Annotated in this window: 86 protein-coding genes (1 of these 86 cut by a window edge); 36 read left to right on the top strand and 50 right to left on the bottom strand. The window is 50.2% G+C overall.

Annotated features, from left to right (window positions below; all coding sequences use genetic code 11):
* On the top strand, positions 1-541 hold a 541-nt coding region (gene repC, locus C0081_RS20420; RefSeq protein WP_245418009.1), incomplete at its 5' end, for a replication initiation protein RepC.
* A gap of 174 nt (positions 542-715) precedes the next feature.
* On the opposite strand, the gene C0081_RS20415 is transcribed toward repC, so the two are convergent.
* Both C0081_RS20415 and uxuA read right to left on the bottom strand, forming a co-directional pair.
* On the bottom strand, positions 716-1,957 hold the full coding sequence (locus C0081_RS20415) for an AGE family epimerase/isomerase (RefSeq protein ID WP_101535586.1): 1,242 nt from the start codon (positions 1,955-1,957) through the stop codon (positions 716-718).
* A gap of 110 nt (positions 1,958-2,067) precedes the next feature.
* Positions 2,068-3,285, bottom strand: a complete 1,218-nt coding sequence (gene uxuA, locus C0081_RS20410) for a mannonate dehydratase (RefSeq protein WP_101535585.1) — start codon at positions 3,283-3,285, stop codon at positions 2,068-2,070.
* Positions 3,286-3,443: 158 nt separating this feature from the next.
* Here uxuA and C0081_RS20405 point away from each other — a divergent pair, with 158 nt between their 5' ends.
* Positions 3,444-3,713, top strand: coding sequence for a hypothetical protein (locus C0081_RS20405; RefSeq protein WP_101535584.1), 270 nt, complete (start codon positions 3,444-3,446; stop codon positions 3,711-3,713).
* A 141-nt stretch (positions 3,714-3,854) separates the two neighbouring features.
* Here the strand turns inward: C0081_RS20405 and C0081_RS20400 are convergent, their stop codons facing one another.
* Positions 3,855-4,598: a FadR/GntR family transcriptional regulator gene (locus C0081_RS20400; protein ID WP_101535583.1), complete on the bottom strand. Its 744-nt coding sequence runs from the start codon at positions 4,596-4,598 to the stop codon at positions 3,855-3,857.
* 208 nt (positions 4,599-4,806) lie between these two features.
* Between C0081_RS20400 and C0081_RS20395 the strand changes: the two genes are divergently transcribed.
* The 15 genes from C0081_RS20395 (at position 4,807) to C0081_RS20330 (ending at position 19,217) form a co-directional block, all read left to right on the top strand.
* The gene (locus tag C0081_RS20395) at positions 4,807-5,787 is read left to right on the top strand and encodes a TRAP transporter substrate-binding protein (protein ID WP_180966980.1); all 981 of its coding nucleotides are present in this window, start codon (positions 4,807-4,809) and stop codon (positions 5,785-5,787) included.
* 66 nt (positions 5,788-5,853) lie between these two features.
* Positions 5,854-6,396 carry a TRAP transporter small permease gene (locus C0081_RS20390; RefSeq protein ID WP_101535581.1) on the top strand — a complete coding sequence of 181 codons (543 nt, stop codon included), beginning with the start codon at positions 5,854-5,856 and terminating at the stop codon, positions 6,394-6,396.
* Positions 6,393-7,685, top strand: coding sequence for a TRAP transporter large permease (locus C0081_RS20385; protein ID WP_101535580.1), 1,293 nt, complete (start codon positions 6,393-6,395; stop codon positions 7,683-7,685). Before C0081_RS20390 ends, C0081_RS20385 begins: the two co-directional genes overlap by 4 nt.
* Before the next feature lie 24 nt (positions 7,686-7,709).
* On the top strand, positions 7,710-7,835 hold the full coding sequence (locus tag C0081_RS23745) for a hypothetical protein (protein ID WP_280952900.1): 126 nt from the start codon (positions 7,710-7,712) through the stop codon (positions 7,833-7,835).
* Between the two features lie 95 nt (positions 7,836-7,930).
* Positions 7,931-8,695 carry an SDR family NAD(P)-dependent oxidoreductase gene (locus C0081_RS20380; protein ID WP_101535579.1) on the top strand — a complete coding sequence of 255 codons (765 nt, stop codon included), beginning with the start codon at positions 7,931-7,933 and terminating at the stop codon, positions 8,693-8,695.
* Positions 8,673-9,176 (top strand): RbsD/FucU family protein, encoded by a 504-nt coding sequence (locus C0081_RS20375; RefSeq protein WP_210200575.1) that lies wholly within the window; start codon positions 8,673-8,675, stop codon positions 9,174-9,176. The genes C0081_RS20380 and C0081_RS20375 overlap by 23 nt, the downstream gene beginning before the upstream one ends.
* 128 nt (positions 9,177-9,304) lie before the next feature.
* The gene (gene gndA, locus C0081_RS20370; RefSeq protein WP_101535577.1) at positions 9,305-10,693 is read left to right on the top strand and encodes an NADP-dependent phosphogluconate dehydrogenase; all 1,389 of its coding nucleotides are present in this window, start codon (positions 9,305-9,307) and stop codon (positions 10,691-10,693) included.
* 67 nt (positions 10,694-10,760) lie between these two features.
* Positions 10,761-11,261: a gluconokinase gene (locus C0081_RS20365; RefSeq protein ID WP_101535576.1), complete on the top strand. Its 501-nt coding sequence runs from the start codon at positions 10,761-10,763 to the stop codon at positions 11,259-11,261.
* 509 nt (positions 11,262-11,770) lie between these two features.
* Positions 11,771-11,902, top strand: a complete 132-nt coding sequence (locus tag C0081_RS23740) for a hypothetical protein (protein ID WP_280952899.1) — start codon at positions 11,771-11,773, stop codon at positions 11,900-11,902.
* A gap of 120 nt (positions 11,903-12,022) precedes the next feature.
* A complete protein-coding gene (locus C0081_RS20355; protein WP_101535574.1) occupies positions 12,023-14,290 on the top strand; it encodes an FAD-dependent oxidoreductase in 2,268 nt (755 codons plus the stop codon).
* A gap of 29 nt (positions 14,291-14,319) precedes the next feature.
* A complete protein-coding gene (locus tag C0081_RS20350) occupies positions 14,320-15,585 on the top strand; it encodes an ABC transporter substrate-binding protein (protein WP_180966979.1) in 1,266 nt (421 codons plus the stop codon).
* Between the two features lie 17 nt (positions 15,586-15,602).
* Positions 15,603-16,529, top strand: a complete 927-nt coding sequence (locus C0081_RS20345; RefSeq protein ID WP_180966978.1) for a carbohydrate ABC transporter permease — start codon at positions 15,603-15,605, stop codon at positions 16,527-16,529.
* A gap of 3 nt (positions 16,530-16,532) precedes the next feature.
* On the top strand, positions 16,533-17,369 hold the full coding sequence (locus C0081_RS20340; protein ID WP_101535571.1) for a carbohydrate ABC transporter permease: 837 nt from the start codon (positions 16,533-16,535) through the stop codon (positions 17,367-17,369).
* Positions 17,370-17,379: 10 nt separating this feature from the next.
* Positions 17,380-18,087, top strand: coding sequence for an IclR family transcriptional regulator (locus C0081_RS20335; protein ID WP_146006505.1), 708 nt, complete (start codon positions 17,380-17,382; stop codon positions 18,085-18,087).
* Between the two features lie 23 nt (positions 18,088-18,110).
* On the top strand, positions 18,111-19,217 hold the full coding sequence (locus tag C0081_RS20330) for an ABC transporter ATP-binding protein (protein ID WP_101535569.1): 1,107 nt from the start codon (positions 18,111-18,113) through the stop codon (positions 19,215-19,217).
* 620 nt (positions 19,218-19,837) lie between these two features.
* Here the strand turns inward: C0081_RS20330 and C0081_RS23300 are convergent.
* The 19 genes from C0081_RS23300 to C0081_RS20245 form a co-directional block, all read right to left on the bottom strand.
* The gene (locus C0081_RS23300) at positions 19,838-20,089 is read right to left on the bottom strand and encodes a hypothetical protein (RefSeq protein WP_180966982.1); all 252 of its coding nucleotides are present in this window, start codon (positions 20,087-20,089) and stop codon (positions 19,838-19,840) included.
* A gap of 179 nt (positions 20,090-20,268) precedes the next feature.
* Complete coding sequence (locus C0081_RS20320; protein ID WP_101535567.1) at positions 20,269-20,529, bottom strand: hypothetical protein; 261 nt, start codon at positions 20,527-20,529, stop codon at positions 20,269-20,271.
* Between the two features lie 153 nt (positions 20,530-20,682).
* Complete coding sequence (locus tag C0081_RS23295) at positions 20,683-20,838, bottom strand: hypothetical protein (RefSeq protein WP_180966977.1); 156 nt, start codon at positions 20,836-20,838, stop codon at positions 20,683-20,685.
* A complete protein-coding gene (locus C0081_RS20315) occupies positions 20,838-21,521 on the bottom strand; it encodes a cell wall hydrolase (RefSeq protein ID WP_180966976.1) in 684 nt (227 codons plus the stop codon). The genes C0081_RS23295 and C0081_RS20315 overlap by 1 nt, the downstream gene beginning before the upstream one ends.
* Positions 21,518-21,859, bottom strand: a complete 342-nt coding sequence (locus C0081_RS20310) for a hypothetical protein (protein ID WP_101535565.1) — start codon at positions 21,857-21,859, stop codon at positions 21,518-21,520. Before C0081_RS20310 ends, C0081_RS20315 begins: the two co-directional genes overlap by 4 nt.
* Positions 21,859-22,863 (bottom strand): hypothetical protein, encoded by a 1,005-nt coding sequence (locus tag C0081_RS20305; protein ID WP_101535564.1) that lies wholly within the window; start codon positions 22,861-22,863, stop codon positions 21,859-21,861. Before C0081_RS20305 ends, C0081_RS20310 begins: the two co-directional genes overlap by 1 nt.
* Positions 22,860-23,201: a hypothetical protein gene (locus tag C0081_RS20300; protein WP_101535563.1), complete on the bottom strand. Its 342-nt coding sequence runs from the start codon at positions 23,199-23,201 to the stop codon at positions 22,860-22,862. The genes C0081_RS20305 and C0081_RS20300 overlap by 4 nt, the downstream gene beginning before the upstream one ends.
* Positions 23,201-23,584 carry a hypothetical protein gene (locus C0081_RS20295; RefSeq protein WP_101535562.1) on the bottom strand — a complete coding sequence of 128 codons (384 nt, stop codon included), beginning with the start codon at positions 23,582-23,584 and terminating at the stop codon, positions 23,201-23,203. Before C0081_RS20295 ends, C0081_RS20300 begins: the two co-directional genes overlap by 1 nt.
* Before the next feature lie 200 nt (positions 23,585-23,784).
* Complete coding sequence (locus C0081_RS20285) at positions 23,785-24,171, bottom strand: hypothetical protein (RefSeq protein ID WP_101535560.1); 387 nt, start codon at positions 24,169-24,171, stop codon at positions 23,785-23,787.
* Positions 24,172-24,183: 12 nt separating this feature from the next.
* Positions 24,184-25,014: a major capsid protein P2 gene (locus C0081_RS20280; protein WP_101535559.1), complete on the bottom strand. Its 831-nt coding sequence runs from the start codon at positions 25,012-25,014 to the stop codon at positions 24,184-24,186.
* Positions 25,015-25,063: 49 nt separating this feature from the next.
* Positions 25,064-25,207 carry a hypothetical protein gene (locus C0081_RS23290; RefSeq protein ID WP_180966975.1) on the bottom strand — a complete coding sequence of 48 codons (144 nt, stop codon included), beginning with the start codon at positions 25,205-25,207 and terminating at the stop codon, positions 25,064-25,066.
* Positions 25,208-25,402: 195 nt separating this feature from the next.
* Complete coding sequence (locus tag C0081_RS20275; protein WP_101535558.1) at positions 25,403-26,080, bottom strand: helicase HerA domain-containing protein; 678 nt, start codon at positions 26,078-26,080, stop codon at positions 25,403-25,405.
* The gene (locus C0081_RS20270) at positions 26,061-26,582 is read right to left on the bottom strand and encodes a hypothetical protein (protein ID WP_101535557.1); all 522 of its coding nucleotides are present in this window, start codon (positions 26,580-26,582) and stop codon (positions 26,061-26,063) included. Before C0081_RS20270 ends, C0081_RS20275 begins: the two co-directional genes overlap by 20 nt.
* 201 nt (positions 26,583-26,783) lie before the next feature.
* Positions 26,784-26,963 (bottom strand): hypothetical protein, encoded by a 180-nt coding sequence (locus tag C0081_RS20265; RefSeq protein ID WP_101535556.1) that lies wholly within the window; start codon positions 26,961-26,963, stop codon positions 26,784-26,786.
* Positions 26,950-27,267 carry a hypothetical protein gene (locus C0081_RS20260; RefSeq protein WP_146006503.1) on the bottom strand — a complete coding sequence of 106 codons (318 nt, stop codon included), beginning with the start codon at positions 27,265-27,267 and terminating at the stop codon, positions 26,950-26,952. The genes C0081_RS20265 and C0081_RS20260 overlap by 14 nt, the downstream gene beginning before the upstream one ends.
* 65 nt (positions 27,268-27,332) lie before the next feature.
* Positions 27,333-28,247, bottom strand: coding sequence for a protein rep (locus C0081_RS20255; RefSeq protein ID WP_101535554.1), 915 nt, complete (start codon positions 28,245-28,247; stop codon positions 27,333-27,335).
* Positions 28,244-28,798 carry a hypothetical protein gene (locus C0081_RS20250; protein WP_101535553.1) on the bottom strand — a complete coding sequence of 185 codons (555 nt, stop codon included), beginning with the start codon at positions 28,796-28,798 and terminating at the stop codon, positions 28,244-28,246. Before C0081_RS20250 ends, C0081_RS20255 begins: the two co-directional genes overlap by 4 nt.
* The gene (locus C0081_RS23735; RefSeq protein WP_280952898.1) at positions 28,795-28,923 is read right to left on the bottom strand and encodes a hypothetical protein; all 129 of its coding nucleotides are present in this window, start codon (positions 28,921-28,923) and stop codon (positions 28,795-28,797) included. The genes C0081_RS20250 and C0081_RS23735 overlap by 4 nt, the downstream gene beginning before the upstream one ends.
* A gap of 90 nt (positions 28,924-29,013) precedes the next feature.
* On the bottom strand, positions 29,014-29,373 hold the full coding sequence (locus C0081_RS20245; RefSeq protein WP_101535552.1) for a hypothetical protein: 360 nt from the start codon (positions 29,371-29,373) through the stop codon (positions 29,014-29,016).
* Positions 29,374-29,657: 284 nt separating this feature from the next.
* Between C0081_RS20245 and C0081_RS20240 the strand changes: the two genes are divergently transcribed.
* Both C0081_RS20240 and C0081_RS20235 read left to right on the top strand, forming a co-directional pair.
* A complete protein-coding gene (locus C0081_RS20240; RefSeq protein ID WP_101535551.1) occupies positions 29,658-29,954 on the top strand; it encodes a helix-turn-helix domain-containing protein in 297 nt (98 codons plus the stop codon).
* A 478-nt stretch (positions 29,955-30,432) separates the two neighbouring features.
* A complete protein-coding gene (locus C0081_RS20235; protein ID WP_101535550.1) occupies positions 30,433-30,759 on the top strand; it encodes a cupin domain-containing protein in 327 nt (108 codons plus the stop codon).
* A gap of 237 nt (positions 30,760-30,996) precedes the next feature.
* Here C0081_RS20235 and C0081_RS20230 read toward each other — a convergent pair whose 3' ends face one another.
* From C0081_RS20230 to argE, 9 genes are all read right to left on the bottom strand, one after another.
* Complete coding sequence (locus tag C0081_RS20230; protein ID WP_101535549.1) at positions 30,997-32,526, bottom strand: sensor domain-containing diguanylate cyclase; 1,530 nt, start codon at positions 32,524-32,526, stop codon at positions 30,997-30,999.
* Between the two features lie 266 nt (positions 32,527-32,792).
* A complete protein-coding gene (locus tag C0081_RS20225; protein WP_101535548.1) occupies positions 32,793-33,836 on the bottom strand; it encodes a nucleotidyltransferase family protein in 1,044 nt (347 codons plus the stop codon).
* 173 nt (positions 33,837-34,009) lie between these two features.
* Complete coding sequence (locus tag C0081_RS20220) at positions 34,010-35,179, bottom strand: M20 aminoacylase family protein (RefSeq protein ID WP_101535547.1); 1,170 nt, start codon at positions 35,177-35,179, stop codon at positions 34,010-34,012.
* A gap of 46 nt (positions 35,180-35,225) precedes the next feature.
* Positions 35,226-37,085 carry a M14 family zinc carboxypeptidase gene (locus tag C0081_RS20215; RefSeq protein WP_101535546.1) on the bottom strand — a complete coding sequence of 620 codons (1,860 nt, stop codon included), beginning with the start codon at positions 37,083-37,085 and terminating at the stop codon, positions 35,226-35,228.
* 131 nt (positions 37,086-37,216) lie between these two features.
* Positions 37,217-38,926: an ABC transporter ATP-binding protein gene (locus C0081_RS20210; protein ID WP_101535545.1), complete on the bottom strand. Its 1,710-nt coding sequence runs from the start codon at positions 38,924-38,926 to the stop codon at positions 37,217-37,219.
* A gap of 15 nt (positions 38,927-38,941) precedes the next feature.
* On the bottom strand, positions 38,942-39,883 hold the full coding sequence (locus C0081_RS20205; RefSeq protein ID WP_101535596.1) for an ABC transporter permease: 942 nt from the start codon (positions 39,881-39,883) through the stop codon (positions 38,942-38,944).
* Between the two features lie 11 nt (positions 39,884-39,894).
* Positions 39,895-40,878, bottom strand: a complete 984-nt coding sequence (locus C0081_RS20200) for an ABC transporter permease (protein ID WP_101535544.1) — start codon at positions 40,876-40,878, stop codon at positions 39,895-39,897.
* Between the two features lie 121 nt (positions 40,879-40,999).
* Positions 41,000-42,595 carry an ABC transporter substrate-binding protein gene (locus C0081_RS20195; RefSeq protein WP_101535543.1) on the bottom strand — a complete coding sequence of 532 codons (1,596 nt, stop codon included), beginning with the start codon at positions 42,593-42,595 and terminating at the stop codon, positions 41,000-41,002.
* A 118-nt stretch (positions 42,596-42,713) separates the two neighbouring features.
* Positions 42,714-43,865: an acetylornithine deacetylase gene (argE, locus tag C0081_RS20190; protein WP_245418007.1), complete on the bottom strand. Its 1,152-nt coding sequence runs from the start codon at positions 43,863-43,865 to the stop codon at positions 42,714-42,716.
* A gap of 169 nt (positions 43,866-44,034) precedes the next feature.
* Here argE and C0081_RS20185 point away from each other — a divergent pair, with 169 nt between their 5' ends.
* Positions 44,035-44,940 carry a LysR substrate-binding domain-containing protein gene (locus C0081_RS20185; protein WP_101535542.1) on the top strand — a complete coding sequence of 302 codons (906 nt, stop codon included), beginning with the start codon at positions 44,035-44,037 and terminating at the stop codon, positions 44,938-44,940.
* A gap of 51 nt (positions 44,941-44,991) precedes the next feature.
* Here the strand turns inward: C0081_RS20185 and C0081_RS20180 are convergent, their stop codons facing one another.
* Positions 44,992-46,383, bottom strand: coding sequence for a hypothetical protein (locus C0081_RS20180; RefSeq protein WP_101535541.1), 1,392 nt, complete (start codon positions 46,381-46,383; stop codon positions 44,992-44,994).
* Positions 46,384-47,016: 633 nt separating this feature from the next.
* Between C0081_RS20180 and C0081_RS20170 the strand changes: the two genes are divergently transcribed.
* The 4 genes from C0081_RS20170 to dhaL all read left to right on the top strand — a co-directional run bounded on the left by C0081_RS20170 (position 47,017) and on the right by dhaL (position 52,300).
* Positions 47,017-47,958, top strand: coding sequence for a substrate-binding domain-containing protein (locus C0081_RS20170; protein WP_101535539.1), 942 nt, complete (start codon positions 47,017-47,019; stop codon positions 47,956-47,958).
* 86 nt (positions 47,959-48,044) lie between these two features.
* Positions 48,045-49,553, top strand: a complete 1,509-nt coding sequence (locus C0081_RS20165) for a sugar ABC transporter ATP-binding protein (RefSeq protein WP_101535538.1) — start codon at positions 48,045-48,047, stop codon at positions 49,551-49,553.
* Entirely contained in the window at positions 49,534-50,502 is a 969-nt protein-coding gene (locus C0081_RS20160) for an ABC transporter permease (RefSeq protein ID WP_101535537.1), read from the top strand. The genes C0081_RS20165 and C0081_RS20160 overlap by 20 nt, the downstream gene beginning before the upstream one ends.
* A gap of 31 nt (positions 50,503-50,533) precedes the next feature.
* Complete coding sequence (gene dhaL / locus C0081_RS20155) at positions 50,534-52,300, top strand: dihydroxyacetone kinase subunit DhaL (protein ID WP_101535594.1); 1,767 nt, start codon at positions 50,534-50,536, stop codon at positions 52,298-52,300.
* Positions 52,301-52,329: 29 nt separating this feature from the next.
* On the opposite strand, the gene C0081_RS20150 is transcribed toward dhaL, so the two are convergent.
* The gene (locus tag C0081_RS20150; protein WP_101535536.1) at positions 52,330-53,286 is read right to left on the bottom strand and encodes a sugar-binding transcriptional regulator; all 957 of its coding nucleotides are present in this window, start codon (positions 53,284-53,286) and stop codon (positions 52,330-52,332) included.
* A gap of 388 nt (positions 53,287-53,674) precedes the next feature.
* Between C0081_RS20150 and C0081_RS20145 the strand changes: the two genes are divergently transcribed.
* Positions 53,675-54,445, top strand: coding sequence for a triose-phosphate isomerase (locus C0081_RS20145; RefSeq protein WP_180966981.1), 771 nt, complete (start codon positions 53,675-53,677; stop codon positions 54,443-54,445).
* Positions 54,446-54,579: 134 nt separating this feature from the next.
* Here the strand turns inward: C0081_RS20145 and derI are convergent, their stop codons facing one another.
* Positions 54,580-55,032 (bottom strand): D-erythrulose-4-phosphate isomerase, encoded by a 453-nt coding sequence (derI, locus tag C0081_RS20140; protein ID WP_101535534.1) that lies wholly within the window; start codon positions 55,030-55,032, stop codon positions 54,580-54,582.
* 253 nt (positions 55,033-55,285) lie between these two features.
* Between derI and tkt the strand changes: the two genes are divergently transcribed.
* The 10 genes from tkt (at position 55,286) to C0081_RS20090 (ending at position 65,842) form a co-directional block, all read left to right on the top strand.
* Complete coding sequence (gene tkt / locus C0081_RS20135; RefSeq protein ID WP_101535533.1) at positions 55,286-57,295, top strand: transketolase; 2,010 nt, start codon at positions 55,286-55,288, stop codon at positions 57,293-57,295.
* Positions 57,296-57,365: 70 nt separating this feature from the next.
* On the top strand, positions 57,366-58,022 hold the full coding sequence (gene gph, locus C0081_RS20130) for a phosphoglycolate phosphatase (RefSeq protein WP_101535532.1): 657 nt from the start codon (positions 57,366-57,368) through the stop codon (positions 58,020-58,022).
* A gap of 108 nt (positions 58,023-58,130) precedes the next feature.
* Positions 58,131-58,784 (top strand): fructose-6-phosphate aldolase, encoded by a 654-nt coding sequence (gene fsa, locus C0081_RS20125; protein ID WP_101535531.1) that lies wholly within the window; start codon positions 58,131-58,133, stop codon positions 58,782-58,784.
* A 632-nt stretch (positions 58,785-59,416) separates the two neighbouring features.
* The gene (locus C0081_RS20120; protein WP_210200574.1) at positions 59,417-60,085 is read left to right on the top strand and encodes a GntR family transcriptional regulator; all 669 of its coding nucleotides are present in this window, start codon (positions 59,417-59,419) and stop codon (positions 60,083-60,085) included.
* A gap of 23 nt (positions 60,086-60,108) precedes the next feature.
* The gene (locus tag C0081_RS20115; protein WP_101535529.1) at positions 60,109-61,101 is read left to right on the top strand and encodes a sialic acid TRAP transporter substrate-binding protein SiaP; all 993 of its coding nucleotides are present in this window, start codon (positions 60,109-60,111) and stop codon (positions 61,099-61,101) included.
* Between the two features lie 5 nt (positions 61,102-61,106).
* Entirely contained in the window at positions 61,107-61,634 is a 528-nt protein-coding gene (locus C0081_RS20110; RefSeq protein WP_210200573.1) for a TRAP transporter small permease, read from the top strand.
* Positions 61,631-62,917: a TRAP transporter large permease gene (locus tag C0081_RS20105; protein ID WP_101535527.1), complete on the top strand. Its 1,287-nt coding sequence runs from the start codon at positions 61,631-61,633 to the stop codon at positions 62,915-62,917. The genes C0081_RS20110 and C0081_RS20105 overlap by 4 nt, the downstream gene beginning before the upstream one ends.
* An 18-nt stretch (positions 62,918-62,935) precedes the next feature.
* Positions 62,936-63,895 carry a sugar phosphate isomerase/epimerase family protein gene (locus C0081_RS20100; protein ID WP_101535526.1) on the top strand — a complete coding sequence of 320 codons (960 nt, stop codon included), beginning with the start codon at positions 62,936-62,938 and terminating at the stop codon, positions 63,893-63,895.
* Positions 63,892-64,716, top strand: a complete 825-nt coding sequence (locus C0081_RS20095; RefSeq protein WP_101535525.1) for a sugar phosphate isomerase/epimerase family protein — start codon at positions 63,892-63,894, stop codon at positions 64,714-64,716. Before C0081_RS20100 ends, C0081_RS20095 begins: the two co-directional genes overlap by 4 nt.
* A gap of 166 nt (positions 64,717-64,882) precedes the next feature.
* Complete coding sequence (locus C0081_RS20090; protein ID WP_180966974.1) at positions 64,883-65,842, top strand: aldose epimerase family protein; 960 nt, start codon at positions 64,883-64,885, stop codon at positions 65,840-65,842.
* A 30-nt stretch (positions 65,843-65,872) separates the two neighbouring features.
* Here C0081_RS20090 and C0081_RS20085 read toward each other — a convergent pair whose 3' ends face one another.
* A complete protein-coding gene (locus C0081_RS20085; protein ID WP_101535523.1) occupies positions 65,873-66,565 on the bottom strand; it encodes a GntR family transcriptional regulator in 693 nt (230 codons plus the stop codon).
* A 780-nt stretch (positions 66,566-67,345) separates the two neighbouring features.
* On the opposite strand from C0081_RS20085, the gene C0081_RS20075 reads away from it, so the two are divergent.
* Positions 67,346-68,152 (top strand): Crp/Fnr family transcriptional regulator, encoded by an 807-nt coding sequence (locus C0081_RS20075; protein ID WP_101535521.1) that lies wholly within the window; start codon positions 67,346-67,348, stop codon positions 68,150-68,152.
* Positions 68,153-68,165: 13 nt separating this feature from the next.
* Here C0081_RS20075 and C0081_RS20070 read toward each other — a convergent pair whose 3' ends face one another.
* The 15 genes from C0081_RS20070 to rbbA all read right to left on the bottom strand — a co-directional run.
* Positions 68,166-69,131 (bottom strand): F0F1 ATP synthase subunit gamma, encoded by a 966-nt coding sequence (locus C0081_RS20070; protein WP_101535520.1) that lies wholly within the window; start codon positions 69,129-69,131, stop codon positions 68,166-68,168.
* Entirely contained in the window at positions 69,115-70,653 is a 1,539-nt protein-coding gene (locus tag C0081_RS20065) for a F0F1 ATP synthase subunit alpha (protein WP_101535519.1), read from the bottom strand. Before C0081_RS20065 ends, C0081_RS20070 begins: the two co-directional genes overlap by 17 nt.
* The gene (locus C0081_RS20060) at positions 70,643-71,413 is read right to left on the bottom strand and encodes a F0F1 ATP synthase subunit delta (RefSeq protein ID WP_101535518.1); all 771 of its coding nucleotides are present in this window, start codon (positions 71,411-71,413) and stop codon (positions 70,643-70,645) included. The genes C0081_RS20065 and C0081_RS20060 overlap by 11 nt, the downstream gene beginning before the upstream one ends.
* A 3-nt stretch (positions 71,414-71,416) precedes the next feature.
* Positions 71,417-71,704 (bottom strand): F0F1 ATP synthase subunit C, encoded by a 288-nt coding sequence (locus tag C0081_RS20055; protein WP_101535517.1) that lies wholly within the window; start codon positions 71,702-71,704, stop codon positions 71,417-71,419.
* Entirely contained in the window at positions 71,701-72,396 is a 696-nt protein-coding gene (locus C0081_RS20050; protein ID WP_101535516.1) for a F0F1 ATP synthase subunit A, read from the bottom strand. The genes C0081_RS20055 and C0081_RS20050 overlap by 4 nt, the downstream gene beginning before the upstream one ends.
* A complete protein-coding gene (locus tag C0081_RS20045) occupies positions 72,393-72,701 on the bottom strand; it encodes an ATP synthase subunit I (protein ID WP_210200572.1) in 309 nt (102 codons plus the stop codon). Before C0081_RS20045 ends, C0081_RS20050 begins: the two co-directional genes overlap by 4 nt.
* The gene (locus C0081_RS20040; protein ID WP_101535515.1) at positions 72,698-72,985 is read right to left on the bottom strand and encodes an AtpZ/AtpI family protein; all 288 of its coding nucleotides are present in this window, start codon (positions 72,983-72,985) and stop codon (positions 72,698-72,700) included. Before C0081_RS20040 ends, C0081_RS20045 begins: the two co-directional genes overlap by 4 nt.
* The gene (locus tag C0081_RS20035) at positions 72,982-73,392 is read right to left on the bottom strand and encodes an ATPase (RefSeq protein ID WP_101535514.1); all 411 of its coding nucleotides are present in this window, start codon (positions 73,390-73,392) and stop codon (positions 72,982-72,984) included. The genes C0081_RS20040 and C0081_RS20035 overlap by 4 nt, the downstream gene beginning before the upstream one ends.
* Complete coding sequence (gene atpD / locus C0081_RS20030) at positions 73,389-74,801, bottom strand: F0F1 ATP synthase subunit beta (protein ID WP_101535513.1); 1,413 nt, start codon at positions 74,799-74,801, stop codon at positions 73,389-73,391. The genes C0081_RS20035 and atpD overlap by 4 nt, the downstream gene beginning before the upstream one ends.
* A 9-nt stretch (positions 74,802-74,810) precedes the next feature.
* Complete coding sequence (gene arcC, locus C0081_RS20025) at positions 74,811-75,722, bottom strand: carbamate kinase (protein ID WP_101535512.1); 912 nt, start codon at positions 75,720-75,722, stop codon at positions 74,811-74,813.
* A 1-nt stretch (position 75,723) separates the two neighbouring features.
* Entirely contained in the window at positions 75,724-76,725 is a 1,002-nt protein-coding gene (argF, locus tag C0081_RS20020) for an ornithine carbamoyltransferase (protein ID WP_101535511.1), read from the bottom strand.
* A 16-nt stretch (positions 76,726-76,741) separates the two neighbouring features.
* Positions 76,742-77,971 carry an arginine deiminase gene (locus C0081_RS20015; protein WP_101535510.1) on the bottom strand — a complete coding sequence of 410 codons (1,230 nt, stop codon included), beginning with the start codon at positions 77,969-77,971 and terminating at the stop codon, positions 76,742-76,744.
* A 19-nt stretch (positions 77,972-77,990) separates the two neighbouring features.
* The gene (locus C0081_RS20010; protein WP_101535509.1) at positions 77,991-79,436 is read right to left on the bottom strand and encodes a YfcC family protein; all 1,446 of its coding nucleotides are present in this window, start codon (positions 79,434-79,436) and stop codon (positions 77,991-77,993) included.
* Positions 79,437-79,750: 314 nt separating this feature from the next.
* Positions 79,751-80,878, bottom strand: a complete 1,128-nt coding sequence (locus C0081_RS20005) for an ABC transporter permease (RefSeq protein ID WP_101535508.1) — start codon at positions 80,876-80,878, stop codon at positions 79,751-79,753.
* Position 80,879: 1 nt separating this feature from the next.
* Positions 80,880-82,314: the 3' portion of a ribosome-associated ATPase/putative transporter RbbA gene (gene rbbA, locus C0081_RS20000; protein WP_101535507.1), read on the bottom strand. Its footprint extends 1,295 nt past the window's final position; 1,435 of the gene's 2,730 nt are visible here — the last part of the coding sequence; the start codon falls outside the window, past its right edge — the gene reads right to left on this strand; the stop codon is at positions 80,880-80,882.

Here is an 82,314-nt window from a genome sequence, read left to right as displayed (position 1 = left end):
CGCAACTATATCTAATACACCCATTTCCGATAAAAATATAAGTAATAACAAACGGCCTCACTCTAACGAGCGAGACTTAAAGAATCCTCAAAGCGGCAAAGCCGCTATAATGGCTTTGCGAAAAAAGCCTAGAAGCAAATTTCAAAAGAACCAACCAAATTCTGAGAAAAACGAAAGGGCAGGGGGGGCTAAAAATGATTGCCTTGATCATGTCTCCATCGGTTTACTTCAATCTGCCTGTTCTAGGGTTCAGGTAACAATTGGGAAGCAATTTAACTCGTGGCATGATTTGATTGGCTCCGCGCATACAATTAAGTTATTGATAGGACTAGGAGATCGAGAATTTGGACATGGCGTAGAGCGACAAGGACACTTGCTGGCGTTGGTCTGTTTGGCTGTTATTGCTGAGAAAGCGTTGCGAGATCCTGAGCTCATTTCTCATCCGGGCGCTTACTTCAGAGCGATGATTGATCGCGCGGGAGATGAACAATTGAATTTAACAAAATCCCTGCACGGCCTGTGTAGCAAGCCCGTTCGATGATCAAAGTGCAAAATGGCAATTTGTGGCAGGTTTATTTGAGCGTTTTGGATGCTGCATCACGAAAAGCTTGCGATGGGGAATGTCAACCAGCTTGATACCGTGAGCTCCGACCATTGCATCCAAATACGAAGCTTGGTTTTTCTCCGTTTGGCTTAAATTGACCGATGCGGCGTTCTATTGGTCAATGCGTTCCGAGATAGGCGGAAGCACCCACAGTCCAGCGCGAAGGCCTTCGGTGACGAACAGAGTAATGTGATAAAGCAAACGAGATAGCCCTTCATTCCAAAGGACGTCTCCGTTCGGGGCGAGCTGGTTGATCCAAGCGGGAATATCCGACCGGACATAGTGAGTGAAAATCATCTTTGCGAGCGATTGGGCGCGATCGGCGGCGGCCTGGCTCTTTGTTTCAATGAAAAGCAAAGCGTAGGTTTTGCCCGCTTCGGTTAGTGGCCACAAAAGATGGCTTTCTTCCATGATGGCTCCTGCTGCGTCAACAGCATCATAAGGTGCTCCGGCCATGGGGCCACTTTTGCTTATACAAGAATTTTCGGCAAAGGCACGCATGCGGCTTGCTTGTCTGCGCGGTTGTTCTTCATGCGAGAAACCTGCATAGCGTCGCAACAGCCAGTCCCATTCAAATTGATGGCCCGGTTCACGTCGGGTTCCGTCAGGTGTGTTCATCGGAACCAGATCATGGCCGACAAATTCTCGGATCGCACCGGTTTCACCATCTATAAAGAACTGTTCAGCAATAGAAACCAATTGCCCTGCACGCTGGAGCCATAGGATATCTCCGCTCATTTCATATGCTTGAAGGGTTGCTTCAAGCATATGCATATGTGGATTTTGACTGCGTAGGTCATCTGGTTTTGGTCCGCAGCGCCCCATTTGGTCATCTTCCCATAGAGCGCCTGTTTTATGGTCGCGTAAAACGGTTTCTATGAAAGACCAGCAAGTGTCTATTTGTGTTTGTGGTACGGTTTGGGGATCCGCTTTTTGTAACGTGCAAAGTGCTAATAGAACGAAAGATTGATCGTAAGTGCGACGCAGGCGAGCCGCTGGGGTGTCAATCGGTGTTCCGTCAGGTGCAACGGCGAAACGAAATCCACCATCGTCATCCTGCAGCGCAGACATCAAGAAAGCATGCAAGCGCTTGGCGGCGATCAAAAGGTCTAAACGGCCGGTTTGTAAGTGAAGATGCGCCAGCATAAAAAGTGTTCGACTCTGAGTGAGGGTGGTCACTTGCGGACTTGCAATGACATTGCCTTCAGCATCCAAACTCTCGACAACGGGAGACGGACCGGAACCAACTTTAAACGCAATTTTCAACCAGCGTGGCACAAAGTCACAAGCAAATAGAGAAACATCTTCTATGCTCTCATTTGATTTATTGAACGTTGTTTGTCCAAATGTCATTTACTTGCCCATCCGTTCCTTTGTTTCTATCTGAGCTTACTCAATGCATTGCCTAGCGGCATAAATGAGTCTCTCAGCCAGAATATACATTTGTGAAACTTGACGCGTCATCACGCCAACAAGCCGGAACTCTCATGTTCAAGCGCGGTCATGATACCGCGCAATTCGGCGAGGCCTTTTAGTCGGCCAATCGCTGGATATCCAGGTTGTGCTTTTTTGTGAAGGTCATCGAGAATGTCTTGTCCATGATCAGGCCGGAAAGGAATGCTGTAGTCTTCACGGCCGGTATCGCGGCGCTTTCTTTCCTCAAGCAGCACGGCTTTGATGAGTGCAACCATATCGGTTTCGCCGTCCAAATGGTCTGCTTCATGAAAAGAACAGGGAGTTCCTGCCGTTTCGCGACAGACATTGCGAAGATGTAGGAAATGCACACGGCTTCCAAGACGGTTCATCATGCCGGGCAAATCATTATCAGCACGGGCCCCGAGAGACCCCGAGCAAAGCGTGATACCATTTGCGTTAAGGTCGACCGCGTCCATGATTGTGCGATAATCTTCTTCGGTTGAGATAATGCGGGGCAGGCCAAGCAGTGAGAAGGGAGGGTCATCAGGGTGACAACACAACCTTAGTCCCAATCGTTCCGCCTCTGGGGTCACTTCAGAAAGAAAATCAATGAGATGGCCGCGTAAGACCTCAGGTGAAATGTCGTCATATTCAGCAAGATGCGCGCGAACATCGTCCAAAGAGAAGCTCTCGGCAGCACCGGGGAGACCGCAAACAATATTCTCGGCAAGCGCTGATTTGTGGGAATCGGACATATCAGCAAAACGTGCATCCGCTTGCGCAACAATATCTTCGGGAAAGCTTTCTGCCGCAGACGAGCGACGCAGTATGTGAATGTCAAATGCAGCAAAATCAATCAGGTCAAAACGCATTGCTGTGCCGCCATGCGAAAGAGGGTAGGCCAGATCAGTGCGAGTCCAGTCCAATACCGGCATGAAATTGTAACAAATGACGTTGATGCCCGCCGCTGCAAGATTGCGCATGCTCTCGCGATAGTTTTCAAGGTGGAGGCGCCATTCCCCTTGTTGTTTCTTGATATCTTCCGAAACAGGTAGGCTTTCAACAACATCCCAAGCGATCCCTGAAGGGCTACCATCTGTACGGGTTGCTATTGTTTTCTGACGCTGGGCGATTGCCGCAGGTATCCAAACATTTCCGGTAGGCACGTCGTGCAGCGCCGACACGACGCCTTCAACACCCGCTTGCATCATATCGTCAATTTTTACTTGGTCTTTTGGTCCAAACCAGCGCCATGTTTGTTTCATCTATCTGTTCCTTTGGGTCACAGGATAGAATCATACTCGAACTGAACATTTATACAAGTATGGTAGTATGTCATCTCACTCTTAGAATGCTTTTGCGCATTCCCATCATAAAATCTAACCATAAGCTGAATGTGACCCCACCAATTGAGCCACAAAGGATGGCTACTTTCTTATGCCCCGATGAACTGCTTGATAATATGCTGGCTGTTGCAGTCAAATGTGAGGATGGTTGGATCGACATTCGACCAAGCATGATTCACATGGGTAAGGATAAAGTGCGTCATTTGATCGCAGTTGTATTTCCGCATGGCGATCTGATCGAGCAACATTGGCTCCTTGTTGATGCTCTCTATGAGCGGGTGAAGACGCGGCTGAACAAACGATCCGATAGCACTTGCGCGATATCGCCCAAGGAAAGTGGTACATAATCCCAAACAGAATGTTTGACTATAGAGAAGGACGTTGATGGTGATGCGGTAAAGCCTATAGAAGGTCTCGGTGACCAAAGAAAAAACTCTTCAATACCGCCTAAAATCGGGCACTTAGAGGAGCTGATAAATTTTCTCGTTTCAGGACTTCTTTTCACGATTTTTTTCTTTTTTTTCAAGACCTTGAGATCGCACTCGGTCGATATCAGATGTCGCATTCTCCAGCAAAGATAGCGATGCTGATCGAGCCAAATCAGGCTTGCCATCTACGATAGCGTCGCAAAGGCTTTTATGTTCGGCAATGGCGCGTGCTCGGTGTGAACCCAACGCTGCAATACTAAACATCTGCCGCAGGCTAACAGCCAGCATCTGCCCAATAGGCCAGAAAAATTCGTTCCGTGTGGCCAAATAGATTGACCGGTGAAATGATAAATCGGCTTCCACCCAAGCATTGTCATCATCCCCAGCATCAACCATTGCCTGAAAGTCGGTACTGATGCGCTCGCGATCCTCGGGTAGGGCATTGCAAGCCGCTGTTGCGGCTGCCTCGGGTTCGGTTGCGCGGCGCAAAACAAACATCTTTTCAAGATAACTGGACAAGTCACTGGTCTGGGTTCGCCACTGAAGCACATCCGCATCGAGATGGTTCCAGAAGAACGAGTCACGTACGAACGTGCCGCGCTTAGGCATCGCTTCTATCAAGCCTTTGCCAATCAGGCCGCGGATGGCTTCCCGCAAGGCGGTACGGCTAATACCCAACTGCTCGCAAAGCTGCACTTCTGGAGGCAAAGAATCTCCCGGCATGTAGTCACCCCGAACGATGGCCAATCCCAAAACATCCGCAACACGCAAATGTACCTTTAGCGACAGCGGTTCAAAACTCATCCCAACTCCACTCAAAAATTTGTGCAAAGAACACAAAAGATCTTGTCATCAAATCACTCCTCCTGATGGGGGAGCCCAAGGAATTCCTATCTGCAAGTACGGGAAAGCGAACCGGAAGACAAGCCAAAATATACGGATTGACACATTTCTTAGTAGTATTGTATGAGTAGATTGGATCTGCGGAGGATTCAAAATGAAAGGATTCAAAATGAAAAAATTGTTAGGTGTAGCCCTTGGGCTTTCTGTTGGTTTCACGGGAGCTGCTTCGGCACTGGATATCAAAGTTGCGCATTCGAGCCAGGCTTCGTTGTCCTCGGAGTTGCATACAGCCGCATGGGCTTTTCAAAACTATCTGAAAGATTTTGCAACCGACATGAATGTCACGATCTATCCCAACAACCAGTTGGGTCAGGAACGTGAAGTTTATGAAGCTATGCAGCTTGGTTCTGGCGCTGACTGCGCAATTTCGGGTACTGCAATTCTGAACAACTTCGATCCGCGTTTGGGTGTGGTTGACCTGCCATTCGTATGGTCAAATTATGCCCACGTTCATCGCGTTCTTGATGGCGAAGTCGGTGTTACACTGGCCGATGGTCTGAAAGAGTCGGGCTTGGAAGTTGTGGCTTGGCTTGATAGCTGGGGCTATCGTAATGTTGCAACAAACAAAGCGATTACAAGCCCTGATGATCTGAAAGGCATGAAGATCAGAACCATACCGACCGATGTTTATGTGAAAACAGTCAATGCTATGGGCGCAAACGCTACCCCTATGGCTTTTGGTGAAATCTACACCGCCATGGAAACAGGCGTTTTGGACGGACTGGAGCACAGCGCGTCGCTTGTTTATTCCAATAAATTCTACGAAGTTGCCGATCACTACACGCTAACCCGTCACTTGTTCGGGCCAGTGGCCTTCGTTTGCTCCAGTGCATTTATGGGCAAACTGGACGACAAACAAAAGGCTGAGGTTATGGCCGCAGCTGAATTTGCCGGTGATCTGGAGCGCAGTCTTGCTCCAGTGAGAGAGCAGCAAGCTCTTGACGCTTTGTCTGAAAGCGGAATGGAAGTCTCCGACATTGACGTGGCTCCTTTCAGAGAACGCACCCGTCCAGTTCAGGACGAAATTGCTGTTAAGCTGAACGCTGAAGACATCTTGGCAAAAATTCGCGCTGCAGACATCGCGAACTAAACCAACAAAACGAGAGGGTGCCTTAGGTGCCCTCTCAAAAAGTCATAGATATCTAGGGAGAGAGCCATGGAGAATCATGGTGCTGAGTCGGGTCCGTTACCCGGCGATGTTGATCCTGCGCCGAATGTGCCGCCTTCGCTTGGGCCCATGCGCTACCTGCATTCAACTGTTGAAGCTCTGGCTATTGCCTTGTTTTTGGCTATCGTAACCGTTGCCGTCGCGCAGGTGGTTAACCGCTTCTTTTTGGGGCAGTCACTGTCTTGGTCGGAAGAGTTTCAGCGCTACGGGCATATTTGGCTGGTCTTCATGGCCGTCTCCATTGCCTACCGCCGGAGCGCTCATATCGGTGTGGATGTTTTCCAACAAATGATGCCCAGTCCCGTCGGCCACGCATTGCGCATTGCCATTGACATCGCTTGGTTGGTCTTGGGGGTGTTTCTCATCTTGTCGGTTTCCAAGCTTTTGGGGATCTCATCGCGCCAGATCAGTGCTGGGCTGGGAATTACTATGAATAAAGTATATTTTGGTTTCGTTCTGGGTGGCGCCTATATGATGATTTGTGCCGTTGAGCAGTTGATCCTCCGTGTAATGGGGAGGATGCCGAAATGACACTGATCCTTCTTTTTGGTGGGCTGTTAACGTTTGTTTTGCTCGGCTTTCCGGTCATCCTTGCGATTGGACTGACAAGTGCCGTGGGCATAATGGTCCTGCCCGGGGTGAATTTTGGGCTTTTTGCTCAGCGCACATTTGCCATGATCGACAGCTTTAGTTTGCTGGCTCTGCCCTATTTCATTTTGGCCGGCGCCTTGATGGCCAAAGGGGGCCTGTCTCGCGCATTGGTCAATTTTGCGCAAACACTTGTCGGCCATTTACGCGGCAGCTTGGGACATACCAGTGTTGTTACCTGTACAGCAATGGCCAATGTCTCTGGGTCATCCGCGGCTGAGGCTGCAACGGTCGGTTCAATCCTTATACCGGAAATGAAACGCCAAGGTTACCCGGGCGGATTGGCCTCAGCTATTGTTGCGGTTTCTGCCATTATTGGACCCATCATTCCACCATCAATGACCATGATCGTCTATGGTGCTATGACCGGCGTTTCGATCGGCGGGTTGTTTCTGGCCGGTATCTTTCCCGGCTTGGGTCTGGCTCTCACTTTGATGCTGTTCATCCGCTATCTTGCCGGTACAGGTCGCTATCCTGCATTGGCCAAACACTCCGTTCGTGCAACGCCAAGCGAAATGATCCGTGCGGTTGGAAATGCTTGGGTTGCGCTGTTAGCCCCCTTTATTATTCTGGGTGGTATTTTTGCGGGCGTATTTACAGCGACCGAAGCGGGTGTTGTCGCGTGCCTCTACTCTGCAATTGTGAGCATGTTGGTCTATCGCGAGATCGGATTACGAGACCTTCCAAACATTGTGCTTGATGCAACTGTGACGACGGCAATGGTCGTGGGCATTATTGCTGTGACCGGTGCTCTTGGCTGGATTTTGGCTTACGTCAACTTCATTGAGCTTATACTCGGCTTTCTGCGTGGTGTATCTGATAATGGTTATGTGATTGTACTGTTGATGCTGGCCATCGTGCTGGTGTTGACCATGTTCCTTGAAAGTCTGTCTGTTCTGATTGTCTTTGTGCCGATCGCCACATATGTCGGGCAGGCTTATGGGTTTGATCCTCTGCATCTGGGCATCATGATGATCCTCGCCAACCAGATCGGTGCGGTGAGCCCTCCTGTTGCAGTGCTTCTGTTCGTTACCAATGCGATTGCCAAGGTCCCCTACATGGAAACAGTGCGTCACGCAGCGCCATTCATTCTGCTGCTGATTGTCTATTTGATCGTTTTGGTCTTCGTGCCTCAGATCTCAACGCTGATTCCTAGCCTCGTACAACCCTAATGAAGCTCGTAAAGGGCTTAATAGATGTATGAGGCAACCGAAAAATGGAACAGTGGTGCCGAAATATGTGTGGCTGGCACCGCTCTACTGCGCTTTCCAACGATCATTCGCATGGCGATGCGCGCCACTCGGCAGGCAGGGCTAATCTGAAGAATTTCGTGATTAGCCATCCCTTGTCCGCCGTTCGGTCGTTGGATTTTTTGATGTAAAATAGCCTGAATAGGCCTAACAGATTAGGAACTAAAATGGGTCAACTAAAAGGTAAAAAGGTATTCATTACCGGTGCAGAGCAGGGAATTGGTTTCCACTCTGCAAAAACGCTCATTGAAGCTGGTTGTGATATTTACATTCACTATTTCAGTGGTACCGAAGGGCCAGAGCAGCTTGTCGCGCTGGCAGAGTCGCTGGGGCAGCGCGCTGCATTCGGTTATGCCAATCTCACAAAAGCTGATGAGGCAACCAAATGTGTCAAAGATGCTGTCGAGTTTCTCGATGGCATGGATATCTTGGTCAACAATGTTGGCGGGATTATTGCCAGAAAATGGTTGGGTGAAATCGAGCCGGAATTCTGGCAGACGGTTATCGACGTGAACATGACAACGATGTTGAATGTTACTCAAGCAGCGTTGCCATATTTGAAAGAAGCCAAAGACGGTTCCAGCATTGTTAACCTGGCATCTCTGGCTGGTCGCTCCGGTGGCCACTCCGGTTCAGTGGCCTATTCAATGACCAAAGGTGCGGTTCTGACATGGACACGTTCGCTTGCCGCTGAATTGGGTGAGTTTGGCATTCGTGTCAATGCGGTGGCTCCGGGTTTGATTTTGGGAACGCGCTTCCACAATCAGCACACCACCAAAGAATCTGCTGATGAAACGGTCAAGGGCATTCCATTGGCGCGGGCAGGCACACCAGAAGACGTTGCCCGTACAATTACCTTCCTGGCATCTGAATATGACGGCTTTATTTCAGGCGCAACAATCGATGTGAATGGTGGTATCTACCGCATGTAATGTCGGCCAATGGTGCTGGGTCACCAGCACCATTCCAAACGGGGCCAAAAAGGGGGTAGGAATGTTAAAAACACAAATTATTCACCCAGAGCTACTCGCAGTCTTGGCGAAGTGTGGGCACAAAGCAAAAATTCTTATTGCTGATGCAAACTATTCATTTGTGACCAACTCTTCTCCCAGAGCTGAAATCATCTATTTGAATTTTGCACCGGGGATGGTCCCGAGCACCGTCATATTGGAGGGAATAAGTCAGGTACTCAATATTGAGAGTGCCTCAATGATGGCTTGGCCCGAAGATTTCGAAAATACCTCACAAAAAGACTATCTTGAAATACTCCCGCGTGAAACTCCGATGGAGTTGTTAACGCGAGAAGATTTTTATGGATCTGTAAGATCGATGGATACTTTGTTGGTTGTTGCGACAGGTGAAACCAGACGATTTTCAAACCTGTTGCTAACCGTCGGACCAGTCTTTCTCTGATCCAGCGCAAGGCTGTGTTGCTATTCTTAGCGTTAAAACGCGCAAATGTAGGATGACTGAGCGCAGCCTTTAGCCGTTTTGAATTCATCACCAGCGAGCATCACCCTTCAGTAAGAGGTTTTACGATAATGCCTTCTCAACCATCCGCAGACATAGCGATCATTGGCCTTGGTGTTATGGGGTGTAATCTTGCGCTCAATTTTGCCGATCACGGCTACAATGTAGTTGCCTATGATGCTTTCCCTCAAGTGGCGGAGAAAGCCTCACAAGAACTGGGTGAACGGGTTACTGTCTGTTCCTCGTTAGGTTTGCTTGTTGCTGCGCTGAAAAAACCGGCCCAAATTCTGATGATGGTCAAGGCCGGGCAAGTGGTGGATGACGCGCTTGCTTCTCTCACCCCCTTGTTAAGCGCTGGGGACATCGTGATTGATGGTGGCAATTCCTTCTATCGAGACACCGAACGCCGGCAGGCAGAGATGGAGGCAAGGGGGCTTGCCTTTATCGGTCTGGGTGTTTCTGGTGGGGAGACCGGTGCTCGTTTCGGCCCGGCCCTGATGGGAGGTGGAGCACCCGAAGCATTGAGCCGAGTGGAAAAGGCGTTCTCCGCAATTGCCGCCAAAGCCAAGGATGGTACTGGCTGTTATGTTGCACATGGATCAGGCGGTGCTGGCCATTTTGTCAAGACCGTTCACAATGGCATTGAATATGCCCTGATGCAGCTGTTGGCTGAAGCCTATCTCATGCTTAAGGGGCCTGCGGGGCTTTCTCATCAAGCCATCGCGGACCGCTGGCGGCAGTGGAACCAAGGACCATCGGCTTCCTATCTGTTGGAAATATCGGCTGATATTGCCGCGACGATAGATCCCGACAGTGGAAACCCTCTTGTTGAGATGATCCGCGACGTCGCTGGTCACAAAGGTACGGGACGGTGGACTACTGAGGCTGGGCTTGACTATGGTGTTGCCGTGCCGACCATCGCCGCCGCTTTTATGGCGCGCGCTATTTCGGGACTGCCACGTCTTGATCTGACAAAACAGACCATCGAGAGCGGTTCGACTGATCACGCGTTGGCTGATGCATTGGAACTGGCTTTCCCCGCAGCGATGTTTGCCGCCTATCTGCAGGGGCTTGAATTGATTGAGGTCGCCTCAAACGAGAATTACTGGGATATTGATTTGGCAAAAGTTGCCAAAGGCTGGCGGTCTGGTTGCATCATTCGCTCGGTGATGCTTGATCCTATTGCCGACAGTGTGGGGCAAGGCTCCGTGTTGGAGAGCGCCTATGGTCGCGATCTTTTGCAGCTAGCCGAACAACCGTTGCGAGCCGTGGTGCAACAAGCGGCTGCATCGGGCACCCCAGTTCCGGCCTTCTATTCTGTTCTTGGCTGGCTCGATGGTCGGCGCAGTTCTTGTTTGGGGGCCAATTTCATTCAGGGGCAGAGAGATTATTTCGGTGCACACACATTCGAACGAATAGACCGTTCTGGTCATTTTCACTTCAACTGGCAGTCCAATTAGGGCTGATAATTGGGGCACATAGGCACAAGTATGTGCCCTACAGACCTACCAAAATGAGGTAAGGACAATGATCATTATTGTTATGGGCATATCGGGAACCGGCAAGTCGACCGTGGGCCAGATGTTGGCGGACCGACTTGGGGTCCCGTTTGAGGAAGGGGACGCCTATCACCCCGAGGCAAATGTCAAAAAGATGTCAGCAGGTATACCGCTCAATGATGCTGATCGGGAGCCATGGTTGGATAGCATGGCCAAGAGCATGGCAGAATGGGAAGCGCGCGGCGAAACCTGCGTTCTGAGCTGCTCGGCCCTGCGCAAAGCCTATCGGGACAAATTTAGAGCTGTGGTCAAAGACCTGCGCTTTGCCTTTCTGGATGGTGCAAAAGACTTGGTGCAGAACCGCATGAAGGAACGGCAGAGCCATTTTATGCCGGTTACCCTTATCGAGAGCCAAATAGCCGCGCTTGAAGTGCCGCACGGCGAGACAGATGTCATTTGGGTGAGTATTTCACAGACCCCAGAGAAACTGGTCGATGAGTTGGTCGAAAAAATCACCCCATTGATGTGATTGTACGGGACTGAATAAACTTAGGCGCACAGTCCAACACGATCTGATTTGGCAAGGATAACCAGTCTACCAAAAGTCCATAAGGCAAACCAATTGCGATTTAGTTTTTCGGGGAAAATACGTCTTCAAGGGCCGCATGTATTGTCTTGATAGGGTATTCCCCGCTTTAGCCAAAACGGCGGTTTTGGACGGGAATTTTGAATTCTGCCCCGATAAATTTGTATGCTTTGAATCCGACTATAATGTCGGACAGGCTTGCGGGATGCCCAAGGTTTCGAATGCTGCTTTTTGCATGACGCCTGTTGGGCTTTTCAGAAATTGCCGTGCTGATGCAATCGATAAGGCATGTCTGAAAATCATGTTGGCTCTTCATTATTCCAATCAATAAAATTTGAGCGATGGTCGCTTTCTCTGGCACTAAGTGAATTGCATAGAGCCTGCTTATCAAATTCTATTGTTGGCAGGCCGGGTTGTATGGCCAAGGCATTTCTTTGGAATGGGTCCGATACATGACATCCCGAAATGAAGCAAAGGCGTTAGTGGCTGGCCTGATAAAGAGCTCTGAAATCGAAGGCATTGACTTCAAAATAGGTCAGCCGGTTCAGCCCGCTGTCAAGCACACAGTCATCGCATCCACCTAACTACCTTCACTTCAATAGATTTTATGTCGGAGCAGCTCTGTTTGTGGTGCAAAGCAGATATGCATCTTGACAAGACAATATCTATTATAGATATTACTATTATAGATATTGGAGTGCAACATGATCATCGAAGACGCATCTGCCCCGCGAGAATTGAACATTGAACAGATTCAGTCTGATCTGGTGGTGGTCGGAGGTGGGCTATCGGGAACCTGTGCGGCAATTGCTGCGGCACGGCAAGGGCTGAAGGTGGTGATGGTACAAGACCGCCCGGTGCTTGGGGGCAATGCGTCAAGCGAAGTGCGGTTATGGATTCTGGGCGCTACCTCCCACGGCGGCAACAACAACCGTTGGGCGCGCGAAGGTGGCATTATCAATGAGCTGTTGCTGGAAAATCAATTCCGCAATCCTGGCGGCAATCCGGTTGTTTTTGACAGTATTTTGTTAGATTGGGTGAGCCGCGAAAGCAATTTGACAGTGCTGGTCAATACCTCCGTTTTTCACGCTGAAACAAAGCAGAACCAAATCCAGAAGGTTTTTGGATTCAATTCGCAAAACAGCACCATGTATCATCTGTCAGGTAAGCTGTTTGCCGATTCCACCGGAGACGGCATTCTCACGCACTTGTCTGGTGCAGCCTACCGAATGGGCGCTGAAGATGCGGATGAATTTGGCGAGCCAATGGCTCCTGGAGACGATTATGGTCAGTTGCTAGGCCATTCTCTCTATTTCTACTCCAAGAATGTCGGGCATCCTGTTGACTATGTTGCTCCAGATTTTGCGCTGAAGGATATACCAACGCTCATACCGCGCTACAAGAGCTTCAAGGCATCCGAACAGGGGTGTTCCCTTTGGTGGATAGAATGGGGCGGACGACTTGATACCATTCACCAGTCCGAAGAGATCAAGTTGGAGCTGCAGAAAATTGTCTATGGCGTCTGGAACTATATCAAAAATTCCGGAGACTTTCCTGAAGCGGCCAATCTTGCGCTAGAATGGGTCGGTACGATCCCCGGTAAGCGTGAAAGCCGTCGGGCCGAGGGCGACTATATGCTCCGTCAACGCGATATTGTTGAGCAAGTCATCCATAAGGATGCAGTCAGTCATGGTGGCTGGTCGATTGATTTGCACCCAGCTGATGGTGTCTATGGCGCCAATGGAGGCTGCAACCAATATCACGCTAAAGGTGTCTACGGCATCCCATACCGCTGCATGTATAGCCGCAACATTGAAAATCTCTTTATCAATGGCCGACTGCTTTCTGCTTCTCATGTTGCATTTGGGAGCACTCGGGTCATGGCTACCTCTTCGGCTGTTGGCGAGGCGATTGGTACAGCTGCCAGTTTGTGTGTTGAAAATAAGCTGCAGCCGCGCGGGCTGTTGCAGGACGAGCTTCTGGATCAGTTGAAGTGTCGTCTGTCATCGGGTGGGCATTTCGTTCCCCACTATAATGCTCTTGATCGAGAAAATTTGGCTACCAACGCCAAGGTGAGCGTATCCAGCGAAATGGCATTGTCGATCCTCCCCCACGATGCCGGCTGGAAATGTCTCACCGAGAGTTTTGCCCAAATCTTGCCCGGTCAACCCGATGGCTCCAATTTAATCACGGTTCCGATAATAGCCGCAACCAAGACGACCCTTACCGTTCAACTTCGCATGGCCCAAAAGCCCGAAAACCAGACACCGGAAATGATTATAGAACAGCAGACATTTGCTTTGGAGGCGGGCGAGCAAACAATCGATCTTTCTATTGGCAGTGAAGGTAAAAATCAGAATATTTTTGTCTGTTTCATGAAAAATGATGATGTTTCCGTTGGTCTTACGTCAACCATTTTGAGTGGCTTGTTGACAGTCAAACAGGGTGGTTTGGCCAAAGTGAGTACAACGGCACGGCAGGAAGCGCCTATCGAATTGGGCGTTGACAGCTTTGACTTCTGGGTGCCCGAGCGCAGGCCAAACGGACAAAATATTGCTTTTTCAAGCGTCCGCCCAATTCATCTTTTTGCCAAAGAAAACCTACTGGATGGAGCACTACGACCCACATCTGGCCCCAATGCCTGGGTGGCTGAAATGCAAGACAATCAGCCGCAAGTTTCTCTGGAATGGCAGGAGCCTGTCCAAGCGCGTGAATTGTGCCTCTATGCCGATTGTGACTACGACCATCCACTTGAGAGCGTTCAATATCACCATAACGACAGGATTATGCCACATTTGGTTCATGCCTGCGATGTGCACTGCAATGGTGAGATGTTGACGACCATTCAAGACAATCACCACGGGGTGATCCGCATCCCGCTACCGAAAGATCAATTGACGCGACGGCTCGATATCCGGCTGGCCAATCATCAGGGTCACCCCGTGAGCTTATTTGGCATTCGTGTTCAATAATCACCAATATGACAACTAGGGAGAAGACAATGAGGAAAATTACAGGTGTGTTGGCATCGCTGGCCTTTGCTGCATTATCAGGAACGGCTCTGGCTGCCGATAAGGAGGTTACATTTCTTAACTGGGTAACCGCCGAACCAAGCAATGCTGCGGTGGTACAGGGGTTGATTGATCAAACTGGCGTTAAGGTCAATGTCTTGTCCAGTTCTTGGGGTGACATGCAGAAGAATGTTTTCCTGCGCGTACGGACTAAACAGGATCTGGATGTTTACCAAAGCTCGGCCAAGTGGCTGCCAACATTTGCGCAATTGCCAAATCTGGTCGACTTCAACGATCTGTATGGCAAAGACTATCTTGAATCGATGATCCCGCAGGCTGTCTTGGCCGCAGGTCAATTCAAGGGCAAGCAATATGGCATGCCCTGGAACATTGGCTCCATTAGTTTGGTCTCCAATAAAGCGGTTCTAGAAAAAGCTGGTGTTTCCAGCTCACCAAAAACGTTGGCAGAATTCACGGCAGCGCTTGAAAAGGTCAAGGCAGCGGATGCGCAAAGCACGCCCTATGCCATGATGACCAAAGACAACAACCTTATTTCCAGTGACTTCCAGCTGTGGCTGTGGGCGCATGGTGGCAGTATCTTTGATGATCAAGACAATTTGGTTATCAACTCCGATGCAACAGTTGCAACGCTCAACTTCATGAAAGACCTTGTGGACCGCAAGCTTGCCTCGCTCGACACAGACCGTGGCGCCGCTAGACGCATGTTTGGTCAAGGCAATACGGCCTTCTATTTTGACGCTCCCGTTGCCAAGGGCTTTGCGCGTGATTTCTCCGGGCAGGGGGCGGATTACGATGTTAACGTCCTGCCGATTGAAACACCTGTTGCCAAAGACGGCATGACGTCACATTCCATGGAATGGGGTCACCTGCTCATCATGTTGAAATCTGACAATGCCAAGGTCGATGGTAAGATTTCCAAAGACAGCCCATCTGCAAAATTTGTTGCTGGTCTTTCCATGAATGATGATGTGCAGCTGGACTATTTCACCAAGCTGGGTGCTATCCCTGTAACCAAAACAGCACGCAACAATCCACTCATCACCAAAGACAAATTTATTGTCGATTGGAACAATTCTCTCGGTTTGCCAAAACGCAACGAACTTTCACCCCTGAAAGACAGTGCTAACTATGTGGCGATTGTCAGCGAAGAAGTTCAGTCCGTTATTCTCGGTAAAAAGGACGCAAAAGAAGCGGCTGCCGAGATGGAAAAACGCATCGCGCGTATTTTGAAATAAGAGGCAAGATTATGGACATGGCTTCGCGACAAGGCGAGCAAGATGAGGTCTCCTCGAGACACAAGCGGGGAAGCCTGAAACGGACAGATAGGCGCTTTGCCTATGTGATTTTGGTGCCGGCAATGACCGCCTTTTTGGTGATGGTTGCCTATCCTTTCATCGATGCCATGTCCATGGCATTCTACCAATATTCAATTTACGACTTAACGCCGACCTTTATCGGCTTTGAGAATTTTGTGGCGATACTTACCGATCCCTATGTTCTGGGGTCTTGGGTGACAACTGCGATTTTCGTGGTTGGAACCACCTTGCTGACCATGTTTTTGGGGCTTTCCTGGGCGCTGTTGATGTATCAGGATTTTCGCGGCAGAGGTGTTTTGCGCACGATGACTTTGTTGCCATGGATTTTGCCCAGCACCGTGAGCGCATTCATCTGGGCATGGATGCTCAATGGAAAATACGGCATTGTTAATGTGATGCTAATAGGCACAGGGCTGGTTGAAACACCGGTCCAGTTTCTCTCCGACGATGTCGGGGCAATGATGGCGGTTATCTTGACCCGGGCATGGATTTCGATCCCGCTGTTCATGTCCTTTTTCCTTGCAGGATTGCAGGGCATGGATTTTCAGCAGATTGAAGCAGCGCGGATTGATGGAGCCAGCAATCTAACCGTCGTACGGCGGCTGATTTTGCCCCACCTCAAGCCCGTGTTTTTGGTGACCGGCGCTTTGGGTATGATCGGAAATCTACAGCAGTTTGACATTATTTATGCTCTGACCGGCGGTGGGCCCGTTCGCGCGACCTCTGTGCTGTCCATCGAGGTGTTCCGACAGGCTTTTGAAAACTGGAACTTGGGTATGGCCTCTGCCATTGGCGTACTCTGGGTGTTTACTCTCATGCCCATTGTTGTCTTTTATCTACGCAGCCTGTTTCGGGAGGATTGATCCATGTTTGAATTACGATCCCTGCAAGAAAAAATTGGATTTGCGCTGCTCCTGTGTGCCATCGCATTCTTTCTTTTCTTTCCTGTTTATTGGGCTTTGATCAGTGCCTTTAAAAGCAATCAGGAACTGTATCAATTGGATGCAACGCTTATTCCGAATGAGCTTTTCTGGGGCCATTTCATCACGGCCATAACTGAAGGCAATATTCTTCTGCAATTGCGAAACAGTTTGATCACATCCACCTGTTCGGCTTTGCTTAACGCAACGCTTGCGGCGCTTGCTGGTTACAGTTTTGCCAAATTTGACTATCCAGCGAAAAAGCCGCTGATGTTGCTCATTTTGTCGGCGCAAATGTTCCCGTTCGGAGTGTTGTTGATTTCGATCTATCCGATGCTTCAAGCCGTCAACTTGCTCGATACCAAAACCGGACTGACTATCTCCTACATCGTGTTCGCGTTGCCGGTTTCCACCTATATGATGTATAGCTATTTCCGCCAAGTGCCCAATGAATTGATTGAGGCGGCCAAGGTTGACGGGGCCAGCAATTTCAAGATTTTCCTGCGCATTGTGATGCCTATTTCTTTTCCCGCTTTCATCACTGTGACGCTCTATGCCTTCATGTGGTCGTGGAATGATCTGCTCTATTCAATGACGCTGGTAACCTCAGAAGAAAACAGAACAATTGGCCCGGGGCTGTTGCTGCGTTATATCAATGAAAATAATGCGGATTGGGGTGGAGCCATGGCGGCTTCTTTCCTTGCTGCTGCTCCTGTGGTGCTTGTCTTTGCTGTCTTGCAAAAACAATTCATCGGTGGGGTGACTTCTGGCGCGGTAAAATAAGGTTAGAATCTTGTCATCACAACCCAATCAAAGCCTCATAGACGGCATTCGTTGTTTCCAAGAGCTCACGACAAGTGGCCGTCCGATGGGAAACAAAGAGCTGGCAGAAAAGATGCAGATCAATGAGGTCAGGGTAAACCGTTTGCTTCGTACCTTGAAGTCGATTGGTATGGCAGAGCAAAATGCGCAAAAAAAATATATGCCCGGACCGGTGGTGCATGTTTTGGCTGCGCAAAGCTTTCATTCCTCTGCGATTTTCAGGGCGGCGACCAAGGTAGCGATCAACAGACCCTTCGATGACAGGACCTTGGCGATTGGTGTCCTGTGGCAAGATTCCGTTGTCTATATGTTTCACGCACAAGCACACCAAAATCCGGCCGAGGGATTGGGTGGTTATCACCTCTATCATGCTTCTCAGTCTTCTATCGGACAAGTGCTGATGGCAGAACTGGATGATGAAGAATTGTCGCAAATTACGTGTCATTGGGAGCCAAACCAAAAGAGCGTAATGATGGACACTATCGAAAAAATACGCCGCGAAGGCTATGTTTGCCGCTGTGACCCTGCAGGCAAAATCGACAATATAGCCAGTACATTCACCGTTGGCGGTGCCAAGGCGGGCATTGCATTCACCGACTTTCATATCGATGCCGCTGAACTGGATAATTATGTCGGGCAGCTCAGAGAATTGATCAACGAAATTGAGAGCTACGCCTGAGTAGCAGTGAACAGGAATCCAACATGGCTGATGTGAAGCTCCAATCCCTTGAAAAATATTTTGGATCCGTCCGTACTATTCATGGTGTGGATCTAGAAATCAACAGTGGCGAATTTGTCGTTTTTGTTGGGCCTTCAGGCTGTGGCAAATCCACTCTTTTAAGAATGATCGCGGGCCTTGAAGAGGTGAGTGGTGGCGAGATTTTTATCGACAAGGAATGTGTCACGGACACAAAGGCAAGCGCCCGCGGTATCGCCATGGTGTTTCAGTCTTATGCTCTCTATCCGCATATGACCGTGCGTGAGAATATGAGTTTTGGCCTTGAAGTGGCTGGCGAGAGCAAAGATGTCATCGAACAGCAAGTAAATGACGCGGCAAAAATCCTCAAACTTGGTGAATTGCTGGACCGCAAACCGCGCCAGCTATCAGGCGGGCAACGCCAACGTGTTGCGATCGGACGTACGATTGTCCGGAAGCCAAAAGTGTTCCTGTTTGATGAACCATTATCCAATCTAGATGCTGAGTTGCGTGTGCAAATGCGCATTGAAATATCAAAACTGCATGACGAGCTGGGTAACACCATGATCTATGTGACGCACGATCAGGTCGAGGCAATGACGATGGCCGATAAGATCGTCGTCTTGCGTGACGGTGCCGTCGAGCAAGTAGGAACGCCTTTGACGCTCTATCATCAGCCAACCAATAAATTTGTTGCTGGCTTTATCGGTTCACCCAAAATGAACTTCTTGCCTGTCACCATTCAAGAGTTGGATGAACAGCACGTGATCCTGGCTTTCCCTGACGGACAAACGGTTTCACTGAAGGTGGAAACAAGTGGTCTTGTGAAAGGTCAGCAGTTAGAGCTTGGTATCAGGCCAGAGCACTTTATGGCCGGTCATGAAGGCGAAATCGAGATCATTTTAAATGCTGAAGTTGTCGAAAAACTGGGTGGCACCACCTATGTTTATGGAACCCTCAACGATCAAATGCTGACTGTTGAAGTTGATGGAGATGTGGCCATTCAGAAGGGAAGCCGAGAGGTTTTTAGTTTCAACAAAAGTCGCGTTCATCTATTCAATGCGGATCAACAGGCGGTGAAAGTGCTTGGCAAACCTGATCTCAGCGCTTAGCAATCCTAGGGTCAGGATCTTCTAACGTGAGACTTTCCGATATGGGATTTGTGCGAGGTGCCAAATACCCATAGAGGTGTGTAAGTCGTTCTTGGGTCAACTTGCCTATAACGGTTAGAGATTTTAAATAAAATTCCATAAGATATATTATACGCCTTTGATTTCATAAAACATTTAATAAACTCAACAACTCAATTAACCCGCGAAATACTTTGATTGTGATATTTGACGTTTACCCCCTTAAGGGGAATTCCAACATCACCTATCCACAAGAAAAGCCATGTTTGACAGACGAATTCATATTATGAGGCAGGCCGCCCGCGATTTAAAAGCGCAAGCGGCCAAACTGGAAAAAGACGCGCAACAGATCGAGCGTGAGCAAAAATTGCGCAGGCGATTGAATGCGCTTTACAGAAAATCAGCATCGAGCGTTAAGCCGGCGCAATTTGCCAGAGAGCATAATTTACCAATTGAGACTGTGAAAAGCTGGCAGAAACGCCAAGAGCGCCAAACGATGGACGCAAAAAAAATAGAGCGCGATCGCTCTATTATGAGACTTGCCCGTAAAGGCTGGACAAATTCGGAAATTGGCAAGGCGCTAGGCCTTCACGCCAATTCAATCAGTCGGATAATATCCAAGCAAAAACGACTAGCCCTATTCCCAGATAGAGCCATGCCGAACGATTGACCGGCTCATCAAGCTGGACGCTGTCAGAACCCCAACCGAATAGAATGGTGTCGGCATAGGTCGGAAGATATGAAGACGACCCCGAACCGGCTGGAACGTCGCAGGGCTTGGCAATCATAAAATCCGGATTGGCTGGATCAATCATCCAGCCGCACGCAGGACGGCCAAGAGACGTTTCAATCATTTTCGATAGAACACAAACCAGATTACGAACGCTGCAATCAAGAGAGTTTTCATGTTTTTTTCATTGGTGTAATCGGTTCCGCCTGGCACGTAAGGCAAAAGCCATTCAGGAATGTAATCGTACATAAGGTTTCGGGAGCGGCTTCACACCGCCCCCGCCTCTATCAGCCACAAGCGCGGTTAGCGCAGGTTTCGGGTTAAGTCGGTTGGAGCGCCCTTGTCGGGCATGAAAACAGCGATCAGGCCAGCCGCCAAAATGAGAGCCGAACCGATCCAATCGCCCTCAGCCGCCTTTGGCAGAGCGTCTTGAACCACGGCACCGATTTGACCGGCTTCATTCACATCAAACAATTGAAGCATTCCAATCACCAGCGCAGGCAGGCCCGCAAATGTGGAAGGTTCGCCAATTCGAGCGAATAGGAATTTGACAATATTTAGCATTTTAAAGCGGTATCCTTTCGTTTTTCGAGCGATCTAACACGTTCGTCAAGACGCGCCAGAAATTGAGAGTTTTGGTAAAGCTGGTGAGCAGCAAATGCGAGAATTGCAGGCGTTAAATATTGGCCGATATGGGCAAACGTTTCTTGCATCAGGTCACCATTTTTTCAGGACTTTGCCGCCCAGATAGACAGCGCCGCCTATGGCGCCCCATTTGGCGAGCCCTTTTAGTTCGGTTGCAGCGCCCTCACCTGTTTTAAACAAGCCCATGCCAATCAAACCGAGTGCGCCGTAAATGATTAAAGGAGGCATTAGGCAATACCCCGATAGAATTTGTGAGCGCCATACTGGACCGTCATCACGGCATTGGGTGACGCCTTCAACCACGAAGGCGAACCAATATAATTTGCGTGATAGTGATCAGCGCCGTTTGTATTGTCGCGCAGTTGCCCAGACGCGGCCCGCTTGGCAATGCTTAGGCACAGGTCAAATGCGATACTCGAACGAGGTTGCAAATCTTTAATCACCGGATAGTTTGGATCGTTGACATTCCAGCAAGAGAATTGCCAAGGCTGAAGACAAACCGTCGCGATAGTTGAACCCCAACGAGGCGATTTAACACGGTTCAAAACGACACTGGCGACGGCTTCTTTGCCCGCTTGTGTTTCGCTTCGGGCTTCACCGTAGATCGTTCGTGCAAGCGTCAACACGTCATGACTAACCGTCGCTGTGCTTGTTGGCATATCGAAAACCTCAGAAATTGGAGTTGTGGAAGCATTGGCGGCAGGCACAAAAGAGCCGGTCCAATCCATCGCGCCAGAGAGCCAAGACAGATCAAAAGACGGCATAGAAAGACCGGAAGAAACAGCAGGCGCAGACGTGACAGGCACAGCAGCAACCGCAACGCCGTTCATTTGGCTTTGCCTGTAGGCTTTCAGACCATAAAAGGCAGCAACCCCAAGCAGACCAACGCCGACAAGCTCAGACGCGCTCATGACGGCACCGCCGTCCATTTGATTGAATAGTTGTAAGCGCCGATATCACTAACCATTTTGACAGCCACGCCAGCAGGCACGAAAAACGGCCCATCAACGCGACCTTGTGAATGATTGTTTTCTATTACGCGCACCCAACAGTCAGGCCCCAAATGCAATAGGCAACAATAGCCCCACTGATTTGCAGCGGCGGAAACATCGACACTATCAACAATGATACCATTCACATTTTCTGCAGCTGGAATAACGTCACCGGCATTGTCGTACACAACGGCCAACGAATTACCATTTACGGAAGTGACCAAACCCTGTTTACTTTTCGTTGCAACAACCATCATTAGACCTCCACAACGCTAACAAAACTAGCATGGTCGACCGCTTCGACAGCGAGCGCGTTTCGCCCTTCAAAACTGTAGTGCTCGAAGGGAGCAAGCAAGAATGAACGCACATAATCGGCACCATCCAGCACCCAAATCCAGACATTTGAAACGCCGGTATTTTGCAATTTTAAATGCCGCCGGTCGGAGTTTTCATCTGCCAATTTGATTAGCATTTCAGGTCCGGAGTGCTTGACAATTTCGGAACGCGCCAATTTTGGAAAGCGAATAATCGGAGCTTCAGCCGTTGCCCCAACCTTGTTAAATCCAACCGTCAATAATGCGCTGAAGTTTTCAGGCGACAAATCGAGACGGCCAACAATCGTTTGCCATTCGCCGGTCAAAATCACATTCACATCTTCATTTTCCCAAACACCGGCACCGCCGCGAATGACTTGGACCTTCATTCCCTTGCCGATATCTGTGCCAACGCCCTTAACTTGCATCCCCCCCCAGAAGCTTGAGCCGCCCACATCAGACGCAAGCTCATTACTTTTTAGCCTGAAATCGTCGGTTGTATCAAAGCCATCAAGTCGAAAGCCGTCATCCAGTGCGACAACCGTTAAATCTGGTTTCGCCGTCCAATCGGAAATCACATCAAGATTGCAGCACTCGACAACAGACCGAGCAGCAGAGGCGACAGGAGCCTTTTCGCCAGTTTGGATTTGAACAGGAATGGGATCAGTAGAAGAAAATGAAGACCTGTTATCATCAATAGGCCCGTCAGAAATCAAAACGGTTGCTGTTATTGGATCTTCAGATTTATTGACCAGCCGAACCGAATTAAATTCCCCAGGCGAATGGCCCATTGACCCCTCAAAGGCCAAAGAACCGCCCTCATCATATTCAAGGTAAAATTCGCCATCAGCGTCTTTGCAGGTAAAATAACGGCCAGCACAAGATAACTTGACTTCATCATTAGCCGGAATGATCACGTCAAAAGTAGCAGCGTTGATACGGCTCATTTTTGCCTCATGAATACATAGGCCAAGACAGCAAAAACCGCGATCATGGCGACAGGGTTAACAGCTTTGGCGCGCGTATCCGCATCAGCGGCCGCAGGTGACAGCGCCAAAACTTTGCTGGTGTTTTCGGCCACCATGTTGAAAGACTTGTTGACCAGATCAGCCGCGCCTTGCGCCACACCACCGGCAAAATCGAGCAATTCCTCTGGCACTTGATCAATGATGACATTGCCATCAGTTGAAACCGCGATCCCTTGATCTTGAGCCGCCGTGCGCTTGTCAATTTGCGTCGTTTGGGTTTTTGTCTCAGAAGATGATTTTTGACTTGAAAAGCACATTAAAAAATTCGCCCCATCATCGTTGCCATAGGCATAAACTTGCCCATCCGATCAAGGAGCTGGCGAATGCGCTTACTTTCAACCATCAAAGTCAAACGGCTGATTTCATTTTCAGCGCAAATTGTTTCCAGCTTTTCCAGAGCGATCTGAACCCAATGAAAGCCCTTTGCGCGAGTGCCATTTATGCCGGTCACTTGCAATTCTTTGCCGTGTGGGCAGTTGTAGACCTCAAAGGCCAACGCAAAAATGATCACGCCATTTTCACGCACATAAAGACATTCTGATTGCGCGATGCTTTCTCGCGTCGTGTAATCCAGATTTGCCGTTTCCATCAGGCAATCAATCACCTCGGAAGATAGAATATGATCATGATTGATTTGCATTTACCGGCTCCACAGATAGTAAGCGACAGCAGCACCGCCCAGCCACACAGCCCACGACAAGCCAAGCGGCCCAGTCGTTTGCTGTGCGAACGGATCCCAAGACGATTGAGACCAGTTCGCATTCGTTGTGCCTCCAGACGTGGCAACGGTTGGCCCGCCAAGCTGCAAAGCAAGCTGGAGAGGTGGGAGCGTTGGCACCGTCATTTTTTACCCATGATCAGGATTGCCGCAACGCCAACACCGCCAGCGATAAGCAGAGGCATCATGTCAGACGAACCAAGCGCAGACGTTCCGTTTACAACCGGTTGCTGAGACGACTGGATAGCCGCTTGTGCTTGTGCTTTTTGAATGTCGAAGGTGTTTTTTTGCCCCCACAACCCCAAAGCTGTATTTCCAAGCCCTTCGAAAAAACTGCCAATACCGCTAAAAAAACCGGAGCCAGTTAAAGAATTCGTTGAAACATTATCGCCCGCCAAATCTGGAATAAAATAATCTGTGCTCACACCATTCACCCGATCCGTTGGAGTTTGAGTAACCGCGAAGGGGCTGTTTTCAGGCAATGCGGTCAGAGTGTCATAAATCGACATATGAGCCCCCGGCTAATCAGGCCGCCCAATAAATTCATGGACCATTGTCAACGCATTTGCGTTTGCCATATCAACGTCAATTCGCAATTCATGTTGCCGCATATCAGAGGCAACAAGCGGCATCGCATCACGAGGCAAACGTGTGCTATCAAAACGCACAGTGGCCACACCAGAGACAGCAGAGAAACCATCTCGATTGTTGAAATAGTTCATCACAGCCCGCTCGGCGGAGAACAATTCATGTTTAGCCAGCTTTAAGCTGACCTTTTCAACATCATTGGCGGCAGTTTCAAAGAAGTGGAGCGCCTGCACAGAACCATGCAAAGGCAACGTGGTCAGCGTGATAGCCGCCGCGCCTGAATTGCTATTAGCAATACGAACCTTGGAGATTTTTCGAATAAGCCCCAGTTGAAGCGGTTTAGTAGATGCTTCGGTCTCAGCATAGGCGATAATAGAGGGGGCAACGGTTCCCGATTTGATTTCAACATCAATTTGAAACGTCGATTGCCCCAACATATCCCACGCTGTCAATGTTTCTTCATTGTACGAGCGAGCATTTGGATCAGAGAACAGCAACGGAATAAAACCGTCAACGACCTCATGTCCGCGTTGCTCATTCAGTGCGAACAACTCAGCAACCGTTAGGTTCCATTGATCTTTTCCATTGATTTTCACGCGAATGCGCCCAAATGCAGCAATCATATCCGCCTTCGTGACACCATCATTTTGAGACACTTGCAAGACAACGCTGTGATAGCGGTCTCGCACAGGCAAGTCTATCGTTGCGACAGCTCCAGCGACCACGTTTGTGAAGTCGTTCAATTTGTTCCGTGTACGGATCATTTTACGTTTCCTATTGTTTCAGGATTGGGGGGGAAATTAAGGAAACGGCTTAACCGTCGTAACCGTCGATAGCTTGCGCAACGTACGAATTCGAGCGGAACATATTCATCATATAGCCAGCGGCAAAAATGCCGACCATGCAAGCCAGCGTAGTGTTGATGAATGCAGCAGAGGTGACGTTAGGAAGTTTCATTTTAGAACCACGTTTGTTGAGAGTTAGAACTCGGTAGACGTGGCTCAATGACAATACGGAATATAGCCATAGCGGCCACACTCACAGCAATTGAAATAAAGATGTCTTGTCCACGTTTCATGCGGTCATGACGACATGAACAAAAAAAGAACGCAATTCGAAAATTGCGTTCATATATACATATGGGATTGGCTGTTAATTAAGGCGATAACGATCACCCGAAAGCGTCTTGCCCGTTTGATATCGACCGTTTTCTATACGCCAGAAGCAGAACGGTTCTAGTCCGATCAGGTGATCTTGTACCGCCCTTGACTTGCCTACGATCAATTCCATCACGCCGCGCACATCATTCGAACTTGCCAACGCAAACACATATGTAGAATTAGCCCCAGATCGAAGCGACATATTGACCAGTGCAGGCCGCTGACTAACAGCGATCAGCTCGACACCCCAATGACGGCCCTGCAGGACGGCCCGCTGCATCCCATTGACACCAGCCGGTAAAGCAGTGACAGGATAAGATTGATTTGCCTCTTCAATCACTAGCGTCAATTCGTCGTTGTGCTTCCCTTCAGCATATGGGGCTTGCAACATTTCAATCAGGTGGCACAAGTCTGACAGCTCTTTTGGCAGGTTATCAGCAGGCGGCACATATGAAATCCGAAAGCCTTTTTTCCATATGGGTTTTATCACCTTTAGAAGATCCGCCAGCGAGTGAACCCTCTTCCATCCCCTGCCCTCATATTCGCGCTGAGTATCGAACACAATCACGCGCTTTCTAGTTTTGGCTTTCAACATCGCTTTTGTGATTGTTGATTTGCCAGAGCCTTGCCGCCCGAATATGCAAGTTATTTTACGGTTTTTCGCTGACATTAAAGGCTTCCATTCCGGGATTGTTATTAGAGGTGCTGGAAGTTTTATTTTTGGCAGTGTTCTTATTCCGAGCATTTAATTCACCACTCACCGCCATTGCCTTGCCAAATGCGAACGTTCCAACAACAAGCGCCCGCTGAACCCATTCGTTACTTGGTTCAATCAGGAAGCTAAGCCAAGGCGATTTTTCAGCAACCTCATATATTGCATCAGATGCCGCCCGCGCCGACCCTTGTTCATGCGCCTGAATTGGAAGGCTTTGCAGCTGGAGCATAAGACCGGAAAAATCAAAGACCGAAGCAAAAGCCATATAGAATTGATCTTTGGTCAAGACACCGGCAGGACCAAGGCCGTCAGGCCCGTCAATTTCCATATGGGAAGGCTCAATATATTCCGCTTCAATTTCATCAAAATCGGGCAGATCAGAAGCAACCGGCTCTTGTTTCGGTTCCCTCGGTTCGTTCAGGTCCGGTTCCAGTTGACTTTGGTTCGATTGGCTCATTTTTCTGACCTTCAAATTGACGTTTGATATTTTCGCTTTCGGTTACACCGGCTACCCATTTTCCACCGCAAGCCTTTGTGTCGTAATCACCACGGCAATGGTGATAGACCTGTTTTGCACCCCACGTTTTCCACATTATGGTTGCGCCGCATTTGGAGTTAATACAGCGCCCCTTTCCAACGTCAGTCGCTTTAACTGCCATTATGACCAGTCCAGCTTTGGCCCCGATTGGTCGGCCGTTTTCTGTTGATGACTGGAAAGGGCTTCAATACCCTCAGACAATCCGTTGACCTGTTCTTGCAAAATCCGGATCAATTCAGCTTGTTGAGCAAGCTGTGATTTTACGTCAGCAATGAGAGGATTTTCTTCAGTGAGCATCATTTGCTAGTTCCCTTAGTTCAAGTTTCACGCCGCCCATATTCATGACCGTTACACCGGCGCAGGCGTTCGTTTTTCTTGTTTTGCCGGTGAATTCTTCAGGAGGTTTTATATAAGACGGAGCAACGCCGTTATCTGTCAGCAGATCATGAATTGCCGACATGGCGCATTCATCGTGTTCAATTGCCCATTCAGCCGCATCAAGCACACGACCGGTCAATTTTGCTTTGACAACATCGGACCAAGTGCCCTTATCAAATCGGTACAATTCGCCGCCGTCTTCATATTCTGGCGCATCTTCCATCATTGCCAATTGCTCGTCTTCAGCCTCTGTTTCCAGCTCGTACAATTGGCGCAAACCACGCGCATAAGTTAAGTGCCTGGCACGATGGAATGAGCGTGCATAATCTTCGAAAAGACGGCCCGCCCATTCATCACCGTGCGCCGCATCATCCAGCAATTCCCAAGGCGAACGGGATCCGCGACCCAATTTTTCAGAGCCTTTGGCGATCTCGGTTCCAGCACCCATTTGCTGACATATTCCGCGGCTTTGGCCGCATCATCTGCTTTGACTAGATCGAAAGCATTCCAACTTGCATTATGCCCCCGCTTTGCCGTCACGGCCTGCCAACGCTTGAATAGCATCTTTTTTAATACACTTTCCTCACCTTCAAGCTCGGTTTCAAACAAGTCATCCAGCTCATACTTTTCGACCAGATCATCACAAAAATTTTCGTCATCAAGCGGCCTTGTGAACCAAAGAACGTGCAAATGAGGATGCCAACCGTGCGAACCGTGTGTGATTTCCAGCGCACGAACAAAACCAATAATATTGAAGCGATCTTTGAGGCGCTTCATTGCGCCAGATCTGGTCATTTGATCCCAACACTGTGAAAGCGTTGTGCGCAGGCCGCGAACGTCATCACCTAAGCCGTGATCAATCGTAAATGTTGCCATATAGACCGAAAAACCGGCCTTTTGGTGAGCTTTAGCCAGCTCTTGAACTTCGACGGACCTACGCGCGGCAATTTTGCTTGCGCAGACTGGACAGGTCCAAATGCTTCCACACGTTGAAACACCCTTGAAACCGGCTTTTCCATGCGCGTTGGCATTCACGGTCACAACTTCAGAGCAGCGAGTGCATCCACATTTTGCTGTGCGATGCTCACCACCCAACAATTCACCACTCACACGGCGCAAGCGATGCTTTCTTGATTTTGCAGTCTCATAGGCAGGAGCTTGATCAATTGAAGTGGTGGGATTATTTGCGTCTCTATCAAGCTTCATAACAGAGCCCCCTGTGCAGGTGTTTGAACCCGCTTGGATTGGCCCTGTTTTGCCCCAGATTGGGCGTGTGAGCGTTTTTGAGAAGTTTTTGAGGTATCGTCGCCCTTGAATGACCAGAGCGCCCTAGCAGACGTATAGAGGTTAGTTGCAGGATCGAGTTGAAAGCTTGGTAAGTCAGTTTGCACGAATGGCCAGCTGTAGAAATCAGATGAAACCGGCAAATGCAGCTGATAAGCCTCACTCCACCGCTCAGCGCCTTTGACAAGCACCTTTGCCGTGTGAAGATCAGGAAGCCAAAACAGATTATAGGCTAGCCCTAGCAGGTGATTAGGCTGGACGCGCTCAAACTGGATGCCGTGAACCATCGCACCATCAGGAGCATATAAACCAAGCGCACAAGTGCGAGATGCTACAGCGCCGAGATTGTCAGAGAACCGAACGAACCATTCAAAGGCCTTGGGAGCAATGCCAATAGCCCGAATGTGATCATTCGAGCAATCATAGTTCCAACCCTTCGGGCAATTGTGAGAAGACAGGGGACGCGCTTTCATTTGTCGCCCCCGTCTTTACCGGAAAACAAGCCAGCGAAAAGAAAGACGATGAACCACGTTGAAACGCCAACGAAGCCCGCAAAGGCAAATGCCGACCAAAAAATGAGATGATCAATGTCAGTCATGATCAGCCCCAAAATAGGCGATTGCGACCACAGCGAGAGACACGAAAATGACGGACCCGCCACCAGCAAAAAAGCCATATGCAAATTCACTCATGACGCCCGCCTTTCATCCATGCGGGAGAAATCAGGCCCAGACGGCAAAATGACGCCACCCATGCAAAGCCCCATATCATCGCGCAATTCCCACGACTTCACACGATGCCCAACAGCAATGATAAACCGGCGCGTTTCTTCAGTCGTAATTCCAGCGATACGAAAATCAAACTGGTCATCAAATCCATAGATCAAGACGACCTCACCCCACGTCGATGGGGCAAGAGAAGCAGGTGAGCCGCTTTGCTCTAAAACCTGTTTCAGTTTCGAATATTTTCCAGAGGAAAGCCGAACGGTAGTGCGCACCGTGCGCACCTCGCCGAAAGCGTTTAGAAATTTGTATTTGTGTTCCGCCATTGTTTTGGTTCTCCAGCCAAAGAGAAAAAGGTGAGCAAGGCGGGTAACCTGTTTGGCTGATAGGCGGATTGGTGCGCTGTCAGCAACTTGCCGGATTACTTGCGGGGAGACCGATCTTTTACTAACAGCGCCCCGCCTTGCAAATTGATAGCTAACGGGTATCGGTTTAAGCGATAGCAGGTAGTTATCGGCTTGAGCCTAAGCACAACGTTGAAACAATTTCAAGGTTACCCCATATGTGATAACATGCACTAATCACAACCATCCTTTCGCGGGGAAACCTTATGAATATTAACCAATTACTTGAATTGGTGAAGCAGCGTTCAGACGCTAAATCACTCAGAAAAATTGCAGATGCGATAGGCGTAGCTAACCCAAGCGTTAGCGGATGGGCACGAGGCCGCGCACTTCCTGTGGATGAAAACATTGAAAAGCTTTGCGAATTAGCGGGCGAAGATCCAGACCTATGGCTTCTAAAAATTCGGCAAGATGCAGTTGAAGGAAGTGCCAAAGAAAGATGGCGCAAAATGGAAGAGGTTTATATTAATAGTAAATCTTCACCATTACTTACAGGGACATAAGTTGAACAGGTAAACATCAAGGCAACTCATACGATATATTATGCGAATAGTTTAACTTGGCAAAAATTTAAAATGTTGCCCCTGCGCCGATCAAAAATCTCACTCTCTCCTAAAGAGAATGCGGTTCAGGAGGCTTTCTGGGGAGAAATATAGGGTTCAACTCCGTGATAAAAAGCTTCTCATTTAAGGCTTGATCCGATGGTTTCGGACCGCAATTCCTTGGAACATACTTTTGATGAGACCATGGTTGATTGCGTAGCCCCCAATGGCGGAGCCTGTTGACAGTTGTGGCGGCTGTTTTCATGTATCATGAGGACCCGACAGCAAGTTATTATGGGGATTTCCAGTCGTTGCCATCAAATTTGTATTGTCGCTCTCAAGTCGGCGTTTTTTACTTGAACGTAACAGCCGGAGGAACGACTGTGTCGTACAGATTTGGACAATCCTATTCAATCGCATATAGCAAGGAGAACAGCCTATGTTTGCATATAATAAAGATACTAAACTTGACGATTTGGGCGACGGTATTAGCCGCAAAATCATGGCCTATAGCAAAAATGGCATGGTGGTTGAAGTTCGTTTCGAGGAAGGTGCGGTTGCACCTCTTCATTCCCATCCTCATGAACAATTTACCTATGTGATCAGTGGCGCATTTGAATTCACGATTGGTGATGAAACCAAATTGGTTAGCGCTGGAGACGCGATGTATAAAGAGCCAAATATTATACACGGGTGCAAATGTGTAAAAGCCGGCATGTTGCTTGATAGTTTTGTACCAATGCGGGAAGATTTCGTAGAAAGCTAATTCGCTGCTATTTAATCCTCCTTAATTTGAAGCAACGACCAAGGTGGAATAGATCTACTCTGTGCAGTCTCATTACCGTTGGGTTTGTTGTTCTCAAGAGAGTAATGCGGTGGCTAGGAGATGATTTTAAACCAATTATCTTACCGCCGCCTGGTGATGCTTAGGGCTGATGTTACAATCAGCCCGGCAGCAAATCTTCGAGCCGTAGATGTGAATTGGCTGTGCAACCAAGAAACATCACCCAGTCCGCGACGTTGCATCTCGCATTTGATCAATGACAGTCTGATCGCTATTGGCTTTGAGTTGGTCACCGGTGTTATGCAGCTGGTCGGCACAGGAGACTGTCCCCCTCCCTTTCTCTTTTGAGTAATAGAGAGCTTCGTCAGCACTTCGAATGATGGATTTGACCGTTAATGCGTCATCTGGCCACCAAGCCACGCCAATAGAAGCGCCTACTTGAACAGAGGCTCCAGGGATCTCGATCGGTTTACAAGCCTCTTCGATAAGCTGATCGCTCAAATACATGACGCTGTCTTTATCCAGATGATTTTTAACGAGAATGATGAACTCATCACCGCCAACGCGAGAAGCAAAGCCTGATTCCTCAACAATTGTAGAGAGTCTGTCCGAAATTGTTTTCAAGACAACGTCCCCAGCGTGATGCCCAAAGCTATCATTCACGGCTTTAAAATGATCCAAGTCCATGCAGAGGATCGCACAGCGATCCTGTTTTTGTTCAGCAATGATCGTCTCTAGTTCTCGATCGAAGAATAACCGATTTGGCAATCCGGTCAGCGAGTCATGTAAGGCGAGGAATCTGTTTTGTTCTTCGCTGCGCTGTAGTTGCTCGACAGTGGTGGCGAATTTTCGACCGACAAACACCAGAGCCAAGAGGCTTATCAGCAATGCCAGCCCAAATGTCGGGTATGCCATTTTCCAGATATATGCTGAAGCTTTGGTATGGTGCCACGACGCGTAAATGGCTCCCTCTCTAGGTACTTCAGACAATTTTAGAACCTGTTTTTCTTCGTTTGAGGGCATGCCTCCAATCCGCAGTTCAAAGTTTTCAAGCTCGAGCTTTTGATTGATCTTGCTTAAATTTGCCTGCGTAACCGGTTTGAACGTCAATAGGACCCTTGGCGTGCCACTTGGCATTGGATAGTCATCATGCGGTACCAACACTTGAGCAACGACGGTAGAAATCTGACCATTGAAATGACGAAAGCCCGCAGCATAGATTGGGCTGGCAGAACGGATGGGATCATGAATTCCAGAAAAATTTTCGATAGGGACTGTCTGGGCGGACAGATAATCAACAAATTTTTCACGTGTCTTGTTGACCAGATCTATATTTTGATCAATCGCGTTCTGCGCCTTTGATGGATCAAGTATAGTTTCTTCATATACTGCTACGCGAGGCATATTCTTGGGATCGACCACTATGCTCATTTGAATATCAAAATCTGAAAATAGCCAATCAGCGATTTCGGATTTTACAAACTCAAGATCGACATCTTCTTCGAGCGCTTTTAATGCGTCATCCCAATTTGAAATCTGGCTCTGATCTCGTGCGTGCATGAAATACTGGTTTTCGATTTCATGTTCGACAAGTTGCATTTGCTTAGCAAGCTGAACATCATCGGCTGTATTACTTGCTATTTTCAACATGATGATGTTTGAGGATAAAAATGCCAATGTCGCAAGGATACAGGCAATCCAGACATATGATTTTAGCTCTTTTTGTTTGCCGGATGCCGCACGATTCATAACATATGCCTCAAAAATACAACCAAATACTCAGAATGAAGTTGTATTACTATGGGTGAAAACATTGAATTTCCAGTTAAGGGATGTGGGTGAAAACCCTTAGCAATCTCGGCGGTCTTTTTGACTCTTCAACTTTTTCTTTGATCGCGACGCCGTGCAGGTGAAAAGACCTTCTGCATCAGGGCCTTTCTTTGTATGTCAATTGATATTCAAACCAAGCTATAACGCGTCGGGAAAGTGCTGATTGGACTCCGTCTACGGCGAATTCACCAGGCGTGGAATTCATCCTGTTCAACAGTCTTTAGTTTTTCAGAAAGTCTACGGAAGGACATTGGCAACCCGGACAGAACAGTATCGTCAAAAGAAAGCCCTAAATGTTTGGTTGCAATTTGTGCAACAAGCCGAGCCTGCTGGCCATCACGGAAGCGTCTGGCGGGATCGCGGCTGGGGTCATTCTCCGTGATCCATAATTTCTGCAGGGCATAGACCCGTGGATCAATCGTCACGATACGAACCGGCAGCCCCCGTTCATCAAAAGATGTCGCTGTAAATTTGGGTACATTCAAAAGCCATTTGCTGCTTTCGGTGCTTGTTGCCACCAAATCGTCGGGATGGTCAGACAATTGGGCACTGCCCTCAAGCATGATCCGACCATGATCCAGAGGTTCGAGTAAATCAACCATATAACCATCCTTATTCGCAGCGGTATAGGTTCTGCTACGTTCCTTCTCAAAGGAGTGGTCAACTGATCTTAGCGCTCCGATGAGGCCATTTTTCCTTACGTCCCCTGACATAATCAGACGGCGTCTGGCATCAAACAGAATATCCACATCGCCGGTTGCCACCATTGCTGAATCGATGCGAACTGCGGCCTGTGCTTCATAGGCATAGAGGGCGTGCGTACCAAGGACGGTTAGACTGGTGCCAAGCCAACCAAGATCGTCAAGTTTGCGCATAATTCGTGCCGCCAGTATTGGCACACGACCCAATCCGCGGGCACTCAAAATAGGAGCTTGCTCTTCCAATTGCTTGCGTAGTCCGGTGACACGCTCTTCAATGCGTGCCTTGCCTGACAGAAATTTTGCAAGTTTCTCCTCTGTGTCCTTGCTGCGACGACCAAGAGATTTTCGAGTGGAACTGCCATAAGGGCGTTTGATGAGATATTCTGCTTTCCCACGGGACTCAAATTGCATCGAGCCGCCATAGCTGTGCTTGGCATCGGCTTGAGCGGAGCGGAGCAAATGATAACGCTCACGCGCATCAATCATGTCGCGGATTGAATCTCCATTTAATTGATTGATTTCAAACATTTTTGCCAATCCCAGTTATTTATCACTAGTCTATTGGCAAAAATAAATAGAGTCAAAGTATTAGAAGAAATCAAAGCTTGATCCCTAGCAGTTTTTGGCATCGTAGGCTTCGTTCGATTTTACACAGAAAAACCCACGATATCATCATATCGGAGGGTATCACCTAACCAGCCTTAACGCAAAAAGCGTTCCGTCAGACGCGCCCAAAGGGCCGCGCCCGTTGTCAGACTTTCATCGTTAAAGTCATAACCTGGATTGTGGAGCATCGCGGACTCTTCCCCATTTCCCAGACGAATGAAGCACCCGGGTTTGTGATCGAGATAGTTGGCAAAATCCTCGCTTCCGGGAATAAGCGGACATTCCCCCACGTTGCCTTTTCCGACGAGCTCTTCACAGACTGATGTTGCAAATTCCGTTTCGTCAGCTGCATTGACCACCACCGGATGCCCTGCTTCAAAGTCAATTGTTGCTGTTGCCCCCCATGATGCGCATTGCGTCTCGACAATGGTAACAAGACGGGATTTTAAAAGTGCTCGCACCTCTGCAGAGAACGAGCGGATACTCACGGAAATAGAAGCTTCCTGAGCGATCACATTGGAGGCTGTGCCACCATGTATGGTGCCCACGGTCACTACAGCAGGCTCATTGGAATCGATGCTGCGCGATACAATCGTTTGCAAGGCCATTACAATTGCCGAAACACATACAATCGGATCGATACACAAATGCGGGCGAGACGCATGGCCTCCCTTGCCGTTGACAGTAATTGTCACTGAGTCTGCTGCGGCCATCATCGGACCAGAGCGCGTCAAAATAGTGCCGGCTGCCACGCCAGGGTGATTGTGCATGCCAAAGATTGCATCGCAGGGGAACCGTTCAAAGAGGCCGTCAGCTATCATGGCGCGCGCGCCGCTGGCTTCGATGGATTCTTCAGCAGGTTGAAACACAAGGTTCAATGTTCCTGAGAAGTTTTTGGTCCGTGCCAGATATTGTGCAGCGCCAAGCAGCATGGTGGTATGCCCATCGTGGCCACAGGCATGCATGACACCGGGCGTCTGGCTGGCATAAGAGTGCCCTGTGTTCTCCTGAATAGGCAAGGCATCCATATCGGCGCGAATTGCAATGGATCTGTTTCCTTCCCCTGCACGCAGGCGCCCAACAACACCATGCCCGCCGATATTGCGCGTCACTTCATAGCCCCACTCTTCCAGTTTTTCGGCGACAAAGGCTGCTGTATTTTGTTCTTGCCCCGATAACTCAGGATGCGCATGAAGGTGATGCCGGATCGTCGTCAGTTCACTCTTGGCGGCATCAAAATCTGATAAAGTTGCAAAATCACTCATGCTATTTCCGGTGCAGTTGGCACCGCCCTCTAAAAAATGAAAGGAGTTATGGCAGATCTGTGTGCTGCAAAACGTCTTTTGACGCCTCTGCTGCCGACAAGACCGATATCATTTGTGCTGTGTGCTGCAGTTTGAAACGCTCGCCATAGACGGTTTCATCCGGCGCTTCGGTGATAATCGTGATGGGAAAAACGCCTTCGCTCACTTCGTCAATCAGGAAGGCAATATCTTTGTGGGTCGCAAAAGGCACGTCACCGCCGGTATAGTGCTTGTGACGGTCCAGCTGATCACGGTTCATTGCAACCAAGGGCTCAAAGCGGGCCAGAACGTCTATCATTGCATATAGGATCGCGTTGGCTTGAGCTTTCCAACCGGATTTGTAGCGTACGATCAACATGAAACCCTTGGGGACTGTCCAGGATTCCATTCCTCGCGGAACATAACCGGTAAAGGGCCGCGTCCACTCATGGGATGGATAGCCATGCAGATTGAGATGCAGGTTGGCGTCGGTCAAAGCCCGAGCCTGATATTGGACGTCATTCTCAAAGCCCCGTGCCACATATTCCAGATCATTGCCCCCTGCCGTGTAGCGGGCAGCATGATTCATATGCTGCGGGAAATCCTGACACAGCTCCCGAAACAGAGCAAAACCATCAGGATTAATCAACGGTGCAATTGAAAAGGCATGTTTGTTTTGTTGCAAGACAGCAGCTGCCCGCAGTGCCCCAACCGGCCCTGTGGTCTCGTTGGAATGTTGTCCCGATGTAATCATAAGGGCGGGCCCGTTGCCCGCTATATGGCGAGCCCAAACAGGGCGTCCTCGTTGCGACCGTGCCGTCAGGGGGTCGCCTCCTAGCTGATCAAGACAAAATTTGATCGTCTCCGGCGCCAGCCAATGGTCAGCCTCTGAAAGCCCCACAAGATCGAATGCGCCAGGATTGGCAGGAACGGGCAGACACCAACCAGCCACCCTGCTCGGCAGCGGGGCATCCGAACTGTCTGAACAATCTTGGGCCAAATGTGGATCGTTCACTGTCTCCAGTTCAATTTCAAGCATGTTGCTGTCAGAACAAACAACCATGGGAGTCAATTGCCCCGGACCAAACGTCCGTTCTGTTTCTTCAAGTCCCTGTTTGACCTTGAGTAACTCAAGTGCAGAAAAATACAGATCTTCATGCATCGCTTCTGCCGTACTGATCCACTCGCCTTCAAGCGGCAATGCTTGATCATAAAAGGGGGCTGAAATCTTCATATTGAGGCGATCAAAATAGGGGGCATCCCCCACCCATGTTTGATCTTGCAAACAGTGCATGATCGCAGTGAAAGCTACTTCCTGATCTGTTACATAGGCTTCGTCACAATCAAGCGCATGATCGCGTGCGCCTTGCACCCGTATCCATCCGCAGCTGGATAAGACTTTTTTTCCTGTATGGTCGTCTCGAACGCGGTTTGGCGCAAATATATCAATCTCCTGCCGCACGCCGGCAGCATCCATATAATCAATTCTGTAGGCTATCGGTCCAGTCTCATGTGCCGTTGCTTCAAACCGGCATTGTTCAACGCCTGCCAAATTGGCGATCACATCCAGCGCGGGATAGGCTTCCAGCAGGAACCGCACCTTTGAGGCCCCTTCAATAACCGGATAGTGGAGAATGATGTCCGTCGCTCCCTCTAACATCACGTCTTCCAACAAAGCATGGATGAGCGGTTTGTAGGCGGAGTAAATATGTGCTTCTACACCCGCATGCTTAAGCCGAGTTTCTGCAGCCCGCCGGCGTTCCATACTGTCAAACACCCAAAGTTCGACAGTTGCTCCATTGTAATCAGGCATCGAGAAACGATTGACAAGTAAGGGCAGGCTTGCGTCGATTCTGTGCCTATAAAGCGATTTTGTGTTGGTGGTCATGAACGTGTTCTGTGTCATCAAAACAGGGAAGGCCTGTCATCATTATCAAAACCAAAGACGAGGGGCCGTCTTTTAAAAGCATCAGGGCATGCCCGTTTGAGATGCCCTGATGTCTGATTTTAGGCGTAGTGTTAGGCAACGGCTACATTGCTGAATTTGGGCATCAGTTCCAGCAAATGTTTGGTGTAGTCATGCTTTGGATCATTGAAGATCTGCTCAGTCTCTCCGACTTCGCACAACTGGCCATGGCGCATCACGCCCACCCGATCACACATTTGCCGGATCACAGGCAAATCGTGACTGATGAATAACATGGTCAGTCCCAGTTCTGCCTGTAGATCTTTGAGCAGGTTGAGAATCTGGGCTTGAATGGATACATCCAATGCAGAGGTCGGTTCATCGCAAATCAAAAAGCGAGGGCGCGTGGCAAGTGCCCGCGCAATGGAAATACGCTGACGCTGTCCACCAGAAAACTCATGCGGATATTTCAACGCTGCCGCTTCGCCCAATCCCACGTGATCGAGAAGATCGCGGACAATTCTATTGCCTTCTTGCTTGGAACTGGCAAGACCGTGAAAGCGGATTGGCTCTGCAACAATATCCAGTACCCGCATACGCGGGTTAAGAGAGGAAAAGGGATCTTGGAAAATCATTTGCATCTGGCGTCTGAAATGGTCCATTTGCTTTTCTGACTTGATCCCAACCAGATCCGTCCCTGCAAAGGAAATCTGACCTCCTGCCGGATGGTAGAGGCCGGAAATCAGCCGCGCGATTGTCGATTTTCCGCTGCCACTTTCGCCAACCAGACCAAAGATCTCGCCGGGTTGAATTTCCAAACTGACATCCTTCACGGCGTCGAGATAGACACGCCGACTGGGGAAGATGGAATTTTTGGAAAGGAAGCGCATTTGCAGATTTTCAATCTTGATCAACGGCCCTTTATGAGCGTCACCAAAATCACGTGCCTGCCCCAACCAGTGAGTGGCAATATCCAGTTCCTTTTTGGGCTCATGCGCTTCCTCGATATATTCAACCAGAGGAAAACGATCCAGCCGCTTATCCGGACGCGGAACGGCACTAATCAGGCTTTGGGTATAGGGGTGATCCGGGTTGCCTAGAATTTTGGCGGTGGGGCCCTCTTCTACCATATTGCCACGATACATCACTGCCACCCGATCGGTCACGTCGGCAATCACGCCCATATCATGGGTGATGATAAGCATGCCGACATTTTTCTCTACACAGAGTTTCTTGATCAGTTCCAGAATCTGAGCCTGAATTGACACATCCAGCGCTGTGGTCGGTTCATCGGCGATGATAACATCGGGTTCAGCACACAGGGCCAATGCGATGACCACCCGCTGGCGCATACCACCGGAGAATTGATGCGGATATTGTTTAACCCGCATTTCCGGATCGGGGATGCCAACCTGCCGCAACATGTCAATGGCGCGTTTTTTAGAACCTGCCTCGCCAAGTTGCAAATGCAAGTCGATGGTTTCAACCAGCTGCTTTTCGATTGTTTGCAAGGGGTCTAGCGAGGTCAGGGGATCTTGAAAGATCATGCCGATCCTGCGGCCACGCAATTTGCGCATCTCGTGTTCGGGCAGATTATCAATCCGCTTGCCCTCGAGATATACTTCACCGTTAGCCATTCGGCCGGGTGGCTCCAGCAAACCAACAACGGCATTGCCAATGGTGGATTTGCCAGCACCGGATTCCCCCACCACACCCAGAACTTCGCCGGGATTGACGGTGAGAGACACTTTGTCCACGGCAACCATGGTGCCGCGTCGACTGGGAAATTCGATCCGAAGATCTTTGACTTCCAAAAGGGTCATTTGATTGTCCTCAGATCATCGTAGTTTGGGGTTCAAAGCGTCACGCAACCAGTCGCCCAACAGATTGACGGACAGAACCAGCAGAATAAGTGCGAGACCGGGGAAAATCGTAATCCACCATTCACCCGAGAAAAGATAATCATTACCGATGCGGATCAGGGTGCCAAGCGAAGGTGTGGTTGGGGGAACCCCGACACCAAGAAAGCTCAATGTTGCTTCGGTGATAATTGCTAGCGCCAGATGGATCGTTCCGATCACCAGCACCGGACCCGTGACGTTGGGCAGGATATGACGGACGAGGATTGTAACGGGCCGAATGCCGATGACACGGGCGGCCTGAACATATTCCTTGTTTTTTTCCACCATTGCTGCCCCGCGCACCGTGCGGGCATATTGCACCCAGCCAGAAATGCCGATTGCAAAAATCAAAACATAAACGGCCAATTCGTCGTGCAGTTCACGCGGGAAAATACCGCGCGCGACACCATCAATCAAAAGCGCAATCAGGATGGCAGGAAAGGAAAGCTGCACATCGGCAATACGCATGATGAAGGCATCCGTGCGACCGCCAACATAGCCACTGACCAGCCCCAGTCCTACGCCCAGGACGACGGAAAAGGCAACAGAAGCAAAACCGACCAAGAGCGAAATGCGTGCGCCATACATGATGGTCGAGAGGATATCCCTGCCTTGATCATCGGTGCCCAGCAAAAACCGGATGTCGCCCTCAAATTCATTCCAAGCAGGAGGTAGATTGGAATCCATGATGTCGATGGCGGCGAGATCAAACGGATTATGGGGTGCAATCCAGGGCGCAAATGTGGCTGATAGAATGATCAGCAATGTCATCAATGCCGATAGCACAACGATGGGAGAACGGGAAAAACTATACCAGAGATCCCCATCGAAAAAGCGATAAATAGCGTTGGTCGCCGTAGCAGAATCTTGATTTGCCATTGATTCACCTTTCATCGGCCTGTCGATTCCCTGTCGACCCGCAATCTTGGATCAACAAAGAAATAGAGGATATCTACGGTCAGATTGATCACCACAAAGAACAAGGCAATCATCACCAGATAGGCAGCCATAATCGGAATATCGACTTCCGAAATCGCTTGAATGAAGAGCAAACCCATGCCTGGCCATTGGAAAACACTCTCGGTAATAATCGCAAATGCAATGATAGAACCGATCTGCAATCCGGTAATTGTGATCACCGGTACCAATGTATTTTTCAGCGCATGCCGAAAGTGGATGATCCTAGTGGGCAATCCGCGTGCTTTGGCAAATTTGATAAAATCTGTCCGCAATACTTCCAGCATTTCGGCGCGTACCAAACGCATGATCAGCGTCATTTGGAACAGTGCTAACGTGATGGCAGGCATGATGATGGCCTTCAGGCCAGAGGTCGTTAACAATCCTGTGTTCCACCAACCAAGGGTTACCACCTCTCCTCGCCCGAAGGTCGGCAAAATCTGCCAGATTACTCCGAACAGCAAAATCATTAGAATGCCGATCAGAAAGGTTGGCAGTGAAACGCCAATCAAAGAAAGCGTCATGACGAGCTTGGAGCCGAGACTGTCTCGATGCAAAGCGGTGTAAACACCCAAAGGAATTCCCAAAATGAGGGATAGAAAAGCGGAGACTAAAGAGAGTTCCAGAGTCGCGGGCATACGCTCGGCAATCAAACCACTCACGGACTGTTTGTGATGATAGGAAATACCAAAATCACCGGTTGCTGCTTTGCTGACAAATCGGCCAAACTGGACAACGAATGGATCATTCAGTCCCAACCGGTCACGCAGTGCGTCACGCTCTGCGAATGTGGTGTCCTGACCAACCATATTGCTAATCGGATCACCCACATAGTTGAACAAGCTGAAGGCGACGAAGGCCACCGTCAGCATGACGAGCATGCTTTGCAGCAGTCTTTTTATGATGAAGGAAAACACAGAATGCGACCTCGAAATTCGAAGAATTCAGGTAGGGAAAGAGCGGTTAGGCCCTTTACAAAGTCTCGATTCTTTCGCCAAGACCCGGCGGCATAACCGCCGGGTCTTGTGTCGATAAAGATCAAGGCATGACAACGTTGCGCAGATCGAGCACATTGTCCGCACGCTGGGCGACGGTCACCCCATCACGCACACCCCAAGACAGAGGCTGCTGATGCAGTGGCAGATAGCCAACTTCGTCTTTGGCGATTTTGAAGCCTTCATCAATCAGAGCTTGACGTTTGGCCTGATCGGTTTCGCCGCCGACCATCGTCACCAGCTCATCAATCCGTGCATTGGTGTAGTTGCCCAAATTGAACATCCCCAACTGCGCCTCGGTGTCTTGAGAATGCAGAAGGTTCACAAAAACATTGTGTGCGTCAATGGAACCGGGGGTCCAGCCGAGCAGGTAAAAGCTGGTATCAAAATCGTTGGTCGCCAGAACCTTGGCGAAGTATTTCGATTTTGGCTGCGCGTTCAGATTAATTTTCACACCCACTTTGGCAAGCATGCTTGCAACGGCCTGACAGATTTTCTCATCATTTACATAGCGGTCATTGGGGCAATCCATGCCCACTTCAAACCCTTCTGGATAACCAGCTTCTGCCAGTAGCGCTTTGGACTGCGCTGGATCATAGGCATAGGGAGTGTTGAACTCAGCGTTAAAGCCGTTGATCTGCGGTGCAATCAGTTGACCGGCAGGCGTAGAAGCACCACGCATGACCTTTTTCTGAATGGCAACCAGATTGATCGCATGGGCAAAGGCTTTGCGAACACGAATGTCTTTGAAGGGGTTTTTGCCTTTGACATTCGAATAGCGCAGCTCATCACGGAACTGATCCATACCGAGGAAAATGGTCCGGGCTTCCGGGCCATTCAGCGGCTTAACACCTTCGGATTCTTCCAATCGGCGCCAATCTTGTACAGGCACAGGGAAGACCAAGTCCAACTCACCGGAAACCAAGGCAGCAACGCGGGTGGCGGCCTGTTTGATGGGGGTGAATTCTACACTTGTCACATTGGACTTGATATCTTTCCAATAGCCATCAAAGCGCACCAGATGGGTCTTCACGTCAGGTTGACGTTCGGCCAGAACAAACGGACCAGTGCCGTTTGTGTGCATGCTTGCATAGTTGTTGGAATTGGTGTCGCTGGCACTGGTGGCTTCGGTTGTGCCGTTCTTTTCGCTCCATTCCTTGTCCATCATATACAGCTGTGTCAGATCCAGCATCAAGACAGGGGAAGGCGTTGGCGTGATGGCTTCGACGGTATAATCGTCGATTTTTGTCATTTCGCTGATCGTGCCGGCACGGCCACGCAAGTCAGAGCCTTTGCTCAGAGCGCGTTTCCAAGAGAAAATCACATCATCGGCGTTGAAGTCCGCCCCGTCATGGAACTTTACACCCTTGCGCAAATGGAAAATCCATTTGTTTGGCTCGGGGTTTTCCCATGATTCAGCAAGAGCTGGAATCAGCTGCAAATTTTCATCGAAAGACACCAATCCTTCATAGATATTGCCCTGAAAACCCAAAGTGAAGGTTTCGTTCAAGCTGTAAGGATCCAGTGACGTTACATCGCCCTGAAAGGCAAATTTGAAGGTTTCTGCTTGTACCGGAGCCGTCAGTGCCAAAGCACTTAACGTTGCGGTGACCAATAGCATATTTTTGAATTTAGCCATTTGCTATTCCCTTTTTGGGGTTTATGAGCATGCCATCGAAAATAAGGAAGGCGATGCCCCATCTCTCTGAGTGATCGTTTTTTGTTTTATTCAGCACCACCGGCACTGATCGTTTTTATTATTTTGTTAGATGGTCGATAAGTTTACCCATAAAGGTAACGGCCTTTTCGACCTCTGCCAATTCGATAAATTCATTTGCCTTATGGGCTTGCTCGATGTTGCCGGGTCCACAGACAATTGTTGAAAAACCGGCACCCTGAAACTGACCAGCTTCAGTGCCATAAGGCACGACACTGGTTGCATTGAGACCTGTGATAGAGCGGCATAACAATTCTGCTTCGCCATCATCTTCCGGTTTCAAAGGGGGGGCGCTTGCGATGACGTGGGTTTCGATATTGCACCGCGGGTTTAGCAATTTCATCTTTGTCCGCAGTTCTTCACAATAAGCTTCGAAACGATCAGTAACATCACTGAGTGTGTCCCACGGCATATCGCGAACATCCCAAGAAAAGGAGCATTCACGGGCAATGATATTGGGTGCTGTACCGCCTTCGACCATGCCCACATGCACCGTCGTGAAGGGTGGTTCAAAACCGCTGTCGGGATAGGCGTTGGCTCTGTAATGCTCAAGTTGGCCATCTAAAAAATTGATCAGTTTGGCTGCGGTCATAACCGCGCTAACGCCCTGGTCTATTTGGCTGGAATGACCTTCAAGCCCAGTGACTGTCGTTTTGAAAACGTTGATTCCCTTGTGGGCTGATACAACCTTCATATTTGTTGGCTCGCCAACAATCACCGCTGAGGGTTTTGGGACATGCTTGACGATCTCATCGATCATGAATGGGGCGCCAACACAGCCAGTCTCTTCATCATAGGATAGAGCAATGATAATCGGGCGCTTGAGATCTGCTTGCAGCATTGCGGGCACCTGAGACAGCACAATAGCGTCAAAGCCCTTCATGTCCGCAGTGCCGCGGCCGTACAAGCGGCCGTCTTTCTCGATCACTTCAAAAGGGTTCGAGTCCCAGGGTTGTCCTGCCACAGGCACAACATCGGTATGCCCGCTCAGCACCACACCGCCTTCGACCTTGGGGCCGACGATTGCATAAAGGTTCGCTTTGGTTTTGTCTTCGTTATAGACGAGGCTGCTGTCAACGCCGAGTTGTGCAAGATATTCGCGCACATACTCAATGAGCGCAAGATTGGAATTGGATGAGACGGTGTCAAACGACACCAAAGTCGAGATCATCTCGATTGCTTTGGAAACCACATTATTATCCCTGTCTGGAATGAGGCTTTTGCCTCTTGTTGTTATACCAATGGATAATTAGTCCAACCATAATGTCAAATTGATTTTTTTAAGGCATCCATACGCAAATGCTATACAATGGAAATTGCAACTAAAAAACCAATGTCGCAATAACATTCGAGATTGAACCATGAGACTGCGCCAAATTGAAGCTTTCCGAGCCACTATGAACACCGGTACGATCACTGGTGCGGCCCATATGATGTCGGTTACCCAACCCTCGGTCAGCCGGCTGATCGCTGACCTTGAAGAAAATCTGGGGTTCCGCCTGTTCGATCGAAAAAGCAGTCGCTTGCAGCCAACCGAAGAAGCATCGCGTTTTTATCAGGAAGTGGAACGCACCTTTGCTGGTATTGATCAATTGGAGCATGTTGCAGAGCGCATTAGACAGGAGCAAATGGGGCTTTTGAACGTTTTTTCAACTCCTGCCCTGTCGGCTTCTTTGTTGCCAAGCATCGTCAAAAAATTTCATGAGACCCACCCCAAAACCGAAGTGCGGCTGGATGTTCGCGTCCCCATGGAAATCTTTCGGCAATTGCAAGCGAACACCGGCGATGTGGCCATTTCTAACCACGCTGCGGAGTTGCCCGGTGTGGTTCAGGAGCCGCTGATCAACGCAGTCTTTATATGTGCTTTGCCTGAGGGGCACAGGTTGGCGGCCAAAGAGGTCATCACCCCTCAGGATCTGGAAGGAGAAACCATCATTGGCTTATCCAGCGAAGGGCCTTTGAATTGGAATAAAATATTCAAAACCTTCGAAGACAAAGGGGTGATGTATCACAAGTGGCTCACCACACAGCACGCCGAGACGGGGTATGCCATGGTAGCTGAAGGCATAGGAATAGGGATATTGGAACCCTTTTCCGCACGCCGATGGTCTAAAATTGGGGTTGTCATCCGCCCCTTGAGGCCAAAGTTTGACTTTGCTTTTTCCATTTGTTTTTCGGCAAACAAAGCGCGTTCTTCCATCGCACAGGATTTTGCCCAAATCGTGCGAGAACAATTGAAAAATGATCCCCTGCCCTTTCAGTGTTAGGACGGCAAGACCATTGAAAGGGCCGAGCCCGTAGCGGACTGGTTGCGTTGTTTAAGCCAGCCAGTAGGCATAGATTAATGCCCAGATGGACAGAAAAGTAACAGATATCAGAAAATAGGAGCGGTTCCAGACCCGTCCGACATCGTTGGTTGGAATACTGCCAAACCGACCTATCAACATGTTGGTTGCGGTGAAGGGGGATGTCAGTCCGGTCAGCGCCCAGCCGCACAGCAAGGCGACAGCAAAAGCAGAGGGTGCCATGCCCATCAGCGCTGCATCGGGCAACAGAGGTGCAACAAGTGACAGCGTCAAAATGGGATTGGCCCCCAACTGACCAAACACCGGCATGATCCACAGAAGCGCAAGGAGTAAAAGCCAAGGTGGCAGTATCGAAAGGTTGATTCCGGCTTGCTCTAACAGCGGCACCAAAAGGGAAGAACCGACGACGCCGATGTAGCCTGCGCTCATGAGCAGAAGCAAGTCGGAACGGAAGGCGGGAAGTTCTGTGTGAATATATTTGATCAGGCGCTGTCCAACCATCGATCTATTTTTTAATTGGATGCATAACCAACCGATGGAAAGCAGCGGGACAACCACGAGCACAATCCCCACAATGCGAATGTCCATCAGCAATTCAATTGCAAGCACCGGCGCCATGATTACCAAAAGCAACACCGCTAGCGGCAAAAGCACCGTCCATCGAAGCTCTGTTTTGAAGCGTGAGGAGCGTGACTGTGGTCGTCTGGGTTTGAAAAGAGTATCCAGCGCCCAGCCTGTTCCCAGAAGGATGGCGGAACTGACCAGGCCGGGCAGTGCTATCATGCTCCAGCTGATGCCGGGAATGGTCGCTACTGCCATAGCCGTCGACAAGGACATTGGTGACCACGGCAGTGCGGAAACAAATCCCCGTTGGATTGCCAACAGCATTCTGCGTGTTCGGATTTTGCGAACCTCTTCATCTGGTTCCGCATCGGCACTGGAAAGTGCGAGGGTTCCAAGTAACTGAATCGAACCGAAATTGAGCAGAAGGGCAAAAATCTGGGTGCCGAATGACAGCGAAATATAACGCCTGCCGGGCGGCTGGGCCGCAAGAAAATTTCCTGCCTTGCTCATAGCTTGCGAAGAAGATGCCGCATTGCGTAAGATAGTCAGGGCACTGAAAAAAGAGGCAAGGAAACCGACATTCTCAACGGCCACCCAAAGCACCTCTTTCCAAGCAGCATGTGTGAAAAGCAACGCGACAGTGAGAGACGCGCAGACCAGAAGGAAGATCTTCCCAGCTCTGGTTGCATTCATGGCCATCATCAAAACAATCAGGGCAACGCTGACCATAAGTGGCCAGTGGATCCATGCCATGCTGGTCCACTCAAATAGGGCTTGAAGTATGATGACGGCCACAACCACCCAGCCGAAAATGCCATCGCCAAAACGCAAAGCACCCATAAAAATGATCCTGATTTACCGGAGAGACTTTTAAACCCTGCTGAGACCTGTGCAGGCATGTCCGGTTTTGATGAAGAAGCAAAGAGACGCTTTTGCGCTGGGCTATAATAGGACATATGGCGGGGCGGATAAACCCGAAGCTTCAACCACTGCAGAGACGGCCCTCTCCTTGTGGACAGGGCTTCTATCTCGAGGGGTGTTTATGCGGTGGAGAGCATTATTCTTTAGTCTTGTTTTTGAGGTTGTCTTGCGGAAGCAATCTCGCTCAACCTTTAGTAAGCAGAGTGTCGCGTATGAAATGATTGGCATGGGCTTTGCCCCGCAGAAACCAATTTAAAATCAAATAATTGTGTGATTTTGTGGTGTTTGCGACGCCAACTCCAAAGACGCAAATAGTCTACTTGTATCCATCGACTTGTCGCTTTTTATCATAGTGCAATAGTCGGAATGGGTATCAAGACGCGTGTTTTGGTTGTTTTGCAATCGATCAAGCAGAAACAATACTCTTGTAAAATTGAAAATACATATGTAATTTAAGGCAATGAACTTGGAGGTTGCGAGGCGGGAGACTCGTTTCAAGTCAGTGTTTTTTTGCAGGCGATGGAGTTCGCCTGTTTCTCAAGGGAGGACGATATGAAGTTATTTGCTACTCTATTGGCTTGTGCAGCAATTGCATTGCCAATTCAGGCCGTGGCGCAAGACGCTGCCGGAACCGTTAAAAAAGACAGCTATCGCTTTGTTGTGGTTCCAAAGGTTGTGCACCCTTGGTTTGACAAAGTGAATGAAGGCGCACAGGATGCTGCGGCTGCGATCGAAGCACAAACAGGCTCCAAGGTCGAAGTTATCTATTCCGCTCCACAGTCGGCTGATGTCGTGCAGCAGAACCAGATCATTGATAGCGCTCTTGCTACAAGGCCAGACGGTTTGGCCCTAGATTTGCTCGATCCATCAGGCAATCGTGCTTCCCTTGAAGAAGCACAAGCACAGAATATTCCCATCGCTATTTTCGACTCTATTCCACCTGAAGGCATGGCCATTCCTTACATCGGTTCTGATTTCTGCGAACAGGCCAAAATTGCTTCACGTCGTCTTGTCGAAATTTTGGATGGCAAAGGTGAAGTTGCTATCATGATGGGTGTGCCAACCGCACCAAACCATGCCATTCGTGCCCAATGTCACCGCGAAGTCTTTGCTGAATATCCAGACATCAAGGTCGTAGCAGAAGGCATTGACAATGACAGCATCGAAATAGCACAGCAGCAAGCTGCCGCTATTATGCAAGCAAACCCTAACCTTGACGGTTGGGTTGCCTGTGATGCAGCTGGTCCAATTGGTGTTGGTCAGGCCATCGTGGAAGCTGGCAAACAAGGGAAGGTTAAACTCGTCGGTCTCGACAACCTCCCAGAAATGCTGGATATGATCCGCAATGGCGTTGCTGACAGCTCTTCTGCATCTCAGCCTGAACTGCAAGGTTATTGGTCTGTTATGCTGCTCTGGGCACAGGCAACTGGCGCACCGGTTCCTGGCTATCTTGATACCGGTAATGCGTTCCTCACCAAGGATAATTTGGACTGATATTCCGTTTTGAAGGAATTATCACGGAGCGCGGAAACCATCTGCCGCGCTCCCTTCCATCTTGGTTCCACCGGTAGGGTCTCACTATGGCTTATCTTGAAGCAAGCGGCCTGGGGCGTGATTTCCCCGGTGTAACCGCGCTCAATGACGTCGATCTAAGGATCGAGCTCGGTCGCACACACATTCTCGCTGGCGAGAATGGGGCTGGAAAATCAACCCTCGTAAAAATATTGACTGGCACCGATCGCCAGACTCGCGGAGAGGTTCTCATCGACGGACTTGATCCGCATGCGGATGGTTCTCTTTATGATCAAATCTCCTATGTTCCTCAGGAGCTTAATCTCTTCCAGCAAATGAGCGTGGCCGAGAATTTGTTCATGCCGTTCCACAAAACCGGTCACGGTGGTGCTTTGGTCAATGGCGCGGCCCTTGTTGCCGAAGCCCAAACCTATCTGGATAGGTTCGGTATTGAAGCGGACCCCCGAGATCTGGTGGCACATATTTCAGTCTCAGATCAGCAATTGCTGCAAATTGCACGTGCCTGCACCAATGCCAAAATGAAAGTTCTCATCCTTGACGAGCCAACGTCCTCGTTGACGCGGGTTGAGGTAAAGCGGGTCTTTAAGGTGATACAGGATCTGCTTGAGCGCAATCTTGCCATCGTCTTCATTAGCCATAAAATGGAAGAAGTCTTGCAAATCGGTGATGACTATACCGTGTTGCGCAATGGTGAATGGGTTGAGAGTGGCAAAATCAATGATGTGAACGAGGCGGATTTGATCCGCGCCATGTCTGGCCGTGACTTATCTTTTGATGAACATTTTCGCCCGCAATCTCCTACTGACGAAGTGATCATGTCCGTGCGCGGTCTCACTGGCGCACGCTTTGATGACGTTGGTTTTGAATTGCGTCGTGGTGAAATTCTTGGATTTGCAGGCCTTGTGGGCGCTGGGCGCTCTGAAGTCATGCAAACCATTTTTGGCTTTCTAAAAGCCAAGGGTGGGGAAGTCAGCGTTGAAGGTGAGAATTGGGTGTTGGGTGATACATCCAAGTCCGTTGCTGGTGGCATGCTGTATCTTTCTGAAGAGCGCAAGCATCATGGAATTTTTCCGCTTTTGTCACTGCGCGAGAATATCGGTATTTCCATTCTGTCCCTGACATGCGGGCGCATGGGTATCAGTAGCCGGTTAGAAACGGAAGCCGTACAGCAGGTGATCGACGATTACGACATAAAAAGCGCTGGTATGTCCAAGCGTATCACACAGCTTTCCGGTGGCAATCAGCAGAAAGCGATCATCGGTCGTGCTATGGCAACTCGGCCAAAGGTGTTGATTTTCGACGAGCCCACAAAGGGTATCGATATTCGGACCAAGTCCGAGATTTACCGCATTATGCGCGGTCTGGCTGAAGATGGTGTGGGGGTTATTCTGGTCTCCTCTGAACTGAACGAGCTGAAAAAATGCGCCAGCCGCATTGTCACCATGCACAACGGTCGCATCACGGGTGCGTTCGAAACAGCAGACGCCAACAATGAAACACTCGTAGGTGCCATTTTTGGCACGGAGGCAAAGACAGATGAACGCACAGTCCAGTAATCTTATGAACAAGATGCGCAGCCCAATCGCTGGCGTGTTTGTCGCGCTCGCAATCATTTTTACGCTGTCAGCGCTGATTTCGCCCTACTTTCTGTCAGGCTATAATTTGTCGGTGATCGCACGCGGGCTGGCATTTGTGGGCCTTATTACCATCGCGCAGTCTATGCTGATGGTCTTGGGCGAGCTCGATCTTTCCTTGGGTATGATTGGCGGCTTATGCGGAGTTGTGTCCGGTATTCTGATGGTCCGCTATGGGTTCGAACCTTATACCGCGATGGTTCTGGCCGTTATCATGGGTGGTTGCCTGGGCCTTTTGAACGGACTGCTGGTTACAGTGCTGCGGTTGCACTCTTTGGTTTTAACCATTGGTACAGCCGGCATTTTCGGTGGTGCCAATCTGGTTCTGACACGCGGAGTGGCCATTTCAGGTATTCCCCGTGAAGTTCAGTATTTGGGGCGTGGTGCTCTGTTTGGTGTGCCTGCACCTTTTATCATTATGTTGGTGGCGCTGGCCATCGCGTCCTTCATGATGCTGAAAACCCCAATGGGGCGTTACATGTATGCCATCGGCAACAATCAGGCCGGTGCCCGGATGTTGGGTATTCGTGTTGATTATATACGAGTGATGGTATTTGCCGCCGCCGGTGCTCTTGCCGGGCTGGCTGGTGTTTTGATGGTTGCCCGTCTGGGTACGGCCCAGCCATCGATTGGCAATACTTGGGTTCTTGCTCCCATCGCTGCCTCGGTCATTGGTGGTGTTGCGACCACAGGCGGTATTGGTAGCCCTATCGGTGCGATATTCGGTGCCGGTATCATTGCTATCATCGAAAATATAATCGTGCTGTTTGGCGTGTCGCCTTATTGGCAAGGCATTGTTTCGGGCGTGATTGTTGTTCTCGCCATTTCCTTTGACGCTGTCTCCCGTCGTTATCTGCGCCAGGATGCCTGAGCGGTATTTTGATTTGACGAAAGAAAATATCATGGATCAAGTAACCAAGACCAAAAAACTGATCAACGCACCAGACGATATCATTGATGAATTGATTGAAGGCATGGTTGGAGCACACTCTGATATATTGTGTGTGGATGGACCAACAGGGCGCGCAATTGTTGCGGTGGATGGGCCGCGCGATGGCAAGGTTGGCATTGTTGTTGGTGGTGGCTCCGGCCACGAGCCAGCCTTTGCTGGCTATGTCGGGCGAGGCCTTGCAGACGCCGCTGCCGTTGGCAATGTCTTTGCCTCTCCCTCTCCTGCCCATATCGAGGATGCGGCTCGCGCAGCCGATGGTGGTGCGGGGATCCTTATGCTCTACGGCAATTATACCGGTGATGTGATGAATTTCACGATGGCGGCGGAAGAGTTGGTGCAGGAAGGCATTGCTGTGCGTCATGTCGCTGTTTGTGATGATGTTGCCTCAGCACCGGTTGAGCGCCGGTCCGAGCGCCGCGGCATTGCGGGAGACTTTTTTGTCTTCAAAATTGCAGGTGCTGCCGCCGATTTGGGTGAACCACTCGTGCGTGTTGAAGCCTTGGCGCGTGCCGCCAATGATGCCACCTTTTCCATGGGAGTTGCACTTAGTCCCTGTTCCTTACCTCAAACCGGCAAACCAAATTTCGTGATTGATGACGAAGATATGGAAATCGGAATGGGCCTGCATGGTGAGCCGGGTATACGTCGCCAGAAGCTTGCTCCGGCTGATGAAGTGACCGATGAATTGGTTGATGCCATTCTAAAGGAAGCTGAGTTGGTTTCTGGCGACAAGGTAGCTGTGTTGGTAAACGGCTTGGGAGCAACCTCGCAAATCGAACTCTATATTTTGTTCCGGCGTGTGAAACAGCGTCTTGATGCGCTTGATGTTACGATTCATGCATCTTGGGTTGGCGAATATGCAACATCGCTCGAGATGGCCGGAGCGTCTGTCACTTTACTCAAGCTGGATCAAACGTTGCAAGGTCTCCTTGATCACCCTTGCCGCACCCCTGCTCTGGTTGTTGGTGAACTAGAGAAATCAGGTGTGACGGCTAGTCGTAGTCGCAGATCTGTTCATTCGGTTGCAAAGGTGGCGGTCGTCAAGGATCAACCCCGTGACTTAATAACCGAAGGCGATGTGACGCCCGCTGTTTTCAAAGCCATGATGCACAATGTCGGGGTTCAGGTCATCGCTGAAAAAGAATGGTTGTCAGAGTTGGATGGCGTCATCGGAGATGGCGATCATGGCATGACGATGGAAATTGGCTGGAAAGCAGTCCAACATGCTTTGGAAGAAGCGCCAGACGATGAGACCATCGAAAGTATGTGCAAACGCATGGCCAAGGCCTTTCTTGATGCGGTGGGTGCCTCGTCGGGTCCACTCTATGCCACAGCTTTTTTGCGTGCGGGTACAGCTGTTGGCAATCGACTCAATCTTGACGGGGCCGCCATGGCAGAATGGTTGAGCGCTGCTTGCCAGGGCATACAGGATCGCGGCCGTGCCAATCCTGGGGACAAGACGATGATTGACGCGTGGGTGCCGGCTGTCCAAGAAGCCTTAAAGGAGGCCGCAAATGGCGGCTCTGCGCTGGAGGTGTTGGTCGCAGCACAAAACGGAGGAGAGGCGGGTATGAATGCAACTGCTCCGATGAAATCCCGTCGTGGCCGATCTGCAAAATTGGGTGAACGCTCGGTAGGCCACATTGATCCAGGGGCTGCCTCAACCTTTGTTACCTTAAGAGCGATGCGAGAAGCTCTCGACAAGGCGATGACCTGATAATGATGTGATTGCAGTAGGGGCCGCGATTAGCGTGGCCCTTGCAGCAATGCATGGGCTACGCTCTCGTTGGTGACGAGGCGGTTGACATAGCCGCCGCGCAAAATAGCCCTCATAATTGGTATTTTGCGCAGGCCACCAGATACCAAAATAGAGATCGGCTTGAGCTTCATTTTGTCGGGTGGCAAGGCAATCACCGAATTGTTGAGAAAATGATCAATCGGCTCGCCAGAGGCGTTGAGAAAATACCCCATAAACTCACCAACAGCTCCGAGCTTTAACACCGCATCAAAATTGTCTTTGACCACCCGAATTTGGGTCAGTGATGTTTCTAATTCAAGATTGCCACAAGAGACAATGCCGATGTCTGCTATTTCTGTGCGTGCCAAAACATCTGTGATTTCATCATTCAACAGAAGCGCGTTTCGGCTTTCTGGATTTACGCAATAGATCGGAGCGGTGAGATAGTGGCATTCAACCCCCAACATATGTGCAAATGTTGTTGCCACACCAAAGGAATTGCTTGCGGAACCGCTGGTGACGCCACCGGTCAATCCCACCACCCAGCTGTCAAATTTAGGGCGCGCCTGAACACTGCGCACGGCAAAGCTCAGGGTTCTGCCTGAACCGATGCCAACACCCATGTCGCGCCCTTCAATAAGGCCGCTGGCTAAGGTTCCTGCTGCTTCACCAATAACCCGTTTTTGTTCCATATAATCATCAAGATCGGGAACAACGACGGTTTCCATCAGGCCGTATCGCTCGGACATTTTGTCAGCGAGCTCGATACAATCTGTTAGCGGCAGATTCACATTCACTTGGACATGGCCCGAGAGCCGCACTTGCCCAATGATCTTATTCACCTTAAGGCGCGTGATATTCATGCGCTTGGCGATTTCCTGCTGCGTTTGTCCGCCGTTGAAATAGAGCCATGCAACGCGTGCACGCTCCAGTTCTTCATCGATTGAACTTGTTGCTTCAATCATCCAGAACCATGCCTCTCTACAATGTCAATTTTGAGTAGTCGATTCACACCAAAAGAGCAATCGCCCGCGCCACAAAGCCTAAAAGAGTCAAGGTGATATTACAAGCTATCCGCGTTCGTCTTGGCGTATGACCAATGGCTTTTCTTAAAAACCCTCCCTGTTGAGACGGCATGTCGACTATGCAGCACAGTCCTATTATCACGCAAAGTTTCTCCAAAATAACATATATACGATGATTTTGTTATCTATTTGTGTTATATTTTGATAGACAAACAAGCACTATGTCACCGATGCTGGCCCCAAAGTGGGGCAAACCAAAACACTGACAAACAGAGGTCTATAGCCGCTGTTGCAAGGACTTGAGAAAATGACTGTCTCTTCTGAGATTTTGCCTGATATCTGGATTGGTACGAGCTGGAAAATGAACAAAACGCTCGCTGAAGCAAAGGTGTTTGCGAAGGCGCTTCTTTCTTCTGACGCCAGTCGGGACAAAAAAATTCAACGCTTCATTGTACCCCCTTTTACCGCTGTGCGAGAAGTCAAGGCGATGTTGTCTGAGACTTCGGTCAAAGTTGGTGCGCAAAATATGCATTGGGATGAGGCCGGTGCTTGGACGGGCGAAGTCTCGCCCGCCATGCTGAACGATTGTGCACTTGATCTGGTTGAATTGGGGCACTCGGAACGCCGGGCGTTTTTTGGGGAGACCAATAAAACGGTCGGCCTTAAAACTGCAGCGGCGGTTCGTCATGGTTTGACACCGTTGATTTGTATCGGTGAGACAGGGGCAGAAAAGGAAGCGGGGCAGGCAAAGGCGGTGCTGGAAACGCAGGTTCGGGCAGCTCTAGGGGAATTGTCTGCCGAGCAAAAACAAGCCAGAATTTTGCTGGCGTATGAGCCTGTCTGGGCCATCGGTGACAATGGCACACCGGCATCCTCTGATTATGCCGATGCAAGGCAGGCTGAAATCCTGTCTGTTGCCGAGGATGTGCTCGGCCATCGTCCGCTGTGTTTATATGGTGGATCGGTCAATCCTAGCAATTGCGCGGAGTTGATTGCCTGTCCCCACATTGACGGGTTGTTTATTGGTCGTTCTGCTTGGAATGTAGAAGGTTATCTCGACATTCTGGCCAAATGCTCAGCTACCTTAGCCGCGCAGTAAAGTCCGCTGATCTCTGACGATTGACTTGGCTCGGCTAATCTTTGAACGCATATTGTTTGCTCTGAAACCAACAAGCTCCGCATCAGCCTTTGGCATTATTGCGGAGCTTGTTTCGTTACAGATCCGTTGTTTCACTATGCGTGATACTTTGCGTCCACTTTATCAATCGCCTCGACATTGCTTGCGGAGCGACCTGCAGGGTCAAATGTTTCCTTGAGGAATGTGTCGGCAATGGTTTTTGCCACTTCTGCGCCAATGACACGTGCACCCATCGTAATGATTTGAGCATTGTTGGATAGGGCAGCCCGTTCCGCAGAATAGGTGTCGTGGGTTAGAGCTGCGCGAATGCCCGGTACTTTGTTGGCGGCGATACTGACGCCGATGCCAGTGCCGCAAATCAGAATGGCTCGGTCATAGGTCCCTTTGATAACTTCGTTGGCGACGCGGTCAGACAGATTGGCATAGAAGGCATCAGGCCCTGCGTCGCTGTGAGAGATTTCTGATACGTCATATCGATCACTCAGATAGTCTGCAAGGATCTTGGCAAGACCCTCTCCTGCGCTGTCGCCTGCAACTGCAATTTTCATGATGGTGTCCTTTCCCTATTGGCCGACCGTTCTATGGTGCGTCGGGTCAATGAAATTGGCGTCATTCGCCTTTGTATTGGCTATCATTTGTTATTTTTAACTCTCAAGAATAACAATAACAACAAAATTCATGTGATATAGCACTGTCACTTCCAAATATAGCCTAAAATAACAAATAATTCTATATTTTGTGATTTATAATTGTGATTTTGTGATTTTTGGTGTATCAATGAGCCAACAGGAGGATGGTTTCATGATCAAAGATCCCTTTATCGCGAGTAAGGAAAAACTGGATCCGAACAATTTTGCATTGGCAAATTGTATTCGGGCTCTTTCTATTGATGCGGTCAATGCAGCCAATTCGGGGCATCCGGGTGCTCCCATGGGAATGGCAGATGCAGCTACAATTCTGTATCGTAAGCATTTGACGTTTGATGCAGCGATGCCTGATTGGCCGGATCGGGATCGGTTTGTGTTGTCCAATGGTCATGCATCGATGTTGCTCTATTCTCTTCTGCATCTAACCGGTGTTGAAGACATGACAATGGACCAAATCCGTAATTTCCGGCAATGGGGATCGATCACTGCGGGGCATCCAGAATATGGCCACGCAAAAGGCATAGAGACCACCACAGGCCCGCTGGGTCAAGGTCTTGCAACGGCGGTGGGTATGGCCATGTCCGAGCGGTTGTTGGCTGAAGAATTTCCTGGCTTGGTAGACCATCACACCTATGTCATGTTGGGTGACGGCTGTCTCGAGGAAGGCATCGGTCAAGAAGCCATCAGTCTTGCTGGCCACTTGGGGCTGGGCAAGCTGATCCTGCTCTATGATGATAATGACATCACCATTGATGGGCCGACGTCTGTGTCTTTCTCCGAGAATGTACCTGCCCGTTTGGCCGCTTGTGGCTGGCATGTGCAATCCTGTGACGGGCATAATCCTTTGGCGTTGGACGCTGCGATCACTGCGGCCAAGGCTGAAACCGGCATGCCATCGCTTATCGCGATGAAAACGATCATCGGTTTTGGGTCGCCTAACAGAGCCGGTACTGCAAGCGCCCATGGTGCGCCGTTGGGAGAGGAAGAAGGTGCTGCGGCCAAGGCTGCTTTGGGCTGGTCCTATGCTCCATTTGAAATTCCTGCCGATTTGTCAAAAAAATGGCGTGATATTGGCGCCAAGGGCCGTGATATGCGTACCGCTTGGGAGACCAAACTAGCTGAGCACCCGCAAGCTGTGGAGTTTATGCGGCGCCAATCCGGAATTTTGCCTGAAGGGTATGATGCCGCTGTTGCCAAGGCTCGCAAACAGTTGTTTGCCGCTCCGGCTAAGGTGGCCACCCGTAAAGCGTCGCAAATGGCTTTGGATGCCTTGGCAGGATCTTTGCCTGAGTTGGTTGGCGGTTCGGCGGACCTGACCGGATCAAACCTGACACGGGTGGAGGCGGTTGATAGCCAATATAGCCGTGATAAACCGGGGCGTTATATCGGATATGGTGTGCGTGAGTTTGGCATGGCCGCCGCCATGAATGGGTTGGTTTTGCATGGCGGGTTTATTCCCTACGGCGGCACATTTTTGGTGTTTAGTGACTATGCACGTAATGGCATCCGATTGTCAGCCCTAATGGAAATCGGCACCATTTATGTCATGACTCATGACAGCATCGGTTTGGGCGAAGATGGTCCGACCCACCAGCCGATTGAACATCTGGCCAGTTTGCGAGCCATTCCCAATCTCAATGTTTTCCGTCCGGGCGACGCAATGGAAACTCTGGAATGCTGGGATATCGCCATTCGAAATCGCAACCGCCCTTCCCTTATGGCCCTGTCACGGCAAGGGGTGCCGCAATTGCGACTAGAGGAGAGCGATGAAAACTTATCCGCCAAAGGCGCCTATATCCTGCGCTCTTATGGCTCGTCGCGAGACATCACGCTGATCGCAACCGGAACGGAGCTGTCCTTGGCTGTCGAGGCAGCAGAGGCTTTGCAGGCTGAGGGTTTGGGTGTGGTCGTTGTCTCAATGCCTTGTTGGGAGTTGTTCGATGCACAGCCGAAGAACTATCGGGACAAAATTCTGGGTACAGCCCCAAGAATTGCCATTGAAGCGGCAAGTAAATTTGGCTGGACGCGCTATGTTGCCAGTGAAGAGGATATCATTGGTATGGACGGATTTGGGGCCTCGGCTCCGGCTGAGCGTCTTTATCAGGAATTTGGAATTACCAAACAGGCCGTTGTCGATCGCGCAAAACGATTGTTAGAAGCCTGAGGGTGATAGAGTGAGCGGGCTTTGGCTGGTTGCTAAAACCAAAGCTCCGCTTTGAAAGAAGGACTTGGGCATGGCTCAAATCGTTTTCGACTTAGACGGGACGCTGATCGACAGCGCTCCTGATATTCGCCAGGTCGCCAACACAGTATTAGAGGCCGAAGGCAAAGGGCCTGTTAGCTTGGCACAAGCGATAAGTTTTCTAGGCAGCGGCACCCATGTTTTGGTGCAGCAGATGCGGGATACTGTCGGTATTCCGGACAGTGAGCAAGATCGCATTTTGAAAGCCTTTCACACCCTATATGAAGGGGCGTTTGATCTCACAGAACCTTATTCAGGGGTACGGTCGGCGCTCGATACGCTCGCCACTCAGGGGCATGGTCTTGGTATTTGCACCAATAAACCGATGCGCCCTTGTAGGGCTGTTCTGAAACATCTCAAATTGGATGTGGTTTTTCCGGTCGTTCTGGGAGGGGACAGCTTGCCAGAGCGCAAACCCCATCCTGCACCGCTGCTTGCTACCTTTGATGCACTTGGTACTGGGCAACGGATTTATGTGGGCGACAGCGAAGTCGATGCCGAAACCGCTGAACGGGCTGGCATTCCATTCTTGTTGTTCACTCAAGGCTATCGCAAGACCGCGGTCGAAGACTTGCCGCATACCGCGACGTTTGATGATTTTTCGGCTTTGCCCGATTTGATTGCAGACACGCTCGCGGCGGCCTCCTGACAAGACGCGATTTATACTTTTTTGCCTTTTTCCGCCCGCCAGTCTTGGTTGAGGCAACGATGGGTGCTGGAAAATTTGTAACTTCTGACAATAGGATAGGAGACTATTATGAAGTTCTTTGTTGATACCGCGATTATCAAAGATATCCGTGAACTGAATGATTATGGGTTGCTGGATGGAGTGACCACGAACCCGTCGTTGATCGCCAAATCCGGACGGGATTTCAAAGAAGTGATCGCTGAAATCTGTGGCGAAGTCACTGGGCCCGTATCCGCTGAAGTGGCGGCTCTGGATTATGATGGTATGGTAGCTGAAGGGGACCATCTCGCAAAGATTGCAGATAATGTTGTTATCAAGCTGCCTCTGACGCTGGATGGCATTAAGGCCTGCCGGTATTTCACGCTCAAAGGCATCAAAACCAACGTCACGCTTTGTTTCAGTGCCAATCAAGCATTGCTGGCGGCTAAAGCGGGCGCAACCTACATCAGCCCCTTCATCGGGCGACTGGACGATCTCAATATCGATGGTATGGAATTGATTGCTGAGATCCGTCAGATCTATGACAATTTTGACTTTAAGACCGAGGTGCTCGCGGCTTCTATCCGGACAGCCAATCACGTCAAAGAAGCCGCTTTGGCCGGGGCCGATGTTGCAACGATCCCTCCCGGCGTCATTAAAGGACTTGCCAAGCATGTCTTGACCGACAAAGGTCTTGACCAGTTTGCTAAAGACTGGGCATCCACCGGTCAATCCATATTGTAACCCGCATTGTCTGATCTGCGAGTGTATTTCTCACTCCTGTTGGGACGCGTTGTTCGGTTCATAGTTGACCCCAATGCGTCCCAAATCATGTCGGTTTCGGCATATTGTTTGTTTGCTTAAGCCTGAAAAGGCATGCTGGCTACCTGATTACCCGGAAAGCAGCACCCTCCTTTGATCCCGAACCTGAGTTCTGATTCCGCATTATTCTGGCAGGCTGCTATAAACGATGGAAACCCCAACTCAGGGGGGCTTTTCTTCACGATCATAGGTTTAATGGGTAACGCGCTTGCAGCAACGGTCGCAATTCACAAGGCCGTCTATCTACAAATAGATGGTGTCATTTGCAGGTGCTTTGGGGGCATTTAACGCCCGACAGCACGGTTTTCCACTGATAGCGAGACATGTTTTTGTGTCAGACTCAATCGTCGAGTCTCGATTGAAGGTCCCCTTTTCAGTTCAGCTATCTATCAGTAAATAAATCATTTTATTGAATTTCCAATAAAACGGTCATCGTTTGGTTTTGGCTTTCTGGAGCAAAAGAGTCGCGCCATTGGCAGTAAAGTATTGACTATTGTTTTAACTGATATATTAATTGAAATATGATTTTTGAACAAAAAAACGTGACCTTTTCAATGGCAGAGCAAGCCTACAATGTTTTGCGAAAAGCGATCCTGACTGGTCAGCTGTCTCCGGACTCAATCTGGTCGGATCGTGAATTGTGTGAGCGTTTCAAGTTAAGCCGCACGCCGGTGCGGGAATCTTTGCTGCGCCTTCAATCCGAAGAACTTGTCCGTATAGAGCCGCGCAAGGGAACGCGGGTCATGCCTCTTTTGGTTGACGACGTGCGTGAAATTCATCAGGTCGCCAAGGCATTGGAGCTGGAAGCGGCATTGTTGCTCGCAGATCGCGACCCGATGCCAGATCTGTCTTTCATGTGCAGGGCAATTGATGAGATGGAACGGGCATTGTCGGAAAACGATAGAGATGCGTGGGCCGAAGCTGACACCCGCTTTCATGTCTTGATGGTTGGTTTGTGTGGCAATCGCCGTCTGGCCCGAAATTACGAGGCTCATCGCGGTCTGACGGACAGAGCGCGATATTTTGTTCTGCATGTCAGGGAGTTACCCGTTAAATCCACTGAAGAACATCGATTGATGTACAAGGCTTTACTAAACAAAGACAGGCAAAGGCTGGAGGGCCTTTACCGACTGCATTGGGATCGCACCACAGAAGAAATTGTCACGTTGATCGAACAATATTCGCGCAACGGACCGGTGCCCAACTTCAACGTTCAACCCTAATCTACAACCGCGGAGGAAAAACTATGAAATCGAGACTACTTATTGCTGCTGCTATGCTGGCTGCGACTTGTATGACAGCCCCTGCTATGGCGGCGGATCTTGTTATCAAAATTGGTACCGTTGTATCAGGTGACCACCCGGAAAATGTTGGTGCTCGCGAAATTGAGCGATTGATCGAGGAACGTTCTGGTGGCGACATTGACGTGCGGGTGTTTACGGATGGCCAATTGGGCAATCAGCGTGAGATGGTTGAGCAGCTTCGGTCCGGCTCACTGGAAATCACATGGGTGACCACGGGTTTCTTCGGCTCCTGGGAACCCGTCCTAGGCACTTTGGAAATTGGTTATTTGTTCAAGGACCGTGAACATGCCTTCCGTGCTTTTGATGGAGAATTGGGCGAAGAAGTTGCTGCCAAAGTGGAAAAGCATGGCGTTGAACTGCTTGGATATTTTGAAGCAGGCATGCGTCATCTGACCAACTCCAAAAGAGCTGTGGCTGGGCCTGCCGATCTGCAGGGTTTGAAAATCCGCACGCCTCGGTCAACGTATCACCTGCGCACTTTGGAAATGATGGGTGCCAATGCCACGCCAATGGCCTTTAATGAGCTCTATACTGCTATGGAGCAGGGTGTTGTGGATGGCCAAGAAAATCCTCTGTCCAATATCTATAATGCTAAATTTTCTGAGGTGAATGACTACTTGTCTCTGACAGGTCACCTGCATTTGACGCACATGGTTCTTTATTCCGAAGATCTTTGGAAAAAGGTGAGCCCAGAACATCAGAAAATTATTCGTCAGGCCGTGCTGGACGCAGCCCAAGTGCAACGCGCCAAAGTCGCCGCAGATGATGCCAGCCTCCTTGTTGAATTAGAAAAAGAAGGCATGACCGTGACCCGTCCTGATCGCGATGCTTTTACCAAAGCCGTTGCGCCTTTGCGTGCTGATGCCATCGAAGAATTTGGTGAAGACGCCAAACGCTGGATCGACATGATCGACGCAACTCGCGACATCAAGTGATCAATATGAATACCGGTCAAAAACCCTTCCTTGGCACGCTAAAGCGTGCCGAGGATACCGTGATGTCCTTCATGAAATGGATTTTGATTTTAGCAATGTCCGGCATGGTTGGTGTCGTTTTCCTCCAAATCGTTTCGCGGTATGCTTTTTCCTTCTCACTTGGATGGTCAGAGGAAGTTGCACGTCTTCTGTTTATTTGTATCACCTTTTTGGGTGCTGCTGTTTTAGCGCGTAAAGAAGATCATCTCAAAGTGACCGTGATTACCGATATGCTACCAGAAAGGGCCAAGCATTTCGCTGCTCTGTTTGCCACCTCTGTTGCTTTGATTTGTGGCCGTTTCCTGGTCGAGGGCGGTTGGGAAACCATGGTGCGTGAATGGGATCAACGCACACCTTCATTGCAGTTCCCGATGGGCATCGTTTTTCTGATCATCTTCCTATCGGTCTGCCTTCTTACTTTGTGGCTGTTTGTTAACTTTCTGATTCATCTCAACCGGTTTGTTGTCGGAGAGAAACCGGAGGAACTGTCATGAGTACTCTCATTCTGCTTTTTGCTGTTTTCTTCGTCCTCCTGCTCATCGGAACGCCGATTATCTTCAGCTTGGCGGCGTCGGCAATGGTTGTTCTTGCTTCCATTGATCTGTTGTCTCCGCAGCTGGTTATGCAACGGGTTTATGCAGGTCTCGACAGTTTTCCCATGTTGGCCATTCCCTTCTTTATGGCTGCGGGTGCGTTGATGGAACAAGGAGGCATCTCCCGTCGGTTGGTGAATTTCTCGTCCTATTTGGTGGGGTGGATTTCAGGTGGTCTGGGGCATGTTGCGGTGATTGCGTCGACAATCTTTGCAGGCATTTCCGGATCGGCCGTTGCTGATACCACTGCCATTGGGTCCACAATGATTCCGATGATGAAACGGCGTGGTTATGACGCGTCATTCTCAGCAGCAGTCGTTGCGGCTTCAGGCGTCATCGGACCCATTATCCCTCCGTCCATTCCACTGGTGCTTTATGGTGTTATATCCGGGGCTTCCATTGGAGCGTTATTCATGGGCGGGATTATTCCTGGCCTGATGATGACTGTCGGCATGATGGTTTTGATTTTCACTTCTGCCAAACGGGCTAAGTGGGACATCGAAGTGGAACCCTTCAGTTGCAGAGGCTTATGGAAAAGTTTCTTGTCCGCCGCAGGCGCGTTGGTCATGCCAATCATTATCGTCGGGGGTATTTTAGGCGGTGTTTTCACCGCCACTGAGGCCGCTGTGGTCGCCACTGTCTATGCTTTGGTGATTGGGCTCTTCTGGTACAAGGAGCTGACTTTCAAGGAACTGCCGGATCTGTTTTACAACGCAGCTCTCAATACCGCTGTTGTCATGGTCATCGTCGGTGTCGCCAATCTGGTCGGGTATGTTCTGACCATCGAGCAACTTCCAATGATGCTATCAGATTGGTTTGGGGAGCATATCAGCAGCACGTTGGTGTTGTTGCTGGTGATCAACCTCCTGCTGTTGTTGGCCGGCTGCTTTCTGGACGGGGGCTCTGCCATCATCGTCTTTACGCCGGTCTTGCTTCCGGTGGTCAAGGCTTTTGGTGTCGATCCAATCTTCTTTGGTGTCATGATGACGGTCAATTTAATGATCGGCACGGTGACCCCTCCCGTGGGTCTTTCCCTCTATATTTCCGCACGCATTGCGGACATTTCGATCATACAGATCTGCAAGGCAATTCTCCCATTTCTGGCAGTTCAGTTGGTCGTTCTTCTGATCATCACCGTCTTCCCCGATCTGGTTATGATTATCCCAGATTACATGTACAAATAACAACAAATGAGGACTGATATGTCTTATAAAAACTCTATTCTTCTGGGTACAATCGGTGCCTACAACGACCGCTTCCATCAGTTCCAAAAGCCACGTACTTTTGAAGAACGCTTGGAGATTGCCAAAACCATTCCGCGTACAGATGGTGTTGAGCCGGTGTATCCGCAGGATCTAGGGCATAAAGGTGAGGGCGTCAAAGCGCTCAAAGCCAGTGGCCTCGCGGTTTCGGCGGTAAATGTGAATGTGAAAACGGAAGCGCCGTTTATCAATGGCTCCTTCACAAACCCCGACCCGGAAGTGCGCGCAAAAGCTGTGCAATATGTGAAAACATCCATGGATTTGGCTGCTGATCTGGATGCTTGGATGATCACGGTTTGCCCTTTGATTGATGGATGGGATTATGCCTTCCAAGTGGATCACATCGCACAATGGAACTGGATGAAAGAGTGCTTCACCGAGATTTGTGCTTATCGTTCTGATGTGAAAGTCAGCATCGAATATAAGGCGTATGAATCCCGTAATCACATCATTTTGCCATCCATGGGCCGGACACTGCATTTCTGCAATTGCGTTGGCGCTGATAATCTGGGTGTAACCATGGATGTGGGGCATGCCTTGATTGCTGGGGAATGTCCGGCTGCCGAGTTGGCCATTGCTCATGACGCTGGCAAATTGTTCTATGTCCACTTCAACGACAATGATCGCGGTGCCGATTGGGACATGTTGCCTGCATCGGTTCATATTTGGGAAACGCTGGAAACGCTCTATTATATGCGTAAAGTCGGTTTTGACGGCTGGCTTGCTTATGACGTCTTTACCCGCTCTGGTGATAATGTTGAAGCCATTGATGCAACATTTGAAATTATGGAAGATCTCGACAAGTTGCTCGATAAGATTGGCGAGGATAAAATAAAAGAAGCGATTGCTTCCGGTGTTCCCGCTCAAGGTTACCGGTCACTGATCAAGGCTCTGCTATGACACTGGGCCTTGGAACCTATATGTTCCGCTGGTCTATCGGGCACAAGGATCTTGTGCCCGATAAGCCCCTCACGCCAATGGATATCCTGACTATTGCAGATACCCATGGGTTTAAAGTGGTTCAATATGCAGACAATATGCCCCTTGAAACCTTGTCCGATGAGGCTTTGCAAACACTCTACAAGACTTCTTGTGACAAGGGTATTGCATTGGAACTGGGCACGGAATCATTTGATGCTGACGAAGTTGCGCGGAATATTGACCTTGCCGGAAGGATCGACGCTAAGATCTTGCGCATTGCTCTGGATACCAAGGACGCCGCCAAACCCGTGTCTGAGTTGGCGGCTGAATTTACCGAACTTTTGCCGCAAGCGAAAGAAAACGGAGTGCGCTTGGCAATTGAAAACCACTTCAATTTTCCTTCGCGCCGGTTGGTTGAGCTGCTTGATGTTATCGCAGATGATAGTCTTGGTGTCTGTCTGGATGTTGCCAATTCAATCTGCGCGGGCGAATGGCCGATGGAGACCGTGGGCATTCTTGCGCCTTTCACCATCAACCTGCACCTCAAGGATTATGTGATCATACCCGATGCTTACGGGGTCGGGTTCCGTATCTATGGGTGTCCGTTGGGCACGGGCAAGCTGGATATCGATGCAGTCATGAAGGCTTTGCAACACTGCCCCGGTGATATGAGCGTTATTCTGGAGCATTGGCTACCAAAAACCAACGATGATCTGGTGGCCGCACGCGCCAAAGAGCATGAATGGTTGGCAGCTCACATCAAGGCGGCCAAAGAGTCTGTACCCTCCAAATGGCTATAAAACAACCGGTCGCCGAGGGCCTTCCTCCCTGCCTCGGCGGCCACTCTTGTTTACGGCTCAACAAGAGCAGTCTCTCACAATCTTTAACTTCAGACCACTAAACCAGATCGTTTAATCCAGCCGTTGAATGCTGCTGTGTGGCACGGCGAACCGTGAGGAAATTTCAATGTGTGAAGTGATCTCCATATCCAGTGCTGCACTGTCCGCTACGATTTTGCCCTACGGTGCGCGCCTTGCTGATTTGCGATTGGGTGCCGAGCAGATCCCGCTGGTTCTCAGACATAAGGCTCTGGATAGTTTTCTTACGGATAAAAACTATATGGGGGCGGTTATTGGCCGCTATGCCAATCGCATTGATAAAGGGAAAATAGAAATCGATGGCCAAACTTTTCAACTGGAGTTGAACGAGGCTGGTTGTCGGCAATTGCACGGTGGTTCGCGCGGGTTTGCCGTACAAAACTGGACCGTCGCAGACACAACGGATCAAGCGGTAAAACTGAAAATTTCAAGTCAAGATGGGGACGCAGGTTACCCCGGAAATCTCGACGCCAGTGTCATCTATGAGATTTGTAATGAAACAACGCTAAGAATTTCCCTACACGCACAAACGGACCGCCCGACGTTGGTCAACATGTGCCACCATCCCTATTTCCGATTTGGCAAAGCCACACCACAATCGGATCATTCGTTGACCATTCATGCAACGCACGTTCTGCCAAGCGATGAAACATTGGTGCCGACTGGAGAGATCAAGCCAGTCGCGGGCACCGAGTTTGATTTTCTGCGTCCCAGAATGCTGGACCCAGAACAAGATCCTCTGTTCAACAACACCTATTGTTTTCCTGTTAGGGAGAATGGTGCCTTGCATCATGGTGCAACGCTGGCCACCAGTCAGGTTCAGATGGAGCTATGGACAACCCAACCAGGCATGCATCTCTATAATGGATACAAACTCGATGGGACCGATGTTGATCAATATGGGGAGGCAATCAACGCCCATTCAGCTATTTGTCTTGAGGCACAAGGGTGGCCAGACAGTCCAAATAATAATCGTTTCCCCAGTACGCTACTCTTTCCTGAACAGCATTACCAGCAAATCACCGAATACAGATTCTCGTTCATATAAAACCAGTATTCCATGGTCTACCTCGCAGCATTAGCCGGAGTTACGAAACATAGACGCATTGTCTTGTTGTTCGATGATTGATAGCAGTTCTTTTGTCGTGCGTGCCCAGTGGGCATGGTAAAGCTCTGCCAGACGAATGCTATCACCGGTGCAAATAGCTTCATAAATTTGCCTGTGTTCGACCGTCGATTTGCGCGGCAATTCCCTGACATGCATGGTAAAAAACCGAGCACGGTCTGTCAGTTCCCGCATGGATAGATACATGTCGCACAAGCGGTTGTTGTTGCAGGCAAACATAATGGCCCGATGGAACTGCATGTCAGCCTTGACCCAACTCTGACGATCTTCGGTCTCGATTGCTTGCTCCATTGCCTCTACAGCGCGCCCAATATCCTTGGCACGTTCTGTTCGGTCATCCTGCAATGAAATGGACCGGGCAGCCTCAAGTTCAAGGGCTTTGGAAAGCTGTTGAATTTCTCGGATGTCATCAACCGACAAAGGAAGGATCCGCGTTCCTCTGCGCGGCAAAATTTCAACCAGCTTTTGCGTTTTCAGCCGCAATACAGCTTCGCGCACTGGTGTACGGCTGAGTCCGAATTTTTCCGATAGCTCACGGTCAGTCCATAGAGTTTCGGGTTTTAACTCATTGGTTAAAATAGCTTCCCGGATGACCTCATAAGCCTGATCAGTCAGTGATTTTGGTTTTGCAGGTTTGTTGCTCATGTTTCAACTGGTATATCTACACATATGTTATGTAAAGCATAGATTACGAGTTGTAAAAAAAATTTAGTACCAAGCGAGCAACAGATGACAAAAGAGCCATCGCGGGGAAAACTGAAGCCACCTTTTCAACGATGCTTCAGTTTTCCCCGCGATGGGATTGGCAACGACGATGTGCCCCGCATGAAGTGCTGCTTCAATAGAACGGGTCGCTGCGAATAGATTTTCAAAACCAAAGGCTTGGGGCATAATAAAACAACCTATGAACCAGCCCATTTTTTGCTGCAAGGCCCTTGAATATCCCATCCTAATACGTATGTAACATTGCAAGAATGCTTTATGATGTGCGATGATTGTATCGTTATAAGTAAGAGCAATTGACTGGTGAACAGCGCATGTTGTGATGTGCAATGGTCAGCCCAACGTGGTATGGTTCTGTTCTTAACAGGCAGAGAGGGTCTGGTGAGAGGTGGCATAGCTTTTCTTTTTCACCGTCTTTCGCATCACCTTACAAGTGTTTGTTTGCAGGCTGAGACAAGTCTCTGGTTGTCCGACCCTGCTCTTTTCGCCGTACCATTGGGTGAATACCGGGTTGGATGCAAAGCCAGCAGCAACAGACGAATACTTGGAATTACCGTTAGACCCATCGACATTTTATGAAGCGAAGGACCAATCAAGGCTACGGCCGCAAATCGACACTTGTGAAAGTGGATAGAAGCGACTGATATTCAGTCAGTACTGGCCCGAGATACAATAGAGACTATCAGACCCAGGAGTTTGGTTATGGCGATATTGAATATTGAAACAGTACAGATGGAACCCAGACCTACAGAGCTGATGCCATCTCCAACACAAATGCGAGAAAGAGACCGGCTCATCGAACAAAAATATGCCTCTTTGGGTCAAGGTGCAGCCGTATTCAAGCCGCGCGTGAGTGATCGTTTGACAGAAAAGAACGATCACACTTTGCTATCCCTATTTGCTGCAAAGGCCTTTGAACAGCACTTTCAACCAAATAGTACAATTCTGCTGCACGGCTATCCAGCTGACGCGATTTATTTGATTGTCTCTGGAACCATTCGTTGCAATACCATCAGCGAAGAAGGCACTCGGCAAATTTTTCGCTTTGCAAAGAAGGGGGAGCTTGTGGGGATTTCAGATATCGATATCTGGCACTTTACAGCCGAAGCTGTGGACCACGTCATCGTGAAAGCCATTCCCCGCGCAATTGTCGAGCAAGAACTCTCGGTCAATGAGTCGTTGCGGCATGAGATTAGGGCTCATATTTGCAGCCAATTGGAATGTCGCGAGAAACAGTTGCTTTCTTTGGTCACGAGCAAAGCCCCAGAGCGCTTGTTCCGGTTTCTCTGCGAATATGCATCATCAAGGACAGATACAGGCTATATTGCCCTGCCGATGTGCCGCCGCGACATCGCTGATCATCTTGGTACATCGGTCGAAACCGTTAGTAGAGCTTTCAGCGAACTGAAGGCTAAGGGACGTATCGATCTTGCAACTGCCGAAAAATATAAAATCTGCGATGAGCCCCACAACAAAAAAATGATTGCGTCTATTCCTCAGCTTTCTTGATGATAAAAGATAATCACTCCTTTTTCGGTGCCTCATCCTGCTTGGTTGTGGGATTTTCGCCGTCGCGAACTGATTTTTCTGTGCCTTCTGTATGGATGCTTTTTTTCTTCAGCGCCTCGAACCCGATGATGACATCGAGCAGTTCTGTGGTGATTTCGGTCTGGCGTACGGCACGTGTATCGGATTTGAGGGCATCAAGCCTGTCGTCCACAGACTGTTCTGCTTGTTGCATCAACGCCAGCCGTGCAGCATTTTCGGTAACCATCGCCACAGCGGCGGCTTTAAACAGGCTCGCAAACAAATGCCCGCGTATCAATGCGGTGAACAAATCGTCTGGCGGCATCGAAAAATAGGGCAGGCTCCGCGATGCCCAGCGTTTTGTTTGAAGCTCATCAATGATTGAAGGATCAAGCGGTAGCAAAGGTTTGATTTCCGGTGCCTGCGCTCCCTCCGCATTGCGTGCAATATAGGCCAGAGACACAGATACTTCGTGAAGATGGTGATCTTGCCTTATGGTGTCTAGCTTCTGCGTGAGAAGGTTTGCAAGGCGCCCTATTCCGTCGACAGAGGCTGCTGGGAAAAACACTTTTTCCACCACGAGGGACCGGTCTGCAAGCGCATCAGCCATCTGAGCCCCGATGCATAGGATGATTGGGGCTTTGTGGGGGCTGGGTCCGATTTGGTCTGCGACATGGGCTGCAAGCGTCTCGTTGTAGTTTCCGCACAAACCGTGGTCTGAGCCGAACACCACGATGACTTGATCGGTTGTGCCCGAGTTCACGCCTTTGATCGGTCCTGATTGCGACAGGAAAGCATGCAATCCTTCGAGAATGGTGCGGTGATAGGCCTCTACTGCGCGTGCAGCGTGCTCATAGGGGACCGAATTGATAACCGATAGTGTTTTCATTGTGTGAACTACACTGCGAATACCCTGCATGCTGGTTGTGCGCCTTGCAAGTGTTTCAAGTGTCTGTGCCATTTTTCTCCTCCAGGGTTTCACGGGCCTGTTGGCCAAGTGCTGCCATGCGAGTGCGGGCATTGTCGTCAAGAGGTTGGTTCTGTGTGATCAGGTCAGCGATGTCTGCCAAATCACGTCTTGCGATTGATCTGAGCGTTGCCATGACTTCGAAAGTATCGGCTTCGCTTAATCCGTCGAATTTTCCATCCATTGCGGCAACCAGAACGGCAAGCTGTTCAGTGGCCGCAATGGGGTCACGTTCTGCCTGACGCAAGGCCGCACGGACAGCCGCGCCCCGTGTCAGCTGTTTACGGGTGGCATCGTCCAGGCGAGTGCCAAACCGGGCAAAATCTTCTAGTTCCTCAAATTGGGACAAGGTTACGCGCAAATTGCCAGCCACTGATCGGAACGCCGTGTTTTGTGCCTTGCCGCCAACCCGTGAGACCGACACGCCAAGATCAACTGCCGGAAACTGGTTTTTGCGCACAAGGCGTGGTGACAAATAGATCTGGCCATCAGTGATCGAGATAAGATTGGTTGGAATATAGGCCGATAGATTTTCAGCCTGTGTCTCAACAACCGGTAAAACGGTAATAGAACCGCCTCCGGCGTTTTCATTGAACTGTCCGGCACGCTCCAGCAATCGGGCGTGGATATAAAAAATATCTCCCGGAAAGGCTTCACGGCCGGGGGGGCGTCGTAACAGTAGCGATAATTCGCGGTAAGATCGCGCATGATGGGTCAGATCATCCAACACGACCAGCACATCGCGGCCTTGGGCAGAGAAATATTCGGCCATCGTCAAGGCAGCATAGGGGGCAATATAGGCCAAACCTGCGGCATCTTCGTCTCCCGCAGAGAGAATGATCGTTCGCTTCATCATGCCACCATCGATGAGCGCTCCATTTACCTTGGCGACAGCGTCCCCGCGTTGTCCGATGGCGCAATAAATGCAGATCACATCGGTTCTTTTCTGATTGAGGATTGCGTCGACAGCGAGCGATGTTTTGCCGGTCTGCCTGTCGCCAATAACAAGTTGACGTTGCCCAAGCCCTATGGGAACAGCTGCATCAACTACTTTGATACCAGTTGCCAACGGGCGCGTGATTGCCTTTCGATCGAGAATTTTTGGAGCCTCGGCTTCGACAGGCCGCACAGCCTCTTCCTTTATTGTGCCCTTGCCGTCCAGAGGCGTGCCAAGCGCGTTGACGACGCGGCCCAAAAGAGACGGACCGACTTTGGTGCTTACGACCATATGGGTTCGAACAACACTTTCGCCAATGGCAACACGGTCCCAGGGCCCCAGAAGAACAACACCCAGATGCCCTGCTTCAAGATCAAGAATGATGCCCTGCACGCCACTGTCAAACTGCAGTAATTCTTCAGACAAGGCGCGTTCCAGCCCCGTCACAATGGCGATGCCGTCAGCCACCTCGGCCACCTGCCCTATTTCACTCAGGTGTGGTTCCGGCGCTGGGCTATCCAGAATCGTATTAAGAAGATCCATAGGATTGGCAACGGGGGTGCTGGTTTCAATGGTCATGGGATTTTTCCTTCAGGTCAATTCCGCGCGCCAAAGTTCCGCTGATGAGTGCTTCAAGGCCTTCGATGTAGGTGTCTACAGTCCAAGCCACCTGTGCTCCGCCCAAACGCAAGATGAGACCCGGTGCCTGATCTTGATCCACCTTGAACTGCACTTTGACTTGAGGAAACTCGGCCTTTAAATTTGTAACCAGTCCATCCTGAGCTGTCGGTGATAACGCACTATGGCTTGTTACCACTGCAACCGTTGCCTTGCCTGCAGCTTGGTGTAGGTTTTTGACCAGTGGTTTGATTTGAACAAGCAAGTGATGCGCCATCCGCTCTTCCAATGTTTCATCCGCTAGATCGCTCAATGCCTTGCGAGTGAGCGCCAATAGAGCACTGGCACCTGCGCTATGTACCTTGCTCATGTAAACCCGCGCCTGTTCTTCAAGATGGGCCTGCCACCCTTTTTTCTCTTGCTCCATACGTTGGTGCGCCTTGGCCAACAGGGCGTCCCGCTGTTCTTCGGCGGACTTTCGGATTGTTTCAGATATCTGGGACTGTGTAGATTTCAGAGCGCGTACTTTTTCATTGAATGCCGCCTCGGTTGCTTCAGCCGATTTTTTAGCCAGCAGCGCCTCTTGCATCCTGCTTGAGATCTCTGCCTCGCGTGCATCGATGCCATCAAGAATGGGACGATAAAGAAAGTGCTTCAACAGCCAGACGAGAACCAGAAAATTGATGAGCTGTGCAACCACAGTGATCCAGTCAATAGACATTGATCAACCACCCACAGTCTGTGCCGCTGCCACCGCTGCATTCCAGAATGGATTTGCAAAAATCAGGATCATGGCGACAACAAAACAATAGATAGCTGTCGACTCAATCATGGCGAGGCTGACAAATAGGGTGCGTGAAATGGTAGAGGAAGCGTCGGGCTGTTGTGCCATGGCACTAAGGGCTGTCGCGGCGGCGCGCCCTTCGCCTAGGGCAGGACCGATAGCGCCAAATGAAACGGTAACCCCCGCTGTGAATATCGAGATGGCTGCAATGATGCCAAGGTCTGTCATGATCTGTCCTTTTCAAGCTTTTTAGGAGTTGAAGGTGCTGTCGCGCTGGAGATGTAGACCGTCGCTAGAATTGCGAAAATGTAGGCTTGTATCATGCCGGTCAGGAGACCCAACACATCCATCACCACAGGAAAAAAGAAAGGGGCTACACCCAAGAGGATTACCGCTATCACGGCTCCACTCATGAGGTTGCCGTAAAGGCGGATCGCAAGCGATAAACCGCGCGAGAACTCCGAGATGATATTAAAGGGAAGCATGATGAATGACGGCTCAATATAAGTTCTGAGATATCCACCCACACCTCGGCTAATCACACCAAAGAGTGGCACCGCAATCACAACCGAAATGGCAAGAGCTGTGGTTGTAGACAAGGACGATGTTGGCGGTTCGAACCCCGGAATGACCAAAAGCAGGTTCGACGTGGCCACAAAAAGGAACAGTGTTCCTGAAAAATACAGCAAGTGTCGTGAAGGCCCCTGAGATATCTCCCGGATCTGCTCCTGAATGCCCTGAACAATCACCTCTAAGGTCGTTCGCCACCGGTTTGGTGGAATATCGGGGCGCAAATTGCGCGTGATCAGCATCGATGCGATGGTCAAAATCGCCATGACAATCCATGTGTAAAAAAGCGTTGCATTGATGGGGATGCCCCAGATGATCAAAATGATGGTCTGGTCTGGAGATAAGGTCATCGGGCACCTCCCGCAGGGGTATCCGTGCTGGCAACACTGGCAACATTTGTGGCAATGAGCCTTACGATAAAGAACGCCACTGCATAACCGAGAGCCGCCCATAATCCGCCCTGCTCTGCCACGAACCAGGCAACGCCGAGCAAGACGGCAATTCGCACGATCGCACTCAGGGATATTAGTTTTATCGGGTTCTGTGTGCGTAAGGCGTACCGTATACCAACCGATAGACCAATGAAGAAGACGGTGCTTACAGCGATGCCAACAACCAAGCCCAGCCCCACGGCGCTCCAATTAACAAGTATCATTTTTCGCCTCCCTCTTTGTTTATCCAAGCAGCGACTATGAAAGCCCCCAGCACCACGCCTCCTAAAATCAAAGCTATGGTCCATGAAAATCCTTGAGGTGCTACACCATCTAGCCAAAGCCCCAGAAAAGCACCGCTGACCGTCGGAACGGCAATGGACCAGCCGATCATCCCGAATGTGCCTATTCCTCGCAGAGGGCTTGGCGCAGGGTGTTCGCGGGTCGATTTCATCCGTCTGGCGTGGCGAGCAATTTCCTCGATGGGGGTGTCGGGTTTCTGGGTCATTGTTGTGCCCTCTGCAATTCAGCAAAGCGACGCACTATGCCTGCTTCCAGTCGCGACAAGGCGGACCGAGCTTGGCGTTCTTCCTCGTCCATCTGGATAAAGCTGACTTGAACCAATTCCTCCAGGCTGCTCAGATCGTTGCCACGCACACCGCGGCGTGTGACAACAACAACTTCAGGCCCTTTCTTGACAAAAAGGCCTTCATCGAGACCAAAAAATTCTTCGGAGCCATCGATAAGATGCAGTGCCATGACCGACGGGATCAAAGCGGTGACAAAATCGATATGGTTTGGCCAAATGCCGAATGCACCGTTAGAAGCCATTGCCGTCAAGCGCGTGGCCTGCCCTTCAAATAATGTTCGGGTTGGCAGGCGAATGGTGACGGTCATGTCGGAAACCATGCTCATGACTTGGCCTCCAGATCATCCAGACTACCGATCATGTAATAAGCGCTTTCGGGAAGATCAAATTGGGTCTGACCAAGGATTGTCTCGCAACCGCTCAACGTGTCCGCGATTGGCACCAACTTGCCCTCCATTCCGCTGAAGGAGCCAGTCGTAAAGAAGGGCTGTGTTAAAAATCGCTCCAACCGGCGCGCCCGTGCCACGGTGGTGCGATCGGCAGACGACAATTCCTCAAGACCGAGCATCGCAATAATATCGCGTAACTCTTCATATTCGGCCAGTGTTCGGCGCACGGCACGGGCGATGTCATAGTGCCTCTGGCCAATAACAGAGGGCGTGAGCATTACCGAGGCGGAGGCCAACGGATCGACCGCCGGATAAAGACCTTCACTCGCCCGTTTGCGCGACAAAACCACGGAGGCCGAAAGATGCGAAAAAATATGGGCCGCCGCCGGATCGGTGAAATCGTCGGCAGGCACATAAACTGCTTGAATAGAGGTGATGGCACCCCGTTTGGTCGAGGTGATGCGTTCTTCCAAACCGGCCAGCTCTGTGGCCAGTGTTGGTTGGTAGCCAACGCGTGAAGGCATCCGCCCCAACAAGCCCGAAACCTCGACGCCTGCCTGAACAAAGCGGAAAATATTGTCGATGAGCAACAGCACGTCCTGGCCTTTGTCATCGCGAAAATATTCAGCCATGGTAAGTGCAGAGTTGCCCACCCTAAATCGCACGCCAGGGGCCTCATTCATCTGGCCAAACAGCATCACTGTTTTCTCCCGCACCCCCGCTTCACCCATCTCGCGGTATAATTCTTCGGCTTCGCGCGAGCGTTCCCCGATGCCACAAAACAGGCTGACACCCTTGTGGTGTTGCACAGTGTTGTTGATCAATTCGGTGATCAGAACGGTTTTTCCCACGCCTGCACCGCCAAATAATCCGGTCTTTCCACCCCGTTCGATCGGCGACAGAAGGTCAATGGCTTTGATACCGGTCTCAAGAATCTGAGAATGCAGAACACGGTCGCTCAGTTTTGGTGGAGGCTGGTGGATGGTGCGATGCTCCGTTACCTCTGGAGCAGGACGGCCATCAATTGGCGCGCCAAAGACATTCAGCATCCGTCCCAAAACGGCATCACCAACGGGCACGCGGATTGACTCTCCGGTTGCTTTAACAGTCATGCCAAGACCAAGCCCGCGCACGGGTGCCATGGCTATCGCCCGAACCATGCTGTTGCCTATCAAGCCGGACACTTCCAGCGCGACATCTCCAGCATAGAGCAGGTCGTAAATGTGGGGAACCTGCCCCTTGAAAGCGACATCGACGACCCCGCCGCGAATGGCTGCAATGCTACCGTCGGTCAGTGTATCGAGCGTATCGTGTGTGCCGTGTTTTGAAATGGCCTTGTTATCCATCCGATTGCCTCAGTTTTCCTGCGCGACACGGGTGCCAGCCGTGCCATCAAGGATTGACATTGCATCGGCCAAACGACCGATGCCCGCAAGACCACCGCGACTGGCAAATTCACCAGCCGCTCGCAATTTGGGTCCCATAGAGCCTTTTGGCATATCCAGAGCGCACGCCTCATCCGGTGTGAGATGCCGAAGCGGCGCTGCGGAGGGGGTGCCGAAGTCCTTGTAGACAGCGTCAACATCTGTCAGCAGCAGCAAAGCATCTGCTCCGATATCAGCTGCCAGCAATGCACTGGCTGCGTCCTTGTCGATCACCGCTTCGATCCCGATCAGACTGCCATCCTGTTTGCGCAACACCGGAATGCCGCCGCCGCCGGTGCAAATCATGGTCACGCCTTGATCCAGCAACAATTGCAATACGCGCAAATCGGGGATTTCAACCGGCTTGGGCGATGGTACGACGCGCCGCCAATAGTCGCCGTCTTGTGCGATTGTCCAGCCAGCGGCTTTGGCGCGTTCCTCTGCCTCATTCTTGGAATAGACAGGTCCTACGAATTTGGTTGGTTTGAGGAAGGCGGGATCTTTTTCATCCACGATCACTTGAGTCAAAAGCGTTGCGACCGCGTGTTCGTGATCAAGGGCATTTTCCAGCTCTTGTTCCATCAAATAGCCAATCATGCCTTCGGTTTCGGCCCCCAGAACATCCAGTGGATAGGCTTCGTCAGGCTTGTAGGCAGCCCCTTGCAGTGCCAACAAACCCACCTGAGGGCCATTGCCGTGGGTGATGATCAACCGATGCCCGCCGCGCACAATCTTAGCCAGTGCTTCAGCTGCCGTTCTCACGTTGGCACGTTGTGCTTCTGCGGTCAGAGGTTGCCCCCTTTGCAAGAGGGCATTGCCACCCACGGCTGCGACGACCAACATCTCAAGACCCCAATGTCGCGACAAGAACCGCTTTAATCGTGTGCATTCTGTTTTCGGCTTGATCAAAAACGATGGAAGCTTCGCTTTCAAAAACCTCTTCGGTTACTTCCATGGCGTCCAAGCCAAACTCGGCCTTGATCTCGGCCCCGACACTGGTTTCGGTGTTATGAAGTGCTGGTAAGCAATGCATAAAACAAGCGCGTGGATTGCCGGTTTTTGCCATCACGTCTGCGGTTACTTGATAGGGCTTTAACAACTCGATCCGTTCCGCCCATTTCTCTTTTGGTTCGCCCATCGAAACCCAAACATCTGTGTAGACAAAGTCCACATTTTTGACCGCAGTAGCGAGATCTTGGGTGATGGTCACGTGAGCACCGGTTTTCACGGCGATCTCATTGGCTTCATTGATGACGGCCTCGCGTGGCCAACATTCGATCGGGGCGCAAAGGCGGACATCCATGCCCATTTTGGCGCCACCAATGAGCAAGCTGTCCCCCATGTTGTTGCCAGCATCACCCAGAAAGGCGAATGCCACACGATGAAGGGGCTTTTCGACATGCTCTTGCATGGTCAGTAAATCGGCGAGGATTTGCGTGGGGTGGAACTCGTTGGTCAGACCGTTGTAGACAGGCACGCCGGAATAGTGTGCCAATTGTTCCACGACGTCTTGGCCAAAGCCGCGATATTCAATCGCGTCATAGATCCGCCCCAGAACGCGAGCGGTGTCTTTGACCGACTCCTTGTGTCCCATATGCGATCCGGTTGGCCCCAGATAAGTTACGCGTGCGCCCTGATCATAGGCGGCGACCTCAAAACCAACACGTGTCCGTGTGCTGTCTTTTTCAAAGATCAACGCGATGTCTTTGCCTTGAAGGGTTGGCACTTCGGTGCCAGTGTATTTGGCCACCTTGAGGTCGGCCGCCAGTTTGAGCAGAAAAGCGATTTCACTCGGCGCATAGTCGCGCAGGGTCAGGAAATGCCGGTTTTTCAGATTGTATGCCATTGAGATATCTTTCACATTAAACCGCGTCACGGATGGTGGGACAGCTCATGCAGTGCCCGCCGCCACGCCCACGTCCCAGTTCAGCACCTGGAATGGCCAGCACATCAATGCCGGCTGCTTTTAATGCTGCATTGGTGTCATCGTTGCGGTCATAGCCGATCACCACACCGGGCCGCAGGGCGAGGACATTGTTGCCATCATTCCATTGCTCGCGGGATCGCTCTTCTTGCGTGTTGCCGCCGGTGGGCACGATCTGGAGTTTCTTGTAGCCAAGCACCTCGGCGACAATGTCGAAGATCGGTCGTGGGTCATGGCGGAATTGCAGAGGCGCGGCCCCCTCACCGGGGCGAATGTCGTAACAAACCAACGCGTCAGCGACCTCTTTAAAGGTCGTCACCACATCGTCGCCGCATAGGGTGAAAATGGTATCCAGATGCATCGCTGCGCGCGATTTAGGGATTGCAAAAGCCAATACCCGCTGCGCAGCATTGCTTCTAAACAAAGCAGCGGCCAGCTGTCCAACCCCTTGTGGAGAGGAGCGTTCACCCATGCCAATCAGAACGGTGCCGTTGCCGACGGGCATAATGTCTCCCCCTTCCACGGTCGCAAGACCATGATCAATGGTCGGATCACCCCAGTGGATCTTGGTTTTGCCGGAAAATTTTGGATGAAACTTGTAGATCGCCGTATTCAGCAGCGTTTCAGGGCGCCGCGCGGCCCAGTGCATCGGATTGACCGATACACCGTCATAGATCCATGCAGAATTATCGCGGGTAAACAAGGCATTGGGTAGAGGGGGCAGAATGAATCCGTGGTGGCCAAGATAGCTACCAAACAAGCCTGTCAATTCAAACGGTAGATCGTCGACAGCAAGTCCGCCGAGCAGATGTTCGGCTAACTGGGTTCCTGTAATATTATCCATCCAGTTGCGCAATTCGGAGATCATGCCCACGCCGATCTGGTCGGGTATGATCCGATGATTGAGCAACCAATCTCGACCTTCGGCGATGTTCATCGTCTCAGCCAGCAATTGGTTGACGTCCAAGACTTCGATGCCTTCATTGCGCATGGTGTCAGCAAAGACATCGTGATCTTTCTGGGCCTGTTTGACCCAGAAAACATCATCAAACAGCAATTCCTGACAGTTTGCAGGCGTCAAGCGGCGATGTGCGAGACCTGGACGGCATACAATGACTTGCCGAAGTTTGCCTGTTTCAGAATGAACGCCGAGAGTGTGATCCGACATTTTTTATCCTTTCTGAGATCTAGAGGAGGGGAGCGATGCTGAGAGTGGCACAGGACAAGGCGATCAAAAGCACCAGCAGTGGCCAGACGAAGACAAGCCATCTTTCATAAGGAACGCGGCCAATTGCCAGCCCGCCAACTACGACGGCGTAAGTCGGTGCGATGAGGTTGGTGATGCCAATTGAAGTCTGGAAGGCTGTAACGGCCAAGTCACGCCCAACGCCTGCGAAATCCGACAAGGGTGCCAAAATCGGCATAGACAAGACTGCCAGACCCGAGGTGGAAGGTACGATAAAGCTCAACAAGGCTTCGGTCCCGAACATGGCATTCACATAAGCAACGCTCGACATGCCCGAGATTTTTCCTTCGAAATAGTGAAGGATGGTATGGGTGATCATGCCGTTGTCCATGATCACGACGATGCCGCGTGCCAGACCGATGACCAGAGCCACGCCCAAAAGATCGCGCGCACCGTCAACAAAGGCTGCGGTCATTTTCTTTTCACCCAACCAGCCGATAAAGCTGATCACGATGGAAGATCCCAAGAACAAGGCGGACATTTTGGCCATCCACCAGCCCTGTGAGGAGACACCCCAGATCATCACGGCGAATGTCGCTCCAAAGACGATCAGGATGATAGACTGTTGGCGTGTGAGACTTTCGGTCCGGGCGGCGTCATGCCTTTTGAGGAAATAGGCCTCATTCAGTGTTTTTCTGTCTGCAACGACCGAGCGTGATGGGTCCTCTTTGACCCGTGCTGCATAGCGCATCACAAAAAGAACCGCGATAAGCCAGCTTAGACCAAGGATGACCAAACGCAGAACCATCCCTTGCGTGAAGGGAATGCCAGCGGCGTTGGATGCGATGGCGGTTGAAAACGGGTTGATTGTCGATCCAAACACCCCGATACCTGCGCCCAACATGATGATTGCCACGCCGGTGACTGCGTCATAGCCTGCCGCAATCATGACCGGGATCAACAATGGATAGAAGGCCAAGGTTTCTTCTGCCATGCCGTAGGTGGTGCCGCCCAGTGCGAACAGTGCCATCAAAGCCGGGATTATCCATTTCTCCCGCCCTTTTAAATTCACGATTGCCCGTTCGATACCGGTGTTCACAGCCCCCGTTGCGTTGACCACACCCAGAAAGCCCCCGATGACCAGAACGAACAACGACACGTCAATCGCGTTGGCAACATAGGAGGAAGGGTCGTAGAAACCGGCAATAGGAGCCAACATAACGTCAACCAGCCCCTGCGGTTGAGCATCAACTGTAAGGTAGGTTCCGGGAACAGGGCTCTCTTTACCCAGCGCTTCGTTCATCGCCTTGCTATATTGGCCGGCGGGCATAATCCAAGTCAGCGCAGCCATCAAAATGATCAGTGCGAACAAAATTGAATAGGCAGTTGGAAACCGGCTACTCGTCGGTTTGTGGTTGTTTTCTGTCGTTTGAGGATAGTCAGACATTGAGTTTCTCCTTTCAAAACCAAGAGCCATCTGTCGCTTTTGATGAGCGAATGCCCCCTAGCTTTGAAGCGAAGATGACAGGAGATGCCGGTACATGATTGACGCGCGTCAAGTGGCAAACACGGAATGAAATTTACAAAAATTTGGTGCTAAAAATTGGCAGGCCTGCGCGCAAGGGAAGGCTCTGAACCGGTTGTTGTGTTTGCCACAAGTTTCAAACGTAGATGCAAATCTTGCGTTTTGGTTGCCCCGTGCGTCGACCAACCCATAATCAGACCGAGATTATTGAATTGGGACCATTTGGAGGACAAAATCTAGTTGGAGGCAGACATCGTCTGACGAAACCGCAAGAGTGCAGCAACAAAGAAAACCGCGCTCAGTGCTGCCATAACCACCATATCAAGCCAGACTGTTTCCAAGCCAGCTCCACGATAGAGGATTGCCTGCGAGAAGGCGACAAAATGAGTGGAAGGAGCAATCTGCATCACATTCTGGAGCCAGACAGGAATGCTTTCCATTGGCGTAGTGCTGCCTGAGAGCAAGTTCATGATGACCAAAACTGGCAGGGCCAAAAGGCCGAATTGTGGCATTGAGGTGGTAAAAGTCGCCAAAAGAATGCCCAAGCCTGTGACAGACACCAGATAGAGAACGGTGCCCACGACAAAAAGCGTAATAGATCCCGCGATCGGTACACTCAGGATGCCCTGAACCACCAACCAAAGAGACAAAACAGCAGCCACTATGATTGCCAGGCCGTTGGCCCAGATTTTTGCCAGCATGATCTCGGACGGTGTTACCGGCATGACAAGCAAATGTTCAATTGTTCCGTGTTCCCGCTCCCGTATCAACGCAGCGCCGGTCAGCAACACCGATAAGATCGTAACATTGTTGATGACCTGCATGACCGAGGAAAACCAGGTCGATTGCAGATTGGGATTGAACAAGGCTGTGACGATCAAATCAATGGGAAGGCTGCTTGATGTATCACCAGGAGCAACAAATTTAGCTATTTCTGCTGCAATGATCTCTTGAATAAAGACTGCTCCATTGCCCGCCTGCACCATAGCTGTGGCGTCGATATTCAATTGCATGGAAGGCTGTAGCCCTGCCAGAACATCCGCCTCAAAGCGAGGGGGAAAGGAAAGTACAAAAACATATTTCCCATTGTTCATCACACGATCAATGTCAGATGAAGAGATCTCTTGGGGCGTTTCAAAATCCGGTGGCAAAATGGCATTCACGATCCGTCCTGTTAGTTCGGAGCGGTCTAGATCGACATAGGCAACCGAGGCGTTGACGACCTCCAGTTTTGCCCCTGTCGCGACGGCATAAACCGCGAAACTGAATACGTAAATGATGAGCAAAATCAATACCGGATCGGCCCGAAGACTGCGCAATTCTTTAAGACCGAGGCGATAAACATTAGATAACCACTGTATCATCTCAGTGCTCCTGTTTGTTGAGGGCAAGGATTGATAGAGCGATGAACAAGATGGCAAAACCGGCAAGCGCCAGATGATTTTGCCAAAGTTCTGAAAAACCGAGATCCTTGGTGAAGGTGCCAACGCTGATTTGCTGATACCATCCTGATGGGAAGCTCAGACCGATAAGGCGACCGCTGCCAGACAGGGACGAAACCGGAACGAGTAGACCCGAGAAATTGACCGCCGGGATGATGGCAATAATCGCCGCCGCGAAGGTGGCTGCCACTTGGGTTTTGGTAAAAGCGGAGACCAGAACCCCAAAACCGGTGGTAGCCAGAACATAAAGCAATGTCCCAACCAGAAGCGCCAAAGCTGAACCTTTAACGGGCACATTAAAAATACCGTACGCAACCAAAAGCAAGGTGGCAAAACTAATCATAGCGATACCGACATACGGCAGCTGCTTGCCCAAAAGAAATTCTGTTCGTGTTACTGGCGTAGATCGGAAGTTGGCGATTGAACCGGTTTCTTTTTCGCGCACAACGCCCATTGCCGCCATCATGGACGGAATGAGAACGAGCATCAGCATGATGACAGAAGGCACCATCGCGACAACGCTCTTGAATGCCTGATTGTATCGAAATCGGGTTTCAATACTGGCTGCACTCGTGTCTATGACTTCCCCGTAGGTGCGCTCAATTTGATCCTCCATATAGGACTGAGCCAGACCGATGAGGTAGCCCCGCGTCGTTTCCGCCCTGAATGGCATAGCGGCATCAATGGCAATGCGGACTTCAGGTTGGTCGCCCCGCAACAGGTTCTTTCCGAAATCAGGAGGTATTTCAATGGCGATGGCTATTTCTCCGTCGCGCAGACGCGCATCAAGCTCGTTCGTGCTGTCTGCAGCGGTATGCTCTTCAAAGTAACGCGACCCAGAAAAAGCCTCCAATAATGTTCGGCTTTCGGCGGTTTGATCCAGATCTAACACCGCATAGGGCAAGTCCGTCACATCAAAGGAAATGCCATAACCGAAGGTCAGCATTAGAATAATCGGGCCCATAAATGCAAAGGTTAATCGTAGGCGATCACGCAGGATTTCCATGGTTTCCCGCCGTGCAAAGGCCCACATGCGCGCCAGACTGCCGCCTCCAAATCGCGTCGTATGGTGCAAATGCAAAGGTTTGTGTTGAGGCGTGCTCTTGGGCTCCGGTTCGAGATCACCTGCTGCCTGTTTCAAATAACTGACAAAAGCATCGCTTAAGTTGGCTGCTTGTTTTGCCTTCACGATCTCGGCCGGAGCTCCGACGGTCAATACGCGCCCTGCATGCATCAAAGATATGCGGTCGCACCGTTCTGCCTCATTCATGAAGTGCGTGGAGACAAAAATAGTCACGCCGTTCTTGCGGGAAAGGGCGATCAAATGCTGCCAGAAGGCATCGCGTGCGACAGGATCA

The sequence above is a fragment of the Cohaesibacter celericrescens genome (assembly GCF_002866925.1).
Classification (GTDB): domain Bacteria; phylum Pseudomonadota; class Alphaproteobacteria; order Rhizobiales; family Cohaesibacteraceae; genus Cohaesibacter; species Cohaesibacter celericrescens.
The sequence above is the reverse complement of the archived record's forward strand: the minus strand, read 5'-3'. Positions and strand labels throughout refer to the sequence as shown.

Coding starts and splice junctions, on each gene's coding strand:
- C0081_RS20415 (WP_101535586.1), bottom strand. CDS start 1,957: ATGACATTTGGACAAACAACGTTCAATAAATCAAATGAGAGCATAGAA.
- uxuA (WP_101535585.1), bottom strand. CDS start 3,285: ATGAAACAAACATGGCGCTGGTTTGGACCAAAAGACCAAGTAAAAATT.
- C0081_RS20405 (WP_101535584.1), top strand. CDS start 3,444: ATGGCTACTTTCTTATGCCCCGATGAACTGCTTGATAATATGCTGGCT.
- C0081_RS20400 (WP_101535583.1), bottom strand. CDS start 4,598: ATGAGTTTTGAACCGCTGTCGCTAAAGGTACATTTGCGTGTTGCGGAT.
- C0081_RS20395 (WP_180966980.1), top strand. CDS start 4,807: ATGAAAAAATTGTTAGGTGTAGCCCTTGGGCTTTCTGTTGGTTTCACG.
- C0081_RS20390 (WP_101535581.1), top strand. CDS start 5,854: ATGGAGAATCATGGTGCTGAGTCGGGTCCGTTACCCGGCGATGTTGAT.
- C0081_RS20385 (WP_101535580.1), top strand. CDS start 6,393: ATGACACTGATCCTTCTTTTTGGTGGGCTGTTAACGTTTGTTTTGCTC.
- C0081_RS23745 (WP_280952900.1), top strand. CDS start 7,710: ATGTATGAGGCAACCGAAAAATGGAACAGTGGTGCCGAAATATGTGTG.
- C0081_RS20380 (WP_101535579.1), top strand. CDS start 7,931: ATGGGTCAACTAAAAGGTAAAAAGGTATTCATTACCGGTGCAGAGCAG.
- C0081_RS20375 (WP_210200575.1), top strand. CDS start 8,673: ATGGTGGTATCTACCGCATGTAATGTCGGCCAATGGTGCTGGGTCACC.
- gndA (WP_101535577.1), top strand. CDS start 9,305: ATGCCTTCTCAACCATCCGCAGACATAGCGATCATTGGCCTTGGTGTT.
- C0081_RS20365 (WP_101535576.1), top strand. CDS start 10,761: ATGATCATTATTGTTATGGGCATATCGGGAACCGGCAAGTCGACCGTG.
- C0081_RS23740 (WP_280952899.1), top strand. CDS start 11,771: ATGACATCCCGAAATGAAGCAAAGGCGTTAGTGGCTGGCCTGATAAAG.
- C0081_RS20355 (WP_101535574.1), top strand. CDS start 12,023: ATGATCATCGAAGACGCATCTGCCCCGCGAGAATTGAACATTGAACAG.
- C0081_RS20350 (WP_180966979.1), top strand. CDS start 14,320: ATGAGGAAAATTACAGGTGTGTTGGCATCGCTGGCCTTTGCTGCATTA.
- C0081_RS20345 (WP_180966978.1), top strand. CDS start 15,603: ATGGCTTCGCGACAAGGCGAGCAAGATGAGGTCTCCTCGAGACACAAG.
- C0081_RS20340 (WP_101535571.1), top strand. CDS start 16,533: ATGTTTGAATTACGATCCCTGCAAGAAAAAATTGGATTTGCGCTGCTC.
- C0081_RS20330 (WP_101535569.1), top strand. CDS start 18,111: ATGGCTGATGTGAAGCTCCAATCCCTTGAAAAATATTTTGGATCCGTC.
- C0081_RS23300 (WP_180966982.1), bottom strand. CDS start 20,089: ATGATTGAAACGTCTCTTGGCCGTCCTGCGTGCGGCTGGATGATTGAT.
- C0081_RS20320 (WP_101535567.1), bottom strand. CDS start 20,529: ATGCTAAATATTGTCAAATTCCTATTCGCTCGAATTGGCGAACCTTCC.
- C0081_RS23295 (WP_180966977.1), bottom strand. CDS start 20,838: ATGCCTCCTTTAATCATTTACGGCGCACTCGGTTTGATTGGCATGGGC.
- C0081_RS20315 (WP_180966976.1), bottom strand. CDS start 21,521: ATGAGCGCGTCTGAGCTTGTCGGCGTTGGTCTGCTTGGGGTTGCTGCC.
- C0081_RS20310 (WP_101535565.1), bottom strand. CDS start 21,859: ATGATGGTTGTTGCAACGAAAAGTAAACAGGGTTTGGTCACTTCCGTA.
- C0081_RS20305 (WP_101535564.1), bottom strand. CDS start 22,863: ATGAGCCGTATCAACGCTGCTACTTTTGACGTGATCATTCCGGCTAAT.
- C0081_RS20300 (WP_101535563.1), bottom strand. CDS start 23,201: ATGTGCTTTTCAAGTCAAAAATCATCTTCTGAGACAAAAACCCAAACG.
- C0081_RS20295 (WP_101535562.1), bottom strand. CDS start 23,584: ATGCAAATCAATCATGATCATATTCTATCTTCCGAGGTGATTGATTGC.
- C0081_RS20285 (WP_101535560.1), bottom strand. CDS start 24,171: ATGTCGATTTATGACACTCTGACCGCATTGCCTGAAAACAGCCCCTTC.
- C0081_RS20280 (WP_101535559.1), bottom strand. CDS start 25,014: ATGATCCGTACACGGAACAAATTGAACGACTTCACAAACGTGGTCGCT.
- C0081_RS23290 (WP_180966975.1), bottom strand. CDS start 25,207: ATGAAACTTCCTAACGTCACCTCTGCTGCATTCATCAACACTACGCTG.
- C0081_RS20275 (WP_101535558.1), bottom strand. CDS start 26,080: ATGTCAGCGAAAAACCGTAAAATAACTTGCATATTCGGGCGGCAAGGC.
- C0081_RS20270 (WP_101535557.1), bottom strand. CDS start 26,582: ATGAGCCAATCGAACCAAAGTCAACTGGAACCGGACCTGAACGAACCG.
- C0081_RS20265 (WP_101535556.1), bottom strand. CDS start 26,963: ATGATGCTCACTGAAGAAAATCCTCTCATTGCTGACGTAAAATCACAG.
- C0081_RS20260 (WP_146006503.1), bottom strand. CDS start 27,267: ATGATGGAAGATGCGCCAGAATATGAAGACGGCGGCGAATTGTACCGA.
- C0081_RS20255 (WP_101535554.1), bottom strand. CDS start 28,247: ATGAAGCTTGATAGAGACGCAAATAATCCCACCACTTCAATTGATCAA.
- C0081_RS20250 (WP_101535553.1), bottom strand. CDS start 28,798: ATGAAAGCGCGTCCCCTGTCTTCTCACAATTGCCCGAAGGGTTGGAAC.
- C0081_RS23735 (WP_280952898.1), bottom strand. CDS start 28,923: ATGACTGACATTGATCATCTCATTTTTTGGTCGGCATTTGCCTTTGCG.
- C0081_RS20245 (WP_101535552.1), bottom strand. CDS start 29,373: ATGGCGGAACACAAATACAAATTTCTAAACGCTTTCGGCGAGGTGCGC.
- C0081_RS20240 (WP_101535551.1), top strand. CDS start 29,658: ATGAATATTAACCAATTACTTGAATTGGTGAAGCAGCGTTCAGACGCT.
- C0081_RS20235 (WP_101535550.1), top strand. CDS start 30,433: ATGTTTGCATATAATAAAGATACTAAACTTGACGATTTGGGCGACGGT.
- C0081_RS20230 (WP_101535549.1), bottom strand. CDS start 32,526: ATGAATCGTGCGGCATCCGGCAAACAAAAAGAGCTAAAATCATATGTC.
- C0081_RS20225 (WP_101535548.1), bottom strand. CDS start 33,836: ATGTTTGAAATCAATCAATTAAATGGAGATTCAATCCGCGACATGATT.
- C0081_RS20220 (WP_101535547.1), bottom strand. CDS start 35,179: ATGAGTGATTTTGCAACTTTATCAGATTTTGATGCCGCCAAGAGTGAA.
- C0081_RS20215 (WP_101535546.1), bottom strand. CDS start 37,085: ATGACCACCAACACAAAATCGCTTTATAGGCACAGAATCGACGCAAGC.
- C0081_RS20210 (WP_101535545.1), bottom strand. CDS start 38,926: ATGACCCTTTTGGAAGTCAAAGATCTTCGGATCGAATTTCCCAGTCGA.
- C0081_RS20205 (WP_101535596.1), bottom strand. CDS start 39,883: ATGGCAAATCAAGATTCTGCTACGGCGACCAACGCTATTTATCGCTTT.
- C0081_RS20195 (WP_101535543.1), bottom strand. CDS start 42,595: ATGGCTAAATTCAAAAATATGCTATTGGTCACCGCAACGTTAAGTGCT.
- C0081_RS20185 (WP_101535542.1), top strand. CDS start 44,035: ATGAGACTGCGCCAAATTGAAGCTTTCCGAGCCACTATGAACACCGGT.
- C0081_RS20180 (WP_101535541.1), bottom strand. CDS start 46,383: ATGGGTGCTTTGCGTTTTGGCGATGGCATTTTCGGCTGGGTGGTTGTG.
- C0081_RS20170 (WP_101535539.1), top strand. CDS start 47,017: ATGAAGTTATTTGCTACTCTATTGGCTTGTGCAGCAATTGCATTGCCA.
- C0081_RS20165 (WP_101535538.1), top strand. CDS start 48,045: ATGGCTTATCTTGAAGCAAGCGGCCTGGGGCGTGATTTCCCCGGTGTA.
- C0081_RS20160 (WP_101535537.1), top strand. CDS start 49,534: ATGAACGCACAGTCCAGTAATCTTATGAACAAGATGCGCAGCCCAATC.
- dhaL (WP_101535594.1), top strand. CDS start 50,534: ATGGATCAAGTAACCAAGACCAAAAAACTGATCAACGCACCAGACGAT.
- C0081_RS20150 (WP_101535536.1), bottom strand. CDS start 53,286: ATGATTGAAGCAACAAGTTCAATCGATGAAGAACTGGAGCGTGCACGC.
- derI (WP_101535534.1), bottom strand. CDS start 55,032: ATGAAAATTGCAGTTGCAGGCGACAGCGCAGGAGAGGGTCTTGCCAAG.
- tkt (WP_101535533.1), top strand. CDS start 55,286: ATGATCAAAGATCCCTTTATCGCGAGTAAGGAAAAACTGGATCCGAAC.
- gph (WP_101535532.1), top strand. CDS start 57,366: ATGGCTCAAATCGTTTTCGACTTAGACGGGACGCTGATCGACAGCGCT.
- fsa (WP_101535531.1), top strand. CDS start 58,131: ATGAAGTTCTTTGTTGATACCGCGATTATCAAAGATATCCGTGAACTG.
- C0081_RS20120 (WP_210200574.1), top strand. CDS start 59,417: ATGGCAGAGCAAGCCTACAATGTTTTGCGAAAAGCGATCCTGACTGGT.
- C0081_RS20115 (WP_101535529.1), top strand. CDS start 60,109: ATGAAATCGAGACTACTTATTGCTGCTGCTATGCTGGCTGCGACTTGT.
- C0081_RS20110 (WP_210200573.1), top strand. CDS start 61,107: ATGAATACCGGTCAAAAACCCTTCCTTGGCACGCTAAAGCGTGCCGAG.
- C0081_RS20105 (WP_101535527.1), top strand. CDS start 61,631: ATGAGTACTCTCATTCTGCTTTTTGCTGTTTTCTTCGTCCTCCTGCTC.
- C0081_RS20100 (WP_101535526.1), top strand. CDS start 62,936: ATGTCTTATAAAAACTCTATTCTTCTGGGTACAATCGGTGCCTACAAC.
- C0081_RS20095 (WP_101535525.1), top strand. CDS start 63,892: ATGACACTGGGCCTTGGAACCTATATGTTCCGCTGGTCTATCGGGCAC.
- C0081_RS20090 (WP_180966974.1), top strand. CDS start 64,883: ATGTGTGAAGTGATCTCCATATCCAGTGCTGCACTGTCCGCTACGATT.
- C0081_RS20085 (WP_101535523.1), bottom strand. CDS start 66,565: ATGAGCAACAAACCTGCAAAACCAAAATCACTGACTGATCAGGCTTAT.
- C0081_RS20075 (WP_101535521.1), top strand. CDS start 67,346: ATGGCGATATTGAATATTGAAACAGTACAGATGGAACCCAGACCTACA.
- C0081_RS20070 (WP_101535520.1), bottom strand. CDS start 69,131: ATGGCACAGACACTTGAAACACTTGCAAGGCGCACAACCAGCATGCAG.
- C0081_RS20065 (WP_101535519.1), bottom strand. CDS start 70,653: ATGACCATTGAAACCAGCACCCCCGTTGCCAATCCTATGGATCTTCTT.
- C0081_RS20060 (WP_101535518.1), bottom strand. CDS start 71,413: ATGTCTATTGACTGGATCACTGTGGTTGCACAGCTCATCAATTTTCTG.
- C0081_RS20055 (WP_101535517.1), bottom strand. CDS start 71,704: ATGACAGACCTTGGCATCATTGCAGCCATCTCGATATTCACAGCGGGG.
- C0081_RS20050 (WP_101535516.1), bottom strand. CDS start 72,396: ATGACCTTATCTCCAGACCAGACCATCATTTTGATCATCTGGGGCATC.
- C0081_RS20045 (WP_210200572.1), bottom strand. CDS start 72,701: ATGATACTTGTTAATTGGAGCGCCGTGGGGCTGGGCTTGGTTGTTGGC.
- C0081_RS20040 (WP_101535515.1), bottom strand. CDS start 72,985: ATGACCCAGAAACCCGACACCCCCATCGAGGAAATTGCTCGCCACGCC.
- C0081_RS20035 (WP_101535514.1), bottom strand. CDS start 73,392: ATGAGCATGGTTTCCGACATGACCGTCACCATTCGCCTGCCAACCCGA.
- atpD (WP_101535513.1), bottom strand. CDS start 74,801: ATGGATAACAAGGCCATTTCAAAACACGGCACACACGATACGCTCGAT.
- arcC (WP_101535512.1), bottom strand. CDS start 75,722: ATGTTGGTCGTCGCAGCCGTGGGTGGCAATGCCCTCTTGCAAAGGGGG.
- argF (WP_101535511.1), bottom strand. CDS start 76,725: ATGGCATACAATCTGAAAAACCGGCATTTCCTGACCCTGCGCGACTAT.
- C0081_RS20015 (WP_101535510.1), bottom strand. CDS start 77,971: ATGTCGGATCACACTCTCGGCGTTCATTCTGAAACAGGCAAACTTCGG.
- C0081_RS20010 (WP_101535509.1), bottom strand. CDS start 79,436: ATGTCTGACTATCCTCAAACGACAGAAAACAACCACAAACCGACGAGT.
- C0081_RS20005 (WP_101535508.1), bottom strand. CDS start 80,878: ATGATACAGTGGTTATCTAATGTTTATCGCCTCGGTCTTAAAGAATTG.